This window comes from Halomonas sp. NyZ770 (genome assembly GCF_020616575.1).
In the GTDB taxonomy this organism is placed as follows: Bacteria; Pseudomonadota; Gammaproteobacteria; order Pseudomonadales; family Halomonadaceae; genus Vreelandella; species Vreelandella hamiltonii.
This window is the reverse complement of record NZ_CP085143.1, coordinates 1,724,015-1,839,357: the sequence shown is the minus strand read 5'-3', so window position 1 is coordinate 1,839,357 and position 115,343 is coordinate 1,724,015. Positions and strand designations below refer to the sequence as shown.

The window sequence follows — 115,343 nt, the reverse complement described above, 5'->3', positions numbered from 1 at the left end:
GTTGTTACGCTTCGGATCCAGCTTGATGACTTTGAAGTCCAGCTCTTTGTTTTCCAGGTGCGCAGTGTCGCGAACCGGACGAACGTCAACCAGAGAGCCCGGCAGGAAGGCACGGATGGAGTCGACGTCGACAGTGAAGCCGCCTTTGACTTTACCGTTGATCACGCCTTTGATGATTTCGTCTTTCTCGAAGGCCGCTTCCAGAATCTTCCAAGCTTCTGCGCGCTTGGCTTTTTCACGGGACAGGCGAGTTTCGCCGAAGCCATCTTCCACGGCTTCCAGCGCAACGTGCACATCGTCACCGATCGCGATGGTCAGCTCACCATTTTCGTCACGGAATTGTGCCGCAGGGATCTGACCTTCGGATTTCAGACCAGCGTTAACGGTAACCCAGTCACCGTCGATGTCGACAACTTGAGCCGCGACAATGGCGCCCGGCTCCATGTTGATGTCGTTAAGGGACTGTTCAAACAGTTCAGCAAAGCTTTCGCTCATGGTTTTCCTACGTGATCAACGTTGTTGAGGCATAACTGCCTTCTCCGTACCACCAGCGAGTACGGGCCTAATGTCATTCAGCTTCTGGAGGCGTTAGCGCTGGTTGGACCTGACCGGGCTCACTAAGATATTACTGTCGCCCTGCCACGTCGTGACACCTTTCCAAAAACGCCGCAAGGGAGAATCAAGCGCCGTCAAACATGCCCCGTTGGGCAAGCAGCTCGGTCAGTTGATCAACCACTTCCGGTATACTCAGGCGCGTGGTGTCAAGCGTAATGGCATCATCTGCCGGCTTGAGCGGAGCCACACTGCGCTGCGTGTCGCGTGCATCGCGTGCCTGAATCTCCTTCAAAAGACTCGACAGACTAGCATCCACCCCCGATTCCTGCAACTGCAGATGCCGTCTACGCGCCCTTTCCTCCGCACTGGCGGTCAAAAAAATCTTCAGCGGCGCCTCTGGAAACACCACCGTGCCCATATCGCGCCCATCTGCCACCAGGCCGGGGAATTGACAGAAATCCCGTTGCCGCTGAAGTAGCGCCGCGCGCACCTGCGGCAATGCGGCCACTTGGGAAGCACACTCACCCGCTTGCTCGGTACGAATGAGCCGACTGACGTCTTCGCCTTCCAGCAGCGTACGTGGCTGACCCTCTTCCACGGGGAAAGCAACGTCCAGGGTTGCCGCAATATCGGCCAGCGCCGCTTCGTCATCCAGCGCCACGTGATGCTTGACGGCCGCCTGGGCCGTCAACCGATAGAGCGCACCGCTGTCCAGCAGATGCCAGCCCAGTCGCTCAGCCACCAGACTGCTGATCGTGCCTTTACCGGCACCGCCGGGGCCATCGATCGTCAGCACAGGTACGTTAGCGGCCATGGGGGCCCTCCACATCGACACGCATCCCGATACGCTGAGCCAGCGCAACGAAGTCAGGGAAGGATGTCGCCACGTTGGCGCAATCGTCGATGACGATCTCGGCACCCGCGCGCAGGGAGGCAATCGCAAACGCCATGGCAATGCGGTGATCCCCGAGGCTATCGATGCGGCCACCGCCGTAACTCGGCACGCTCTCGTCAGCGTTACCGATGATGTCGATGCCGTCTTCCACGACCGTATGCTCGACCCCCAGAATCGCCAAACCATCTGCCATGGCCTGAATACGATCTGACTCTTTGACGCGCAGCTCTTCAGCACCGCGCAGCCGCGTGGTGCCTTGTGCATTGGCCGCCGCAATGAACAGCGCCGGGAACTCATCGATGGCCAGCGGCACTTGATCGACAGGAATATCGATACCTTTCAGCGGCGCATGGCGAATACGGATGTCGGCCACGGGTTCACCGCCTACCTCGCGCTGGTTTTCAAGCGTCAGGTCAGCGCCCATCAGGGTCAGAATATTGATGACACCGATACGCGTCGGGTTGATACCCACGTGCTCCAGCGTGATGTCGGAACCTGGGGTAATGGCCGCGGCGACCAGGAAGAAGGTAGCCGAAGAGATGTCGGAGGGTACGTCAATCGGCCCCGCCGTCAGTTGACCGCCTCCCTGCAGCCAGCAGGTGTCGCCCTCGCGAGAAACGGCATAGCCAAACCCGTTGAGCATCCGCTCGGTATGATCGCGGGTCGGCGCTGGCTCGCGCACGCGGGTCTCTCCCTCGGCGTAGAGCCCTGCCAGCAGCAGACACGACTTCACCTGAGCACTGGCCATGGGCATATCATAATGAATGCCTTTCAGCGCAGCGCCGCCATGAATTTTCAATGGCGGACGACCACCCTCTGCCGTATCGATGGTCGCTCCCATCAGGCGCAGCGGGTCTGCCACACGCCCCATGGGGCGCTTGGTGAGTGACTCATCACCGGTCAATTCGCTATCGAACGCCTGACCCGCCAGCAGCCCGGCAAACAGGCGCATGGCGGTGCCAGAGTTACCTACATATAGCGGGCCTGCCGGCGCCTTGAGGCCGTGCATGCCAACCCCATGAATGGTCACACGCCCCTGGTGCGGGCCTTCGATGGCCACTCCCATTTCACGAAAGGCCTGCAAGGTGGCCAGACTATCTTCGCCCTCCAGGAAGCCTTTGACCTCGGTCACCCCTTCGGCCAACGCGCCAAGCATGATCGAGCGGTGAGACATGGATTTATCGCCCGGCACCCGCAAACGCCCCTGCGCCTGGCCGCCTGGCTGCACGCGATAAGTCACTTGACCGTGTGGTTGCATATGATATTCCGCCTGGTAACTGGTTTTATTCAATAACGTATCAAAATAGTGGCGAGCATGACTGGCTCGGTCGAAGGTGGCAATCATCGCATCGCTGTCGGCACTTTCCACCGCCTGACGCAGCCGCTTGAGCCCCGCCTCGAAATCATCCAGAGAAGAGAGCACGGCGTCACGATTGGCCACGAAAATGTCGCGCCACATGACCGGGTCACTGCCTGCAATACGGGTAAAATCACGAAACCCACCCGCGGCATAGCGGAAGATATCCAGCCGCTCGTCCTGCCGCGCCAGCGTGTCCACCAGTGAAAACGCCAACAAGTGGGGCAAGTGACTGGTGCGCGCCAGCACCTGATCATGGCGCTCGACGCTCATTTGCAGCACGTCGGCGCCACAGGCTCTCCACAGGGTTTCTACTCGCGCCAGCGCTACCGGGTCGACATCCGGCTCCGGCGTCAGGATCACCTTGTGATTGACGTACAGCGATGGATTGGCGGCTGCCACACCGCTTTTCTCGGAGCCCGCAATAGGATGACCCAGCACGATATTAGGCATGACACGGCCGAATACGCGCTCGGCGCAGTCACGTATGGTGGCCTTGGTACTGCCTACATCGGTGATCACGACATCGGGAGCCGCCTGATCGAGAGAACGCGACAGCATGCTCATCACGCTTTCCATGGCCAGCACCGGTACCGCCAGCACGACCATGGAAACGTCTTTCAAGCAGTTGGCGAGCTCGACACCGCCGGCATCCACCAACCCCAGCTCGATGCCCAATGCCACTTCCTGCTCATTGGGGTCGCAGGCGATGATCTGGCCAGCGTAGCCCGAGGCACGCAATGCGGCGGCCAACGAGCCGCCGATCAGGCCAAGGCCAACAATCAGAATGCGCGGCTCGACACACGCCACCCGAGGTGCAAGAGAAGGTGGAACCGTCACAGCACACCCTGAGGGTAGGAACCCAGCACCCGCAGTTCAGAGGCGCGAAGGCGAACTTCTTCCAGCACCGCAGCCACCTGGGGCTCGTCACGGTGGCCCTTGAAGTCGATGAAGAAGACGTAGTTCCACACACCGGTGCGCGAGGGCCGCGTTTCGATACGCGTCAGATCGATCTTGTGGCGATGGAAGGGCTCCAGCAAATCGTGCAGCGCACCGGGCTGGTTACGCATTGCCACGACGATGGAGGTCTTGTCTTCGCCCGACATGGGCACGTCCTGATTGCCAATGATCAGGAAGCGCGTGGAGTTATCCGGCCGGTCTTCGATTTTGTCGGCAATGCGCTCGAGGCCATACAGCTTGGCGGCCATGTCGCCCGCAATTGCGGCGCTGTGCCACTCGGTTTTCACCAGCTTGGCGGCTTCGGCGTTGGAAGAGACCGGCACCCGCTCGGCATGAGGGTAGTGAGCATCCAGCCACTTGCGGCACTGACCGAACGACTGAGGGTGCGAATAGATGCGTGACACCTTCTCTTGACGCGTGGTTTCACTGATCAAGAGGTGGTGGTGAATGCGCAGCACCACTTCACCACAAATCCTGATGGAGGAGTCCATGAACGTGTCGAGGGTGTGATTGACCACCCCTTCGGTGGAGTTCTCGACGGGAACGACGCCATAGTTGACGGCCCCCGCCTCCACTTCCCGGAACACTTCATCGATGGCTGCCATCGGCAGGCTGACGGCGCTTTCACCGAAATGCTTCAACGCGGCCTGCTGGGTGAAGGTTCCTTCAGGCCCCAGGTAGGCAACCTTGACCGGCTGCTCCAGCGCCAGGCAGGCAGACATGATTTCGCGAAACAGCCGCGCCATTTCTTCGGAGTCCAAAGGCCCCTTGTTCAACGCCATGATACGGCGCAGCACCTGGGCTTCGCGCTCCGGACGGTAGAACACCGCATCCTTGTCCTGAGCCAGCTTGACGTGAGCCACCTGCTGGGCACAGTTGGCCCGCTCACTGATCAAACGCAGAATATCGCCATCCAGCTGGTCGATACGTTGACGCAAGTCGTCGAGATTGATCGGCGTATCGGACATGGGGGTTAGCCTCTTCGTTGTTCGAAATCTGCCATGAAGGCAATTAACGCATCCACCGCATCTTCCGGCACCGCGTTATACAAGCTGGCACGCATGCCACCGACGCTGCGGTGACCCTTGAGATTCAGCAGCCCGGCCTCGTCGGCCTCCTTGAGGAAGGCACCGTCCAGCCGGTCATCCGCCAGCACGAACGGCACGTTCATGCGTGACCGATTGGCTGTGGCGATAGGATTGCTGTAGAAGTCACTTCCATCGATGGCCGCGTAAAGTTTTTGCGCCTTGCGCTGGTTCATGCGGTCCATGGCGTCCAGCCCGCCAATGTCGTTTTTCAACCACTGAAACACCAGGCCCGAGAGGTACCAGGCGTAGGTAGGCGGGGTATTCACCATCGAGCCTGCGTCAGCCAGCATCTGGTAGTCGAACAGCGAAGGGACGCTTGCAGGCGCCTTGCCCAGCAGATCATCGCGGACGATCACGATGGTCAATCCCGCCGGACCGATGTTCTTCTGCGCCCCGGCATAAATCACCCCGAAGTCGCTGACATCGACAGGCCCCGACAGGATATTGGAGGACATGTCGCAGACCAGGGGCACGTCGCTGCCATCGGCACGGGTGACGTCTGGCACGTAGTCGAACTCCAGCCCGCCAATAGTTTCATTGGAGGTGTAATGCAGGTAGGCCGCGTCGCTGCTGAGCGACAGGGAAGCTTCGTCAGGCACCGCCAGATGTCCATTGGACTCGCTGCTGCCCGCCACATGGCAGGCAAAACCGAGCCGCTTGGCTTCGCTCAGCGCCTTCTTGCCCCAAATGCCCGTCTGGATGAAGTTGGCACTACCGCCCCCACCCAGCAGGTTCATGGGGAGCATGGCAAACTGCATGCTGGCACCGCCCTGAAGAAACAGCACCTTGTACTGATCAGGGATGCCCAGCAGAGACCGCAGATCGGCTTCTGCCTGCTCGGCAATGGCAATGAACTCATCGCTGCGATGACTCATTTCCATCACCGACAAACCGCGCCCCTGATAGTCGAGCAGCTCACTGCGAGCGCGCTCCAGTACGGCAACAGGCAGGGCCGCGGGCCCTGCGCAAAAATTATAATGACGTGTCATCGGTTCCCGGTTCCTGTGCGCCATTGTCTTGTTCGTCTGGCTCGACCGCCTCGGGCGCTCCCGTATCTTCGGGCTCATCGACACGCACGGTTTTCACCAGCTGCTCTTCTTTGCCCAGGCGAATCAGCATCACGCCCTGGGTATTACGCGACGTGATCGACACTTCTTCCACCCGCGTACGCACCAGGGTGCCACGGTCGGTGATCAGCATCATTTCATCACTGTCATACACTTGCATGGCCGCCACCAAGGCGCCGTTGCGCTCACTGGTCTGCATGGCAATCACGCCCTGTCCACCACGACCACGCAGCGGGAACTCTTCCAGGCGCGTGCGCTTGCCATAGCCCTTCACACTGGCGGTAAGGATGTAGATCTGACCATCGCTCTGCGCCAGCTCGGCGGCATCTGCCGGGGCTTCCTGCTCGGCATCGGCATCCGCTTCGGCATCGATTTGCTGGCTCTTGGGAATGATCAGGCTGATCACTTCCGCGTCGTCCAGCAGGCGCATGCCGCGCACACCGCGAGCGGTACGGCCCATGGCGCGCACGTTGCCTTCCTCGAAACGGATCGCCTTGCCATTGGAGGAGAGCAGCATGACGTGGTCGCTGCCGGAGGTAATCGCAGCCCCCACCAGGCGGTCGCCCTCTTCCAGATCGATGGCAATCAAGCCCACGCTGCGCGGGCGAGAGAACTGCTCGAGACTGGTGCGCTTGACGGTACCGTTGGCGGTGGCGAAGAAAATGTAGTGCTCGGGGTCGTAATCACGCACAGGCAGGATGGCGTTGACCGACTCGCCCTCTTCTAGCGGCAGCATGTTCACCAACGGCTTGCCGCGTGAACCACGGCTGGCGTTGGGCATCTCGTACACCTTCAGCCAATACACCTTGCCACGGTTGGAGAACAGCAGCACCGTGTCATGGGTCGAGGCAACCAGCAGATGCTCGATGACGTCCTCGTCCTTCATGGCCGTGGCAGACTTGCCGCGACCACCCCGACGCTGGGCCTGATAGTCCGAAAGCGGCTGCGTCTTGGCGTAGCCCGAACGCGACACCGTGACCACCATGTCTTCTTCGGCAATCAGGTCTTCGATGGACAGGTCCAGGTGGCTGGCCTGAATTTCCGTGCGACGGTCGTCGCCAAACTGGTCGCGCACCGCATGCAGCTCTTCCCGAATCACCTCCATGAGGCGGTCGGCAGAGGCAAGAATTTCTGTGAACTCGGCAATCTTTTCGAGAATCGACAGGTACTCATCCAGCAGCTTTTCGGTTTCGAGGCCGGTCAAGCGATGCAGACGCAGTTCCAGAATCGCCTGAGCCTGAGCAGGCGAAAGGCGATACTCGGTGGCCGAGGGGTTCAGTCCAAACCCTTCATCCAGGTCTTCAGGCTTGCAGGAAGTGGCACCGGCACGCTCCAGCATGGCCGTCACCTGGCCCGGCTGCCATACCTTGTCCAGCAGCTTCTCGCGGGCTTCGGCGGCATTGGGCGATGCCTTAATCAGCTCGATGACTTCATCGATGTTCGAGATGGCGACGGCCAGGCCTTCCAGCAGATGGCCGCGCTCACGCGCTTTCTTGAGTTCGAACAGGGTACGCCGCGTGACGACTTCCCGACGATGGCGGATGAACGCCTCGAGCATCTCTTTCAGGTTGAGCGTGCGCGGCTGGCCATTTTCCAGCGCCACCATGTTGATACCGAAGACGTTCTGAAGCTGGGTCTGGGCAAACAGGTTATTGACCACGACCTCGCCAGACTCACCGCGCTTGACTTCGATCACCACACGCAAGCCATCCTTGTCGGACTCGTCGCGCAGTTCGGCAATGCCCTCGATCTTTTTCTCTTTGACCAGCTCGGCGATCTTCTCGATCAGCCGCGCCTTGTTCACCTGATAAGGCAGTTCGGTGACGATGATGTGATCACGCCCGGTCTTGTCATCGTGTTCGATGGTGTGACAAGCACGCACGTAGATGCGTCCACGCCCGGTGCGGTAGGCATCCAGAATGCCGGCACGACCATTGATGATGCCGCCGGTGGGGAAATCAGGCCCGGGGATGTACTGCATGAGGTCATCGACGGTCAAGGTGTAGTCGTCGATCAGCGCCAGACAGCCATCGATCACTTCCCGCATGTTATGGGGAGGAATGTTGGTGGCCATGCCCACGGCAATGCCCGAGGAGCCGTTGATCAGCAGGTTCGGCACTTTGGTGGGCAGCACTTCGGGGATACGTTCGGTGCCGTCGTAGTTATCGACCCAATCGACGGTATCCTTTTCGAGATCCGCCAGCAGCTCGTGGGCCAGGCGCGCCATGCGCACCTCGGTGTAACGCATGGCAGCCGCGTTATCGCCGTCGATGGAACCAAAGTTACCCTGACCATCGACCAGCACGTGACGCATGGAGAAGTGCTGTGCCATGCGAACGATGGTGTCATACACCGCACTGTCACCATGCGGGTGGTACTTACCGATGACATCGCCGACGACACGCGCCGACTTCTTGTACGGTTTGTTCCAGTCATTCCCCAGCTCATGCATGGCAAACAGCACACGGCGATGAACCGGCTTGAGGCCGTCGCGCACATCGGGGAGCGCACGACCAATAATGACACTCATCGCATAGTCGAGGTACGACTGCTTGAGCTCGTCTTCAATATTGACGGGCAAGATTTCTCTGGCGATGTCACCCATGAAAGTCAGATCCTTTGCACTGCATTGGCACTGCGAGAGTTGAAAGCGCTTGAAAATGCCGCCTTTAGCTAACCATCAAGGCGGCGCGCAGAGTCGCTCACATCATACCACTGCATACGCATCAAGGGCAGTCGGTGACACCTCCATTGCTATTTAAGCCAAAAAGGCCTCTTTGCCGACCTGTAGCCCCATGAGCGCTTCACGCACGTCGCCCTCGATGGTCGCCGCCCGATTTTGCTGCATGTCCAGCAGCACGAACGTCAGATCCGCCTGGGCCACCACGCTGCCATCCTGACGCACGATGCGGTGATGACAACGCGCGCTGCGCTCGTTCACGTCGATGATGCCGGTTTGAACCGTCAAGTCATCTCCCTGCAAGGCTGCCGCACGATAATCGATATTCAAATTCACCACGACGAACGCCCGCTTCGCCTGATGCAGCTGCTTCATCAGTTGCGGGTGCTCATCGAAAAATGCCCAGCGTCCCTCCTCCATGAACTCCAGGTAGCGCGCATTGTTGACGTGGCCATAGCCGTCCAGGTGGTAGCCTCGCACCCGCATGGTAACGCTGGAAATGGTAGCGCTTGAAATCGCTTCAGACATGACAACCTCTTTTATTGATGACAGTGATCAGCAGGCGCAGGCACCTGCCAGCGACAGACAGCATGGCCCCACACAAATCAAACACAAGTTTAAAACTAGTGCAACAACATGACGGAACGCCAGAGTGCTGGCAGGAAAGAGCTGCTTTCGACATAATGTGCCACCTTTTAAACAGGATTGGTGACATGTGGTTCAAGCACCTGCATCTATATCGCCTGCACGGCGCGCCCGAGCTCGACAGCCACACCCTGGCCAACGCGCTGGATGAACACGCCGCCAAGCCATTGGGCAATGCGGATGCTCGCCGACTAGGCTGGACCGCGCCCGCAGGCCGTCTGGGCGGCGGGCAGCGCCTGCACGAGATCCAGGGACATCGGCTGCTTTCGGCACTGCGCCAGGAACGTCTGCTGCCTGCCTCGGTGGTCAAGGAAGAAGTCGATGAGAAAGTCGCCGACATCGAAGCCAGCGAAGGACGCAAGGTGACGCGCAAGGAAAAGACCGCTCTCAAGGAGCAGGTCACCGAAGAGCTGATGCCCCGCGCTTTCGTGCGCAGCCAGAAAATCGACCTCTGGTGGGACACCCAGCACCAGCTGATCGGCATCAATGCCAGCTCGCGCACCCGCGCCGAAGACGTGTTGGACCTGCTGCGGGAAACGCTGGGCAGCCTCAAGGCAACGCCGCTCAGCAGCCAGACGTTGCCGATACGCGCCATGACGACCTGGCTGGGTGACTCCGCCAGCCGCCCCGCCGACCTGCAGCTGGGCGACCAGGTCGAGCTGAAGGCGAAAGGCGATGATGGCGTACTGCGCGCCCGACAAGTGGATCTGGATAGCGACGAAATACAGCAGTTGCTCGAAAGCGGCCGTCAGGCGAGCAAGCTGGCCATGCAGATAGAGGGCCGCCTGAGCTTCGTGCTTCACGATGACCTTGCTCTGAAATCTCTGCGTTTCGGCGATGCATTGATCGAAGAGGCCGACCATGCCGATGATGGTGACGACGCTCTGGCACGCCTGGAAACCGATTTCATCTTGATGGCTCAGTCGCTGTCCGAGGACATTCGCCGTCTCATGGAGTGGCTGGGCGGTGAAGCCCAGCGGGAACCGAGTGCGCTATCTGGCACCTAATGATGGGCAACCCCATACCTTCTCGGTGAATCGTTCATTTACTTGCTGACACGTTACGGATCGCATGACTCAACACAATAACGCTCCTCACGCAGACGACACGAGTGACCCCTGGGCCGACATTCGGCCCTATATGGATCATGAGGTTCCTGAAGTTATTGCCCGGCTCTCTCGCGACACTGAGCTTCTGGACGCTTTGACCCGCTTTCGCCTGCCACGCATGGCCAAATGGGCTCCGCCCCTGGCCAGGGCACTGGCCGGTCACGCGGTGCGTCGTGAGGTCAAGGGCGTAACCAGTGTGCATGAATTTCAGATGCGCATTGCCCGTTACATGGAGCGGATGATACGCACCACCACCACTGCCTTTGACGTTTCAGGCCTGGACAAGCTCGACGAGCACAGTGCTTATCTCTTCATCGGCAACCACCGTGACATTTCGCTGGACCCAGCATTCGTCAACTATGCGCTCTACCAGGCGGGTCGTGACACCGTGCGTATCGCGATTGGCGACAACCTGCTGAAGAAGCCCTACGTCACGGACCTGATGCGTCTGAACAAGAGTTTCATCGTGCCGCGCAGCGCCAGAGGAAAACGTGCCATGCTGGCCGCCTACCAGCAGCTGTCCGGCTACATTCGCCACTCGATCACCGACGACAACCACTCCATCTGGATGGCCCAGCGGGAAGGTCGCGCCAAGAACGGCATCGACCGTACCGACCCTGCCATCATCAAGATGTTGATCATGGCCAAACGGCTTGCCGAGCGCGACATCGTCTTTGGTGAAGCAGTAGCGGAACTCAAGCTGGTGCCTGTATCCATCAGCTATGAATACGACCCTTGTGACGTGCAAAAAGCTCAGGAACTGCACGACATCGCAACCCACGGCCGCTATGCCAAAAGCGAATTCGAAGACATTCGCTCCATCGTCTCCGGCATCACCGGCTCCAAAGGTCGCGTTCAGCTGCGCTTTGGCAGCCCGGTAGGCTCGGACATGGAGACCCCTGATGAAGTCGCCGCCGAGATCGACCGTCAGGTCATCGGTGGCTATCGGCTGTTCCCGAGTCACTACCTGGCCCTGGAAGCGCTGGGCGAAGCACCCGAGCTGGTGGCCCGCAAGTCGATCACCCGCCAGGACCGCGAACGCTTCAAGGCGCGGCTTGCAGAGGTTCCGGAAGCACTGCGACCCCATTGGCTGGAGCAGTATGCCAACCCCGTCAAGCACAAGGCTGGCAGGCTGAGCCTGTAATCCGGTTGCTCATCGGTCGTGTTGGGCAGGTCATGTGACTTTGCATGCTCAACATGCAAAAAAGTGCTATGGTCAAGGCATTCATTGGTCTCGCCAGGGCACCTGCCCTGGCGTGGTCTTAAGGAGACTCCCATGTCCGCATCAGAAATCCAAAAAACTCGTATTATCAACGAACTGCGTGGATTCATTCGCAAGCTTCTTCAGGATCCCAAAATCCTCGAGCAGTCGCTGACCATCGCCCGTCAGCAGCTGTCGGAAGGTAGCAGCCCCGCCATCATGGCGCGCATCGCCAATGAAATTTCCGACACCACCAGCGTGCACATCCCTGAAGACCCTGCCGAGCACTCCGATGCCGACAAGCTGTTTCTGGAACTGCTGCGCGAAGTGGTTCAGGAAGAGCAGGCGCTGTACTAGTTTCGCTGGCTGCATGCCAGGTGGCGACACACGTTTATCTCACTCCATTTATTTGTTTTGCCTAGACGGAATCAACCTTCACCATGTCCAACACTGCTCCACGCAACATTCTGGTGACCAGCGCACTGCCCTATGCCAACGGTGCCATCCACCTGGGTCATCTGCTTGAGTACATCCAGACCGACATCTGGGTACGTTTTCAGAAAAGCCGTGGCCAGCAGTGCTACTACGTATGCGCCGACGACGCCCATGGCACGGCCATCATGTTGCGAGCCGAGCAGGAAGGCATCTCCCCGGAAGCGCTGATCGAAAGAGTCTCTCAGGACCATCAGGAAGACTTTGCTCGCTTTGGCGTGGGCTTTGACAACTACCACTCCACCCACTCCGAAGAGAACCGTCACTACAGCGAACTGATCTACAAACGCCTGCGCGACAAGGGCCATATTGCGACCCGCGACATAGAGCAGATGTACGACCCCCAGAAAGGCCTGTTCCTGGCGGATCGGTTCATCAAGGGCACCTGCCCCAAATGCCATGCTGACGATCAGTACGGGGATAACTGCGAGAAGTGCGGCGCTACTTATACCCCTGCCGACTTGATCAATCCGGTGTCCGCCATTTCCGGCGCCACGCCCGAGGTGCGTAGCTCGACCCACTACTTCTTCAAGCTGCCGGACTTCGCCGAGTTCTTGCAACAGTGGATCAACGACGGTCACGTTCAGCCCCAGATTCGCAACAAGCTGATGGAGTGGTTCGAATCCGGCTTCAATGAATGGGACATTTCTCGGGACGCGCCCTATTTCGGCTTTGAGATCCCGGATGCGCCCGGCAAATATTTCTACGTCTGGCTGGATGCCCCCATCGGCTACCTGGCCAGCTTCAAGAACCTGTGTGACCGCCAGGGCATCGACTTCGACAGCTTCTGGCAGCCGAACTCCAACGCGGAGGTCTACCATTTCATCGGCAAGGATATCGTCTACTTCCACGCCCTGTTCTGGCCGGCCATGCTCCATGGGGCAGAGTTCCGTACGCCCACGGCGGTCAACTGTCACGGCTTCCTGACCGTGGATGGTGCCAAGATGTCCAAGTCCCGTGGCACCTTCATCAAGGCTGCCACCTATGCCGAGCACCTCAACCCCGAGTATCTGCGCTACTACTTTGCCGCCAAGCTGACCTCCAAGGTCGACGACCTTGACCTGAACCTCGATGACTTTGCCGCGCGCGTGAACTCGGATCTGGTCGGCAAGGTCGTGAACATCGCCAGCCGCTGTGCAGGCTTCGTCAAAAAGCTCGGCGGCGGAACGCTCTCCGAACATTGCGCTGAACCGGCCATGGTTGCCCGCTTCATCTCGGCCGGTGAGGATATCGCTGCCGATTTCGAAGCGCGGGAATTCAGCCGCGCCATGCGCAAGATCATGGAGCTGGCCGATGAAGCCAATACCTACATCGCTGACAAAGAGCCCTGGGCACTGGCCAAGCAGGACGGACGCGAACAGGAAGTGCTGGAAATCTGCTCGGTGGGCATCAACCTGTTCCGCCAGCTGATGGTCTATCTGGCGCCGGTGGTGCCGAGCATGGCGGAGCAAGCCCGCGAGTTTCTGGCGCTGGATACCCTCGATTGGGAAAGCCGCCAGAGCGTACTGGTAAACCACGCCATCAACAAATTCAAACCGCTGATGACCCGGGTAGAGCGAGACAGGATCGACGCCATGATCGACGCTTCCAAGGAGGATCTGGTGGAAGAGCAGAAACTCAAGAATACGCCCAAAGGCCCGCTGGCCGAGGATCCCATCGCCGCCGAGATCAGCTTCGACGATTTCGCCAAAGTCGACCTGCGCATTGCGCGTATCGCCAAGGCACAGTACGTGGAAGGCGCAGACAAGCTGCTGCAGCTGACCCTCGACCTGGGCGGCGAGACCCGCAACGTCTTTTCCGGCATTCGCTCGGCCTATTCTCCAGAAGCGCTGGAAGGACGACTGACCGTCATGGTCGCCAACCTGGCTCCGAGAAAAATGCGCTTCGGCCTGTCAGAAGGTATGGTGTTGGCTTCCGCCAATAACGATGGCATCTATCTGCTGTCTCCCGACTCTGGCGCGGAGCCCGGTCAGCGAGTCACCTGAGCCTGGCCTGATCAGTCGCGCAGCAGACGCCAGCAAGGGGCATGGCCAACCGCCTGCCCCTTGCTGTTTGAGGAAAATGAAAGTCAAGGAGAGTGAAGGGGCTTCACGACGCTACCTTCATCGCGACAACAGGACTGAGTGCACCCATGGTTCAACGCTGGCCTTTGTCATTGCGTTTTCGCTTTCTTGCCCTGCTGGGCAGCGTATTACTGTGCGCCATGCTGGCACTGGGCGCGCTGAGTCACTGGCTGATCTTTCCTGCTCTGCAGGCAGAAGAAAGGGCCGCCGCTCACCGCGAGCTGGATCGCACCGCCCGCGGCCTGGTCTTGAGCCAACAGCAGCTGCATGCACAAGTACGTGATTGGGCACACTGGGACGATACCTATCGTTTCCTGCAAGGCGATTACCCGGGCTTCACCGAGGTGAATTTTAGCTCACAAATGTTCGAGGACATGCGCTATCAGCTCATGGCGCTCTTCACCCTCGACGGTGAGCTGTATCTGCTATCGGGCATCGACCCGCAAACAGGCCAGTTCAGCACCTGTACCTCAGCCACCGGCGAGTGCGCCTGGATGGCGCCTTGGACTCAGACCATGCAACTGGCCATCGAGGAGGGCCATGCCAACGAGGTCCACATCGCCATCGAAGGGTGGCCAGCCTTGCTGGCGGGTAGCCCTATCCTGCAAACCGACGAGAGTGGCCCCGCTGTAGGGTGGCTGTTCAAGCTACGTGCGCTGAACGACTCATGGCGAGCCCTCATGGCGGATTACACAGGGCTGCCCATCGCGCTGTCGGTGACGGACGCAACACATCCGCCGGAAGCACAGTTGACCTTCTCCGACGACACGGCCTATGCCGAACAATACTTCCCGACGCTAGGCAATGACAGCCAGCTAGCCTTGGGAATCGAGCTCAATCGCCATGGCTATCTGAGCAGTTTGACGACCTTCAACTACGTTCTGATATGGACGGCCGTGCTGATGTCCCTGGTCATCGGACTGGTACTGCTGGTGCTGGAGCGGCTGGTACTGTCGCCCTTGCGCCAGTTGACCCACTTCACCCAACAGTTGGCACCAGCAGAAGCGGCAACGCTCACCCTGGTAGAGCGGGGGGATGAGATCGGCACCTTGTCACGCGCCTTTCACCACCAGCTTGCCTGCCAGCATCGGTTGAACGCCGAGCTACTGACACTCTCCACCCATGATCCGTTGACAGGCTTGCCCAATCGGCGGCTGTTCGACCAGCGCCTGGAGGCTGCCATCTCAGATGCCCAGCAGCACCCGGTGGCCGTCATGATGCTGGATATCGATCATTTCAAACTCTACAACGACCATTACGGGCATGTGCAGGGCGATAGATGCCTTGAACAAGTTGGGCAGGTATTCGAGCGCTGTGCCGCTGGGCGTGGCTATCTGATTGCCCGCACCGGTGGCGAAGAGTTCAGCGCCTTGCTGCTCACCACGGAACCTTCGCAAGCTCTGCAACTTGGCCAGGACATCATCGCGGCCATCGACCAACTTGCGTTACCCCATGCAACATCGCCCGTCTGCCATCATGTCACCATCAGCGTGGGCGTTGGCTCGCTGCAGGATAGCCAGACGGCTCAGCCAAGCGCCGTCATGAGCACCGCCGACCAGGCGCTGTACCTGGCCAAGGCGCAAGGCCGGCACCGCGCCGTTCGATTTGCATCTCCGCTAGCCAGCGACGCCAGTTCCACGCACAATACGCCGCCATGAACGAACTGTTTGTCATCCTGATCAGCACCGCGCTGGTCAATAATTTCGTGTTGGTCCAGTTTCTTGGCTTATGCCCTTTCATGGGTGTCTCCAACAAGCTGGAGTCTGCCATGGGCATGTCTCTGGCCACCACCTTCGTGCTTACCCTGGCCTCCGCGGCCAGCTACGTGGTGTACCACGGCCTACTGGTACCGCTGGACATTACCTACCTGCGAACGATCAGTTTTATCGTGGTCATTGCTGCCGTCGTACAGTTCACCGAGATCATGGTGCGCCAGCTGAGCCCGCTGCTGCATCAAGTGCTGGGTATTTTCCTGCCCCTGATCACCACCAACTGCGCCGTGCTCGGGGTGGCGCTACTGTCGCTCAACCGCGAACTGAGCTTCTTCCACACCACCCTCTATGGCCTGGGCGCGGCAGCTGGTTTCTCGCTGGTGCTGGTGCTGTTCGCCGCCATGCGTGAACGGCTGGCCGGTGCCGACATACCGAAACCGTTCCAGGGCGCCGCCATTGCCATGGTGACCGCCAGCCTGATGTCGCTGGCGTTTCTGGGCTTTTCCGGCCTGGTGCAGGGGGCATCGTGATGGGCGAATCATTGTCATGGTGGGGGGTCGCCAGCGCCGTTGGCGCATTGACAACTCTGGGCCTGCTGTTCGGGGCGCTGCTGGGTTTGGCCAGCGCGCGCTTCAAGGGGGATGAAAATCCCCTGGTGGAGCAGATCGATGCGCTGCTGCCACAAACCCAGTGTGGCCAGTGCGGCTACCCCGGCTGCCGCCCTTACGCCGAAGCGATCAACCAGGGCGATGCCATCAACAAGTGCCCGCCCGGCGGAGACGCCACGGTAGTGGCCCTGGCCGAGCTGCTGGGTCGCGAGCCAGCGCCCCTGGATGGCGAAGCCCCCAGCGAAGATCGTGTGGCCTTCATCCGCGAAGCCGAGTGCATTGGCTGCACCAAATGCATTCAGGCCTGCCCGGTGGATGCCATCATCGGCGCGGCCAAACAGATGCACACGGTCATCGAAGACGAATGTACCGGCTGCGATTTATGTGTTGCCCCTTGCCCGGTGGACTGCATCGACATGCTGCCACGACGCAAGCCGTTGAGTCAGTGGGAGCCCATTATCAGCGACCGCGCAACGCCAGGGAGTGCTCATGTCCCGTCATGATTTTCCCGGCGGCATTTATCCGCCCGAGCGCAAGCAGCGCTCACTCACCGCGCCGCTGAGGGTGGCCCCACTGCCTGCTCGAGTGGTGTTGCCCCTCGATCAACATGTCGGCAAGCCCGCCCTGCCCTGCGTGGCCGCAGGCGAGCGCGTTAAGGTGGGCACTGTGGTGGCCCGTAAAGGTGGGCTGGTATCGGCCAATGTGCATGCCAGCCTGAGCGGCACCGTGCGTGAGGTCAGCCCTCAATCGGTGACGATCGTAGGCGACGGCGACGATGAGTGGCAGCGGCTGGCCCCGCTCGACTGGCTGCGGGCGGAGCCTTCAGCGCTGGTGGCACGCTTGGACGATAGCGGCCTGGCAGGTCTGGGTGGCGCTGGCTTTCCGACTCACGTCAAAGCGCAGGTCAGCCTGCAGCACCCCATCGATACGCTGGTGGTCAATGCTGCCGAGTGCGAGCCCTACATCACCGCCGACGACATGACGCTGCGCCACTATGCCGCCCAGGTGCTGGAAGGCGCAGCAATTTTGGCCACCCTGTGTGACGCGTCGCGTATCGTCGTGGGTATCGAGGATAACAAGCCCGAGGCATGCCAAGCCCTGCAGGCGGCGCTGCCCCAGGTGCCATCACCGATTCCGGTGACGCTCGAGGTGATCGAAACCCGCTACCCCAGCGGGGGCGAGCGACAGCTGATCAAAAAGCTGCTGGGCAGAGACGTACCCAGCGGCGGCCTGCCAGCGGATGTGGGCGTTCTGTGTCACAACCCAGGGACGCTGCTGGCGGCACAGCAGGCCATCTGTGAGGGCACACCGTTGGTCGAGCGCATCGTCACCCTGACAGGCGAGGCCATCGAACGGCCAGGCAACTACTGGGTACGTCTGGGCACCCCGATAGAGGGTCTGCTTCAGCAGGCGGGGCTGGCGCCGGATGCCCTGCATCAAGTGGTGGTGGGTGGGCCCATGATGGGGAGAGCGCTGGCATCGCTGGACGTTCCGGTCCTCAAAACCACCAACTGCCTGATTGCCGCCACGCGCCAGGAACTGCCCCCAGCGCCAGACGCTTCCCCCTGTATTCGCTGCGGTGCCTGCGAAACCGTCTGCCCGGTGCAGCTACTGCCCCAGCAGCTGCATTGGCACGCGCAAAGTGGCCATGACGCGGCTCTGGAAAAACAGCACCTGTTCGACTGCATCGAATGCGGTGCCTGCAGTTTCGTATGCCCCAGCCATATCCCGCTGGTGGCGGAATACCGCACGGCCAAACAACGGATCCGTTTGAAACGCATCGAAACCGCCAAGGCAGAGCACGCGCGCCACCGCTTCGAGTTCCGCCAGGCCAGGCTGGCCCGAGAAGAGGCGGAGAAGCAGGCTCGCCGCCAGGCGCGGCTTGCCCAGCAGCGTCAGCCGTCGTCATCGGGTGCCGAGCCCCGCAACGCAGAGCTGCCAGCCGTTGACCTGCGCAGCTTGCGTATCGCACAGACCGCGGCCAGGGCGGCGGTCAAAAAAGCCGAGAAGGCGCTGGCACGCGCCGTGGCAGAAGACCCTCAACAATCCCAGGAGGATCTGGAGATGCAGCTGGCCACTGCCCAGGAAAACCTGCTCGCCGCGGATGCCCGACTGGCCGATGCCAGAGCCCGCGAACGGGAGCAAACGACACCATGAGCATGCTCCAGGCCTCGACGCTGGGCCTTGCCCCCTCCTCGGCATCGATCATGCGCTGGGTCATTTTGGCGACCCTGCCGGGGCTACTGGCCATGACCTTCTATTTTGGGCTGGGGGTGCTGACCAACGTGGCAGTGGCCGCCGGCGTTGCCATGCTGGCAGAGGCCGCCATACTCGCCCTGCGCCGTCGCCGCGTGGTCGCTACCTTGACCGACGGCAGCGCCCTGCTGACGGGCGTTCTGCTGGGCGCCTCGCTGCCCCCCGGTAGCCCCTGGTGGCTGCTGGCGGTAGGGGCCATCGCCGCGGTGGTGGTCGCCAAGCAGCTGTATGGAGGGCTGGGGCACAACCCCTTCAATCCGGCCATGGTGGGTTACGCCCTGCTGCTGGTATCGTTTCCAACCTACATGACGCTGTGGCCAGTGCCGCACCAGGCAGGTTCGATGGCGACACTCTGGGCCCAGGTCAGCGGCACCCTCTCCGCTGCCGAGCTGGACGCGCTGAGTGGTGCCACGCCATTGGATGCCTTCAAGCATAAAGGACTGACAGGGGCAGATGAGTTCTGGGCGGCGGCTGCGCTGGAAGACACGGTACAGGCCTGGCGCATGATCGCGCTGGCGTGGCTGGCAGGCGGGTTGCTGCTGCTGTTCAAACGAGTGATCAGTTGGCATATTCCGGTTGCCATGCTGGGTAGCATGGCACTGATAGCGGCACTGCTCTACGGCCTGGACAGCGACCACTACGCCTCTCCGCTGTTTCATCTGACCATGGGGGCTGCCCTGTTTGGTGCCTTCTTCATTGCCACGGACCCGGTATCGGCGGCGACCAGTCGGCGCGGCAAGCTGTTGTTCGGCATCGGCATCGGGGTGTTGGTCATGATCATCCGCACCTTCGGCGGCTATCCGGATGCCGTCGCCTTTGCCGTGCTGCTGATGAACCTGTGCGTGCCGCTGCTGGATCTTTACAGCGCTCCTGTTCCTACAGGGCATCGTCCCACAGGGCACCGACCCCAGGCGAGGCGCCCATGACGCTCTATCAAGCCATGTGGCGTGGGGCGCTGGCGCTGGGCACCTTTGCACTGGTAACGGCAGGCAGCGTGGCATTGACTCGGGCGCTGACCGCCGAACGCATCGAGCAGCACCAGCTGGCCTATCAATATCGCCAGCTGCAGGCAGTGCTGCCAGCTTCGCTGGTCACGGACTCACAGGCAACGCTACTGGAAGACACCTTCGAGCTGCCTGAGCCCGGGCGGCTGGGCCACCGCGCGCCCACACACGGCTGGTATGTTCACCACGCAGACGAGGCTGCAGTCGTTCTGCCGGTCATCACCCACCAGGGCTACAGCGGAGCCATTCACCTGCTGGTGGGGATTGACCATAAGGGCCGTATCAGCGGCGTTCGGGTCACTCGGCACCAGGAAACGCCAGGGCTAGGCGATGCCATCGAACGCCAGCGCAGCGACTGGATCACTCGCTTCGATGGCTTGACACGCCACAGTCTGCCCCCAGAAAGCTGGGCGGTGCGACAACAGGACGGCGCGTTCGATGGCTTCACCGGGGCCACCATCACCCCAAGCGCGGTCATCAATGCCGTTCACGATGCCCTGCGCTATGCCCATGAGGTCCGTTTGCCCATCACCATCGAGGAGCCCGAGACATGACCCCATGGCAACAGCTGACCCAGGACGGGCTCTGGCGCAACAACCCGGCCCTGGTGCAACTACTGGGGCTCTGCCCGCTGCTGGCCGTGAGCGCCAGCGTGGTCAACGCACTAGGGCTGGCGCTGGCCACCCTGCTGGTCATGGTCGGGGCGAGTACGACTATCTCGCTGATTCGCTATCAGGTGCCCAGCGCGGTGCGGCTACCCGCCTTCGTGATGATCATTGCCGCCTTCGTGACCTGCGCCGAGCTGTTGATGGCTGCCTTTGCCTATTCGCTCTATCAAATTCTGGGCATTTTCATCCCATTGATCGTGACCAACTGCGCCATCCTGGGACGTGCCGATGCGTTTGCCTCGCGCCAGCCGGTACTTCCTGCGGCGCTGGACGGGTTCATGATGGGGCTCGGGTTCGGCTGGGTGCTGGTCTTGCTGGGAGCGATCAGAGAACTGCTGGGCCAAGGGACGCTGTTCCACAACATGCACCTGCTGCTGGGCCCCAGGGCCGCCGAGTGGCAGATAACGGTGATGGACGACTATCAGTTTCTGTTTTTCATGTTGCCGCCAGGGGCCTTTTTCGTTGCGGGCCTGCTGATCGCGCTCAAGAATGTCCTCGACCAGCGCCAGCGCAAGGCACAGCCCTCCCCCACCCACGAGCGCAGCGAACGCCGCGTCCGTGTCACTGGCATCATCAAATAGTCTGGAGAAACGTTCATGAATGCCCAGAAACGGCAGGAGATTTTTGCCCGCCTGCAGGCGGAAAATCCGCACCCCACCACCGAGCTGAACTGGAGCACCCCCTTCGAGCTGCTGGCTGCGGTACTGCTCTCGGCACAGGCCACCGACGTGGGCGTCAACAAAGCCACCGACCGACTGTTTCCGGTGGCCAACACCCCCGAAGCAATCATCGCGCTGGGCATCGAGGGACTCAAGGAGTACATCAAGACCATCGGCCTGTTCAACACCAAGGCTGAAAACCTGATGAAGACCTGCCATATTCTGGTGAACCAGCATGGTAGCGACGTGCCGCAAACCCGCCAGGCGCTGGAAGCCTTGCCGGGTGTCGGGCGCAAGACCGCCAACGTCATTCTCAATACCGCCTTTGGGCAGCCCACCATCGCCGTGGACACGCATATCTTCCGAGTCTCCAACCGGACGGGCATCGCCAAGGGCAAGGACGTGGTCGAAGTGGAGCAGAAGCTGTTGCGCCATGTGCCCAAGGCTTTCAAGCAGGACGCCCATCACTGGCTGATCCTGCATGGCCGCTATACCTGTATCGCTCGCAAGCCACGCTGCGGTAGCTGTATCATCGAGGATCTCTGCGACTATAAAGACAAAACCGAGCTGGCCTGAACGTTTGGGCCGCCCCAGGGAGCTGCTCATGCCCAGCACTGATCACAGTACCATCTCAAGTACCATCTCAAGTACCATCTCAAGTACCAGCAACAGCTCTGCCACAAGGCTTCACCAGCGCCCTATCCACGAGCGAATCGACGCGCTGCTGGCTCTCTCCCGCCAGCACGCAGAGCACTTCTGCAGTCCTGACGCGTGGCTGGCACGGCAGCGCTATCTGGCGCAGCACCCTACTTCACTTCTGGTGATGAAGTGCATGGATGGCCGTATCCACCTTCCCCATGCCACCCGCACCCCGCTGGGCATCATCACGCCGTTTCGCAACCTGGGGGGTATTTTCGACCTGGGCTGGCCTTACCTGGGTGAGCTGCTCACCGATTCGGTGCTGGCGGCAGCGCAGCAGGGGCGCGGCACCTTGATGTGCATTACTTATCACTACTCCGCCGGACAGCAGCAGCGGGGCTGTGCAGGCTTCGGCTGCGATACGGCGGCAGCCCGGGCTCACGCATACGGCATTGCCGAGCAGGCGGGCAGACTGTTTGGCAAGGACCACCAGCAGGTGTACCCGCTGGTGTGTGGCTTTGAAACGGATAGCGACGCGCTGGTGATTCATGGCAAGGCGGGAACGGTCCTGGACATTCGCGACTGGGTAGGCCAACCGGCAGAGGCCTTGGCCATCCGCCTAGCCACCGTCTGCCCGGATATGCCTGACGACATACGCCGTGACCTGCTACCGCTGCTGGAAGGCAACCTGGCCCATGTCACTAGCCTGTATGGCACCGCCCGGGCACTGGATATCGAACACCGCGAGTGGGTCATTTGCATTGGCCGAGGTTTCGATTTTCTTCACCTGCCCAATACCGCACTGATCATCGGCCCCTACGGGCCCGACCTGGCAGAACCCATTGGCACGGCGGCGGATATCATCGCCGCCAACATGCGCCATGGCCGCATTCCAGACGATGGCTTCATGCTGCTGGCCTCGACCCCTTATCAGTACAGCGGCGTCGATCGCGCGCGGGCAGAGCTGAAATCGCAGTTCCTGTCGCGCTTTGCCGCACAGGTGATCGGCCAGCGTCATCCTGAGCTGGCCAGCAAGATGCGACCTCACACGGCCGTGGTGCACTGGCCTACCAGACGTCTGGACCTCCTTCAGCCCAGCAACTGACGATACGCCTCACGCCACTGGGGCCACTCCCAGGGCGACGTATCCAGCCGCTCAGGGGCGGTCATCGTGCCTTGTAGCCACGCGGCAAGGCGTTGATAGAGCCCCTCCCGTGTCCCATCGTAACGGTAGGCGTCAGGATAGAGTTCCGGAAAGCAGAGTCTGTCCGGCACCAGCGGCCACGCGCCACGCTGGGCAGCCTCCATGATGGCCAGCCCCTGAAACTCATGCCAGGTGGTCGACACGACGATACCACCGCCGTTCAACAGCGCCTGATACTGCTCCTCTGACTGAGGCCCCCAACAGACGAGATGCTGCGCCAGCCGCACCTGCGCCTCAGCAAAGATGGCGGGCTCGTCGCGAAACCGTTGGCCCATGACGGCAAGTTCGAAAGGCACGCCCTCCTCACTCAGCCTGAACAACACCGCAAAGAAGTCCTCGGGGTTCTTGTCGTACTCCCAACGGTGGTTCCAGACGATGCGGCGAGGTGGCGGTGCAACGTCGGGCCCCTGCGCCAGCGGCTGCAAGGGCACCGGCAACACTTTTGCCGAACGCCTCAGCAGCTCCAGCGGCGCGGCGGCCGGGAGGTTCTCGGGCATTTTTTTCAGAAATTGCCTGACGCCAGTAAAAAAGGAGTCGCGGTTATAGGCGGTGTTGAATACCAGGGTATCCGCCGCCAAGGCCGCATAGAGATTGACCATTTTGGCTTCGACCTGGGGCACCTGCTCGCTGGACTCCGGGTAGGCAAACTGGTTCTCGTGGAAATAGACGATCTTGCGGGCCTGGCCCAGGTGCGGAAACAGTCCCACCAGCGTGGCCATGTCCACCATGGAGGTGGCCAGCACCACATCGAAGCGCTGGCTGAGGGTAGCGTGTTCCTTCAACCACCAGCTCAGCGGATTACCGCGTATGCGCCAGGCAAAATGGCGCGGTGGCAAGCTCAGCAATGTCCATTCCACATCCGTCAGTTCAGCCATCAAACTGTTTGCCCAGTAACGATGGCTGACCGCCTCGTAGGCGGAGAGCAGTAATACCCGCATCAAAATCCTTGCTGTTCAAGCTGGGCAGCCAACTGCTCCAGCACCTCAATACCTTGTACATCTGTCGGCAGCCAAGGTAGCACGGGGCGCGGCAGGTGGCGAAAATGTTGTTCGATGCGCGCCAGATAAGTGGCCTCCTGCTGCCGCCTGGCTGCCAGGAACTCGCCGTCGGCGTCTGCGGGAATCACCCGATTGATGAGCACCCCCGCCACCGGGATACGCACTTCCTCCAGCGCTTTCACCGCACGATCGGTTTCCAGGATCGGCAGCCGCTCGGGGGTCATGACGAACAAGAAGCTGCAGGCGCTTTTATCCTCGATACGTCGTCGTGCCTGGTGAAACAGGCGGCGGCGCTCGATCAGCGTGCTGGCCACGTCGCGGGTGCGTTCATCCAGGTCTTCCAGCGGATCCTGGGTGGGGTCGTCAAAGGGCGTGGCCACGTCCCTGCCTCGCTTGGGGGTCAGATGCTCCAGCACCTTGCCCAACTCGGCGGATTTGCGGTTATGGGCCAGCAGTCCGTCGGTCCACGCGGCCATGGCCTCGGGCAGGGTCAGCAGCCTTAGGGTATGCCCCGTGGGCGCCGTATCGAAAATGATCACGTCATAGGGGGCCTCATCGTCCACCATCAGACGAGCCAACCGCTCCAGCAAGGCGGCCTCCTGAGTGCCGGGAGACTGACGTGTCAGGCGCATCTGCCGCTCCAGCTCCTGCATCATTTCTGGCGCTGCATAACGTCGCATCTGGGCCACGACGCGGGCAAGGTGTGCTTCCACTTCACGGTCGGGGTCGATCTCCATGGCATCCAGGTTGGGCAACAGGCGGCGAGGCGTATCGCCCAACTGCCTGTCGAACACATCGCCCAGGCTATGGGCCGGGTCGGTGGAGACCACCAGCACCCGTTTGCCTCGGCTGGCGGCCAGCACGGCCAACGAGGCCGCCACGGTGGTCTTGCCAACGCCCCCTTTGCCACCTACCCATAGCAGGCGTCGATTCAATACAGCGTGCATGGTCTGTCCTGATGTGCGGGCTACCGCTGGGCAAATGCCTCAACAGCAGCGGAAGTGATCCAGTGGGGAGTGCTCCATGCCCATGCGTCGATGCCAGTCATGGAAGCGTTCGAGCAGCAATGGCTGCAGCTCAAGCGTGTAATAAGCAGCAGGATTCTGCAGGCCCATCATTTCGGCAAACACCAGCAGCATGAACAGGTCGTCTTCATCGCGTCGCGCTCTGGCGATGGCGCCCCGGTAGCGGGCGCTGTACACCTCTTCGGTAAAGAAGCGGGCCTGGTCGAGCCAGGCCCTGAGCGTTTCTCGACGCGACGACCCGGAATGCAGATCATCGCTCATGGGGTTTCTCCAGGGTTGTGCAGCGGCTAAGGCTGCTGCTCGGCGACTTCGGAACGCGAGCGCTTCAGCGCGGCCGCACACTCCATGGCCACCATGATGGCCGCAATCAGGACGACGATGTCCAGTACCAGCAGGAACATGTTGCCCTGATTCCAGAAAGTGCGCAGCTGCAGCAGCAGCGCCAGGATCGTCATCACCAGCAGGAAGCACAGCGGTGCCAGGGTGTACCACATGGGCCGTTTCAGGCGCACCAGCATCACGGTGATCACCAGCAATGTCAGGCCTGCCAGCAACTGGTTGGTGGTCCCAAACAGCGGCCAGATGATCAGCCCACCCGAGCCGTCGGCCCCACCGGCGCCAAACGCCAGCAACAGGCAGCTACCCACGGCCAGGCCGGTGGCAATGGCGGGTTTCTTCATCCACGGCTGCTGATAGATATCGCCCCACTCCTGGAAAATATAGCGCTGCAACCGCAGCCCGGTATCCATGGTGGTCCCGGCAAACAGCGCCGCCATGACCGTCAGCAGCGTCGCCGCCGTCACTTCAGGCAGCCCCAGGCCGTTATGGATGATGTAGGCTCCGCCCTCCACGAAGGCGTTGACGCCCCCCTGGCCAAAGGCACTGTACATGGCCTGCCAGTCACCCAGCGTTGCAAAGCCTGCCGTGGCTGCCAGAATCGCCGCCAAGGCCAACATGCCTTCGCCTACCGCGCCGAAATAGCCCACGAACCGCGCGTCGGTCTCCTTGTTGAGCTGTTTGGAAGTGGTCCCCGAAGACACCAACCCATGGAAGCCAGAGATTGCCCCACAGGCAATGGTCACGAACAACAAAGGAATGAGCGATGGCGTGCCCGCAGGCACATCGCTGTTGAACGCCGGTGCTACCAGAGTCGGGTTCAGCAACACCAGGGCGCCGTACAGCACCAGCAGACCGATGAACAGCTGCAGACCATTGATATAGTCACGGGGTTGCAGCAGCATCCAGACGGGCAGCAAGGAGGCGATGGCAGCGTAGGCAAACAGGATCAGGATCCACACCGCGTTACCGGACATACCCGCCACTTCCGAGGGCATCTGGATCGGCACCGAAGGGCCAATGAAGATCAGGGCATAGAGCGCAATGACCCCCAGTACCGATACAACGGGCAAGCTCATGACCCGGCGGTAGATCAACTGGCCGATGATCAGTGCCACGAGGATGGCTCCCCACACCGGCACGACCGCGCTGGAGAAATTCATCATGAGACCGGCAATGACCACCGCGAACACCGCGTTGACCATGAGCAGCACCAGAAAGATGACGATCATGAAGATACTGCGGGCACGCTTGCCAACGACATCTCCAGTGAGCGCCCCCACCGATTTTGCCTTGTTGCGCACACTGGCCCAGATGGCGCCGAAATCATGAATCCCGGCAAAGAATATCGTGCCGAACACCACCCACATGAAGGCCGGTGCCCAACCCCAGATCACAGCGATGGCCGGCCCGACGATGGGTGCGGCACCCGCCACCGAGGTAAAGTGGTGCCCCCACAGCACGAACCGATTGGTAGGCACATAATCGACGCCATCTTCGAACTCATGGGCAGGGGTTTTAAAGTCAGGATCTAGTTGGTAGATCTTTTGAGCAACGAACTTGGAGTAAATAAAGTACCCCAATGCCATTGCACCAAGACCCACCACCAGCAAGAAAATAGCACTCATAAGCGCAGCTCCTTTAATGGTGATGCTTTATTGTTGGGCTTACTCGCTTGCTCACTTCGAGCGTTTTCATAGTGGTATGAGACGTCTGGCAAGTCCATGAAAAAGCCCTTTTATGGCTTTAAACCACTGCGAAAGTTGTAGACGTCATGGCCATACTCATCGAAGGTCGTCTTGGCGGGCTCGGCTTGGCTACCTAAACTTCTTCAAGAACCAATAATAACGTTGCGTTATCAGGAGCCCTCCATGGCCAAAGTCTTAGTGGTCGACGATGAACCCAATATTGTCCTGTCTCTGGAGTTCTTGATGTCCCATGCCGGACTCGAAGTCGTGACTGCCGAGGATGGAGAAAGCGCACTTTTACGTCTGGAAGATGCCTCCCCCGACCTGCTGTTATTGGATATCAGCCTGCCCGGCATCAGCGGCTTCGAAGTGCTCGAGCAGCTGCGCCAGCGTGAACAGCAAGCAACGACCCAGCGGCTGCCAGTCATCATGCTGACCGCCCACGGCCGCGAAGTAGAGCGTGAGAAAGGCCTGGCGCTGGGAGCAGACGACTACGTGACCAAACCCTTTTCCACTCAGCAACTGGTGGAAAAGGTCAAATCCCTGTTGGGTGAGCGAACGCCATGACCGGCAAAGGGTTACCCAAACGCCAGCGCCTCATGGGCGTATGGCTGCTGTTGAGTGGCATCAGCCTGCTTGGCGGGGCTATTTTTGCCGCCTGGCTCGATGCTCAGCTGGGCCTGTCGGGAATTGCCCGCGCCGCGCTGTGGTTGGGCAGCTTCTCTGGCGGCATGACGATTTTTCTGGTCGGGCTGCTGCTCGAACGCATGCTGTTCACCCCGCTGCGCCACCTTCAGGCCCAGTTGGCACGCTGGGTAGCCAATCCGGATGCCCAGGACGAAAACACACCCGAAGGCTGGCTGAAGGGGCTCGGCCCCGATTTGCGGCGCCTCAGCCAGAGCTGGCGCGCCGACCGAGGGCGGTTGGCCACCGCTCATGCAGAGGGTGCGCGTAGCGCCACCCGCATACGTCAGGAGCTGGAAACACTGCTGCAGGTGCTGGAAACGCCGCTGCTGCTCTGCGACCGTCATCGCCGAGTCATGCTGTTCAACCAGGCCGCCGAGGATTTTTTTGCCGGGCACACGGGGCTGGGGCTTGGCAAACGCCTCGACACGCTGCTGCCCACCGTTGGCCTTGAACATGCCATGGCCCAGTTGCCGGACGATGGCTCTCCCAGGGAACTGCTGGCCCCCTGCGAACAGCGCTGGCTGAAAGTGGTGATCCGACGCGTGCCCGGCAGCGAAAAAGAAACCCTTGTCACGTGCAGCGATGCCACCACGGCTTGGAACAACGAGATGGGCGTGCGCGCCGACCTGGGCAGTCTGCTGCCATCGCTACGCCAGCACTCTGCCAGCCTGGGCAGTGCGGCGGACGTCATGCGGCAACTGGCCACCCTGCCCCAGGATCCTGCACTCCGAGAACGCCTGGAGCAGGTCATTCAGGAAGAGAGCCATGGCCTGAACCAGCAGGTCGCCAGAATGGCCACGCTTCTCGAGGACATGCAGTACCACGGCGAGCGCTTGCGGCCCATGTGGTCCAATGACTTCTGGCAATCCCTGGATGAGCGACTGGACCCTGCCCATCGGCTAATTACCCCCATTGGCATGCCTGCCTGGTTCAAGGGCGATGCTCCCGCCCTGATCGAGCTGTTCGACTCCCTGGTGCGCTATTTACACAGCCACTTGCCCAGCGGCGGCTTCGAGGGCGAGCTGAGCCATCATCAGAAACGCGTTTACGTCGACCTGATCTGGCAAGGTGCTCCCGTGCCCGAGAGCGAGCTGGTACGCTGGCGTGAAGAGCGGCTGACGGCGCTGCCGCTGGGGCCATCGGTGGCCGACATCTTGCGCCAGCACGCCGCCGATATCTGGAGCGTTGCCGACAGCGACAAGCGCCACGCGCGTTTGCGCATGCCGCTACCTACCCTGGAGCGTACCGACGCTCCCCGTGAACCCGCCCCGCCACGGCCCGAATTCCACGACTTCGGCATTGCCCAGTTGCCCGCCCCGGATGATGCGCTGGCCAGTCGTCGGCTGCGCAATCTGGATATCGTCTCCTTCGACACGGAAACCACCGGCCTGGAGCTGCGTCGAGGCGACACGGTGATCAGCCTGGGGGCGTGCCGTATCGTCAATGGGCGGCTGTTGGCCAGTGACGCTTTCAACCATTACGTCGACCCCCAACGCCCCATACCGGCGGCCAGTACGGTCATCCACGGCATTACCGATGCCGATGTGGCAGGTGCTGCCACACTGGACAGCGTGCTGACCTTGTTCAGCGCCTATGTGGACAATGCCGTCTTGCTGGCCCACAACGCCGCCTTCGACATGCTGGCCATCAGCGGCCATGGCGTTCGCTTTGACATGCCGGTGCTCGATACGCTGTTGATATCCAGAGCACTGGACGAAGCGCTGGATGGTCACGACCTGGATACCCTTGCTAAGCGCTACGATCTGCACTTCCCCCCCGGCACGCGGCATACGGCGCTGGGCGATGCCCGCGTCACGGCGGAGCTGTGGTTGGCGCTGCTGCCCCGACTGGAGGCAAGAGGCATCGATACCCTCGAGGAACTGCTAGCCCTGCAGGCCAATGCCTTCGACCGTGAGGATGCCAGCGCCTCATGAAAACCTCCCGCCCGCTCTCCCGACGTCAGGAAAGATTGATCGCCTTGATCATACTGGCCTTGCTACTGTTTTGTCCGCCCGCCCTGCTGATCATGGACCGTTTGCCCTCCTCATTGGGTTGGCTGCCGCTCTACCTGTTCGTGGTCTGGGGCGCGCTGATCGGCATGACCGCCTGGCTGGTGGAAACGCCCGGACGACGATGAGCATGCGTACCGACCTGGTGGTGATTGGGGCTGCCTTCAGCTACTTGGCGCTGCTGTTCATGGTGGCCGCCTGGGGAGACCGCCGCGCCGAACAGGGGCGCTCGCTGATTGGCTCGCCCACGGTGTATGCGCTCTCCATTGCGGTCTACTGTACCGCCTGGACCTTTTACGGCAGCGTGGGCCGGGCCGCGCAGTTTGGCCCTAGCTTCTTGCTCATCTATCTGGGGCCCACGCTGGCCATGCTGCTGGCGCCTTTCACGCTGCGCAAGATGGTGCGCATTGCGGCTCAGCAGCGGATCACCTCGATTGCCGACTTCATCAGTGCCCGTTACGGAAAGAGCTCTTTGCTGGGTGCCCTGGTGGCCCTTATGGCCTTGATCACCATCACGCCTTATATCGCGCTGCAGCTCAAGGCGATCACGGTCAGCCATGCGGTGCTGATGAATTACCCGTTGAGTGCCGACGCGACCCTGGCCACCGAGCGATTCTGGAGTGATCGTTCGTTCTGGATCGCCATGGTACTGGCCGTGTTCATCATTCTGTTCGGCACTCGCCATCTGGATGCCAGCGAGCGCCACGAGGGCATGGTCGCGGCCATTGCAGTCGAGTCGCTGGTCAAGCTGGTGGCGTTTCTGGCGGTGGGTATCTTCGTCACCTTCGTGCTGTTCGAGGGGCCTGCCGCCCTGTTCGCGCAGGCCGCGGCCATGCCGGAGCTGACCAACGCCATGCGCCTGGAGAGCGTACCCGGCGGGGCCACCGGCTGGGTGGGCATGCTGCTGCTCGCGTTTCTGGCTTTTTTGACCCTGCCACGTCAGTTCCAAGTACTGGTCGTCGAGAACGTCGATGAGCAGCACCTGATTCGCGCCAGCTGGCTTTTTCCGCTCTACATGCTGCTGATCAACCTGTTCGTGATTCCCATTGCCCTGGCGGGGCTGCTGCTGGATGCCGGAGACCCGGACAGCTTCGTGCTGACGCTGCCTCTATCCGCAGGTCTCGAGGGCCTGCCCTTGCTGGTGTTCATCGGTGGGCTGTCCGCGGCCACGGGGATGGTGATCGTGGAAACCATCGCGCTCTCTACCATGGTGAGCAACCAACTGGTCATGCCGCTGTTGCTCAAGGTCAAAGGGCTCTATATCGGCAGCCACGGCAAGCTGGCCGATTGGCTGCTGGGGATACGCCGAATCGCCATCCTCGTGATTCTGCTGATGGGGTATCTCTACCACGCGCTGATTGGCGACACTTACAGCCTGGTCACCATCGGGCTGGTTTCGTTTGCGGGCGTGGCCCAATTTGCCCCCGCGCTGCTGATCGGCCTTTACTGGCGCGGTGCCACCCGCCAAGGGGCAGCCGCGGCTCTGGTTGCAGGCTTTATCGTCTGGTTCTACACCCTGCTGCTGCCGGGCTTTGCCCAATCGGGATGGCTGGATGGCACGCTGATCACCCAAGGGCCCTGGGGGCTATCGTGGCTGTCGCCCTATGCCCTGCTGGGCCTGACTGACTGGGATATTTATACCCACTCACTGTTCTGGAGCATGCTGTGCAATGTGGGACTGCTGGTAGGTGTATCGCTGTTTACCCGGCCCACACCGCTGGAACAGACCCAGGCAGCGCTCTTCACCGGCGCCATGCACCCGGGCCTGCACACGACCTCTCTATGGCGAGGCGAAACCACCGAAGGGGCACTACATGCCCTGCTCATCCGCTACCTGGGCAGTACGGCCACCGAACGCGTGTTTACCCAACATGGGCCGCTGAACAAAACACAGCCTGCTTCCAGCGGGCTGATCACGCGGGCCGAGCAGGCGCTGGCAGGCTCCCTGGGCAGTGCCTCCGCCAGCGTGTTGATCAATTCGGTGCTGCGCGGTGAAGCGCTGGACGTCGCCTCGGTGCTGAGCATTCTGGATACCACGTCACAGACGCTGGAGTACAACCGTCGCCTCGAGCAGAAATCCCAGGAGTTGGCCCGCGTGGGCCAGGAATTGCGCAGTGCCAATGAGCGGCTGCGCGAGCTGGACCGGATGAAAGATGAGTTCGTGGCCATGGTCAGCCATGAGCTGCGAACACCGCTGACGTCGATTCGCTCGTTTGCCGAAATATTGCGCGACACGCCGGATATCAGCGATGACAAGCGCCATCAATTCTTGGCCATCATGGTGCAGGAAAGCGAACGACTTTCCCGGCTGATCGAGGAAATACTCGACTTGGCACGCTTGGAAAGCGGTCGTCTGACCATGTCGCCGAAACCCGTCGACCTGGTGGCATTGGCCAGACAAAGCAGCGACGCACTGGCCCGCTTGCATCAAGAAGCAGCCTTGACCTTCCGGCTGGAGGTGCAACCCGAGACTGCCATGGTGGAAGCCGACCCCGACCGACTGGAACAAGTGATCATCAACCTGCTGGAAAATGCGCGCAAGTTTGCGCATCATACCCATCCCGAGATAGTGCTACGTGTCGAGGCCCACGGAGATCAGTTTCGCTTGAGTGTGGAAGATAACGGGCCTGGTATTCCCGAGGAAGAAAGGGAGCACGTCTTCGAAAAATTCTACCAGCTGCAGCGCAGCGGACAGCCTCATGCCCAACGCCCAAAAGGCAGCGGGCTTGGGCTACCGATCAGTCGCGCCATCGTTCAGCACCTGGGAGGGAAGCTGTGGGCAGACGCTTCCGACCTTGGGGGCACGCGAATGTGGATCGAACTGCCCGCCCTACCGTTTAAATGACTCCTCCTTTTTGTCAACGCACTGTGCTGCGATGTAACTGGTATGTTCCTGTGTTTGTACGGTATTCTTTGGATCCTTGTACACCGTCATATCGCCATGCTGGAGCTGTATCATGTTGAGCGGGTCAGAACTTATCGATGTCGAGAGCGACCAATACACGATCGCCATTCAGCCCATCGTCAACGTGCAGTTGCAGCATGTCGCGGATGAATTGCTGTATCGGGGAAACGCCAGCGCAGGTAACGCCGTGATTCTGGACGCCGTACAGGCGACGGCTCGCGCCTGCGCGGTGGCCATCTACGAAATCGGTCTCGATAAGCTCTGCGGCCAACGGCAGCTGTTCATCAACGCTTCCCATGACTGGCTGCTGAACCCCGATCTGGCTGGCCTGCCTGCGGATCAAATCGTCATCGAAATTCTGGAAGACACGCAGCCCAGCGAACCCTTGACCGACGCTCTCCGGCGGCTGAAGAACCAAGGCTATCGACTGGCGCTGGATGATGTGGAGCCCAACTCAGCCAATCAAGGGCTGATGGCCTTTGCCGATATCGTCAAATTCGATATCTCGGTGGGATTGCCCATCGACATGATTACGTCTCTCCATCGTCAAGGCTACACCTTGCTGGCAGAGCGGGTCGAAACCCATGACGAATTCGAGCAATGCAAAGCGCTGGGCTTCAGCCTGTTCCAGGGCTACTTTTACCAACGCCCACAAATTCAGACCACCAGAACCCAGCGCCACAGCACGTCGCGCGCCAATCAGATGCAGCTACTGGCGCAGCTTTACAGCGACCGAGTTCGCCTGCCTGCGCTGAGCACGCTGATTGCCCGAGACCCCTACCTGCTCAATGCGGTATTCAAGCGCGCCAATTCCGCAGGAAAGGCCGCACAGCGTCCCGCCTACAAACTACTGGATTGTGTTCACATCATCGGGTTGAAGGAGCTGCGCACCCTGGTATCGATCGTCATGCTGGCGGGTAACAATCCGGCCAGCAAGGTCAACCTGATCAATGGGCTGACGCGTGCCTTTGCCTGTGAGGCCTTGGCGGAGCAGCGTGGGCTGGACGCAGAAGAAGCCTTTATCGTCGGGCTGTTTTCGCGCATGCCGGTCATTCTGGGGATTGAACTGGAGGTCATGCTGCAGGAGCTGCCCCTGAGCCAGAGCATACACAAGGCGCTGGCAAGCTATGCCGGCGCACTGGGGCAACTGCTGGTGGATATAGCGGCCTGTGAGCAGGGCGCCGTCCTGACGAGCGTGCCCGCAGAGTTCATGCTGAAAGCGGCCGCTGAAGCGCGTGCCTTGATGGATTCACAGCTTAGCTAGGGGTACCGCTTTCACGACGGGGGTCCGGTTCGAACATCGCGTCCCCCACCTCATCGATGAAGCGCTGCGCCTTGCTGACCATCAGCGCGTCGCAGGCATCACGCCCCGGCAGCATGTCGGAACGCTCGAAGCGGTGCTCTTGAACGCTATCATCCGCAACGGCTTTACGAATCACACCGCTGACACGGTACTGGCCACTCTGGTCATCCGGCTGTGAAATGATCAGATACTCTTTGTAGGCGACAGGCTCTGCCGCCTTGGTGCCCGACACGCTTTTACGCTCATCGCTTGACCCAAACAGGCCCGCAAGTAGTTTTTTAAACATGACCACTCCAGGAAAGAGTGACCAACCCACCGGGGCTGGTCACAAGGGAAGAGACTAGCTTTGCTGGCGACCTTTGCCGGCCGCAATGCGCAGGCGCAGTGCGTTCAGCTTGATGAAGCCTTCGGCATCTTTCTGATTGTAGGCACCGGCATCGTCTTCGAACGTGGCAATGGACTCGTCGAACAGCGACTGCTCGGATTTGCGACCCACCACCGTGGCATTGCCCTTGTAGAGCTTCATGCGCACGACGCCTGAAACGTTTTTCTGCGTTTCGTCAATGGCCGCCTGCAGCATGCGACGCTCGGGGCTCCACCAGTAGCCGTTGTAGATCACTTCGGCGTACTTGGGCATCAGCTGATCTTTCAGGTGTGCTTCTTCACGGTCCAGCGTCAGCGACTCGATGGCACGGTGGGCACGCAGCATGATCGTGCCTCCGGGAGTTTCGTAGCAGCCGCGAGACTTCATGCCCACATAGCGGTTTTCGACGATATCCAGACGGCCGATACCGTTATCGCCGCCCAGCTTGTTGAGCTTTTCAAGGATTTCATGGGGCTTCAACGTCTCGCCGTCGATGGCCACGATATCGCCTTGCTCGAAGGTCAGCTCGACGTAGGTGGGCTGCTCAGGGGCGGCTTCCGGTGAAACGCTCCAGCGCCACATGTCTTCTTCGGCTTCGGCCCACGGATCTTCCAGAATGCCGCCTTCGTAGGAGATGTGCAGCAGGTTGGCATCCATGGAGTACGGAGATTTCTTCTTCTTGTTGGAGAAATCCACCGGGATATTGTGCTCTTCGCAGTAGGCCATCAGCTTCTCGCGGGAAGTGAGGTCCCACTCGCGCCAGGGCGCGATGACCTTGACGCCCGGCTTGAGCGCATAGCCGCCCAGCTCGAAACGCACCTGATCGTTGCCCTTGCCGGTCGCACCGTGGGAAATGGCGTCGGCGCCGGTTTCGTTGGCGATTTCGATCAACCGCTTGGCAATCAGCGGGCGAGCAATGGAGGTACCCAGCAGGTACTCGCCTTCGTAGATGGTGTTGGCACGGAACATGGGGAAGACGTAATCGCGCACGAACTCTTCACGCAGGTCTTCGATGTAGATTTCCTTGACGCCCAGCGCCTGGGCCTTGGCACGCGCGGGCTCGACTTCCTCACCTTGACCGATGTCGGCAGTGAAGGTCACTACCTCGCAGTTGTAGGTCTCTTGCAACCACTTGACGATAACGGATGTGTCCAGGCCGCCTGAATATGCCAGCACAACCTTTTTGACATCGGACATTCTTTGCTCCTCTTGAATAAGAACACAGTTCACCAGAATCGACAGCACGCTCGGGCGCTATCCATTACACCTGGCGTCCAGTATAGCGCTCTCGATGCCCAGCGAATACCGTCAACGACGCCTCGGGCCCAAAGCTGCTAGAATCAGCACATTCGTGGCGACTCCTCATGACCGCCACTGTGTTCGATTACTCGCTTTACTAAGGAGAGCTGCATGAGCGAGGCAATTGCCCGCGATCTGATGGCCCAGCGTTTTCGCAGTTACCTGCCGGTGGTCATTGACCTGGAAACGGGTGGGTTCAATGCCCAGACGGATGCCGTACTGGAAATTGCCGCTGTGACGCTCACCATGGACCCGGAAGGCAATCTACTGCCCGACGCCACCTATGCGTACCACATTCACCCCTTCGAAGGGGCCAATGTGGAGCAATCGGCTCTCGATTTCACAGGTATCAATCTGGATGACCCGCTGCGCCGCCAGGTCGCCTTGAGCGAGTCCGAGGCGCTGGGAGAAATCTTTCGCCCCATCCGCAAGTCCATCAAGGCGCATGGCTGCTCTCGCGCCATCCTGGTCGGCCACAACGCGGCTTTCGATCAAGGGTTTCTGAACGCAGCCGCCAATCGGTGCGGTGTCAAGCGCAACCCGTTTCACCCGTTCTCGAGCTTCGATACGGCGACCCTGGCAGGTTTCGTTTACGGCCAGACCGTGCTGGCACGCGCCTGCCGGGCGGCGGGTATCGAATTCGACAACAAATCGGCTCACTCCGCCCGTTATGATACCGAGCGCACCGCCGAACTGTTCTGCGCCATGGTCAATCGCTACAAGGATCTGGGCGGCTGGCGGCTGGCTTTGAAAGAGCAAGCCATGGACGCAGGCGAGGAGTAGCTCCAGCAGCCTTGCCCTGCGTGTAATGCAGTGGCAGCGGCTTTAGGCTAAACTCCGCAGCATTTATTGATAAACCCGAAAGCTCATTTAGCTAGTCACACGATACTCGTTCAGGAGATGAAACGTTCCATGGCCCTGCACAATGCCTTTTACGCCCAGTCCGGTGGCGTTACCGCCGTCATCAATGCCAGCGCCTGCGGCGTGATCGAAGCGTGTCGGCAAGCCCCCGACCAGATCGGCAAGGTGTATGCCGGCCATAACGGCATCATCGGCGCCCTGACCGAAGACCTGATCGACGTCAGCCAGGAGAGCGACGACGCCATTGCTGCCCTGCGCCATACGCCGGGCGGTGCTTTTGGCTCATGTCGCTACAAGCTCAAGGATATCGATACTCATCGCACCCAGTACGAGCGCTTGATCGAGGTCTTCAAGGCCCACGACATCCGCTACTTCTTCTACAACGGCGGAGGTGATAGCGCCGACACGTGTCTCAAGGTGTCTCAGCTATCCGAAAAAATGGGCTACCCGCTGACCGCGATTCACGTACCGAAAACCGTCGACAACGATTTGCCCATCACCGACAACAGCCCAGGCTTTGGTAGCGTGGCCAAGTACATTGCCACTTCTACCCGCGAAGCGTCTCTGGACATCGCCTCGATGTGCGCCACTTCTACCAAGGTGTTCGTGCTCGAAGTCATGGGGCGTCATGCAGGCTGGATTGCGGCGGCGGGTGGCCTGGCAGGGGAAGGAGAAGGTGAACCGCCTCACCTGATCATCTTCCCCGAGGTGGCATTCAACCGAAAAGCGGTCATGGCCAGGGTCGATGAGAGCGTCAAGAAGTACGGCTACTGCGTCATCGTGGTCTCCGAAGGAGCGCGCTACGAAGACGGCACTTTCCTGGCCGATGCAGGCAATACCGACGCCTTTGGCCATCGCCAACTAGGCGGCGTAGCGCCCACCTTGGCGGGCATGATCAAGCAGGACCTAGGTTACAAGTACCACTGGGCCGTGGCCGACTACCTGCAGCGCGCGGCGCGTCACCTGGCCTCCAAAACCGATGTGGAACAGGCTTATGCAGTGGGCCGCGAGGCCGTGACGCTGGCACTGGCAGGCAAGAACTCCATGATGCCCGCGATTCGTCGTATCTCTCAGACCCCATACCAATGGGACGTGATCTCTGCTCCCCTGGCGCAAATTGCCAACCAGGAAAAGTTCATGCCACGTGACTTCATCAGCGAAAGTGGCTTCGACATCACTCAGCAGTGCCGCGACTACCTGTCCCCGCTGATTCAAGGCGAAGACTTCCCGCCCTTCGAAAATGGCCTGCCCAAAGTCGCCAAGCTGAAGCTGGCGAAAGTGGCGCAGAAACTGCCCAAGTTCACGCTGTAATACGGCCTGAACGGCCCGCAGTAGCGCTAGAAGGGATGGCCCAGGCCATCCCTTCTGCGTTTTGATCTAGCGCAACAGCCAGGAGAGCACCAACAGCAGCAGAAGTATGCCCGCTACCCCCTGCCAAAACCGCCGAGCTTCTGGGCGCGACTCTTCGCGTACCGGCAAACGCCCCAAGGGCACACGCAGTGCGTAGAGAAACTCCGACATGCGACGAAAACGCAGCGCTCGCTGGGGGTCCAGGGCTCGACGTAGCGCCTCATCCAGCTCCGGGGTAATCTCAGGATTGGTGGTACGCGCGCTGCGATAGGCCAGCTCTTCAAGATCGGTATGGCTGCGCAGGCGGTTAGGCGTCAACAGGTATGGCAGCTCGCCGGTCAGTAACCAGTAAACGGTAGAAGCCAGCGAATACTGGTCGCTGCGGCGGCCAATGGTGTCGCCCAGCGCATACTCAGGCGCCGTATGCTCGCAAAGCCCCACCTGCCGCAGCAGATCGCCGGATTGGCGATGGCCATCCACCTCGCGCATGTGGCAGGCGCTGAAGTCGGTCAGCACGACTTTACCGTGCTGGTCGATCAGTACGTTATCCGGGTTGATTTGCTGATGAATGATATCTCGGTGGTGCAGCGCCTGTACCGCCTTGCCCAGCTGGTTGGCAATGTCCAGACGCTGGTTCAAGCTGGCTTGAGGGTGGCGCTGCGCCCACTCACGCAGCGTCTCGCCTTCCACGTTCTGCATGAGATAGTAGAGATAGCGGCGAGGACGCGACAGCTCCATGACCTTGACCACGAAGGGGGAGTTGACCCGCTCCACTACCCACTGCTGCAGCAGGAAGTGTTCCAGATAGGCATTGCGCAGCGAAAGCTCCGGGCTTGGCGCCTTCATGACCATGATACGGTCGCTGTGCACATCGCGTACGCGGTAGACCCTGGACTGCGCGTTTCGCGACAGCACCGCCTGTATTTCGAGACCATCCAGCCGCTCGCCTACCGCCAGTTCCGGGGGAATGGGCAAGTCCCCATACAGCATGCTGGGCGTATCACTGGGTTCTTCCGGCAGCTCATCGACACGCAGAATCTGAAAACAGAACTGCTCTCCCCCATAACCTCGCTCCTGGGCGCGCTGCTTGGCTTCGCTGGCCAGGCGCTCACAGGCCGCATCGAGATCGCTGGCATCTTCACGAATCAAGCGCACATAGTCAGACGGCATGAGCGTGCCGCGCACGGCTTGGGTGGTAAAGACGAAAAAATCACCCTGCTTGAGCGGCAGGTGGGTGTAATCGATATCCAGGCTGCCATCCATGCCCAAGGCCCGAGAGGGATAGCGATAGCCTCCCACGTCGGTCACATGGTCACGGGTCAACTGTTCGAACTCGGCCCCTCGCAGACGGAAGACCAGCGTATCGCCCATATGAAACAGATGCCCCTCGCGGCCCAGAAACACCAGCGCAGACATCGATGATACAAAACCGCCTTCCTTGACGTGCTGGCTCTGGCTGTAACACCAGCTGTTGAGCGCTCTCAAGACCCGCGTGGCAGAGGTCTTGGTATCCCAGTGCTCGGGGGTCGAGTAATAATCGGCCAGGAATCCACGAACGCTCAGATCGCCTGCCTGCTTGGCCATGGTATTGCGCGACAGCGAGTCACTGATGACGGCACAGCCGCCCTTCGCCTTCAATACGGGCTCATCCGGCAGGCGTACCGACATGGAGCTGCGATGCTGACGGCGCTGCGGGGCAACGAAAGCCTGACCATAACTGATTAGCAACTGGGCGTGCGCCAACTCATCCTCCTGGACATAAAGGTCCTTGCCACGATCACTCGGCGACATGATACACGCTGAGACGCCGAAACGATGCCCACCAAACGTCGCGTCGGCCATCAAAGAGCACCCCGCCCGCTGCCTTGGTCAACGTCAAACACCTATGTCGCATTGGTAATCTGGCAGTCATGTTCGTATAATTCTGCCCTATTAATGCAATGCATCAATTGTGTGACATCTGCCTCAATCGCAATAGATAAGCCAAGCCAAGGAACTCAAGATGAACTTCGATAACATCCCCGCTGGAAAGGATCTGCCCAACGATATCTATGTGGCGATCGAAATTCCTGCCAACCACGCGCCTATCAAGTATGAAATCGACAAGGACATGGGCGCACTGTTGGTTGACCGTTTCATGGCCACTCCGATGTTCTACCCGGCCAACTACGGTTTCATTCCGCACACCTTGGCAGATGATGGCGACCCCCTCGACGCACTCGTCGTGACTCCCTACCCGGTCGCCCCCGGCAGCGTCATCCGCGCCCGTCCGGTAGGCATCCTGAACATGACCGACGAGGCAGGTGAAGACGCCAAGCTGGTATGTGTTCCTCACGCCAAGCTCTCCTCGCTCTATGACGACGTTCAGGAAGTCACCGACCTGCCGGAACTGCTGCGCCAGCAGATTGCCCACTTCTTCGAGAACTACAAGGACCTGGAGAAAGGCAAGTGGGTCAAGGTCGAGTCGTGGGAAGGGGTTGAAGCCGCTCGCAAGGCCATCGAAAAATCGGTGGCGGCTTACAAGAAGTCCTGAGTCGACGTTCAAGTGGCAAACGTTCTGCCATGATTCGTCCAAGGCCGCCTTCGGGCGGCCTTTTGCATACTGGGTTAAGCGAACATGAAGTAGCGCGTCACGTCACCGCAGCCGCTACGCCCAGGCGAACGGGTACGCTATCCTGCGTGCTATTGTTGACTAGACACCGCTGCGTAAGGAAACCTCGTGTTACTGCTCAAACGCTTCTCTCTTTTTTGCCTGCTTGCCTGCTTGCCGTTGCTGGCGCAAGGCCAATGGTTTTCGTCCAGCAATCAAAGCGATTTTCTGCCTGTCATGGAGGCGTTTCAACCTACCGCCTGGCATGACGAAGAGACGCTCTATATCGGTATCGACATTGCCGATGAATATTATCTTTATCGACACCAGCTCGCGGTCACCAGCCTGCAGGAAGATCTCAGCCTGGAAGCCCCCATCATCGCCGAAGGAACGTTCACCAACGATGAGTTCATGGGTGACGTGTATATCTTTCGCGACAGCCTGGTGTTCGAAGTACCCTTTTCTGCCCCCCACGCGGGTCCGGCCAACATCGAGCTGACCTTCCAGGGATGCGCCGATGCCGGACTTTGCTACCCGCCCGAACGGGTCACTCTGGAGGCTCCGCAAGCGTCGCCACCTGCCCAGTTCGCACAATGGAGTGAACGCCAAGGGGCGGCTGATCCCGTCAATACCGCGCGTTCAGACGATGCTCAATCTTCCATCGCCCAACCCTCCGGCTTTAATGCCCCGCAAAGCGAGGACAGCCGTTTTCGCAACCTGATGAGCGAGGCCAGCCTGCCCTTGATGCTCGGGCTGTTCTTTGTGGCAGGAATCGGCTTGACCTTTACGCCCTGCGTCCTGCCCATGATTCCTATTCTTTCCTCCATCGTGGTAGGGCAAAACCCGACCAGGCCCCGGGCTTTCGTGCTGTCAGCCAGCTACGTGCTGGGCATGGCCAGCACCTATGCGCTGGTGGGCGTATTGATGGGCCTGTTCGGCGCAGGCTTGAACCTGCAGGCACACCTTCAGTCGGCGCCGGTGCTCATCACGTTTGCACTGCTGTTCACTCTGTTTGCCTTGGCCATGTTCGGCGCTTTCGATCTGCGCGTTTCTCCTCGAGTCGCCAATACCGTCGACGCCTGGCAGGCGCGTGCCCAACGCAGCGGCCCGGCAGGCCTGGCCCTGGCGGGAGCCCTTTCGGTGCTGGTGGTTTCACCGTGCGTCACCGCGCCACTGGCGGGCGCCCTGGTGTTCATATCATCCACCGGTGATGCCATGGTGGGGGGCGCAGCTCTCTTTGCACTAGGCCTGGGCATGGGCGTGCCGCTCCTGCTGGTAGGCACCTTTGGCACGACGCTGCTACCGCGTTCGGGCGCCTGGATGAACGGCGTCAAGGTCGCGTTTGGCCTGCTGATGCTGGGGGTCGCCATCTGGATGATCGAACGTCTCGTTGCCCCCTCTCTTGCCCTGCTGCTCTGGGCAGCCCTGGCCATCGGTACTGCCCTGACGCTGGGCGCCTTGACACTCCAGCACACCTCAGGCTGGGCCAAGGCGCGCCAGACCTTGGGCCTGATGCTGCTGGCCTGGGGGATAGCCCTGGTGCTGGGAGCGGCTCAGGGCGGCACCAATCCGCTACGCCCATTGATGCTAGGCAGCAGCTCGACCTCGTCAGCCGAAACGCCACTGGCCTTTGAAACGGTCAGTACGCTGAGCGAACTACAATCCCAACTGGCACAAGCCGCGCAATCCGACCAGCCGGTATTCGTGCACTTCACTGCCGATTGGTGCATATCCTGCAAGTTGATGGAACGAGACGTCTATCCCAACCCGCAGGTGGCCGCGCAATTGAACGATTTTCAACGCGTCGCGGTCGATGTTACCAACACCAACGCAGACAGCAGGGCGTTACTGAATCACTTCGACCTGTTTGGACCGCCCAGCCTGCTGTTCTTTCACCAAGGCGAAGAAGTGCGCGACGCACGTATACAAGGCGAAGTCACGGCACAAGCATTGGCACAGCACCTCGATTCACTCAAGCGGTGGCAGCAAGGTTAGCCTTGCACTAGTCTGAATGACATGGCCAGCGCAGTACGGTGCGCTGGCCATTTTTTTAAGGCTATGTCGCCAACGTCGTTAAACGGTCGTTTAAGTCGCAAAATTCGTCACGGCTGAGGCGATCACTGGACAGTGCGCTACTTTTTCGGCAAACTCCGCAGCCATATTTGCTAAAAAGCTCATCTTTTAGCGTTTACACAAGGGTAACGTTCGCCATCGTGCAGCGTTCTCCTCGTTTTAAAATCAGGTTTACTGCGCCGCACGCAAGCAGGCAGGTTCGACCTGCTGCGTTGTGTTTTATTGATTAACGTTTGGGGCTATATAGATGGATATTCGTAAGGTCAAAAAGCTGATCGAGCTGCTGGAAGAGTCCAACATCAGCGAAATCGAAATTCAGGAAGGCGAAGAATCGGTTCGTATCAGCCGCCATCCGAATGGAGTCAGCTGGCAGCCACAGCCAATGCCGCAATACGCCCAGCCCGCATACGCGCCACAGGCGGCCGCGCCAAGCGCCCCCAGCGCCGAAGCGGAACCCCAAGGTGCCAGCTATCGCGGTGAAGCCGTCAACTCCCCCATGGTCGGCACTTTCTACCGCAGTCCGGCCCCAGGCGCCAAGGCCTTCGTTGAAGTTGGCGACACCGTGAAGCAAGGCGACACCGTGTGCATCGTCGAAGCCATGAAAATGATGAACCAGATCGAAGCCGACCGTGATGGCGTGGTCGAAGCCATTCTGGTGGAAGATGGCGAGCCGGTGGAATTCGATCAGCCCATGATCGTCCTCGCTTAATCTTTCATTACGATACGGGTGGACTCTCCCATGCTGGACAAGGTACTTATCGCGAACCGCGGCGAGATAGCCCTACGCATCTTGCGAGCGTGTAAAGAGCTAGGCATCAAGACCGTAGCGGTTCACTCCAAAGCCGACCGCGAGCTGATGCACGTTCGCCTGGCAGACGAAGCCGTCTGCATCGGCCCTGCTGCTTCCGCGCAATCCTACTTGAACATCCCAGCCTTGATCAGCGCCGCCGAGGTGACGGATTCGAGCGCGATTCACCCGGGCTATGGCTTCCTTTCCGAGAACGCCAACTTCGCCGAGCAGGTAGAACGCTCAGGCTTCACCTTTATTGGCCCCCGTGCAGAGACCATTCGCCTGATGGGCGACAAGGTCAGCGCCATCGAGGCCATGAAGGCAGCAGGCGTCCCGACCGTCCCTGGTTCGGATGGCCCTCTGGGCGATGACGATGCCACCAACATGGCCACTGCGCGCCGCATTGGCTACCCGGTGATCATCAAGGCCGCGGCGGGCGGCGGCGGGCGTGGCATGCGCGTGGTGCATACCGAAGGGCACCTGCTGTCTGCCATTACCGTGACCCGCACCGAAGCGCATGCTGCTTTTGGTGACGGCACGGTCTATATGGAGAAGTTTCTCGAGAAGCCTCGCCATGTCGAAGTGCAAGTACTTGCCGATGGCCAAGGTAACGCGATTCACCTGTTCGACAGGGACTGCTCCCTGCAGCGCCGCCACCAAAAGGTGCTCGAAGAGGCCCCAGCGCCAGGCCTCGACCCCGAGGCACGCGCCAAGGTTCTGGAAGCCTGCCGTCAGGCCTGTATCGAGATCAACTATCGTGGCGCCGGCACCTTCGAGTTCCTCTACGAAGAGGGTGAGTTCTTCTTCATCGAGATGAACACTCGGGTTCAGGTGGAGCATCCCGTGACCGAGATGGTCACCGGCGTGGATATCGTCAAGGAGCAGCTGCGCATCGCCGCCGGCATGCCCCTGTCGATTCGCCAGGAAGACGTTCAGCTCAATGGGCACGCCTTCGAATGCCGTATCAATGCCGAAGACGCACGTACGTTCATGCCGTCTCCCGGCAAAGTGACGCTGTTCCACGCTCCCGGCGGCCTGGGCGTTCGTATGGACTCGCATCTTTACACGGGCTACACCGTTCCACCGCATTACGATTCGCTGATCGGCAAGCTGATCACATGGGGCGCCGATCGCGACATCGCGCTGACCCGCATGCGCAATGCGCTGGACGAACTGCTGGTGGAAGGCATCAAGACCAATATCGACCTGCAGAAAGACCTGGTTCGAGACAGCTACTTCCGCCAGGGTGGCGTCAACATCCATTACCTGGAAAAGAAGCTGAGCAGCTAGGTAGTGACCTGATGCTTGCAAACCTGACGCCTCCTCATCGGAGTAACGCCAGGTTGTCTACGCGGGGTGGCGATTGCCACCCCGTGAGCGTTTCATGACCATTCACTGACCCCGTGGAGACTTCTCATGCCCTGGCTGCAATTAAAAGCGCACGTTGCTCCTGAGCAGGCCGAGCTTCTTGAAGAGCTGCTGCTGGACGAGGGTGCTACGGCCATCGGCCTCCAGGATGCCCACGACGACCCTGTCTTCGAACCAGAACGAGGCACCACGCCACTCTGGCAAGATACCGTATTGACGGGACTGTATGATGACCTCGATGGCATCAGCGAGATGCTGGAGCGTATCGAGGCCGCCTGGGCAGAACACATGCCCGGCGAATCCTGCCCCACCATTGAGTACGAGCTGCTGGCCGACCGGGACTGGGAGCGGGAATGGATGGATGACTTCACTCCCCTGCGCATGGGCCAGCGGCTGTGGATCGTGCCCAGCTGGCTGGAGCCCCCCGAAGCAGAGGCGGTCAACCTGATCCTGGACCCTGGCCTGGCCTTTGGTACCGGCACGCACCCCACCACCGCACTCTGCCTGGAATGGCTCGACCACCTGGCCGTACAAGGCGTTCTGACCCACCAGCGCGTGCTGGACGTGGGCTGCGGCTCAGGCATTCTGGCCATTGCTGCCCTAAAACTGGGGGCGTCCAGCGCCGACGGAACCGACATCGATCCGCAGGCGCTGCAAGCCAGTCGCGACAATGCGGAGCGCAACGGTATTGCCGAACAGGCCTTGTCACTTTACTACCCCGAGCAACTGGCCGATGACCAGACCTACCCTATCGTGACGGCCAACATTCTGGCCGGCCCGCTGGTCGAACTGTCGGGCATGATTGCCAGCCACGTGGCACCCGGAGGCCACATTGCGCTCTCGGGCATTCTTGCCAAGCAGGCCAACGACGTGCTGGAAGCATATGAAGCCCAAGGACTTATCATGGAAGAGCCGACCCTGCGTGAAGGCTGGGTACGCTTGACCGGCTGGAGACCCGCATAATTTGCTGCGCTTTCCTTCATTACTGCGGCGAGTAGGCGTATCATACGCTCCCTTGAAACGCGCTATTCGTCGTTTTCATGCCTATCAAAGTGCACCGCCATGACCATGATGACTATCCAGCCCCCTGCGATTGGGCCTTATCAACTGCCCAACCCCGTGATACTTGCGCCCATGGCAGGTGTCACCGATCGCCCTTTCCGGCAGCTGTGCCGGCGCCTGGGGGCGGGCTGGGTGGTGGGTGAAATGGTCACGTCTGATCCTTCGCTCTGGCACACGCGCAAATCGCAGCTGCGTATGGATCATCAAGGCGAACCGGCGCCCCGGGTAGTACAAATTGCCGGTGGCGATGCGCAGATGCTGGCCGAAGCAGCTCGCCTGAATGCCGAACTGGGCGCGCAGATCATCGACATCAACATGGGCTGCCCCGCCAAGAAAGTGTGCAACAAGGCCGCTGGCTCAGCGCTGCTGCGCGATGAAGCCCTAGTGGCCGAGATTCTCGATGCGGTGGTCAGTGCCGTCGATATTCCCGTGACGCTCAAGATCCGCACGGGCTGGTGCGCCGACTCCAACAATGGCCTGCGGATTGCCCAACTGGCCGAGTCGGCAGGCATACAAGCGCTGGCCGTCCATGGACGCCACCGCCAGCAGCGCTACACGGGTGAAGCCGAATACGACACCATCGCCGAGATCAAGTCACGACTCTCCATTCCCGTCATTGCCAATGGCGACATCACTTCGCCAGAGAAGGCGGCCCGCGTGCTGCGCCATACCGGTGCCGATGCGGTCATGATTGGTCGTGGTGCCCAGGGCAACCCGTGGATCTTCCAGCAGATCACTCACTACCTGACCCATGGCGAGCACTTGCCCGCCCCTGAGCTGGCAGAGCGCCGCCAAGTGTTGACCGAGCACCTGCACGCCCTGCACGCGTTCTACGGCGACACCATGGGCGTGCGCATTGCACGCAAACATGTGGGCTGGTACCTCGATGAAGACACACGCTTCACCCATACCGAGCAGCGCCGCTTGAAGCAGCAGTTCAATGCGCTCGCATCACCCGATGCGCAGTTTCAATGGATTGATGACGCCATGACCCATAGCGCCTCCCAGCATTTGCTAGCCAAAGGAACCCATGCCGCATGACTGAACGCGACCTGCTCTCAAGCGAAAGTTCATCACCACTGGCGGGCACCCTGGCGGACCCGGCGACCACGGCCCAGCCTCAACCGCTGCGGGAAGCTGTCGAAACGGCCATGCGTCGCTATTTCGAGCACCTTGATGGAGGTCAGGCATCGGACCTGTATGCCATGGTGATGGCCGAAGTGGAGGCGCCGTTACTGGCCTGCGTGCTGGAGCACACCGACGGCAACCAGACCCGTGCCGCCGACGTGCTGGGCCTGAACCGCGGCACGCTGCGCAAAAAGCTCAAGCTGTATGGACTGATCGATCGTGACGCCCCTTAAGGGGCGTTGCCGTTTTTAAACCTGGCTGTTCCAACCCTAGACCTGATACATGAGCACTCCCATGGCTGATAGCACCGCTACCCCCGTCCGCCGCGCCCTGCTGAGCGTCTCCGATAAAACCGGCATTGTCGAGTTCGCACAGGGCCTCGTGAAACATGGCGTCGAACTGCTCTCGACCGGCGGCACCTACCGACTGTTGCAAGAGAACGACGTCCCCGTGACCGAAGTCTCCGAACATACCGGTTTTCCAGAAATCATGGACGGCCGGGTCAAGACCCTGCACCCCAAAATCCATGGTGGCATTCTGGCCCGTCGCGGTCAGGACGACGCCGTGATGGCCGATAACGATATCAGCCCCATCGACATGGTCGTGGTGAACCTCTACCCGTTCGCGGCCACCATCGCCAAACCGGATTGCACGCTGGAAGACGCCATCGAGAACATCGACATTGGTGGCCCTACCATGGTGCGCGCCTGCGCCAAGAACCATGCCTACACCACTATCGTCGTCAACGCGGACGACTACTCCCGCGTGTTGAACGAGCTGTCCAGGCATGGCGGCCAGGTGACTCAGCCGACGCGTTTCGACCTGGCCGTCAAGGCATTCGAACACACGGCGGGTTATGACGGCGCCATTGCCGACTACCTGGGCCGCAAAGTGGCCAGCGAAGAAACCACATTCTCGCGCACGTTCAACCTGCAACTGCACAAGAAGCAGGACATGCGCTACGGTGAAAACCCGCACCAGCAGGCAGCTTTCTACGTCGACCCCGAGGCCAGCGAGCCCAGCGTGTCTACCGCTCGCATGCTTCAAGGCAAGCCGCTCTCTTTCAACAACGTGGCCGATACCGATGCTGCCTTCGAGTGCGTCAAGGCTTTCGATGACACCGCCTGCGTCATCGTCAAGCACGCCAACCCCTGCGGAGTAGCGGTGGGCGCCAACGCCCTGGAAGCGTACGACAAAGCGTTTGCCACCGATCCTACCAGCGCCTTTGGCGGTATTATCGCCTTCAACGTCGCCCTGGATGCCGCCACCGCCCGCGCCATCGTTGATCGTCAGTTCGTGGAAGTCATCATTGCCCCCGGGGTAAGCGATGAAGCGGCCGCTATCGTGGCTGAAAAACAGAACGTGCGCCTGCTGGATGTCAGCGCACATTGGCCAGGCCAACCGCAGGCTGCCTACGACTTCAAGCGCGTCAATGGCGGGCTGTTGGTCCAGGAGCGCGACGAGGGTATGGTCAGTGAAGCGGAGCTGACGGTGGTCAGCGAGCGTGCGCCCACCGAGCAAGAGTTGCGTGATCTGGCGTTTGCCTGGCGCGTGGCCAAGTTCGTCAAGTCCAACGCGATCGTGTATGCCAAGGCTGGTCAGACGATTGGCGTGGGGGCGGGTCAGATGAGCCGCGTCTACTCCGCCAAAATTGCGGGTATCAAGGCTGCCGATGAAGGGCTCACGGTTCCTGGCTCCGTCATGGCGTCGGATGCCTTTTTCCCGTTCCGCGATGGCATCGATGCCGCCGCGGCGGCTGGCATCACTGCGGTGATTCAGCCTGGTGGGTCAATGCGTGACCAGGAAGTCATCGATGCGGCCAACGAAGCGGGCATTGCCATGGTCTTCACCGGCATGCGCCACTTCCGCCACTAAGCCTTTAAAAACCCCCTGCGAAGCACTTCGCAGGGGGTTTTTTTGAGGGTCACCCCAGATCGATGCACAGGTACTTGGTTTCCAGGTACTCCTCCAGCCCCTGATGCCCCCCTTCACGCCCCAGGCCGGATGCCTTGACGCCACCAAAGGGCGCTGCAGCGTTTGAAATCAGCCCGGTATTGATCCCCACCATGCCATACTCGAGCGCTTCGGCCACGCGCCACACCCTGGCCAGATCACGCGAATAAAAATACGCGGCCAGACCATACTGCGTATCGTTGGCCATTTCGACCGCCGTCTCCTCTTCGTCGAAAGGAAACACCGCTGCCAAGGGGCCGAACGTCTCTTCCTGGGCCACTTTCATGCTGTCGTTGGCAAAGCTGACCAACGTGGGCGTGAAGAAATTCCCCCCCAATGGATGTGGGTGGCCCCCCAACAACAGCTCGGCGCCCTTGTCGATGGCGTCCTGAACGTGTTCACTGACTTTTTTGACGCCATTTTCATCGATCAGCGGGCCAATATTGATCCCTTCTCGCGTCCCGTCACCGACTTTCAGCTCGCTGTTCATGGCCACGGCCAGCTTCTCGCAGAACGCATTGATGACACTGGACTGCACCAGAAAGCGGTTGGTACAGACACACGTCTGCCCCGCATTACGGAACTTGGCAGCCATGGCGCCTTCGACGGCAGCGTCCAGGTCGGCGTCTTCAAACACGATAAAGGGCGCGTTGCCACCTAATTCCAGGGAAATCTTCTGAACGTGCTCAGCGGCTTGAGCCATCAACTGGCTGCCCACCTCGGTCGAGCCTGTAAAGGTGATCTTGCGCACCTTGGAAGAGTGAGTGAGCGCCTCGGCAATATCCGCCGCACGCCCAGGCACGACGTTGAACACACCGCGCGGCACGCCCGCCCGTTCTGCCAACAGCGCCAAGGCGGTCGCCGAGAACGGCGTCTGGCTGGCAGGCTTCACGACGATGGTACAGCCCGCCGCCAAGGCGGCGCCTGCTTTACGAGTGATCATGGCCGCCGGAAAATTCCACGGCGTAATGGCACCGACAACGCCCACGGGCTGCTTGGTCACCACGATACGCTGATTGGCTTTGGCTGCAGGAATGGTTTCGCCGTAGACTCGCCGTGCCTCTTCGGCAAACCAGCGTAGAAAACTGGCCGCATAGGCAATCTCGCCGGCGGCTTCCTTGATCGGCTTGCCCTGCTCATAGGTCATCAGCATGGCGAGATCCTGCTGATGCTCCATCATCAGATCGTGCCACTTCATCAACACGTCGGCACGCTCTTGCGCCGTCATGCCGCGCCAGGCAGGCAGTGCAGCGTACGCAGCATCGATGGCACGCTCGGTTTCTGCCTTGCCCAGCTTGGGCATATCCCCTACGAGCTCACCCGTGGCGGGGTTCACCACCTTGATTTGCTCGCCACTGTCGGCGGCTACCCAACTGCCGTCGATATAGGCAAATGGGCAGTAAAGCTGTGTTTCTCTCAGCGCTTCCATGACAAACTCCTGACCAGAGGATGGCCTTTCAGGCTCATTGACCTCTTCATGCTAAGACGAAATGGCAGTCTTGACCAAGTTCTCGTCAGGAATCCTTGTACGTATCGCACCTTAACTGAGTGCGTGTCGGCCTTAACTGATCAGCGTCAGAAACTCTTGGCGCGTTGCCTGGTTGGTACGGAAGCCTCCCAGCATGACCGACGACGTCATGCTGGAGTTCTGCTTCTCCACGCCGCGCATCATCATGCACAGATGGCGCGCCTCGATCACGACGGCCACCCCTTTGGCTTGCGTGACCTGCTGCACTGCCTCGGCAATTTCACGGGTCAGATTCTCCTGAATCTGCATGCGACGTGCATACATGTCGACGATACGCGCAAATTTGGACAAGCCCAGAACCTTGCCGCTGGGCAGGTAGGCAATATGACACTTGCCAATGAAGGGCAGCAGATGGTGCTCACACATGGAGTAGAGCTCGATATTCTTGACCAGCACCATTTCGTCGGTTTGCGATTCGAAGACGGCCCCATTGACAAGCTCTTCCAGCGACTGTTTGTAACCTGCGGTCAAGAACTGCATGGCCTTTGCGGCGCGCTTGGGTGTATCGCGGAGCCCCTCGCGATCAGGGTTCTCTCCCAGGGCGGTGATAATCTGACGGTAATGTTGGGCGATATCGTCGGTCATGGTAGGCCTCATATTCGGTACGTGTTCGCTTTTACTGGATCGCCTTGTGCAACCTGCCATGCAAGAAACTGGCATGACATGAACACTGATGTGTCTTGTGCGGCATGGTGACGTCAATCTCGGCCATACCACTTCATTGTTGGCTCACCCTGTGCTGGGCGGCGCTTTATCGTCTTGCAAGCCGAAAGCCCTAACTTATACAAGAAATATACTCTAAAATAATTTATGTACAACAAGAGCGATACAGTTACGTATTCTAACGCACATGAAGTGGCTGTGGCAGAGTGACACGCTCCCCCCTTCGTGCCTATCGGTGCTGTGCTATGATGAAGGCACAATTTCCTGCCAGGCAGGCGGGTGCACTATATCGAGATCTCATTATGTCATTTAAATCATCAGCCTACTGGCTAACGGCCTTGCTTGGCACAGCATTCATCAGCCCTTTGCAAGCGGCAGAACCCAAACTGACGCTGCCCAGTGGTGCCAACCTGGGTGTAGAAGTGATCGAGACTCTGCGTTTTGACAGCCAGCATGCTCGTCACAATGATATTCTGCTACACCCTGCCCAAGTCGACGGTAGCTCCCACGAGCTGCCAGAGTATTGCCTGATGGTGGCTACTGCCCAACTGAGCGGCGAGCGGATACGTATCACCACGCAAGATGCTACTTGCATCGAGACCGAAGGCAGTGAAAGCGCCATCTATTCGGGAACGTTTGCCGCCAGCGCCTACGCGATGGATGGGCAATACGGGATAGAGTGCCCGTCGGGTAACTGTGAACTCTCCCCAGGCGAGGCCTTTCTACTGACCCTGGATGAAAACGTCAGTATCGATGCACAGGACAACCCCTCCGCCGAAATCAATGCAACGCGCAGGCAGGCCAACGGGGATGGCGTCGCCAACCCTATCCCCAGCGAGCGCCCCGACCCTGACCAGGCGCCCACAGGCAATCAATAAGCTGACACCAGCAACGGCGTGAACAGGCTGGCCTGGCGGTGCCAGGCCAGCTTAACGATTGCCGCCAGCAAGCCATACAGGCGATTTCAGCTGCAGGTTCTGCTGTTCGAGCAGACGAATGTGCTGATCCCAGTACCCCCGTTCTGCCACCCAGGGAAAAGCAGCAGGAAAAGCCGGATCATCCCAGCGAGATACCAGCCAGGCCGCATGACGAATCAAGCGATAGGCGCGCAATGGTTCGATCAACACCAACTCATGCTCGGGGAATGCCCTCACCTCTTCATACCCTTCGATCAACTCATCCAACTGCCCACGCCAAAGCTCAGGGTCGTCTACAGGCAGCAGCATCCAGACATCCTGGATGGCGGGCGCCATCAGGCAATCATCGAAATCCACCAGCGTAAAGTCATCATCCCGCCCCAAAATATTACCCAGATGGCAGTCACCATGAGCCCGCAGATGGGCGTCGGGGCTTAGCGACACGCGCGCCAACTGCCCCATCAACTTTTCCACCACGGTCTGGTATGCCCGGGACTGGTACTTATCCAAATGCGGGCTTGCCAGGACTCGCTGCGCGGCATCGGTAACGCCATCCGTGAGCGACAAACTCTTCCGATGCTGAAACCGCTGGCGAGCGGCAACGTCATGCAAGCGCCCCAAGACATTTCCCAGGGCAAACAGGTGTGCGGGGTTATCGAGCTCTGGCGCCTGGCCTGCACATTGGGGGAAAAGCGAAAAGCGGAAAGTTTGGTAGTGATGCAATGAAACGCCATCAGCTGAGCACCATGGCGCGATCACGGGGACGCCGGCCAGCGCCAGCTCCCTCAGGAAGTCATGCTCTTCCTGAATCGCGGCATCCGCCCAACGTTCGGGGCGATAAAACTTGACCACCCAGCGCTCGCCCTCTTCATCGCGAAACATCAGCACGCGATTTTCATAACTGTTCAAGGCAAAGGGCTCGCCTGCGGGCCAGATACCCACCGACTCGATGGCCGACATCACCAGGTCGGGCGACAGGCTGCTAAACGGGTGCGCCATGGATCACTCCTTTCATTGGGCCAGCCAGTATATCAACTCTTCTCCAGCGGCGTGCGAGACGCCGCCCACACGTCCACGCGCGTGGCACCCGCCGCCAGAGCCGCCAACGCCAGCGCATGCCCCGTGGCTCCCGTCGTGACCACGTCATCGATGATGATGACCCATTCTGGCAGTGGACCCGCCACGCGGTAGGCTCCTGCGAGGTTACGCTGACGCTCGGCTCGATTCAGTGACCGTTGCGAGGGCAGCCGCTTGTGACACTCAGCCTCCAGCACCGGAAGGTGTAGCCGCTTGCCCAATTGCCTGGCCAGCCACTGGGCCTGGTTGAAGCCTCGCTCGCGCGCCTTGGAAGGATGCATGGGCACCGGCAGCAACGCGCCCCCCAGTTGCACTGGAGGCGTCGAGAGCATCAGCTCGACCAGCAGCGTTCCCGCTCGCGCGGAACCATGAAATTTGAAGTCATGCACCAGTTCTGCCACGCCCTCCTGGTAGCGGAGTGCCGCCGTTGTATGCGTAAAGGCAGGGGGCGCTACCAGGCAGTGGCCACAGCGTCCACTCCCACCAACGGGCAAGGGTTCGGCACATTGCGGGCATGCCGACGTGTTCCAGGGCAGCTCCCGGAAGCACTGCGCGCACCACCCCTGCTCACCGCAATCCGCCGATAGGCAAAACGCACAGTAGCCCGGCAATTGGCGCGACAACCACTGGTTCACGTACTGAACCATTCGCATAGCCACCTCCTCTGCCAACTGGTTTAAAACAGGATGATTGCATTGACATTCATACGTTTATTGGTAGTATACGCAGCGTCTTCTGCGGATGTGGTGGAATTGGTAGACACGCTAGATTTAGGTTCTAGTGCCGTAAGGTGTGGGAGTTCGAGTCTCCCCATCCGCACCAATCACAACTTGCCATATGGCGGCTATGGCCACCAGCGCAAGATCTAGAATTCGGTAGCATTATGCTAACCGAATTTTTTTGTTTTTAGCCTCTATGCTGGTGAATGGAACACAGCACGTCTCAGGCTATATTTTCCGTTGTCCCATAATTGCACTTGAGAAGGATCTCGCCCCATGCAATGGCTCAATGATCACGCCCAGGCCATCTCTGCCGTGGCCAGCGTGTGCACTCTGTTCGTCTGGCTTTTCTACGCGCAGCTGCTCTACAACGGCTACGTTCGCCAACGCCGACCCCGCATCATCGTCAATCGTGGCAAGGGAGTAGGCACCGACGCGCTTTGCCTGATCAGCAACATGAGCAGCGAAGCAATTTATATCCAGCACCTCGTGGCAGTGCTTCATACCCCTGAAGGCGCCTACCCTTTGGATATCGTCGAGTATCAGCAGCAAAGTGGCGAGGAAAACGAAGCTTGCTACCGCACCCATCAAGGCCCCTTGCCCTCTGGCGACTACCTGCATATTCAAACGTTTGGTTCGATCGTCCAGCAACTGGCGCGCTACTGGAAATTGGATGACGCATTACTGCGTGAGCAGACGCTGACGCTGGAGATACGCGTCATCGCCATTTATGGCTCGGAGGACATGCCGGTAGGGGCTGCCCGACGCTTCCACCTCTCGCTCCAGGCAGAGCCAACACGCCAACTGGTGCCGGTTCATCTGGATATGCAGCGCATGAACAGTCGCCGTGACCGTCAACGCGTTGTAGAGTGGGCAAAAGAGATTGAGCTGCACAAAGCGCAATGAGGCACTCGATCGATAATGAACAGGGAAGCCAATGATGAGATTCACCGTTGCCACCATGTGCTTGAGCGTCATGCTTACGCCCTATTGTCTGCTTGCTGATGAAACGGACAGCGATTTGCCCGAGTGGGCCGAAGAGCGGGTCGAACCCTTTCGTGCCCGCGTTGGAGACTGGGTAGATAACACCTCTCGCAACATCGATGCCTTTTTTGGTGGCGACGACTCGGCTACGGCGCACAACGACTCTTACTTACGACTGGGGCAAGAGCTGGACTGGATGGAGGGTGACGGCACCAGTGGCGACATCAGCCTGCGCTACCGGATTGACCTGCCGACCACGGAAGATCGCTTGCGACTGATCATCGAGAGTGATCCTGAAGAGTCTCAAGGCACTCTGGCAGACCAGGGATCAGGCCGTCTGTATAACGACCAGCGTGATCGCAGCACCTCCACCTTTGGGTTTGATTGGCTGGAACGGCGTGACAAACGCGAAAACTGGAGCAACCGGGTGGGTGCAGGTATAAGGCTGCGCATGCCACTGGATCCCTACGTCCGATTCACCAGTGAACGGCTGTGGGATATAGGCGACGGGCCTTGGCAGCTTGAGTCCTACAACCGCGTTTCCTGGTTCAATAATGAAGGCTACTCAGCACGTACCTCCTGGGACATTGGCCGCCCCTTGGCAGACGATCTCCACCTGCGTTTCATCAGCACGCTGCAGTGGCGGGAAGAGGAAGATACGCTGGAATTCAGCGAAGTTGCTGAACTGAATCAGCGTCTCAACCGACGCAGCGCACTTCGCTACTCGGCCCTGGCGATAGGCGAAAGCGCCTCCAATCCGCGCATGACCAACTACTATCTGCAGACGCGTTACCGCAGAGACATTCACAAGGGCATCCTGTTTGGCGATGTCATACCGGAACTGCATTTCCAGCGAGAAGACAGTTACGACCCTCGCTGGGCCATGACGCTGCGCCTCGAGATGTATTTTCAGCGTGAAATACATCGCAACTATTTTCACTTCTAGATGTTCCTGGAGCCCTTGGGGCGCTGACCACGCCAGTCAAAGCCCCAAAGTCGCGATTTTTACAGCCTCAACCCCCCATCGCACTCGATGATCCGGGCCGTGAAGTAGTCATTTTCGAAAATGAACGCGACGCTGCGTGCAATATGTTCGGGCTGGCCCAGCTGCTTCAACGGCACGCTGTTGGCAATACGTTCCAGCATGTCGGGTCGCATGGAGGCCGTCATGTCGGTTTCGATAAACCCCGGCGCCACGGTACCGGTGCGAATACCATAGCGGGCCAGCTCCTTGCCCCAGGTCACCGTCAGCGCGTGTACGCCCGCCTTGGCAGCCGCATAGTTGCTCTGCCCCATGTTGCCCGCACGTGAAATACTCGAAATATTGACGATAACACCCGGCTGACCGGCCTCGATCATCTGGGTGACCGCTTCTCGGCCACACAAGAAAACGCCTGTCAGATTGACATCCAGCACTCGCTGCCAGGAAGACAGCGACATGCGCTTTTCCACCACCCCCTCTTTGGCTTTCACCAGCAGGCTGTCATCGGTAATACCGGCGTTGTTGACACAGCCACTCACCGCGCCCATGCGCTTGGCAATGTCGGCAAAAGACTGCTGCACCGAGGCTTCATCTGCCACATTGGTCACGAACGCCTGCGCTTCGATACCGGCCGCCGCCAAGTTCGAGACGGCCTCGTCCAACGCTTCACCGCTCATGTCGAGAAGGGCAAGACGCGCCCCTTGTGCGCCCAGATGTTTTGCCATGGCAAACCCCAACCCGCGGGCGCCTCCGGTAATCGCCACCACTTGCTCATTCAACTGCATGCGTCTCTCCTTTTCGAAACCAGGGGTTGTGCATTGCAGCATAGATAGCCGTCAGCAAAAAATCGACTCGGCCAACGCTTGCGCTCACTGCAGACAATGCAGATTGTTTTTTATAATTCTGACACCATATTGACTCATTACGTCTGTTCTGGAGTCGGTCATGCCCATTCTTCTCTTTATTTCCCTGTTCACACTACTGGACTTTGTGCTTCTTTTTACCGTGGGAAGCCGGATCGGGCTTCTGGCGACGCTGGCACTGGTGCTAGGCACGGGGTTTATCGGGCTGCACTTGATTCGCAAGGAAGGAGTCTCCACCCTGGCGCGTGCTCGCCAGCGTATGCAGATGGGAGAAATCCCCTCCCAGGAAGTGCTCACAGGTGCAGCCCTGATTTTCGGTGGCGCCCTGCTGTTGGCGCCCGGCTTTCTCTCGGATGCACTGGGCATTGCGTGCCTGCTTCCCAGCGCGCGGCAGCTATTGTTGAAGCTGATGGCCTGGCTAGGCGTCAAGGCCTCGCTGGTCACCCGTCAAGGCCCAACCCCAGAGCGTGAGCCACCCCATCAGCACGAGCCTGGCTCGACCTCCTCAGAGGGGCCGCTGGAAGGAGACTTCATCAGCAAGGATGAGTCTTCTCACAGGCAGTGAACAGAAGCAGGCCAGGCGCACTGATAATCCGCAATTTTTTTATGGCGCCCCCCTTGAAAGGCAGTGACCAGCCCCCACTTTTGAGTCAGCACACAACTTCGGTAATGCCTGATGGCGTTACCATTGACATGAAGGCAACAGGCCTTCGCTTTCCGCGGGTGCTGCCCACGGAAATTCCTTCAAGCTAATGGCCCCAAGGGGCTTTGACACTACTCAGGAGAACGTGAGCATGAATATCCGTCCTTTGCACGATCGCGTTGTGATCCGTCGCGTGGAAGAAGAGCAGAAAACCGCTGGCGGCATCGTGCTTCCGGGCAATGCACAGGAAAAGCCCACTCGTGGCGAAATCCTGGCAGTTGGTAATGGTCGCATTCTTGAAAGCGGCGACGTTCGCCCGCTGGATGTCAAAGTGGGTGACACGGTGATTTTCAAGGACGGCTACGGCGTCGAGAAGCAGAAGATCGACGGCGAAGAAGTTCTGATCATGAGTGAAGCCGATATCCTGGCGGTCGTTGAAGGCTAAAACGCCTCGGCTACCCATTTACGTTCATCGTTCAATTTCAATTTAGGAAGTAACGAACATGGCTGCTAAGCAAGTTAAGTTCTCTGATGACGCTCGTAAACGCATGGCGCGTGGTGTAGATATCCTGGCAAACGCCGTCAAGGTCACGCTGGGCCCGAAAGGCCGCAACGTGGTATTGGATAAGTCCTTCGGCGCCCCGACCGTCACCAAAGACGGTGTTTCCGTCGCCAAAGAGATCGAACTGAAAGACAAGTTCGAGAACATGGGCGCTCAGATGGTCAAGGAAGTCGCTTCCAAGACGTCTGATGCCGCAGGTGACGGTACCACTACCGCTACCGTGCTGGCCCAAGCCATCGTTGCAGAAGGCCTGAAAGGCGTGACGGCGGGCATGAACCCGATGGACCTGAAGCGCGGCATCGACCAGGCGGTCACCGCTGCCGTCAAGGAAATTCAGGCCATGTCCGTGCCCTGCACCGACACCAAATCCATCGCTCAGGTAGGCACCATCTCTGCCAACGGCGACAAGCGCATTGGCGAGATCATTGCCGAAGCGATGGAGAAAGTAGGTAAAGAAGGCGTCATCACCGTTGACGAAGGTCGCGGCTTCGAAGACGAGCTGGAAGTCGTCGAAGGCATGCAGTTCGACCGTGGCTACCTCTCTCCCTACTTCGTCACCAATCAGGACACCATGGCGGTCGAGCTGGAAGACCCCTACATCCTGCTGGTCGACAAGAAAATCTCCAACATCCGCGAGCTGCTGCCGGTGCTGGAAGGTGTCGCCAAGCAAGGCAAGCCGCTGGCCATCATCGCCGAAGACATCGAAGGCGAAGCGCTTGCCACGCTGGTAGTCAACAACATGCGCGGCATCGTCAAGGTAGCGGCTGCCAAGGCACCCGGCTTTGGTGATCGTCGCAAGGCCATGCTGCAGGATATCGCCATCCTGACCAACGGCACGGTCATCTCCGAGGAAGTCGGTCTGACCCTCGAGCAGGCAAACCTGGATCACCTGGGTACTGCCAAGCGCATCACCATGACCAAAGAGAACACCACCATCATCGATGGTGCTGGTGCAGAAGGTGACATCGAAGCACGCGTCAATCAGATCCGCGCGCAAATCGAAGACACCTCCTCCGACTACGACAAAGAGAAGCTGCAAGAGCGCGTTGCCAAGCTGGCAGGCGGCGTTGCCGTTATCCGCGTAGGCGCAGCTACCGAAGTCGAAATGAAAGAGAAGAAAGCACGTGTCGAAGACGCGCTGCACTCTACTCGCGCTGCCGTCGAAGAAGGCGTGGTACCTGGTGGCGGCACGGCGCTGGTACGCGTCATGGCCAAGGTACAAGGCCTGACGGGTGACAACGAAGACCAGAACCACGGCATCAACATGGCCCTGCGTGCCATGCAGGCGCCGCTGCGTCAGATCGTCACCAACGCCGGTGAAGAGTCTGCGGTGGTCATCAACCGTGTGAAAGATGGCGAAGGCAACTTCGGCTACAACGCACAGACCGGCGAATACGGCGACCTGTTCGAAATGGGTGTACTCGACCCTGCGAAAGTGACCCGTACTGCGCTGCAGTCTGCCGGTTCCGTTGCGGGCCTGATGATCACCACCGAGTGCATGATCGCCGACGACCCGGAAGAGAAAGAAGCTGCCCCGGACATGGGTGGCATGGGCGGAATGGGTGGCATGGGCGGCATGATGTAAGCCCCACCTCGCTCTGACGTAATACGTCCTTCAGAACCCCGCTTCGGCGGGGTTCTTTGCGTGTTACCATCCCCTTTCTTCTTGGCAGCTTTCAGGTTCGACGTCCCGTGCTTTCCAATATTCGTATCGTGCTGGTACACACCTTTCATCCCGGCAATATTGGCGCCACCGCCCGCGCCATGAAAACCATGGGCCTGACCCAGCTGGTGCTGGTCAACCACCCACGCGCCTTTCCTGACGAAGAGGCCACTCGACTGGCGGCGGGCGCTACCGATGTGCTGGACAACGCGCGCTGCGTCAGCACCCTGGAAGACGCCCTGCAGGACTGCGTTCAGGTGGTCGGGGCCAGTGCCCGATTACGCAGCATGCCGCTCCCCCACTTCGACGAACCGGACGACATGGCACAACAGGTCATTGCCAATGCCCATCAAGCCCCCGTGGCGCTGGTGTTTGGCCGCGAGCGTTCCGGCTTGACCAATGACGAGATCCGCTGCTGCACCCACCAGGTCAGCATACCGGCCAATCCGGATTACGGCATTTTGAATCTCTCGCAAGCCGTGCAGATTCTTGCCTATGAAGTGCATCGCGCCTGGCGACGTCGCGACGACAGTGATTTCGTCTATCAACGGCCCCTGGAAGCGGCGCCGCCCAGTCGCGAACAGTTTGGCTACTTCCAGGAACACCTGGGTCGGCTCATGCACGAGAGCGGTTTTTTGACCCAGCCCCACGCACGCACCGAAGAGCAGTTGCAGGCACTGTTCTCACGTGCCCAGCCAAGCCGCAAGGAATTATCGCTACTCCGCGGGCTACTAAGCGCCTTCGAGGCACACCTGCCCAAACAGTAAGCAGCGCACGCCAACCGCCAGACAAAAAAGGCCGCCATTTGGCGGCCTTTTTCGGATGATGCGCAGATCAAAGCGACATGGCCGCCAGCCAACCAAACGCAATCAGCGGAAGGTTATAGTGAAGGAAGGTCGGCACGACGCTATCCCACATATGGTCATGCTGGCCGTCCACGTTCAGGCCGGCAGTGGGCCCCAAAGTGGAGTCCGATGCCGGTGAGCCAGCATCGCCCAATGCCGCCGCGGTGCCCACCAAGGCCACGGTGGCCATGGGCGAAAACCCGAACTGAATCGCCAATGGGACGAAAATGGCGGCAATGATCGGAATGGTAGAAAACGATGAACCGATGCCCAGCGTGATGAACAGCCCTACCAGCAGCATGACCAGCGCAGCCAGGCCGCGATTGTCACCAAACAGCTCGAAGGCGCCCGCCACCAGGGCCTCGATATCCCCCGTGGCTTTCATCACTTCGGCAAATCCTGCCGCTGAAATCATGATGAAACCGATGAGTGCCATCATGCGCATGCCGCTGGTGAACAGATCGTCGGCCTCACGCCATTTGAAAATCCCCCCCAACGACAGCAGGCCAATGCCCACCAAGCCGCCCACGATCATGGAACCGGTATACAGCTGCAGGCCCAGCGCAGCCACGATGGCGACCCCCGACATGACCAACCCCAGCATATGAGGCTCGGCAGGCGTATGCGCTTGCTCACCCGCAGGTGCGGCCAGCGGCTTGGCGGCGTAGTGGCGCTGACCGCGATAGCTGAACAGCAGGGCGACGACCAGCCCGATGGCCATTCCGCCCACGGGGATGGCCATGGCCATGGGCACCATGCTCCGAGTGATGTCGAGCCCCGCCGCCGCGCCTGCGCTGTTCAGATTGGCCAACAATATGTCGTTCAGGAAGATGGCCCCGAAGCCCACTGGCAAAAGCATATAGGGTGCTGTCAGACCAAAGGTCAGCGCACAGGCAACCGCGCGGCGGTCCAGCTGCAAGCGGTTCATGACCACCAGCAGCGGCGGAATCAGGACGGGAATGAACGCAATATGCACCGGGATGGCGTTTTGAGAAGAAATCGCCACCAGCAGCACAGCGCCCAGCAGCAGCATTTTCACCCGCGCCTGATGCGCCGCCGTGGCCTCTTTACCCAGCAGCTTGATCAACCGCGTGGCCAGCAAATCCGGCAGGCCAGAGCGAGAAATAGCGACCGCAAAGGCCCCCAGCGTGGCGTAGGCCAACGCCACCTGGGCACCGCCGCCTACGCCATCATTGAAAGCGCTGAGCGTGTCATCCAGCGACAGTCCACCCGCTAGCCCTCCTACCAGGGCCCCCACCACCAGGGCAAACACCACCGATACACGAAGAAGTGACAGCGTCACCATCACGAGCACTGCAAGAATGACTGCATTCATGGAAATATCCAGAGCTAATAGAAGGTCTTTGATACGAAGTCTTCACTAGGTTCTTAAAACCAAGTTCTTGAAACCAGGCCCTTAAAACCAGGTTTTTAAACCATGCCTTTAAAACCAGGCGGCGGATTTTAGCAGATAGCGCGCCCTTCATCAGGCTTATCTGATCCCCGAGTACGCTGGCACAGCGGCTAAGACTTTAGTCACAGCGCTCTTGCTGCTATGCAACAATCCTCCTAGTATCGCGACCTTCATCGATGACCGACACTGCTAATTTAACAATGTCTTAGGAGCCTGCATGGGCATTTTCGCCATTCTCATTTCCCTGATACTGCTGATGTTGCTGGCTTACAGAGGCATATCAGTGCTGCTGCTGGCACCGCTCATGGCGTCGCTGGCAGTCCTGCTTTCCGGTGATGGCGGCCTGCTGCTGCCCATTTACACCGACACCTTCATGCGGGCGCTGGGTAACTACGTCATTCAGTTCTTTCCGCTGTTCCTGCTAGGCGCCCTGTTCGGCCAACTGATGGCCGACTCCGGTGCCGCGCAGTCCATTTCCAACGGTATCGTCAAGCGGCTGGGCACGCATCACGTGGTGCTGACCGTGGTCATGGCCTGTGCCGTATTGACCTACGGTGGCGTGTCACTGTTCGTGGTGGCCTTTGCCATCTATCCCATCAGCCGTGAGCTCTTCCGTCAGGCCAATGTACCCAAGCGGCTCATACCTGCGTCCATCGCGCTGGGTTCCTTTACCTTCACCATGACGGCTCTGCCGGGCACCCCAGCCATTCAGAATGCCATTCCCATTCCTTACTTTGGCACCAACAGCTTTGCGGCTCCCGGATTGGGCATCATTGCCGGACTCATCATGCTGGGCCTGGGCACCTACTATCTGCAGTCCAGGGTTCGCAAGGCAGCCGCCAACGGCGAAGGCTACGGCACGCACACCGAGCGTGAAGTCGACCCCCAGCAGGACGACACGCCCGCCCCCACGCTCCCCTTGGCAGTAGCCTTGATTCCTCTGATCATGGTCATCGGCCTGAACGCGCTGTTTACCTATGGCGTTTTCCCCGCCATGGATCTGAGCTATATCAGCGACGCCTTCGAGAACATCACCCCCAGCCGCCAGACTGGCCTGTGGGCGATCCTGATCTCGCTGCTGAGCGCCTCGGCATGGCTGATCATTACCCGCTGGAACCATTGGAAGGATCTGAAAAACACCATCAACCAGGGCTGCTTTGGCTCGCTGCTGCCGATTTTCAATACCGCCTCCGAAGTGGGCTATGGGGCAGTGATTGCCAGCCTGGCAGGCTTCATGATCATCCGTGATGCCGTGCTCAACGTTTCCGGCAACCCGCTGATTTCCGAAGCCTTGGCCATGAGCGTGCTGGCGGGGATTACCGGCTCCTCATCGGGCGGCTTGTCGATTGCCTTGCAAACCCTGGGTGATGAATACCTGGCCATGGCACAGCAGGCGGGCATCAATCCCGAACTGATGCACCGTGTCGCGACCCTGGCCGCGGGCGGCATGGACACGCTACCCCACTCGGGGGCAGTGATTACGCTGCTGGCCATTTGCGGTCTGACGCACCGCCAGTCCTATGCCAATGTGGCCATGGTCACTATCGTGCTGCCGATTTTTGCGTTGATCAGCGTGATTACGCTGGGCACGCTGTTTGGAAGCTTCTAAAGCCGCGTAAGCCATGCGATAGTTGGTTAACGTGTTAACCAGCGAACAACAACGAGACCCGTCATGGCCCTTACACGACACTCCTCCCTGCTGCTGATCCTTCTGGCCAGCCTCATCATCTCTACGGCGATGGGGCTGCGCCACGGTTTCGGGTTGTTCCTCGAACCCATGAGCAGTGAGCTTGGCTGGGGGCGCGGGGTCTTTGCCCTGGCGCTGGCCATTCAGAATTTGATGTGGGGCCTGGCACAGCCTTTCACCGGTGCGCTGGCAGACCGTTTCGGCGCGGCCAGAATTATTGTGGCCGGGGGCGTGCTCTACGTACTGGGGCTGTGTTTCATGAGCCTTTCCACCAGCGCGTTGGGCATGACCTTGAGCGCTGGCCTGCTGATCGGGATCGGTCTCTCTGGCACGACCTTCTCGGTGATCCTGGGCGCTGTTGGCCGAGCGGTACCCGCCGAAAAGCGCAGCATGGCCATGGGGATCGTCAGTGCGGCGGGCTCGTTTGGCCAGTTCGCCATGCTGCCGGGCACGCTGGGGCTGATCGAGTGGCTGGGCTGGTCGGCGGCCCTGCTGGCCATGGGCATGATTGCCGCCGTGATGATTCCGCTGGGCGCCATGCTCAAGGATCGCCCACGACCCCATGCGCTGGGCGACCTGAGCCTGCGCGACGCGCTCAACGAAGCCGCCGGGCAAAAAGGCTTCTGGCTGCTCTGCCTGGGCTTTTTCGTGTGCGGGTTTCAGGTGGTGTTCATTGCCGTGCACTTGCCGGGCTACCTGTTCGATAACGGGCTTGCCGTGCAAGTGGGTACCACCGTTCTGGCCCTGGTGGGGCTGTTCAACATCGTGGGCACCTATACGGCAGGCTGGATGGGAGGAATCTGGTCCAAGCCGCGCTTGCTCAGCTGGCTATACCTGATCCGAGGCGTGGTCATCACCGCGTTTCTGGTCGCGCCACTGAGCGCTTATAGTGCTTACGCGTTTGGTGTCGCCATGGGCTTGCTGTGGCTCTCGACCGTGCCGCTGACCAACGGCATCGTGGCGTCGGTGTTTGGCGTCAAACACCTCTCCATGCTGGGCGGCATCGTGTTTCTGTTCCACCAGCTGGGGTCGTTCATGGGCGTCTGGCTTGGCGGCTACCTTTATGACATGACCGGTCACTACGATACCGTCTGGCAAATCGCCATCGTGCTCTCCGTAGTGGCCGCCGCCTTGCACTGGTTCATCAGCGAAAAACCGCTGGCACGCACCACTCCCACGCAGGTGACACCATGACACCACAGACTCTTTCGCTAGCGCTGCTGGGGGCGCTGGCCATCGCCGGGGGAACTGCCCTTGCCTGGTGGGGGTGGCAGTCGCTGGATGCGGGCCTGCTGTTGATGGGGAGTCGGCTATGCTGATCGAGGCCCCACGAAACCGAATCATCTCATGACCTTCGACATAGGCAAATTGGCCCATTAGTGGCATAAAGAGTGCATCGTTGGCCAAATGATGTTGATTATTCAAGGATGCACCTTGCATGGTAGAACAAGCGCTCGTCCAGACACTCTTGCTGTTGGGTGTCACGGTTTTCGTGGTACTGCTCTTTCAGCGCTTCAGAATCCCGCCCAGCCTGGCTTATCTGTTGGTGGGGGTCATTCTTGGCTCTCATACGGCAGGGCCTGCCATTGATACCACCTATATCCAGGCGATTGCCGAATTCGGGATCGTGTTTCTGCTGTTCACGATTGGCCTCAGCTTTCCGTTGCCCCAAATCTATGCCCTGCGGCACACCATTCTCGGCCTGGGCACGGCGCAAGTCGTCGTGACGACGGCAGCGTTCACGCTGCTGGGATGGGCCATCGGCCTGCCCCCAGTGGCGGCCTTCATCGTTGGTGCCGTATTCACCCAGTCTTCGACCACCATCATCAGCAAACAGCTGATGGAACAAGGGGAAAGCCAGACCCGACACGGTCGCCTGGGCACCACCATGTCGGTCTTTCAGGACATAACGGCGGTTCCCTTCGTGATCTTGATACCCGTGCTGGGCACCGCAGCGGCTTCGGAAATTGCCGGAGCACTGGGCATTGCCATGGCCAAGGCAGTGGCCGCGTTTGTCATCGTGCTGGTGTCTGGCCGCTATCTGCTGAAACCGCTGTTTCACCTGGTAGCCAGCCGCCGCTCGGCGGAACTGTTTACCCTGACCGTGCTGTTCGTGTCGCTGATTGCCGCCTGGACAACGGATTCACTGGGACTTTCCATGGCGTTTGGCGCCTTCCTGGCCGGTATGGTATTGGGCGAAACAGAGTTTCGCCATCAGGTGGAAACGACCATACGCCCATTTCGTGACGTTTTGCTTGGCTTGTTCTTCATCGGCATCGGCATGCTCGTGGAGCCTGCGCTGCTGCCCTCCATTTGGCATCAGGCCCTGCTGGGCGCCGTGGCCCTGCTCGCCATCAAGACGTTGATCGTGGCAGCGCTGGTGCGGTACTCGGGTATCGATGCTCAAACGGCTCTGCGCACCGGCCTGACCCTCGCGGTGGGGGGTGAATTTGGCTTTGCGCTGCTGGCCATTGGCCTGGACCACAGCACTATCGCGGCAGCGCCAGCACAAATCGCGCTGACATCAGTGCTGTTCTCGATGATCGCCGCGCCTTTCCTAATTCGCTACAACCAGCCGCTGGCCGCCTGGCTATTTAGAAAGCGTCCTGGCTCTGCAGAGGAAACCGCCCAGGGCACCCCTCCTGCGGTTGACTATGCACAGCATGTGATCATCTGTGGTTATGGACGCACAGGCCAGGTGATCAGCCGGTTCCTGGAGAGCGAGTCGATCGATTTCGTGGCACTGGACATGGATCCGACCATCGTCAAAGAGGCTCGCTTGGCAGGACATCCGGTCTTCTACGGCGATGCATCGGACCCCACCGTGCTGGAGAGTATCGGCCTGAGCCGCTCGAACCTGTTGATCATCAGTCATGATGACCGCACTGCCACCTTGCAGACACTTCGCTACGTGCACGACACCGTCCCTACCTTGCCCATCGTGGTACGCACCCATGACGACAGTGGCACGGAGGAGTTACGCGCCGCTGGCGCTACCGAAGTCATCCCTGAAACATTGGAAAGCGGCATGATCATGTCGATGCATTCGCTGCTGACCCTGAATGTCCCCATGTGGCGTGTGACTCAGCGCCTTCAGGAACAGCGCATCAATCGCTACCCCATGCTCAAAGAGCTGTTCAGAGGGAGCCTGGAGCGGTTGAGCGAAGAAAATGACGACAGAATCGAGCGCTTGCACTCACTGGTGCTGGATGCTGATAGCCGTTATGTCGGCCAGCCGCTCGGCAATTGCCCACTGCAAGCGCCAAGGGTGGTGGTCACGGCTCTGGTGAGAGGTCAGGAGCGCATCCGTTATCCTGAACCAGCCACCACGCTACAGCCGGGCGATGTGCTGGTGTTGCTGGGCACTCCCGAAGCACTCGAACAAGCAGACGCCGAACTGAATCCGGCGTCCTACTGAGGCGCGCGTCACGCGATACGGCGATGCCGCCAGTGGCGCATCAACACCCCGTGCCGAGGCGAAAACAGCAGCGCAAGGAAGAAGCAGCTGGTGGCGACCAGGACGATGGTGCCTCCCGAAGCCACGTCGAAGGCATAAGAGAGCCATAGCCCCAGTACCGCCGAGCCCACACCGACGCTGGTCGAAATCAACAGCATCGTTGTGAAGCGGTCGGTCAGCAGATGTGCGGTGGCACCGGGGGTGATCAGCATGGCAACGACCAGAATGATGCCTACGGTTTCCAGGCTTGCCACGATGGTCAGGGTCAGCAGCAGAATCAGGCCGTAATGAATGACGCTGGTATTGAACCCCAGCGCCTGGGCCTGCGTGGGGTCGAAGGCGTAGAGCATCAGCGGCCTGAAGGCGAGCCATATCACCAGCAGCGCCACGACGCTGGCGGCCAGCGTGAGCATCAGCGCCGACTGCTGTACGCCCAGCACGTTGCCGAACAGGATATGCATCAGGTGCGTGCTGGAGGCCATCTTGCTGATCAGCACGATGCCCAGCGCAAAAGCGCCGGTGAACATGATACCCATGGCTGCGTCCGACTTGATGCGGGTATGGCGCTCGATGGCACCGATACCCAACGACGTCAGCGCACCCGTCACGAAAGCCCCGATGAAAAACGGCAGCCCCAGCAGGTAGGCAATCGCCACGCCGGGCAAGACCGCGTGGGAAATCGCATCCCCCAGCAGCGACCAGCGCTTGAGCACCACGTAGCAGGAGAGCAGACCGCAAATGGCGCCCACCAGCATCGAGGTCAGCAGCGCACGCTGCATGAAGGCGTACTGAAACGCATCGGAAATGGCGTCGGGTAGCAGATTGATGGGCACCATCAGCGCCGCCAGCAGGCCAGCGATCAGCGCGCTGGCCATGCTATCCAGTGTATCTAACATGTTGAAATTGACCGTTATTGAGGCATCAAAGCAGGAGCACTGGTCTGTTGCAAGGTAAAAGAATCTGGCGCTGGCTGGGCGCTCACCGCCAGTTCGGCCAGCCTGCGGTCGCTGAGCATTTCATCCGGGGACCCCGCCCCGCGGATGAAGCGGTTGATCAGCACCACGTGGTCCACATAGCGGCGCGCTCCCGGCATGTCATGGGTCACCATGACAATGGTCCTGCCCGCTTCTCGCTCCCGCTTGAGCACATCGAGAATCAGCTGCTCGCTGGGCGGGTCGACGCCCGCTAGCGGTTCGTCCAACAACAGGATACTGGCCTGCTGGGCCAGCGCCCTGGCCAACAGCACACGTTTTTTCTGGCCGCCCGACAGCGCCCCAATGGGACGCTCGGCCATGTCCAGCATATTCACGTCCTGCAGCGCCTTGCTCACGACGTCACGGTGGCTCGGAGCCTGCCAACGCCCAGGCAGCAGACGCCGCCATAGAGGGTCATGGCGCATGTGGCCGTAGCGCGCCGTCATTACGGTGTCCCATACCGAGATGGGAAAGTCCCACTCGATCGCTTCACGTTGCGCCATATAGGCGATACCACCAGCTTTGCGGCGCCGCTGAATGGGCTCTCCGAACGCCATCACCTGGCCACGCAGCGGCTTCATGCTACCGGTCAGCACATGAAACAGCGTCGATTTGCCAGCCCCATTCGGACCCACAATGGCCGTCCAACGTCCCGCCGGCAATCTCAGCTGAATGTTTTCGAGCACCGGCTGGCGTTGATAGGCGGCATAGACCCCCGACACCTCAATGGCAGCCGGAGGTAGTGACGAAGCACTGTTCATGATGACCTACTCGACACCCAGATAACGGCGCAGCAGTTCGGCATTGTGGCGCTGCATGGCAAAGTAGTCACCCGCCACACCATCCGGCTCGCTGAGCGAGTCCACGTAAAGTGGCCCTGCCACCGGCAGCCCCGTATCACGGGCGATGCTGGTCACATGACGGTCAGAAATGGTGCTTTCCCAGAACAGTGCGGCGGGCTGGCGCTCGTTGATCAAATCGATGATGCGCATCAGCTGGCGTGGAGAGCCTTCGGTTTCGGCATTGGTGCCCCAGATGCCATCGTGCTTGAAGTGAAAGGCATCGGCAAAGTAGAGAAACGCCGCCTCGCTGGACAGCAGCACACGCCGTTCCTCGGGAATTGCCTCAAGGGTCTCTTGCAGTTCGACATACAGTGCGTGCAGCTCGTCTTCCAGCGCGCTGGCACGCTGGTGAATCTCTTCGGCCTGCTGTGGCAAGCGCTCTTCCAGGGCGTTGGCAATGGCCTGCACGTAGGCGCTGGCGGCACGCGGGTCCATCCACAGATGCGGGTCGATATCGCCTTCCATGTCGCCTATCGCAATCGACTGAGTGGGATAGCCCGAGTCCTCGGCCACGGCCAGCACGGGCACGCCTTGCGATACCGTGGCTTCCACCTGGCGCATCCACTGCTCCAGCTGGTAACCGTTGTAGAAGACGATATCGGCCTTCTCGAGGGCCGCAAAATTATCCGGCGTCAGCTCCCACTCATGCACTTCAGCGTTGATGGGCGTCAGCACGGTCACTTCGGCATCGTCACCCGCTACCCGCTGCACCAGATCGCCCAGCACCGAAAAAGTGACGGCCACGTTGATGGGCGGATGCAACAGCTCATTGGCATACGCCGAGGACGTGCTCGCACCGAAGGCCAGGGAAGCCCCCATCAACATCCATCCGTAAGATTTCGCCATCGCCAACTGCTCCCGTGTAAACTCACATATGATATCACTGTAGCTCAAAGAAAAAGCCAAGTGCAAATAGTTTAGCCTTGGCTAACAATTATCCGTTCAAATGCGCTACCATCACCAATCAACGATGCCACTAACCTTGATAAATATTGCCAATGAGTGATCACGACCCTCGGCGCGCTCCTGCCTCATGTGAGAAAAGCGGTGACGCCCTACCGCCAGTGGAGCAGCACGCTCAGCAGTATGAAACCGTGCGCAACGCTCATGAAACCGAGCTCATCGAAGATTACGTGGAGCTGATCGGTGATCTGTTGCGACACCGCGGTGAGGCCCGAGCAGCAGACATCGCCAATCGCATGGCCGTCAGCCAGGCCACCGTGTCGAAGATGATTCGGCGACTCAACGAGCTGGGGCTCGTCACCAGCCAGCCTTACCGCTCGCTGTTTTTGACCGAAGAAGGCCAGAAAATGGCCGAAACCTCCCGCGCCCGGCACGACATCGTGCTGCATTTCCTGCGCGCTCTGGGCGTCGAAGACAGCACCGCGCGCATCGATGCCGAAGGCATGGAGCACCACGTGAGTGATACGACCCTGGCCATCATGAAGCGCTTCACCGAGCAGCAGTCGCAGTGATGACTGACGCGGCCGTCTTGTCCTGACGCCTGATAACCCGCATCATTCAAGAAATCGTGGTTTCAGGATACTGTCATGTCGCCCGCTTCGAAAGAACGCTCCTTTCTTGCCCGTGTTCGCCATGCACTGCCCTCCCTGCATCCGGCAGAGCGGCGGCTGGGTGAATTCGTCTGCGACTTCCCCGGCGAGTTGGCCAGCTACAATGCCCAGGAGCTGGCACGCTTTGCAAAAGTTTCCAAGGCGACGGTATCGCGTTTCGTCAGGCGTCTGGGTTACGACAATTACGAAGCCGCACGCAGGCATGCCCGCGAAGAGCAGACGACGGGGTCGCGCCTGTTTCTCCCCGCTCAGCGTCTCGGCCAATCCGAATCCTGGCTTGCCCAGGGGCTGACCTTCAGCAAGGACAACCTGGACAGAACCTTTGCCGCCATCACCCAGGCCGATATCGACGCCGTCGCCCATACATGGCTGGCGGCACGTAAAATCTGGGTCGTTGGCTATCGCGCCAGCCGCCCGCTAGCCGACTACCTACGCTGGCAGCTGCTGCAAGTGACCGGAGACATCGCCGCCATTCCCGGCCCTGGTGAAACCCTGGGCGAGCACCTTGCCGACATTGGCCCGGAAGACAGCGTCATCGTGCTGGGGTTGCGGCGCCGAGTTGCGACGACCGAACAGCTGCTGAGCAGCGCCAGGGAGTGCGGGGCCTCGCTGGTGTATATCACCGATGAAGGCACGGAGCCCCACCCTCAAGCTACCTGGCATTTTCGCTGCCATACGCACGCTTCCGGGCCGCTGTTCAATCACACTGCGGTCATGACCCTCTGTCATCTGCTGATCATGCGCACCATCGAGCTGGCCGGAGACGCGTCACGACAGCGTTTGAGCCGCATCGAAACCCTCAATGACCGCTTTGAAGAGCTTTAATCGAGCCATCTCGACGAGCGACTGCTTTTACTGAAGCACTCTTCTAGTTCATCACCCCATCAACATGCACTTTCAAGGTGCATTTTTGTCTCTCACGCCCCATGTCGTGTTACCCCATTTTTCGGGCAACGCGTGGTTTCTGCCTGTTTTATATATGAAATTTAAATTTCATAGCGCTTGTGGCATGAAATATGGATCTACTTAACAAACGCTGCGCAGGATGCGCGGTGAGCAACACGCCCAGCCTGGCGTACCACATCGCACCCACTACAGATAACAGGAAGCCTCCATGTTCAAGCGCACTCTTCTCATGACCGCCCTTTCCGCCGCTGTGATCGGCAGCGCCGCCCACGCCGATACGCTGTCTCTCAAAGTGCTCGGCCAACCTGCCGGTTCGGGGCTGATTGCCCAGAACAAGGAGCGCCCCTTCTTCGAAAATTTCGCCGAGCACAGCGGCCTGGAAGCCACGGTTCAGTACATTCCGGTAGATGTGGCAGGCATTCCCGATACGGACGGGCTACGCATCCTCAACTCCGGTCTTTTCGACATCGTCTCGCTGCGCGGCCCCCAGGTCAGCCGTGACGAGCCCTCGGTGCTCGGGATGGACCTGATCGGCCTGAATACCAGTTTCGAGACTGGCCGGGACAATGTCATGGCCTTTTATGATTATGTGGATTCACGCCTGCAGTCCCGCTTCAACGCCAAGTTATTGGGCGTATGGCCTGCCGGTCCCCAGGTCATCTTCTGCAACAAGGATATTTCCGGCCTGGAAGACTTGAGAGGCCTGCGCGTACGGGTGGGTGACCAGAGCGCAGCCAACTTCATTGGCCAGTTGGGCGCCACCGGCATTTCGATGCCCTTCGGCGACGTGCAACAAGCGCTCTCTCGTGGCGTCGTGGATTGCGGCATCACCGGCCCTGCCTCGGCCAACTCCGGCGGCTGGCCAGAGGCAACGACCACCGTGTTGCCCATCGCTCTGCAGCTGGCCATCAATGGCTACGCCATCAACCTGGACACCTGGAACCGCCTGGATGAGACCCAGCAGTCCCAGCTGGAAACGGCCATTGCCGAGCTCAGCGACGACATCTGGAGCTACTCGGAAGCGCTTTACGAAGATGCCATGCGCTGTAACGCCGGTGAGTCGCCCTGCGAGTTCGGCAACCAGTATGCGCTGACCGAAGTCGACGTTTCCGACGCCGATCTGGCTGCCGTCACCGCCGCCGTAGAGGAAGTGTCCCTGCCACTGTGGGCCACCCAGTGCAATAACGTGGCCGCCGACTGCGAAGCCACCTGGCGCGAAACGGTAGGCGCTCAGCTTGGCCTGTAACGTTACCAGGAGACCCGTATGACTTTTTGTGCTCGCCTGATGGGGATCCTGTTCGGCACGTTCATGCTACTGCTGGCCGTGCTGATCACGATAGAGACCCTGATTCGCAAATTCTTTTCGCTGTCGTTTGGTGGCGTCGATGAGTTGGGAGGCTACGCCATTGCGGTGGCGGCGCCTCTGGCCTTCGGCGTCGCCATGATCGAGCAGTCGCATATTCGCATCAATCTGCTGCACATGCGCCTGCCCACCACCGTCAAAGCGATCCTCAATGCCCTGGCAGCCCTCTCGTTGGGGCTGCTGGCGGCCTTCCTGCTGTACTTTACCGTGCAGACCGTACTCGACACGCATAACTACCGCTCCATCGCCCAGACCCCCTGGGCCACGCCGCTGATCTACCCTCAAGCGGTCTGGCTGGTGGCCATGGGCATCTTTGCGGCGAGCGCGGCCCTGCTGGCCCTGCAAGCCCTGCGCCTGCTGATCCGGCGAGACTGGCCCGCACTGAACCAGCGCTTCGGCCCTGCTTCAGCCAGTGAAGAACTCGAAGCCGAACTGGCCGATCTCGAGCAGCGTGAAAAAGGAGCACAGCCATGAGCATTCCAGTCATTGCAGGGGCGTTCATGGTCATGCTGGCCCTGATGCTGCTCAGCCTGCCGGTGGCGGTGTCGATTTTGCTGGTGGGCGTGGCGGGCGGCTATCTGATGTACGGCGCCCCACTGGTAAACATGATGGGTGGCGTCGTCTGGAGCAGCCTGAACAGCCCGTCGATGCTCGCCATTCCACTCTTCATGCTGCTGGGGGAGCTGCTGTTACGCGGCGGCATCGCGGACCGCATGTATGCCGCGCTGGCGGTGTGGTTCAATCGCCTGCCGGGTGGTTTGCTGCATACCAATATCGCCACCTGCACGCTGTTCTCCGCCACCTCCGGCTCCTCGGTGGCCACCGCGGCCACCGTAGGCACCATCGCCCTCCCGGCGCTCCAGCAGTATCGCTACCCCATTCGTCCTTCGCTGGGCTCGCTGGCAGCGGGCGGCACCCTGGGGATTCTCATTCCCCCCAGCATCAACCTGTTGGTGTATGGCCAACTGGCCAATACCTCCGTCAGCCAGCTTTTTGCTGCCGGGTTGATACCGGGCATTACCCTGGCGCTGCTGTTCTCGCTCTACCTGTGGCTCGCCCACGGCAAGGCGGGCAAGGCATCGCTGGTCGAGGTCAATGTCTCGCTTCAGGACAAGCTGTCGCTGTCGAAGCACCTGATTCCTCCCGTGGTCATCTTTGGCGTGGTCATGGGCAGCATCTACGGCGGCCTGGCCACCCCCACCGAATCCGCCGCCATTGGCGTAGTCATCGCCCTTGGCTTCATCGCCGCTGGCGGCAAGCTGACGCTGGACCTGTTGATTCACTGCTCGCTGCAGGCAGCCAAAACATCGGGCATGGTGATCATCGTCTTGATGTGCGCCCTACTGCTCAACGTCACCATCTCGATGCTGGGAGTTACCCAGGCACTTACCCAGTGGGTCGCCTCCTTCGGCCTGACGGCAGTGACGCTGCTGCTGGTGCTGTTCGTGTTTTACGTGATTCTGGGTACCTTCATGGACGCCATGTCGATGCTGGTACTGACCGTACCCATTACCGTGCCCATGGTCATGGCGGTGGGCATCGACCCTATCTGGTTCGGGATCTTCATCGTGCTGATGTGCGAGATCGCCCTCATCACACCACCGGTGGGCATGAACCTGTTCGTGGTTCAGGGCGTGCGCAAGGATGGTGGCAGCTTCAACGACGTCATCATGGGGTCGCTTCCCTTCGTGGGCATCATGGTGCTGTTCACCTTTGCCATCATGATTTGGCCAGGCATCGTCATGTGGCTACCCGACCTTCTGGCGGGGCGTTGAGGCAATGACGAACAAGACAGGACTCAGCCATACAGCCCCCATCGGCAGCATGTGCCAAGCGTCGCGAACCGACACCTCGCGCATTCTGGTCATCAACCCCAACACCAATCCCCAGGTCACCAGGGAAATACGCCGCCTGGTACGGCAGTGCTCGCCTGAAGGGGTTCAAATGGAGGTCACCAATCCACTGGCGGGGCCTATCGCCATCGAAAATGCAGCGCACAAGGCCACCGCCACTCGGGAGGTCATGGCGCTGATCCAACAGCGCCAGTCCGCCGACGACGTTGGCTACATCATGGCCTGCTTCGATGATCTGGCGGTTCAAGAACTACGCGATGCAACACAGCGCCCAGTGGTGAGCCTGGCCGAGGCAGGCATGCGCGCCGCTGGCCAGCATGACCGCCCCTTCACCGTCATCACCACGTTCGAGGGCGCCGTGGAAACCATCCGCGCGCTGAGCCGTGGCTATGGCCTGGACGCGCGCTGTCGGATCGTGGCCACTGGCATGGGGGTATCGGAAACCGCTGCCCGCACGCCGCAGGCCGAACAGCGCTTGCATGACGCCATCGTGAGTTCGCTCGACCAGGGTGCCAATGCCATCGTGCTGGGCTCCGGCGCCTTCGTGGGTCGAGCGGCTCTGCTGAGTGAGCGGTATGGCATCAATATTACGGACGGGCTAAGCGACGCCATCCGCTACGTGCACACTCCTTTACTAACGTTGAGCTCCGAGGCTCCAGCAGGTTGATCACCCCTGCGGCTCTGCCTGCTCGGCAGCATTCCCCAGCACCCGAGCAGGCAGGCCCACCCGGCCCACGCCAGGCAGCTTCAAGGCCGGCCTGAGAATATCGACGCCCAGGCTCATGCCCAGCACGTTGAGTTCCACGCCCTCTTCCAGCGCCAGCATCAACCCCAACACCCCGCCCAGCGAAAACTGATACCCGGTGCCGCTGGGCACAGGAGCTACTACGCTATCGAACAGGAAATCCTTGCCCACGGCGGTGACCGGCAACGCCACCGCCAGGCCCTCCACTTCGCGGGTAAGCCATGCGATGAAACTGTTGCTGTTGGGGCCGGGCCACACCCGGTATAAATCGGCCTGAGGGTAACGGCCAATCGCCTCTTCTATCTGGGTAATCAACTGCCCCGCTTCATCGCCGCGATAATCGGCCAGCAGTTCGGGCGCATGGCCAAACCACGCCCGATCCGGCGTATCGGTGCTCGACACCACGGTGGGCCGACGCCAACTGAGCACCTGGTGCAGGCGGTAGTCGCTGGCATTGTCAGCTTTGGTAGCCACCCAGATATGCACCCCAAACGCGCCCCGCCAGTGATACGCCCGTGCAGCGTACACTTGCACCACCGCCTCGGGATGGGCGTCCGGGTCTGGGGCCAACCCCGCCGATGAGCGGTCCAGATTCGACCAGTGGCCATCGGTAACCACCTGGTTACTGGCCAACATCCAGGCGGGCCCGGCCAACAGCAGTGCCAACAGCACCACCACGCCCGCTATCCAACGCAGTAGAGTTTTCATGAGCTTTCCGAAGTGACAAAGAGACGTTTCTGGCACGCACGACCACTCAGAAAGCGCAAAAGGCCATCAGAGTGCCAAATGGAGCCGCGTACGGGCAACAGAATCTCGACCCACAGGGAATCAAGCGAAGCAAAACAAAGGGGGAGGATATAATGGAGGCGGCCCCAAAAGCCACATCCCGGCACACGCAGCCACCACTACCGTTGCTCCCTTCCGGGCCTGGCGGGGTTCGCAGTTTAGCGTTGCGGGAGGACCTAAGGGGCCACCATGACAGTACACAAGATAAGCGTACCTGGCTGACCGGTGGCTACGCCCTGATTTGAACAGGGGACCCCATCATTATGAGTGATGTGCTCTAACCAGCTGAGCTACGTAGCCTTTCCGACATCAGCGGGTGCAGATTATGCCAATCTCGTTGGCAAAAGGCAAGTCACTCGCCTCAGGTATTTCATTTCACGATGAACAAGACAGCACGCAAGTACCGTCAATTGCCTTTTATTAATTGAACGTTCAATAAAAAAGTGCCATGATAATTTTCATCATCCCCGAAGAGTGTTCAGGAGATCGCCGTGCCTAAGGTGGGAATGGAACCAATACGTCGTCAGCAGTTGATCAAGGCCACCATGGCCGCCATCGACGAAGTGGGCCTGGCGGAAGCGACGGTCATGCGCATTGCCCGGCATGCCGGAGTCTCGGCAGGCATCATCAGCCACTATTTCGGCGGCAAGGATGGCCTGCTCGAAGCCACCATGCGCCAGATACTGACCGACCTGACCGATGCCGTTGCGGCGCGCCGCCAGGCGCTGGACGACGACTCGGCACGCGCCCACATCGGCGCCATCATCGAAGGAAACTTCGACCGCTCCCAGGTGACCGGCCCTGCCGCCAAGACCTGGCTCGCTTTTTGGGCCAGCAGCATGCACAAGCCCGTGCTGCAACGTCTACAGCACGTCAACGACCGTCGGCTATATGCCAACCTGTGCCACCAGTTCCGGCGCGTCATGCCGCATCGCGATGCGCGCAACGCCGCGCGCGGGCTGGCTGCCATGATCGATGGTCTTTGGCTACGCGGCGCCCTGGCGCCGGAAGGGCTCGATGCGCTGGAAGCACGGCAACTGGCTCACGCCTATCTGGATCAACTGCTGGCCCACCACGGCTGCCTGAAGCACACCACCGCTGACGCATCATATTAAGGAGAACCCCATGGCCCATCAGGACACACTGCCTCTATATATCAATGGCCGCACGGTCGCGGCGACGTCAGGTGACACCTTCACCGTCACCAACCCCTACGATGGCTCGCTGCTCGCCACCGTTGGCCAGGCCAGCCAGGGCGATCTCGACGAGGCCGTGCGCACCGCGCAGCAAGGCCAGCGGGTCTGGGCGGCCATGACCGGCATGGAACGCTCACGCATTCTGCTGCGCGCGGTGGCACTGCTACGCGAACGCAACGACGAGCTCGCCGAGCTGGAAACCCGCAACACCGGCAAGCCCATCAGCGAAACTGCCAGCGTCGATATCGTCACCGGCGCCGATGCGCTGGAGTATTACGCAGGCCTGGCCCCCGCCATCGAGGGCAGCCAGATACCGCTGCGCGAAAGCTCGTTCGTTTATACCCGCCGGGAACCGCTGGGTGTGATCGGTGCCATCGGCGCCTGGAACTACCCCATTCAGATTGCCTGCTGGAAAGCCGCGCCTGCGCTGGCGGCGGGTAACGCCGTGGTCTTCAAGCCCAGCGAGGTCACGCCGCTGACGGTGATGAAACTCGCCGAAATCTTCACCGAGGCAGGCCTGCCAGACGGCGTCTTCAACGTCGTTCAAGGCGACGGAAAAGTCGGTGCCATGCTCACCGAGCACCGCGGCATTGCCAAGGTATCCTTCACTGGCGAAGTGGGCACCGGCAAGAAAGTCATGGCCGCTGCCGGTGGCTCCACGCTCAAGGACGTGACCATGGAGCTGGGCGGCAAATCGCCGCTGATCGTGTTTGCCGATGCCGACCTGGACCGCGCCGCCGATGCCGCCATGATGGCCAACTTCTATTCGAGTGGCCAAATCTGCACCAACGGTACCCGTGTCTTCGTCGAGCGCAGCGTCAAGGAAGCCTTTGAAGCCAAACTGGTCGAGCGCGTGGCGCGCATCAAGGCCGGTGACCCCATGGACCCCAGCATCAATTTTGGCCCGCTGGTCAGCTTCGAGCATCAGGAGAAAGTGCTCTCCTACATCGCCCTGGGCAAAGAGCAAGGAGCCCGCGTACTGGCCGGTGGCGAACAGTGGAATAGCGGCCCATGGGCCAACGGCGCATGGGCGGCCCCCACGGTGTTCACCGACTGCACCGACGACATGCGGATCGTGAAAGAAGAGATTTTCGGCCCGGTCATGTCCGTGCTGGCCTTCGCTGATGAAGACGAGGTGATTGGCCGCGCCAACGACACCCTGTACGGGCTGGCCGCCGGGGTGTTCACCGAGAGCCTCAACCGCGCCCACCGAGTGATTCACCAGCTGGAAGCCGGCATCTGCTGGATCAACACCTGGGGAGAATCGCCGTCGGAGATGCCGGTAGGCGGTTACAAGGAGTCGGGCATTGGTCGCGAGAACGGCGTCGAGACGCTCAATCACTACACCCAGACCAAGTCCGTACAGATCGAGATGGGCCCGTTCGAATCGGTGTTTTAAGGCGCCCACCGCCACCGTTTGATGCTCTTTATGTCGTCTTTGCCAAGGTAAACGAATGTCGCAAGTACGTGAATTTGATTATATCGTCATTGGCGCTGGCTCAGCAGGCAACGTGCTGGCCACGCGCCTGACCGAAGACAGCGATGTCAGCGTGCTGCTGCTGGAAGCAGGCGGCCCGGACTACCGCTTCGATTTTCGCACCCAGATGCCCGCCGCGCTGGCGTTTCCACTACAGGGTAAACGCTACAACTGGGCGTTCGAAACCGACCCCGAACCGCATATGGACAACCGCCGCATGGAGTGCGGCCGAGGCAAGGGGCTGGGCGGATCTTCCTTGATCAACGGCATGTGCTACATTCGCGGCAATGCCCTCGATTACGACCACTGGGCCAAGCAGCCCGGGCTCGAAGGGTGGGATTACCTGAGCTGCCTGCCCTACTTCAAGAAGTGTGAAAACCGTGACATCGGTGCCAATGAGTATCATGGCAGCGGTGGCCCGGTAAGCATCACCACGCCCAAGGCGGATAACAACCCGCTGTACCGGACCTTCATCGAAGCGGCCAAGCAGGCGGGCTACCCGGAAACCGAAGACGTCAACGGCTATCAGCAGGAAGGGTTTGGCCCCATGGACCGCTTCGTCACGCCCAAGGGGCGGCGCGCGTCCACGGCCCGTGGTTACCTGGATACCGCCAAACAGCGCAGCAATCTGACCATCGAAACCCATGCCGTCACGGACGTGATCGAGTTCGAGGGCAAGCGTGCCGTGGGCGTCCGCTACGAACGGAAGGGCCAGCCAAGGCAGGCACGGGCACGTCGTGAAGTGTTGCTGTGTGGCGGCGCCATTGCCTCGCCGCAGATTCTGCAGCGTTCAGGGGTGGGCAACCCGGAGTGGCTGAAAGAGCTGGGCATCCCCGTGGTGCATGAACTGCCCGGCGTCGGCGAAAACCTCCAGGACCATCTGGAGATGTACATTCAGTACGAGTGCAAGGAGCCCATCTCCCTCTACCCGGCGCTGAAATGGTACAACCAGCCGAAAATCGGTGCCGAGTGGCTGTTCAAGGGAACCGGCATTGGGGCCAGCAACCAGTTCGAATCCTGCGGATTCATCCGCTCCAACGACGAGGAGGAGTGGCCCAATCTGCAATACCATTTCCTGCCCATCGCCATCAGCTACAACGGCAAAAGCGCGGTCGAGGCCCACGGCTTCCAGGCCCACGTCGGTTCCATGCGCTCCGAGAGCCGTGGCCGCATCCGGCTGACCTCGAAAGACCCCCACGCCGCGCCCAGCATCCTGTTCAACTACATGGCCAAGGAGAAGGACTGGCAGGAGTTCCGCGATGCCATACGCCTGACCCGCGAGATCATCGCCCAGCCCGCCTTCGACGCCTACCGTGGGCGTGAAATTGCCCCCGGCCCCGAGGTACAAAGCGATGCCGAGCTGGACAGCTTCGTCAAGCAGCACGCCGAAACCGCCTACCACCCCTGCGGTAGCTGCCGGATGGGCGAAGACGCCATGGCCGTCACCGATGCCCAGGGCCGTGTGCACGGCCTGGAAGGGCTGCGAGTAGTGGATGCTTCGCTGTTCCCGGTGATCCCTACCGGCAACCTGAATGCGCCCACACTCATGCTGGCCGAAAAGATCGCCGATCGCATTCGCGGTCGCGAGCCCCTGCCCCGCGCCCAGGTCGATTACTACATTGCCAATGGGGCACCTGCCAAAGGAGCGGTCAACAAAGTAACGCCCGCCACACAGGCCTGACCCGACCTGCACACGCTGATCCAGCAACCCGCGCCATGGCATTCGCCATGGCGTTTTTTTATGCCGCAACTGAGCTACAGTGAAGGGTATAGAGCGAACGTATAAGGCCGAAACGCTTGCACACTGCCAAGCGATTCTGCGAATATTCAAACATACGTTTAAATACCTTCAAGACCATCCACCTATGGAGAACCCCATGCTCACCCTACTACTCATCGTGCTGGCCGTGGCTGGCCTGCTGGTGGTGATGCGCCGCGAGGCAGGCGCACCTCCTGCCCTGGCCCTGCTGGGCGTACTGGGCCTGGTCGGCATCGTGCTGGGCGCCCCCGTAACGGGCACCCTGCTGCTGATCGGCGCATTGGCCGTGGCCGTGGCCGGTTTGCCCGCCCTGCGCCGCCTCTGGTTGACCCCACGCATCTTTGCCACCTTCAAGAAAGTGGCCCCCAAGGTGTCTGCCACCGAGCGCACCGCGCTGGAAGCGGGCAGCGTCTCCTGGGATGGAGAGCTGTTTTCCGGCAAGCCCCAGTGGCAGTCGCTGCTGGATTTCAAGGATGACGGGCTGAGCGAAGAAGAGCAGGCCTTTCTGGATGTGCAGTGCGCCAAGGCGGCAGGCATGTGCAACGCCTGGGACATCGCCAAGGAGCGTGCCGACCTGCCCCAGCAACTGTGGGATTACCTGAAGAAGGAAGGCTTCTTCGGCATGATCATCCCGAAGGAGTACGGTGGTCTGGGTTTCTCTGCCAAGGCGCAATCCATGGTACTGCAGAAGCTTTCCGCCAACGAAACGCTGATGGTGACCGTCGGTGTCCCCAACTCCTTGGGCCCCGGTGAGCTGCTGCTCAAATACGGCACCCAGGCACAGAAGGATCACTACCTGCCGCGCCTGGCCGATGGCCGTGAAATTCCCTGCTTTGGCCTGACCGGCCCCCGCGCAGGCTCCGACGCCACCTCGCTGCCGGATACCGGCGTGGTCTGCAAGCAGGTCATCGATGGCCAGGAAGTGGTCGGGGTGCGCCTCAATTTCGAGAAACGCTGGATCACCCTGGCGCCGATTGCCACTGTGGTGGGTCTGGCATTCCGTCTGTTCGACCCGGAAAAGCTGCTGGGCGACGAAGAAGACCGTGGCATTACGCTGGCCTTGATCCCGCGTGACACGCAGGGCATGGAGATTGGCCGCCGCCACCACCCCATCGGCAGCCCCTTCATGAATGGCCCGATCAAGGGCAAGGACGTGTTCGTACCGCTGGACACCATCATCGGCGGCCCGGACATGATCGGTCAGGGCTGGCGGATGCTGGTGGAGTGCCTGTCGATTGGCCGCTGCATCACGCTGCCTTCGGGCGCCACCGGTACCGCCCGCTATGCGCTGGGCTGGAGCGGCGGCTTTACACGGGTACGTCGTCAGTTCAACGTGCCGGTTGCCGAAATGGAAGGCGTACAGGAGCCGCTGGCTCGCATGGCCTCGCTGGCCTACATCTCTGCCGCCACGGTATACCAGACCGCCAACCTGATCGACCACGGCGAAAAGCCCGCCGTCCCCTCGGCCATTCTGAAAAGCCAGCTGACCGAGTTCCAGCGCGTGCTGCTCAGCGATGCCATGGACGTTCACGGCGGCAAGGCCGTGACCCTCGGCCCACGCAACTACCTGGGCATCGGCTATAGCGCCAACCCCGTCGCGATCACCGTGGAAGGGGCCAACATCATGACCCGCAACCTGATGATCTTTGGTCAGGGCGCCATCCGCTGCCACCCCTACGTGCTGGAGGAGCTGGCCGCCAAGGATGCCAACGACGCGAAAGCATTCGACAAGGCGTTCTTTGGTCATGCGGGCCTGATTTTCGGCAACGCGGCCCGCGCTTTCACGCTGGGCTTCGGCCTCGGCAAGCCCAGCGTGCCGTTCAGCGGCCCGGCCGTTGGCTATGCGCAGGACATCGCGCGCCTGTCGGCCGGCTTTGGCCTCTGCGCCGACGCCGCCATGGCCAGCCTGGGCTCCACGCTGAAGAAGCGCGAAATGCTCTCGGCACGACTGGGCGACATTCTCTCCAACCTCTATCTGGCGTCCATGGTGCTCAAGCAGTGGCACACCGGCAACAAGGTAGAAGGCGAAGAAGCGCTGCTGCACTACAGCCTGCAGTTCCTGCTCAACCGCGCTGAACAGGCGTTTGTCGAGATCTTCGACAACCTGCCCAACCGCGCCCTGGGCAAGGTGCTGAAAGTGGTCGTCATGCCGACGGGCCGCCGCTGGAACAAGCCCCATGACGACTTGGCACGCGACATCGCTCATCGCGTCTCCACCCAGAGTGCCCTGCGCAGCAAGCTGCTGAGCAACACCTGGGACAAGGATGACGGCGCCGAGCGCAATCCGCTGGCCCGCTACAATGCCCTGCTGCAAGAGTACGAGCGCGCCGAAGCCATCTACCGCACGGTGAACAAGGCCTATGCCAAGGGCGAGCTGCCGCAAACGGCGCTCCACCCGGAAGCACGCGTGGAAGCCGCGCTGGAGAAAGGGCTGATCAACGAGGACGACGCCACGTTCATGCGCACGTTCGAGGCCGAAGTGCTCGAAATGCTCACCGTGGATGACTTCGCCTACGATGCCTTTGCCAACGACAAGGCGACGCTGATCGACCACAACGCGGCGCCTGCCAAGGCCACGCCGCAAGCAGAAACCAGCATCAAGTAAACGACGCTTGAGCGTGAATGAAACCGGCCTGACACAGGCCGGTTTTTTCGTTTATTGCCTTCCAGAGTTCAAAAACGAAACGTACAGCGCCATTTTGCTCTCCTTCGGCACCGCCCCGCCTTCTGTTCCCCCTCCTCTCCCTCACCACACCCACAGCGCATGTATTGTGATGGGCTCTCTACGCCTAAAAGCGAATATATGAGCACCCAAAAAAGCGTTGCACGTTCGAAAATGATCAACTAGCCTTTCGTTAATGAAAATATCGCCTTGATCGGTGACCTAGAACAATAGAAAAACGGAGAACAAGCTGCTCGACCGATCTGCCCGCGCGATAGACACACTCGTTTTCGCACTACCTGTTCATGACAACAGCTATAACAACACGCATAGCAATATCCATAGCAATATCCATAGCAATATTCATAACAACGACGCTAACGAGATCGGCATGTCCTTACATCTGCAAAACATCGACCACGTCGTCGGCGGTGACCCTCATATCACGGGGGTCGATCTGGCGCTGGAACCGGGCTCTTTCAACGTGCTGCTGGGCAGGACTCTGGCAGGCAAGACCACGCTGATGCGCTTGATGGCCGGCCTGGAACAACCCACCCGCGGGCGCATTTACATGGATGGCAAGGATGTCACCGGCGTTTCGGTACGCAAACGCAACGTTTCCATGGTGTACCAACAGTTCATCAACTACCCCAGCCTGACGGTGCGCGACAACATCGCCTCACCGCTGAAGCTGGCCAAGACGCCCTCCCAGGAGATCAAACGGCGGGTCGAAAGCATTGCGGAAATGTTACATATCGAGCATTTGCTGGAGCGCTACCCTCAGGAGCTTTCCGGGGGTCAGCAGCAGCGCACCGCCATGGGCCGTGCGCTGGTCAAGGATGCCGACCTGATCCTGTTCGACGAGCCACTCGTCAACCTCGACTACAAGCTGCGTGAAGAGCTGCGCGACGAACTGCGCGAGCTGTTCAAGGCGCGCAACTGCATTGCCGTGTACGCCACCACCGAGCCCAACGAAGCGCTGGCCCTGGGCGGCAACACCGCCGTGATGCATGAAGGGCGCCTGTTGCAGTATGGCCCCACCGAACGGGTCTATCGCCAGCCCAATGGCCGTCACACTGCCGAGATGTTCTCGGAGCCACCCATCAACATCGTGCCCGGGAAGCTGACCAGCGCCGATATCACCTTCGATCAATCCCTGCACTTTCCCTGCGACCCAGACCTGCAACGGCTGCCCGCCGGCGACTACGACTTCGGCGTGCGCGCGTCGCACATTACCCTGGAGCGGCGCTCGGCCAACGATCTGGCGCTGGACGTTCGTGTGGACGTGGCCGAAATCAGCGGTTCGGAAACCTTCCTGCACGTTCACCACGAGCGCTTCCCTCTGGTGCTGCACCTGGCGGGCATTCACGAGTTCAATGTCAACGACGCCATCCAGGTCTTTTTCCCGACCCACCAGCTGTATGCCTTCGACAAGCAAGGCAATACGGTGCACGTTCCCGCATCGGCCCAGGGAGGTGTGACCCATGGCTGAAATCACGCTACAGGGGCTCGCCCATAGCTATACGAAACAACCTTCCGGCCCCGAGGATTACGCCATACGCCAGATGGATCACGTGTGGCACCAGGGGGGCGCCTACGCCCTGCTTGGCCCTTCCGGCTGCGGCAAGTCCACCCTGCTAAACATCATTTCCGGGCTGCTGGAACCTTCCGAAGGTGCCGTGCTGTTCGATGGTCAACGGGTCAATGAGCTGCCTCCTGAAGAGCGCAACATTGCCCAGGTGTTTCAGTTCCCGGTGATCTACGACACCATGACGGTGTACGACAACCTGGCCTTTCCGCTACGCAACATGAACACCCCCGAATATCGGGTAGACCCCAAAGTGCGAGAAGTCGCCGATATTCTCGATCTGACGCCGCTGCTGTCCCGCAAGGCCAAAAACCTCACTGCCGACGAAAAGCAGAAAGTTTCCATGGGCCGCGGGCTGGTACGCGATGACGTCTCTGCGATTCTGTTCGATGAACCGCTCACGGTCATCGACCCGCAGCTGAAGTGGAAACTGCGCCGCAAGCTCAAGGAAATCCACGAGCGCTTCAACATCACCATGATCTACGTCACCCACGATCAGCTGGAGGCGTCCACCTTCGCCGACAAGATCGCCGTGATGTACGACGGCCAGGTGGTTCAATTCGGTACGCCCCGGGAGCTGTTCGAAACGCCCGCCCATACGTTCGTGGGCTACTTCATCGGCAGCCCCGGCATGAACTTCATGTCGGTGACTCACCACAACGATCAGGTGCTGTTTGGCGAGCAGGTCATGCCGGTGAGCCCCGCGCTTCGCGCGCAGATTGCAGCCGCCCCTTCCAGCAACGTCAAACTGGGCATTCGGCCGGAGTTCATCAGTGTCAGCAACACTCCGGTCGCGAACTCGCTGCCCATCGACGTGCTGAACATTCAGGACCTGGGCACCTACTCCCTGCTGAGTTTTGCCCTCAACGGCGAGCACTTCAAGGCGCGGCTGCCCGAAGGTCATGCCGTGACAGGTGACAAGGCACACGCGCTATTACCTCAAGCGCATATGGGCCTGTACGTAGACGAATACCGGGTGGAGATCGGCCATGAACAATAAAGTCTATAACAACCGTGCCTGGCTGCTGGTGTTGCCGATGCTGGTGCTGGTGGCGTTTTCCGCCATCATCCCGCTGATGACCGTGGTCAACTATTCTGTGCAGGACGTGCTGGGCCCCAATGCGCGCTTCTTCACCGGCACCGAATGGTTTGAAAGCATCCTCAACGACTCGGCGCTGCGGGCAGCTTTCGTACGCCAGATTCTGTTTTCTCTGACCATCCTGGCCATTCAGGTGCCCTTGGGCATCGGGATTGCGCTGATCATGCCCAAGCGCGGCTGGCAGGCGTCGGCGGTACTGATACTGATCACGCTACCGCTGCTGATCCCATGGAACGTGGTGGGCAGCATCTGGCAGATCTTCACCCGGGGCGACATCGGCCTGATGGGCTGGGGCCTGCGTGAGCTGGGCTTGAACTACAACATTACCCGCAACGCCAGTGATGCCTGGGCCACCATCATTCTGATGGATGTGTGGCACTGGACACCGCTGGTGGCCATGCTCTGCTACAGCGGCCTGCGCTCGATCCCGGAAGCCTACTATCAGGCGGCCCGTATCGACCGCGCTTCCAAATGGGCCATCTTCCGCTATATCCAGCTGCCCAAATTGACCAACGTGCTGGTGATCGCGGTGCTGCTGCGCTTCATGCATTCGTTCATGATCTATGCCGAACCCTTCGTGCTGACTGGCGGTGGCCCAGGCAGCTCGACCACCTTCCTGAGCCAGTCGCTGGCCACCATGGCCATTGGCCAGCAGGACCTTGGACCATCGGCGGCCTTTTCGATCATCTACTTCCTGGTGATCCTGCTGGTGAGCTGGGTGTTCTACACCACCATCATGCACATGCAAAAAGACAAGAACACCCAAGGGGGGGCATGACATGTACCGTCTGGACAATGCCCAGCAGGGCGAGAAATTCAATACCATTTTCAGCCGCACCACCCCGGCACAGCGCCGTCGTCGCAACGCTCGCAGCCGCTGGCGCTCGCGCCTGCTGCTGGGCCTGTATCTGTTCCTGATGATCCTGCCCATCTACTGGCTGATCAACATGTCGCTGCAGACCAACAGCGAAATCCTCGGCTCGATGACCCTGTGGCCACAGAATCTGACGTTCGATAACTACCTGCGGATTTTCAACAATCCCAGCTGGTACATGGGCTACGTCAATTCGATGGCCTATGTGTCGCTGAACATGCTGATCACCATCTGCGTGGCACTACCGGCCGCCTACGCGTTCAGCCGCTATCGTTTCATCGGTGACAAGCACCTGTTCTTCTGGCTGCTCACCAACCTGATGGCACCACCCGCGGTGTTTTTGCTGCCCTACTTTCAGCTCTACTACTCGGTAGGCCTGTTCGACACCCACATTGCCGTCGCGCTGGCCCACTGTCTGTTCAATATCCCGCTGGCCATCTGGATTCTGGAAGGCTTCATGAGCAGCGTCCCCAAGGAGATCGACGAAACGGCCTACATCGATGGCTACAGTTTTCCGCGCTTCTTCGTGACCATTTTCCTGCCGATGATTCGTTCGGGCATCGGCGTGACGCTGTTTTTCCTGTTCATGTTCTCCTGGGTAGAGCTGCTGCTGGCCCGCACCTTGACCGCCACGGATGCTCAGCCAATCGGCATGATCATGACTCGTACGTCCACCGCATCGGGCATCGATTGGGGCACCCTGGCCGCGGCCGGCGTGCTGACCATCGTGCCGGGCATTCTGGTGGTCTATTTCGTCCGTAAACATATCGCCAAGGGCTTTGCCCTGGGTCGCACCTGAAGGAGCAACGGCCATGTCCTGGATGGTATGGACCACCCCTACTGCCATTTTCTTTTCATCGATCGCTGCCATGCTGGCGGGGATGACCCTGTGGGAGATTCTCTCGCCCACCATCGAACGCAAGGGCTTTCTCCCCATCAGCACCACGCGGGGCGACCGGCTGTTCATCGGCCTGCTGTCGGCAGCGTTCATTCACCTGGGCGTGATTGGCTTCACCACGCTCTCGATCTGGATTGCACTGGCACTATCAGCGGTTTGGCTGCTGGTGTTGATGCGCTGGGGCTGAGCGCCTACTGGGCGGTCTCGGCGTACTACCGCGGTACCAAGGATGCTCACGTTATCAGGGAAGAGCACAACAAAACGAGGTCAACATGCGTAATAACAACTTCAAACTCACTACCCTCGCTGCCAGCCTGCTGCTGGCCTCGGGGGCCCTCATGGCCGACGACCAGGAAGCACGCGCCATCGCCGAACGGCTGGTCGATGAGCACTTCCAGAACTCTACCCTGAGCCGCGAGGAGCAGATAGAGGAGCTGCTGTGGTTCGCCAAGGCTGCCGAGCCGTTCCGAGGCATGAATATTCAGACCGTCGCCGAGGGTCTGACGACCCACGTCTACGAAAGCGAAGTGCTGGCCCCGGCGTTCAGCGAGCTGACCGGTATCAACATCACCCACAACATCATCGGCGAAGGCGATGTGGTGGACACCATGCAGAACCAGATGCAGTCCGGCAACAGCATCTATGACGGTTTCGTCAACGATACCGATTCCATCGGCACGCATATCCGTTACGGCACCACCATCAACCTGACCGAGGCCATGGCCAACGAATGGGCGGACTACACCCTGCCTACGCTGGACCTGGACGACTTCATCGGCCTGCAGTACGGCACCGGCCCCGACGGCAGCGTCTTCCAGCTACCGACCCAACAGTTCGCCAACCTTTACTGGTTCCGCTATGACTGGTTCCAGCGTGAAGACCTGCAGGAACAGTTCCGGGACATCTACGGTTATGACCTGGGCGTTCCCACCAACTGGACGGCCTACGAGGATATCGCCGAGTTCTTTACCGTCCACGTGGGCGAGATCGATGGCACCAAAGTGTATGGCCACATGGATTATGGTCGCCGCGACCCGTCGTTGGGCTGGCGCTTCCACGACTCCTGGCTGTCGATGGCCGGCATGGGCAGTCCAGGGGTGCCGTTTGGTAATCCGGTCGACGACTGGGGCATCCGCGTGAACGAGGAGAGCCAGCCGGTGGGCGCCAGCGTCAGCCGCGGTGGCGCCACCAACTCACCGGCGTCGGTATTTGCCATGCAAAAAGCCGTGGATTGGCTGCGTGACTTTGCGCCCGCCGAAGCCCAGGGCATGACGTTCGGTGAAGCCGGGCCGGTGCCTGCGCAGGGTCACATTGCCCAGCAAATCTTCTGGTATACCGCCTTCACTGCCGACATGACCGACCCCTCCGTGGCCGTGACCGATGACGAAGGCAACCCGCTGTGGCGTATGGCGCCCTCGCCCACGGGCCCGTATTGGGAAGAAGGCATGAAAGTGGGGTATCAGGACGTAGGGGCCTGGACCTTCTTCGACTCCACGCCCGAAGACCGTCGTACGGCGGCCTGGCTGTTCGCCCAGTTCACCGTGGCCAAGACCACCTCGCTGGAAAAACTGATGCACGGCCTCACGCCCATTCGTGAATCCGACATCTTCTCGGACCAGATGACCGAAATGGCCCCCAAACTCGGCGGCCTGGTGGAGTTCTACCGCAGCCCCAACGAATCCAACTGGACACCGACCGGCACCAACGTGCCTGACTATCCGCGCATGGCACCGCTGTGGTGGCAAAACCTGGCACCGGTCATGAGCGGTGAAGTCACGCCCCAGGAAGGTCTGGACAAGCTGGCGGCCGACATGGACAACACCATGAATCGCCTGGCTCGGGCCAATGTGTTCGACAGCTATGCCCCGGTACTCAACGAAGAGCGTGACCCCCAGTACTGGCTGGATCAGGACGGCGCACCCAAACCAAAACTCGACGATGAAATGCCACAGGGTACCACCGTGCCCTACGACGAAATGATGGAAGCCTGGATGGCCGCAGGCACTCGCTGAGCCCTTGGGCGGGCGCAAGCCCGCCCATCGTTTCAGGAGTCAGTGACGACCGCGTGCCAAGCTGGGGCTTTTTCTTGATAAGTGGATCCGCCATGAAACTGCGTAACCGTAATGTAGAGAAATTGCACACCGATGACTTTGACGCACTGATCATTGGTGGTGGCATCAATGGTGCAGCCAGCGCTGCGGCGCTGGCCGGCAAAGGCGCCAAAGTGGCCCTGATTGACCGTGGTGACTTCGCTGGTAGTACCAGCATGCACTCCTCCAACCTGGTTTGGGGGGGAATCAAGTATATGGAAAGCAAGGACTTTGCCCTGGTGCGCAAGCTCTGCAAGAGCCGTAACCACCTGATCAAGAGCTACCCTTCGACGGTGGAAGAAATTCGCTTTTTAACCACCATCACCCAAGGTTTTCGGCACTCGCCCCGCTATCTGTGGGCGGGTACCTGGCTGTACTGGCTGATGGGCAATGGCTTTACACGCCTGCCCCGCCTGCTGTCTCCCAGGAAACTCAAGCAGGAAGAGCCCATCATCGATATCAAGGATGCCGTGGGCGGGTTCGAATATTCCGATGCCTACCTGCACGACAACGATGCCCGCTTCGTCTTCAACTTCGTGCGCCATGCGTTGAACTACGATGCCGTCGCCGCCAATTACGTCGAGTCGCTGGGCGCCGAACGCGATGGCGAACACTGGGTCACCCGCGCCCGCAACGTCATGGACGGCACGACCTTCAATATTCGTTCCAAAGTGTTGATCAACGCCGCCGGGCCGTGGGTCGACCAGCACAATGCCCTGACGGGCCAGAAGACCACCCATCAGCACTTGTACTCCAAGGGCATTCACCTCATCGTGCCCCAGCTCACGGCGACCAAGCGCGTGCTGGCCTTCTTTGCCGATGATGGCCGTCTGTTCTTCGTGATCCCCATGGGCAATCGTACCTGTATCGGTACCACCGATACGCACATGGAAAGCCCTGAGGTCGATGTCACGGCAGACGACATCGCCTTCGTGCTGGAAAACATCAACAAGCGACTGACACTGGACAAGCCGCTGACCCAGGATGACATCATCTCCACCCGCTGCGGCGTGCGGCCGCTGGCCATCAAGGCCGAACAAGGCAGCGACCGAGACTTTCTGCAGCTGTCACGCAAGCACGTCATCGATACCAACCCGGAAAGCGCGCATATCAGCATCTTTGGCGGCAAGCTGACCGACTGCCTGAACGTGGGCGATGAAATTTCCGGTGAAGTCATGAAACTGGGCGTTACCCTGCCCGACCCCAGTTTTCACTGGTACGGTGAGCCGCCCGAGCCGGTCAAGCAGCAGTTCATGGACCAGGCCAAGCGCATGAATCTGGACGCCATGACGGCCGCCACCTCCTCCGAGCCGCTATCCTCTCGGCTGTGGCGACGCTACGCCGAACAGGCCATCCCGATGCTGGAAAAAATCCGCCAGGACCCTTCGGAGGCCGATATTCTCATCGAAGGCACCGAGTACATCCGCTGTGAAATCGAGCATGCCCGAGACCATGAAATGATCACCCAGCTGGAAGATTTTCTGCGTCGGCGTGCCAAGGTGTCGATGGTGGTTCATCACGAGCAGCTACGCCACTCCAGCGGGTTGCAAGAAGCCTGCCGCGTGCTGTTCGGTGAAGAGGCCGAGGCACGCCTGGCCACTTACTTTGCGGAAAACCGCGATACTTCTCGCCCCCCCAGCTAACCCGCCAGCCTGGCGTAACCCCCCCGCTTGCAGGTGCACGCCCAATAAAAACCCAATAAAAACCCAATAAAAAGCCCCCTGCCATCACTGGCAGGGGGCCAATCAGTTCAGCAAGCGAGTGACGACCTACTCGTCGTGTACCACCGCCAGTTGAGAGTCGCCGGCCAACACTTCATCCCAGGCCTCTTCCAGGGTACACCCCTGTCGGCTGTCGATGGTGTCGATGACCTCGACCGCGTGTTGCAGCGACTCGCGATTGCCTTTTAGCGCCAGGACCAGTTTGGCCAGATCCTGTTTACTGAAAGTGCTAGCGATACGGTCAGCTTGTTGGCTCAATTCGATGCAGTTCATGGTAAGTCCCTCATGGTATGCTCAGCCGCTGCCTGTTACGGTTCACGGAGTGTGGTAATCAAGCAGCCATCTTATTAATGAAGAATGATGACATTGCTACTCATGCTGGGCCGGGTAAGTGCCCAGTTCGGTAACTGCGAAACGGTCACAAGCGTTACAAGACCTTCGCCTTTGGCGCTTTGGTAAAACATCAGCGCCTCGGTGTGTAGCAAGGAACCCTGCGGCGTATCGGGATAACAAGACACCGCCGTGATCCATGACTTCACTATGGTTCACGGGGGCAATACTCACAATGCACCCTTGGCAGCAGGCGCGGTTGTAGTTTGACTACAGAAACGTCAAAACCATGAAAGTGCTGATGGTTACTTTCACAAGCGCAGTTAAACGACTGTTTTAAATGAAACTTGAAAAACAAGTAAGAGTGCTAACAAAAAACTGAATACTGAAAAAACATAATAAAAAAGGGTATACGGATTTAAGGAATCGCTGATCAATTCGCCTCTGAGCAGCTGAAGCGTTCAGGGCGGCATATTCACCGCGTCAACGATCACTTTCTGGCCACTAAAGGTGGCCTTTTTACCCTGGCAGCCGGGTTATCCGGCTGCCAGGCCTGATTCAAGACACACTGGCCCCGTCAGCATGGCCCTGGCATCGTCCAGCCAGCAACAAATTGCCGAGGGCGAACAGGGTGAACAGCTGCGCCTGGTTCCTGGCTAGCCCCTTGTAGCGAACCTTCCGGTAGCCGAAGAGGTTCTTGAGGACATGAAACGGGTGCTCGACCTTGGCGCGGATGCTGGCCTTGGCCTTCTCGTATTTCAGCAGCAGTACTTTCATTGGGCTGTCTTCCATCTTCTTGATAGTGCTGCGCCTGGCGGCGACGCAACAACGGGAATCCGGGGCATCCTTCTCTTCGCCCAGATAGCTCCACATACCGGTGTAGCCCGCGTCGCCGTATACCCGCTTGTCATCGTCCCGGACCAATTCACTGGTCATGGTGACATCGGCGACGTTGGCCGACGTGGCGGCAACACTGTGGGTCAGCCCAGTGACCGCATCGACACCGATATGGGCCTTCATGCCGAAGTAATACTGCTTGCCCTTCCGGGTCTGCTTCATCTCTGGATCGCGCTGCCTGGCCTTGTTCCTGGTGGAAGGCGCAGCAGCCACGATGGTCGCATCGACAATGGTGCCCTCACGCATGAACAGGCCTTGCTCGGTCAGGTGGGCGTTGATCTCATCGAAGATCCGCTGGGTCAGGGCATGCTGCTCCAGCAGGTGACGGAAGCGCAGCAGCGTGGTCGCGTCCGGCACGCTCTCGATGGCCAGATCGATACCGATGAAATCACGCATGGCCTGGCTGTCGTAGAGGGCATCCTCCAGCGCTTCATCGGCCAGGGCATACCACTGCTGCAGGAAGTAGATGCGCAGCATACGCTCCAGGCCAATGGGTGGCCGGCCTCGCTTGCCCGCTGAATTCGGGAAGTAGGACGGCGACAGTGCTTCGATCAGCCGCGGCCACGGCACCAGCGCCTCCATTTGGGCAAGAAACCGCTCGCGGCGGGTGACCTTCTTCTTGTTCTGGTGCTCAGCCTGGGCGAATGAGATCTGTTTCATCGGAGTGGCTCTGTCAGCGGGTGTTGGACAGGTCAGATTTTACCTCGCCGGTGGCTACGAGGCAGCTCCGGCGAGATTTATGCAGCGTTTCCTTAATGGTTGATGGGGCACCTTCACCCCATCAATCTGATACCACCCTCAGATGGTTGATAGATCGACTCCGTAGTTGAGTTCCTCTGCGAAGTCCGGCAGTCCGTAACCGATGGTTTTCTTGTAGAAAGGAGAGACCTTCGCAGTCGGTGCCTTCTTCTTGTGCTTCGTGGTGTAGAGCATTCGTGCCCGCATCACCTCGAAGGAGTAACCGCGCCCTTCACGGTTCTTGTCCTTGGCCAGTCGGTTGATGGACTCAGTGTAAGCGTTGGTGACGGGCATGTCCGTCTCGAAGTAGGTCATGGTCTCTTCGCGCCAGTTTCCCACTGCCCTGACCAGATCGCTCCAGACTTCCTTTTGGCCCTTCGGGATGGTGGCTATCCACTCGTCCAGGGCGGCTTCTGCCTGGAGCCGTGTGGTGGCGTCCCAGATGCCGTAGAAGCGCTCCTTGTGCTCGTAGGCGGCCAGCAGTTGCGGGAACGCGCCTGTCCAGGTCTCCATGATGAGGCGCTCCCGGTCTGAGACTTCGTGAGCGCGTTTCAGCAGGATTTTCCGGTCTCCCTTGAGAGTCCGGCTCTGGGACGGTTTCAGCTCCTTTCTGAGGCCCTTGCGCACTCTCTCTAGCAGTCTGTCGGACTTGAGGTTAATGGATGAGCTGAGGCGTGGGTTCTTCACCCCCCCCTGTGTTGGTGTTGGTGTTGGTGCTGTTGTGTGGCTCTTAACCTGCCCCTCAGCTTCTGCAAGGCGGTTCTGACGCCTTGCCTGCTGGCCGGTTGGGCGCGGCGAGCCCTCAGCCCGCCGTCAACCGGTGCATCCGCTTGATATTCCACGCCATGGTGGCCAATCGCCACTCGCCGCTGACCTTATCCAGTCCGCGTAGCGAGAACTGCCGGAACCCCATCACGTGTTTGATGATCCCGAAGACCGGCTCCACGGTATGTTTGCGCAATGCGTAGAGCGCTCGGCCCGCCTGCGTCTTCAAGCGGTGTGCCATCTGTTCGACGGGGTCCTCGCTCTCCGGGGCAGGCGGATCCGCGGCGAAACGTTCAAAGACCGGAAGGTGATGGACGTCTCGCTTCATCGCCAACAGCGGTTCGATACCATGGTCATGGCAGGCCTGGATATTGCTGGCACTGAAGTAGCCGGTATCACCCAGCAGGTGGTCAGGTTTTCCCAGCGTTTCCGGGTAACCTTGCCAGGCCGTCAGTAGCGGCATGACTTGCTGCTTGTCATTGGTCGCCTGCGTGACGTGGACATGGGTCACCAGCAGACTCTCGGTATCAACCGCGGCTTGGGCGTTGTAGCACTGATCAAACCCCTTGCCGGTGACCGGCATGATGCGCGACTGCGGGTCGGTGAAATTGATCTGATCCTTGTCACGCGGGCCACCAGTGGGCGGTTCGGGGTCACGCCCACGGGGCTTCTTGCCGGCCTTGCGCTGCGCCTCCCGCCGCGCCACCTTTTCCTGATAGGCGGCTTGCTCGGTGGCGTCCCGCTCCTCGGCGCGCGCCTCGATCTTGGCCTTCGCCTCAGCGATGGCCGCCAGGCGGGCTTCACGGCGGGCAATCTCGGCGGGGATATCCATGCCGTCGGCCGCGTCCTCCTTGTCCGCCGACTCGGCCCGCTCGGTCAGCGCTTTCACCTCTGCCCTGAACTGTGCCTCCAGCTTCTTGGCATGGCCATACGACAACGCCTTGTGCTTGCTGGCGTTGGCCTTGAGCTTGGTGCCGTCCAGGGCGATGGTGCCAAGCTTGAGCAGCTTCATCTCGCGGGCCAGCAGCAGCACCTGTACGAACAACTGTTCCAGTTCCGGCAGAAAGCGGCGGCGAAAGGTGGCCAGCGTGTCATGGTCGGGATGGGTATTGGCGGCCAGGTAGCGGAACGCCACCGAGTCATAGGTGGCACGCTCGATCTTGCGGCTGGAGACCACCCCGGTGGCGTAGCCGTAGATCAGCAGGCTCAGTAGCACCGCCGGGTGATGTGCCTTGGAACCCCGCCCCATGTAACGCCGGGTCAACGTCGAGAGGTCCAGTTGTTCGACAACATCGACAACGAACCGCGCCAGGTGACCATCGGGCAACCACTCGTCTACCGAAGGCGGCAGCAGGTAATCGGTCTGGCGATCCACAGGGATGAAGCGGCTCATGGCGATCTTCTCAGCTCGGCGATGACGGTGGTCAGTATCTCACGGTGCAACGGAAAGACCGACAGGCTGCTAGGGCATCGTTGGCCATGCGCACCACATGGAACTTATCGACCACGATACGGGCCTGGGGCAGCACAGCCTTGACCGCTGCCCGGTAGGGGTTCCACATGTCCATGCTGACGATCTCGACCTTCTGCCGGTCTTTCAGCTTCATCAGGTAGTTGGTCACCACGTCCTGGCTGCGGGTGGCCAGCAGGTCGAGCAGGGTTCGCTCCTCAATGTTGGTCAGAATGCAGCGGTAGCGCTTGTTCAGGTATAGCTCGTCAATGCCCAGGATGCGGGGCGTCTCGAAGCGGTGCCAGCGCCCGAGGAACTCGGCGCGGGCGTTGAAGATGTCGCGCACCGTCTTCTCGTCCAGGCCGGTCTGTGCCGCCACAAAGGTGTAGGGGTGGTTGAAGGATTCCTTCTCCACGTACTCATGCAGCCGCAGTGTCATACGGAATCCGTCCACCATCTCCGGTAGCTGGGGCCTGAATGTTGTCTTGCAGGCCCGGCAGGTGTATCGGCGGCGGACCACCCAGAGAGTGACCCGCTTGCCGTGGATGGGCAGATCACGATAGGGAACGTCACGCTTGCCGAACCGTACGAACTCACCCTGCACGCCGCATTCCTCACAGGCGATGGGAGCGGGCACGTCCACCTGGAAGTGCATTTCGTCGTCGGTTGATTTGCAGCCCAGTACTTGGTATTGCGGCAGGTGAAGGATGTTGTCGGGAAGTTCGGTCATGGTGTTGTATAGGCGTAGGTGTCAGTCAGATCCATCCGGCTCGGCATTGGTGTTTGCTTTTTTACCCAACAAGCTGCTGGAAACGAAAAGTAAGGCACCGAGGACAATTGCAATATCAGCCAGGTTGAAGGCCGGCCAATGCCAGTCTCGCCAATAGAAATCAAAGGAATCCACAACATAGCCGCGAAAGACCCGGTCAATCAGGTTGCCCATGGCGCCACCGAGGATAAGACTGTAAGCGATGGCTTCTCCTTTATGACGATTTTCAAGGATCAGCTTGATCAGAAAAATCGAGACCACTACCGCGATTCCGATAAAAAAGTAGCGCTGCCAGCCTCCACCATTCGCAAAAAGACTGAATGCGGCACCGGTGTTCCATAGGTGCACCCAGTTAAAGAACGGGGTCACCGAAACATACTCGCCATAGGCCATTGATTGCTGCACCAGCCACTTTACAGCCTGATCAGACGCTGCCAGCAGGCCCGATATGGACAATAGGGCATACGGCGAGAGCTTTTTGCCAATAATGAGCATTATTTAACCCTTCAACGCCAGAATGCGTCTGGCACCGTTAAGTACAATGCCCCCCGCGATGGTGCCGATAATCAGATCCGGATAATTGGAACCGGTCCACGCGACCAGGGCGCCGGCGGTGATGACCCCCAGGTTGATCACCACGTCGTTAGCCGAGAATATCCAGCTTGCCTTCATGTGCGCCCCGCCCCCTCGATGTTTGGATATGAGCAGCAGACAACTGGTATTGGCAATCAATGCGACGAATGCGATAGCCATCATCACCAGCGATTCAGGCTCACTACCGAATACAAAGCGTCTCACCACCTCTACGAGCACGCCCACAGCCAAGATCAGTTGCAGTACACCAGCAAGATGCGCGGCACGTACCTGCATTTTCACGCTATGTCCAACCGCATAAAGGGCAAGCCCGTACACCGCCGCATCGGCAAAATTGTCCAGGGATTCTCCAATCAGGCCGGTGGACTGGGCGATCAGACCGGCAGTCATTTCCACCACGAACAGAAGTGCATTGATGCCGAGCAACCAGCGCAGGGTCCCGGATTCTTGCTTAGCAGAAGCTGCCGAGAACTCGGCGGCCTTGATGGTCTCCGGATTTGCAGCGACGGTTTCCTGAAGCGAGGCGCCTAGCCCCAAGGTCTTCAGTTTCGAGGTGACGGGCTCGACCTCGCCGTCATGCACGACCTTCAGCCGGCGGTTCGACAAGTCGAAGGACAGCGCCCGAATCTCCTCAAAGCCGTTCAGGGCTAGGCGAATCATTCGTTCTTCTGATGGACAGTCCATCTTCGGCACGGCATAAACACTGACCCATCTCCCTGGCGCCTCGGAGGAGGCCTGTATATCGGTATCCGCTGCGGACGTTGCATCACCGCCACAGGCGCCACCACAGGATTTGCTCATGATACGACACCACTTGAACAATGTTGTGGTACCATTTAAAACTATAAAGCTACTATAAGGTCAATAGAGTAAAGAATCCGTTGGGGAGGAGGCTGATGCGCATTGGTCAGTTGGCGCAGTTGGTAGGGGTCGAAACACAGACGATCCGCTTCTATGAACAGCAGGGCTTGTTGCCGCCGCCTGATCGGCAGGACAACGGTTACCGTGTCTATACCGAGAAGCATGGTGAGGGGCTGGCCTTCATCCGTCGCTGCAGAATCCTGGGCCTGTCACTGGCTGAGATTCACGAACTACAGAGCTATCAGGACGACCCTCATCAGCCTTGTACCGCCGTCAACGCCTTGCTCGATGATCACATCTCTCATGTGCGGTCGCAGATAACCGCTCTGCAAGCGCTTGAGAAACAACTCGTTTCACTGAGAGCGAGTTGCAACGATGACCGGGAAGTTGAGGCGTGTGGGGTTCTTGCTGGAATTAGCGAAGGAAACATGCACCAGCAGTAGGTGAAGCATCAACCAGATAATCCGATGAGATGCCGGTCTGTCTCACTCTCATGCAAAGGTAAGATCAACCATTTAATCCGCTTACCCTTCATTCCCATGGCCAGCAACCCGTCTTATTCATGAGAGCTCTCAAAGTGACTCATTTTCGGCAGCTTGATGACCCTCTAACCGTTTTCGGGCTGGGGGGTACGATTTTCGGTAGTGTATTTACTTTGTCAGCGTAAAAACAGAAAGGTTTTGTGCCTGCTTTCAACTCTTTCACAGCTTTTCTTATCATTTAGGCAAGATAAAACCTCAGCCGTTCAGCCGATAACCTGTTTGTTGCGTGCCTCGGTTTAAGTTTGAGCCTGATGCAGTCGAGGCAAGTTTTTAAGCAGACTGGGCCACCATTTGCCGCCAGACTGTCCGATATGAACTGCTATTTTTCGCGCATGCACGGCCACGGTCGCTGCTGTTTTCAGGATCTGCTCGCGGACTTTGCGTATGCTCCAGCCCTTTTGTGTGACGCGCTCCATCAGCGCTCGCAGACTGTGCAGCATCTGATAAGCGTAGAGACTCAGCAGCAGGCTGACCTGATTGCGGCCCATCACCTGTTGCACGGTAGACGCACCACGGCAGGTAGAAGATAGGTGAACGTTGAGCGTGTCTTTCAGTTCGCCCATGTGCCCCTCAGCTTTCCCGCGTTTGCGGTACAGCTGCAGAATTTTATGCGGTGTCCAGTCTTTCCAGTCCAGGCTGGTGACTAGGAAAAAATGTTTTAAAAACAGATCATCCGGTTGCTCGCAGACCACTAAAATAATGCGGCGCGGCTTCTCCCAAGACTGTGCCTGATAGTAAAACTCATGGCACCACTCGCGTAGTTGATGGGTTGGCCGACCCACTGGGCGCTTGAGGTAGTGTGCCGCTTCGCGCTCAAGTACGGTATTGCTGGACAATCGACCAACATATTCAATATTGGCGTCATCCAGTGCCGAAAGTGTTGGGTTGCCAGTAAAACCCGCATCAAAACGAACTCTGACCTTGGTGCCGGTTGTCTTGCCAATCCGTTCAACCAGCTTGGGAATCCAGTGCTCAGCTTGTACTGCACAACCGCTGTTTCCCTCTCGTAACAGGCCGCCAACCATGTCGCCCGTTTCAGCGATAGAAGCCACCAGCGGTGAGTAGTGTGAATAACCAACATAGCTGTTGTAGCCCGTTCTGACTTGTTGGCCAAAAGTTTCAATGGGCAGGCCATCGACATCCAACGTGATCGATGACAATGGCTTGCCGCTGCGCATCGAAGACAGTCGCCACATGGCCATGTCGAGCAAACCGTCATGAAATGCAGACTGGTTGATATCTGTGGCCAACAGATTCAGAAGACGCGACAGGGTTGGCTGCGAAGGACGGGGCTGCTCTAGTGGCGTGGTGCTGCGCTGATCGCTGCAGGCCAGCTGCAAAACCGGGTCGTTTGCTAGTGTTTGCGTATCACTCAGATCGTCCCAGCCCAGCGCACGCTGAATCAGCAGAGTACGAAGCTGACTGGACAAACTATGTTGCACACGTGCGGGGTCACGATCATCAAGCAACTGCCGATCCAAGCTCTCAATCACACCGCTGCGATCGAGCACCTCGCGCAGCAAGAATGCACCGGCATCACTACTGGTTTTTTGTTCACTGAGCTGCACTGAAACAGATAAGTTGCAGGCTGGTTTCCAGCTTGGTAGTGTTTCACCCATGGCGAGCGGCCCTCTCTAATCAAGTTCTTGCCGAACATATTGATTATAAAGAATAAACCACTCGCCTTCTTTATTTTAGGTCAAGGCTCGTGAATAAGACGGGAGCAACGGGCCCTTCATGATCAGCATGCAGACGCGCAGTGACCAGACCGCCGAGGCGCTCGAGGTGATCAATGACACCCTGGACAGCTTTATCGCCGAAGGCCCGACCGAGGACGAACTGGCCCGCGCCAAGCGTCAATTGCTCGGCCAGTTTGTGCTGGGCACCGCCAGTAACAGCGCCATCGTCGGTCAACTGGCGGCCAACGGCTTCTATGGCCTGCCGCCCGATCAGTTCCAGCAACTGATCAGTGACATCGAAAGCCTGACCCTGGAGGAGATTCGCAGCGTGCTGCAGCAGCGCCTGCCTGCCGACCAGCGGTTGATCATCACCCTGGGCCAGACACCGGAGGATGAGGCATGAGCCGGGCAAAGAAACCCAGGGCCTTTTCCCCCACCGAGCGCGGCGAGCTGCGTATCATTGCCGGGGAGTGGCGCAGCCGGCGCTTTGCCTTCAACGCCCTGCCCGGCCTGCGGCCCACGCCGGACCGCGTGCGTGAAACCCTGTTCAACTGGCTCAGCGGCCAGGTCGAGGATGCCCGTTGCCTGGACCTGTTTGCCGGCAGCGGTGCGCTGACGCTGGAGGCCCTGTCGCGCGGGGCCGCCGAAGTCTTGGCCTGCGATCTCAGCCGTGAGGTGGTCAGCACCCTGCGCGGCCATTTGCAGACATTGCACTGCGAGCGCGGCGAGGTGCGCCAGCAGGACGCCTTGAGCCTGCTCGCCACGCCGCCAGCAGCGCCCTATGAGATTGCCTTTCTTGACCCGCCCTTCCATCAGGATCTGTTGTTGCCCGCCTGCCAGGCGCTGGAAGCCAATGGCTGGCTGACCAGCCGCGCCTGGATCTACCTGGAAAGCGAGCAGCGCCCGGCACAATTGGCACTGCCGGCCAGCTGGCATCTGCACCGCGAGAAGCGCGCCGGTCAGGTGCATTACAGCCTGTGGCAGCGCCAGGCATGAGCCTGTTCCGCCCGGCACGCTGGCTGCCTGGCGGGCATAGCCAGACACTGTTCAGCGTCTTGTTCCGACGTGCACCCAGACTGCAACGTCGGCGCGAGCGCCTGACCCTGAGTGATGGTGATTTTCTTGATCTGGACTGGTACGGCCCGGACGGCCCCGATGTACCGCTGGTGATTCTGCTGCACGGCCTGACCGGCAGCTCCAGCTCCTTGTATATTCTCGGCCAGCAACGGGCGCTGGCAGCGCAGGGCTGGCCCAGCGTAGCGGTCAACTGGCGCGGCTGTTCCGGCGAGCCCAATCAGCGCGCACGCAGCTACCATTCCGGCGCCAGCGAAGACCTCGCCGAAGTAGTGGATCACCTCAGCCAGCAACACCCCGGGCGCACCCTGGCTGCCGCTGGCTATTCATTGGGCGGCAATGTATTGCTCAAATACCTGGGTGAAACCGGCCCTGACTGCCGACTGCGTGCTGCAGCAGCGATTTCCGTGCCTTTTCGTCTCGATCAGTGCGCCGACCGCATCCGCCAGGGCTTTTCACGTGTTTATCAGACGCGCTTTCTGCGCGACTTGCTGGCCTATACGCGCAACAAGCAGCGGCTGTTTGCGCATCAAGGCCTGCACGCCGAGCACGCCCGGCTCAGCGCCATCGGCTCACTGGAAGGCATGGACAGCTTCTGGGATTTCGATCACCGGGTTACTGCTCCGCTGCATGGTTTTGCCAGCGCCGAGGATTACTACCGCCGCTGCAGCAGCCGCTATTTTCTCTCCGCTATACGCGTGCCCACGCTGATCATCCAGGCGCTGGATGATCCTTTTGTGTTTCCCCACACAGTGCCGGAACTGGCTGAACTGGCCCCCGGCACCGAGATGGAGCTGTACGCCAAAGGCGGGCATGTCGGTTTTATCGAAGGGCCACCCTGGCGACCACGCTATTATCTCGAGCGACGTTTGCCAGAGTGGCTGGATACGGTCTTGAGCGGGCGTACCTGAACAAGCGGTGGTCAGCCAGTTTCGGCTTTTCTATACTGCCGAGTAACTTTTGACAGGATCGGCCCATGCAGTCTCCCGGACTCGCCAGCATCAGCTGACGCTGGCTGTGGCCTGGCTATCGCGCTTTACCTCGGTGGCCGGTGATATCTCGCTGATCTGGCCGGTTACCGGGCTGTCCGTTGCGGTGGCGCTGCTCTGGGGCCGCCTGGCAACCCTGAGCGTCGGGCTCGGCATGATCGGCTGGGCCTGGTTGCAAGGGCTGGCACCCGGGACCTGGCCACTGCTGTTTGCTGAAGCCTGCCTGCCCGGGCTGCTGGCCTGGTACTGGCCGGGCCGCTGGACCTTGAGCAACCATCGCGCCCTGAGCAACCTGAGCAACTTGTATCTGCGTGGCCTGCTCCCTGGCGCCACCAGTGCTGCCCTGTTCGGCAGTCTGGCGATTGTAACCAGCGGCGACTTTGCCGACTTCCATTGGCTGGATATCGCGGCCTTTTACTGGATTGCCAGCGCCATCGGGGTGCTCTTGTTCACCCCTCTACTTATAGCGTTGCGGCAACAGGGGTTGCGCATCCAGAGTGATGACTGGCGCTTCCTGCGGCAATGGCTGGCCTGCCTGTTACCCGTACTCCTGATTGCCTTTCTGGCCAGCCCGGAATACCGCTGGATTGCCAATTATCTGCTAGTGCCCATGCTGGTCTGGGCCAGTACGCACGCCTTGGCCGTGGCCTGTATGCGGCAGCACTGGAAGAGCCTATGCCTCAGGTTGAGCCCATTGTGTTCAGCTTTTATCAGCAGCTGGATAGTCGCCCCGTTTGCGCTGAGCACGCCAATCTGCTGCTGCGCCCCAGCATGGTGTTGATGCCGCGGGGCAAGGCCGGAAGCGCTGAACTGCGCCTGGCGGTGGAAGGCCTGGCCATGGCCGCCAATATGACGGGCAGCCGATTCTACCGCCTGCACCACGCTGAACATGCCAATCAGTAGCGCCTGCGGCAGAAAACCCTGCAAGAAGCCATCAAGGCCGGACTGCGCGACCGTGAATTTGTGCTCTATGCGCAACCCATAATGCCGCTGGCAGGTGCCAGTGGTGGTCGACACTGCGAACTCTTGCTGCGCTGGCAGACCGCCAGTGGCGATATTCTGGCCCCCGGCGCCTTCCTGCCCGCGGCCGAGCAGGCCGGGCTCTCACTCAGCAAAGCTGCAACCAGGACGACCTCAGTCGAGCCCCGGTAACGGCTGGTAGAAGTCTGCCATGGCCTGCTCGACCACGACGGCGGCCTCGGGAGTCAGCAGGCCGCGCTCCAGCGCCAGTACCTGGTGCACCCCGCGGCGCAACAGACGCTGGTCCAGCGGCTGGCCCGGCTCACTGCTGACCACCGAACAGACAAAGGACACCCAGTTGGTCAACAGCAGCCAGCTGTTGATCGCCATGGCCTGCGGGTCAGTCCGTTCGGCACACAGAATGCCGCCATCCACCAACCCCTGATAGATGGCCCTTCCCTGGGCAATACAGCGCTGGGCAAAGGGCCGAAAACGCGCTGACAGCGCCGGATCACTGATCAACAGGTGCTCCAGCTCCCGGTACAGGAAACGGTAGTCCCAGATGCCCTCAAACAGGGTTTCCAGGTAATGCACCTTGTCCTCGGCAACCAGGCTGCGCTCGCCCGGCAGTGCCAGGCTGTCAGCAATTTGCGCCTCGTAGCGGCTGAACAGTTCGGCGACTATCTGTTCCTTGTTACGGAAGTGGTAATACAGGTTACCCGGCGAGATCCCCAGGTGGGCCGCAATATGGTTAGTCGTGACCTGGCGTTCGCCCTGCTCATTGAACAACGACAGGCTGGCTTGCAGGATGCGTTCACGGGTTTTCATCTGGGCTTTTGCACCGGTTTGACAGGTTAGAGCATTTACTCTAGATTAATTTTCAGCATAACAATACAGCACCTGTGCCAACGCTGAAACCCGGCGCTGCTCAAGGCTGCTACCCGCCTACCGGAGATATTATGAACGCCGCGCAGCCAACGCCCGAGAGCACTGAAGCAATTGAGGCCATGCACAGGGTTTTCCAACAGCAGCAAAAGGCTTTTCGCGCCGCGCCCATGCCATCGGCAGAGCAGCGCATCAAGGCACTCCAACACTTGAAACAGGCGCTGCTCGAGTATCAACAGCCTCTGATCAGTGCAATCAATAGCGATTTTGGCCGCCGCAGCGCGGATGAAACCCTGCTGGCCGAGCTGCTCCCGTCGGTAGAAGCCATCAAATACACCACTAGACGACTTCGCGGATGGATGAAACCTTCGCGTCGACAGGTGGGTATGGCCTTTCAGCCAGGCAAAGCGCGGGTGGTCTATCAGCCACTGGGGGTGATCGGCATCATGGTGCCGTGGAATTACCCGCTGTATCTGGCCATTGGCCCTCTGGTCGGTGCACTGGCCGCGGGTAACCGGGCGCTGATCAAGATGAGCGAGTCCACGCCGGCAACGGCTACTGTTCTGCGACAGATGCTGGCCAGCTGTTTCGGTGAGGATGAGGTCGCGGTGATTACCGGTGAGGTAGAGGTTGGTCAGGCCTTCTCGAAGTTGCCCTTCGATCATTTGCTGTTTACCGGCGGTACCGAGATTGGACGCCATGTGATGCGGGCGGCGGCGGAGAATCTGACGCCGGTGACACTGGAACTGGGCGGCAAGTCGCCGGCGTTGATTGCTCCTGATATGCCGATCGCCGATGCGGCGGAGCGTATTGCCTTTGGTAAGGGGTTCAATGCCGGCCAGACCTGTGTGGCCCCCGATTATGTGCTTTGCCCGGAAGATAAGCTGGATGCTTTGGTTGATGCGCTGCATCAGCGGCTGAGCAGGATGTATCCGACGCTGCGCGACAATCCGGATTACACCTGGATCATTAACCAGCGGCAGTACCAGCGCTTGAGTAACTGGTTGCAGCAGGCGGAGCGTGAGGGTGCCCGGCTGATTCCCGTCAATCCGGCGAATGAGAATCTGGCCGATACACGGATTATCGCGCCGACGCTGGTGCTGGATACTGCGGATGGGATGACGCTGATGCAGGAGGAGATCTTTGGTCCGATTCTGCCTATCGTGCCCTACCAGAATCTGCAGCAGGCGCTGGATTACATTGCTGAGCGTCCGCGTCCGTTGGCGCTGTATTACTTTGGTTATGACCGCAGTGAGCAGCAGCGCATCATGCAGATTACCCATGCCGGGGGGATGTGCGTCAATGACACCATTTTGCATGTGGCGCAGGATGATATGCCCTTTGGTGGTGTTGGGCCTTCGGGTATGGGCCATTACCACGGGCATGAGGGTTTTCTGACCTTCAGCAAGGCCAAGGGCGTTTACATCAAGCAACGCTTCAATGGTGCGCGGCCGATCTATCCGCCCTATGGTGGGAAATTGCTGCAGTGGGTTTATAAGTTGTTTATTCGCTGAGATGGCGCTGGTAACCGAATTGATGCTGTTCGGCATAAGCGCCATTGCATCAGGGCTTTTGTGGACACGCTACGAGCCATCCCTGGGGCTCGTCGATGTACATCCATGTACATCGACGATCCACAAAAGCCCTGATGCAACAGCGCAGTAACCTATGTGCGCTCTGAGCGAAAAAACCGCAGATCGATAAAAAACAATAACAGTGGCCCAGCCACATTAGCGAGGTAACGATGTCCTCCATCACCCAGGCCCGGCTTAGCCGCCGGGAGTTGCTCAAGTTGGGCGCCGGGGCCAGTCTAGTACTGACCACGGCCGGCATGACGGCCACCCTGACCGGCTGCAGCAGTAGTGAACCTGCCACGGATTACCAGGTGTTGCGCACTAGCGACCTGCCGATTCTGGGCGCGATTCTTCCCGCTCTGGTCGGCCCGCACCCTGCCATGCCGGCACAGATCCCGGCGGCCCTGCGCCAGCTCGACTGGAGCCTGGCGCATATGTCCACGCAGATTCATCAGGACATTCACGAGATGCTCGACCTGCTCAGCATGGGCATTACCCGTGGGCCGATGACGGGTATCTGGGGCCGTTTCGAGCATGCTTCACCGGAGCAGGTTCTTGCGTTTCTGGCACGCTGGCGCGATAGCCGGCTGGCTTTGCTGCGTGAAGGCCATGCTGCTTTGACGCAGCTGCTGTTGATGGCCTGGTATGCCTTGCCGGCAACCTGGGACAGCATTGAATACCCCGGCCCGCCGGCCATCTGATCAGGATACTTCCATGTCGATACCCGATATCTATACCCAGGGCATTGCCCGCGGCTGGCAGGTCACTGACGCGACCAGTCTGGACAACGACAGCCGCTTTGACGCCGATGTGCTGATCATCGGTACCGGTGCCGGCGGCGCGACCAGCGCCGAGATTCTGGCCCAGGCTGGGCTGCGCGTGCTGATGGTGGAGGAAGGTGGGCTGTTTACCTCCAGCAGCTTCAAGGGCAATGAGGCCAAGGCCTATGCCGAGCTGTATCAGGAAGGCGCTGCGCGTGCGACCAGCGACAACGGCATTGTGATTCTGCAGGGCCGGAGTGTGGGTGGCACTACCACAGTGAACTGGACCAGCAGTTTCCGCACCCCTGACGCGACTCTGGAGCACTGGGCCGACGCGCATCAGGTCGCCGGGTTGGACAGCGCCAGCATGGCGCCCTGGTTCCAGCGTGCCGAAGAGCGGCTGGGCATTTCGCCTTGGGCCGTGCCGCCGAATGCCAACAATGATGTGCTGAAAGCCGGTTGCGAGCAGCTTGGCTGGCACTGGGCGGTGATTCCGCGCAATGTGCGCGGCTGCGCCAATCTGGGCTATTGCGGTACCGGCTGCCCGTTGAATGCCAAGCAGTCGATGCTGGTAACCAGTGTGCCGGCGGCGCTGGATGCTGGTGCGCACCTGATTCATCGGCTGCGCGCTGAACGCCTGGTGTTCAGTGGTGACCAGGTTACCGGCGTTGAAGCCCGTGGCATGAACAGCACCCTGACCCGCGCCGATGGTCCGCGGGTTAGCCTGAGCGCCAAGCATGTGGTGCTGGCGGGTGGTGGTATCAATTCGCCCGCGCTGCTGCTGCGCTCGGAAGCGCCCGACCCCCACGGCCGCCTGGGCAAGCGTACCTTCCTGCACCCGGTGAATTTCTCGGTGGCGCAGTTCGACAAGCGCATCGATGGCTTTTACGGAGCGCCACAATCCATCTATTCCGATGAGTTCCAGTGGAGCAATGGCGCCACCGGGCCCATGGGCTTCAAGCTGGAAGTACCGCCCACCCACCCGAGTATCACTGCCGCAACCATTGGCGGGCATGGCCGGGAAAGTTTCGAGCGCATGCAGCGCCTGGCCTACAGCAATGTGATGATCGCACTGATGCGTGATGGCTTTGATGAGCAGAGCCAGGGTGGCAGTGTGCAACTGCGCAAGGACGGCAGCCCGACACTGGACTACCCGCTGAACGATTACCTGTGGGAAAGCGCGCGGCGAGCCTGGTTGGCGATGGGTGAGATCCAGTTTGCTGCCGGGGCCAAGGCGGTATTGCCGGCACACGCCCATGGCCGCCTGAGCCGTAACCTGGCTGACTTCAAGGCCCAGGTCGAGCAATTGAGCTACCGCATCTATGACGTCAACCTGGCCAGCGCCCACGTGATGGGTGGTTGCGCCATGGGGGAGGACCCGCAGCAAGCAGTGGTCAACAGTCAGGGCCGGCATCATCAGTTGAGTAACTTGTCGGTGCTCGATGGCTCGCTGTTCCCGACCAGCATTGGCGCCAACCCGCAGCTCTCTATCTACGGCCTGGTCGGTCGCCTGGCAACCCAGCTGCGCGACGAGTTGACGGCCTGAAACGCCGAGCAACCTGAATCTGTCAGGGCCTGTGCCCGACAGATTCCGTCTTGCCCGCTTGGCCCTGCCCAGACGTTGGGCTACCATCTGCAGTCCACGTCCTCGATTCTGGAATTGCCCGATGAATACCGCACTCTATCCTGGTACCTTCGACCCCATCACCAAAGGCCATACAGATCTGGCCGAGCGGGCGTCCAAACTCTTTGACCGGGTAGTGGTCGCCGTTGCCGCCAGCAACAAGAAGAACCCGGCCTTCGAGCTTGAGCAGCGGGTTGAGCTGGCGCGCGAAGTACTCAGCCACCTGCCGAATGTGGAAGTGGTCGGCTTTTCCTCCTTGCTCGCGCATTTCGTCAAGGAAGTCGATGCCAATATCCTGCTGCGTGGCCTGCGTGCGGTATCGGATTTCGAGTATGAATTCCAGCTGGCCAACATGAATCGCCAACTGGCGCCCCAGGTGGAAAGTCTGTTTCTGACCCCCTCGGAAAAGTACTCTTACATTTCTTCCACCCTGGTGCGTGAAATTGCCTCCCTTGGCGGCGATATTTCCCAGTTTGTGCATCCGGCAGTGCATGATGCCCTGCTCAAACGCTATCACGGCTGATACCACCCCGCTTTCCCCGGAGTATTTGTATGGCCCTGATCATTACCGATGACTGCATCAATTGCGATGTCTGTGAACCCGAGTGCCCGAACAACGCCATCTCCCAAGGTGAAGAGATTTATGTGATCGACCCCAACCTGTGTACCGAGTGCGTCGGCCACTATGACGAGCCCCAGTGCCAGCAGGTGTGCCCGGTGGATTGCATTCCGCTGGATCCTGCCCATGTCGAAAGCAAGGATGAGCTGATGGAAAAATACGGGTATACGGATTTAATGGTTGATGGGGCACCTTCACCCCATCAATCTGATACCACCCTCAGATGGTTGATAGATCGACTCCGTAGTTGAGTTCCTCTGCGAAGTCCGGCAGTCCGTAACCGATGGTTTTCTTGTAGAAAGGAGAGACCTTCGCAGTCGGTGCCTTCTTCTTGTGCTTCGTGGTGTAGAGCATTCGTGCCCGCATCACCTCGAAGGAGTAACCGCGCCCTTCACGGTTCTTGTCCTTGGCCAGTCGGTTGATGGACTCCGTGTAAGCGTTGGTGACGGGCATGTCCGTCTCGAAGTAGGTCATGGTCTCTTCGCGCCAGTTTCCCACTGCCCTGACCAGATCGCTCCAGACTTCCTTTTGGCCCTTCGGGATGGTGGCTATCCACTCGTCCAGGGCGGCTTCTGCCTGGAGCCGTGTGGTGGCGTCCCAGATGCCGTAGAAGCGCTCCTTGTGCTCGTAGGCGGCCAGCAGTTGCGGGAACGCGCCTGTCCAGGTCTCCATGATGAGGCGCTCCCGGTCTGAGACTTCGTGAGCGCGTTTCAGCAGGATTTTCCGGTCTCCCTTGAGAGTCCGGCTCTGGGACGGTTTCAGCTCCTTTCTGAGGCCCTTGCGCACTCTCTCTAGGGCATCGTTGGCCATGCGCACCACCGGCCACATGGAACTTATCGACCACGATACGGGCCTGGGGCAGCACAGCCTTGACCGCTGCCCGGTAGGGGTTCCACATGTCCATGCTGACGATCTCGACCTTCTGCCGGTCTTTCAGCTTCATCAGGTAGTTGGTCACCACGTCCTGGCTGCGGGTGGCCAGCAGGTCGAGCAGGGTTCGCTCCTCAATGTTGGTCAGAATGCAGCGGTAGCGCTTGTTCAGGTATAGCTCGTCAATGCCCAGGATGCGGGGCGTCTCGAAGCGGTGCCAGCGCCCGAGGAACTCGGCGCGGGCGTTGAAGATGTCGCGCACCGTCTTCTCGTCCAGGCCGGTCTGTGCCGCCACAAAGGTGTAGGGGTGGTTGAAGGATTCCTTCTCCACGTACTCATGCAGCCGCAGTGTCATACGGAATCCGTCCACCATCTCCGGTAGCTGGGGCCTGAATGTTGTCTTGCAGGCCCGGCAGGTGTATCGGCGGCGGACCACCCAGAGAGTGACCCGCTTGCCGTGGATGGGCAGATCACGATAGGGAACGTCACGCTTGCCGAACCGTACGAACTCACCCTGCACGCCGCATTCCTCGCAGGCGATGGGATCGGGCACGTCCACCTGGAAGTGCATTTCGTCGTCGGTTGATTTGCAGCCCAGTACTTGGTATTGCGGCAGGTGAAGGATGTTGTCGGGAAGTTCGGTCATGGTGTTGTATAGGCGTAGGTGTCAGTCAGATCCATCCGGCTCGGCATTGGTGTTTGCTTTTTTACCCAACAAGCTGCTGGAAACGAAAAGTAAGGCACCGAGGACAATTGCAATATCAGCCAGGTTGAAGGCCGGCCAATGCCAGTCTCGCCAATAGAAATCAAAGGAATCCACAACATAGCCGCGAAAGACCCGGTCAATCAGGTTGCCCATGGCGCCACCGAGGATAAGACTGTAAGCGATGGCTTCTCCTTTATGACGATTTTCAAGGATCAGCTTGATCAGAAAAATCGAGACCACTACCGCGATTCCGATAAAAAAGTAGCGCTGCCAGCCTCCACCATTCGCAAAAAGACTGAATGCGGCACCGGTATTCCATACGTGTACCCAGTTAAAGAATGAGGTCACTGAAATAGACTCGCCATAGGCCATTGATTGTTGCACCAGCCATTTTACGGCCTGATCAGACGCTGCCAGCAGGCCGGAGATGGACAACAGAGCGTACGGTGACAGATGTTTGCCAAAAATGGACATTGCTTAATCCTTGAGCGCCAGAATGCGTCTAGCACCGTTAAGCACAATTACCCCCGCGATGGTGCCGATAATCAGATCCGGATAATTGGACCCGGTCCACGCGACCAGGGCGCCGGCGGTGATGACCCCCAGGTTGATCACCACGTCGTTGGCCGAGAATATCCAGCTTGCCTTCATGTGCGCCCCGCCCTCCCGATGTTTGGATACCATCAGCAGACAGGCGGTATTGGCAATCAATGCGACGAATGCGATAGCCATCATCACCAGCGATTCAGGCTCACTACCGAATACAAAGCGTCTCACCACCTCTATGAGTACGCCAACAGCCAAAACCAGTTGGACCACACCAGCAACGTGCGCAACACGGACCTGCCTTTTCACGCTATGCCCAACCGCATAAAGAGCGAGTCCGTACACTGCCGCATCAGCAAAATTGTCCAGGGACTCTGCAATGAGGCCAGTTGACTGAGCCATCAGACCGGCAGTCATTTCCACCACGAACAGAAGTGCATTGATGCCGAGCAACCAGCGCAGGGTCCCGGATTCTTGCTTAGCAGAAGCTGCCGAAAACTCGGCGGCCTTGATGGTCTCCGGATTTGCAGCGACGGTTTCCTGAAGCGAGGCGCCTAGCCCCAAGGTCTTCAGTTTCGAGGTGACGGGCTCGACCTCGCCGTCATGCACGACCTTCAGCCGGCGGTTCGACAAGTCGAAGGACAGCGCCCGAATCTCCTCAAAGCCGTTCAGGGCTAGGCGAATCATTCGTTCTTCTGATGGACAGTCCATCTTCGGCACGGCATAAACACTGACCCATCTCCCTGGCGCCTCGGAGGAGGCCTGTATATCGGTATCCGCTGCGGACGTTGCATCACCGCCACAGGCGCCACCACAGGATTTGCTCATGATACGACTCGACTTGAACAATGTTGTGGTACCATTTAAAACTATAAAGCTACTATAAGGTCAATAGAGTAAAGAATCCGTTGGGGAGGAGGCTGATGCGCATTGGTCAGTTGGCGCAGTTGGTAGGGGTCGAAACACAGACGATCCGCTTCTATGAACAGCAGGGCTTGTTGCCGCCGCCTGATCGGCAGGACAACGGTTACCGTGTCTATACCGAGAAGCATGGTGAGGGGCTGGCCTTCATCCGTCGCTGCAGAATCCTGGGCCTGTCACTGGCTGAGATTCACGAACTACAGAGCTATCAGGACGACCCTCATCAGCCTTGTACCGCCGTCAACGCCTTGCTCGATGATCACATCTCTCATGTGCGGTCGCAGATAACCGCTCTGCAAGCGCTTGAGAAACAACTCGTTTCACTGAGAGCGAGTTGCAACGATGACCGGGAAGTTGAGGCGTGTGGGGGTCTTGCTGGAATTAGCGAAGGAAACATGCACCAGCAGTAGGTGAAGCATCAACCAGATAATCCGATGAGATGCCGGTCTGTCTCACTCTCATGCAAAGGTAAGATCAACCATTTAATCCGCTTACCCATAAAAAAACGCCACCCTTGTTTGGGCAGCGTTTATTGTTTGAATCCAGGCAGCAAATAGGCGCGATATAGAGGCTACGTGGAGCGCACGCGGGAAACGGCATCCAACCAGCCCTGATAAAGCTGTTCGCGAGTCGCCTCCTCCATGCTGGGCGTGAAGCTCTTCTCGCAGCGCCACAGCTGTTCTATCTCTTCCAGGGTGGCGTACCACCCCAGCCGCAGCCCAGCCAGATACGCCGCCCCCAGCGCCGTGGTTTCCAGAATCGTCGGTCGATCCACCTGCACGTTGAGCATGTCGGCCAGAAACTGCATCACCCAGCTATTTTTCACCATGCCGCCATCGACACGCAGGTTGCCTGGCGCGGCATCCATGTCATCGTTCATGCAGAGCTGAAGGTCTCGAGTCTGGTAACACACCGCCTGCAGCCCGGCCGCGACGATTTCGGCGATCCCGGTGTCTCGGGTCAGGCCAAAAATGGCGCCGCGGGCCTTGGGGTCCCAATGGGGGGCACCCAGCCCGGTAAAGGCAGGCACCAGGTACACGCTGTGCCCGCTACGGGTTTTCTGGGCCAAGGCTTCGGTTTCCGAGGCGTCGGCAAACAGGTTCAGTCCGTCACGTAGCCACTGCACGGTCGCCCCGGCCACGAAGATACTGCCCTCCATGGCGTAGGTGGGCTGGCCATTGATCCGGTAACCCACGGTGGTCAGCAGGCGGTTGCGAGATACCGACGGCGTATCGCCGGTATTCACGATCATGAAACAGCCCGTGCCGTAAGTGCTTTTGCCCATGCCGGGTTTGAAGCAGGCTTGCCCGACCAGGGCTGCCTGCTGGTCACCCGCAACCCCGGCGATGGGCAAGGCAGCCCCCAGCCAGTGGGCTGCCATCGTGCCAAAGTCGTCGCTGGAGTCTTTCACGTCTGGCAGCATGTTGTCGGGTACGCCGAACAGCGCCAGCAGCTCATCGTCCCAACGCTGCTCATGAATGTTGAACAGCGCCGTACGCGAGGCGTTGGTGGCATCAGTGACGTGCTGTTGGCCTTCGGTCAAGCGCCAGATCAGGAAGCTGTCGATGGTACCGAAGGCCAGCTCCCCCTTGGCCGCCCGTTCGCGAGCGCCCTCGACCCGATCGAGTATCCAGGCCAGCTTGGTGGCAGAGAAGTAGGGGTCGATCAGCAGCCCGGTTTTGGCCTGCACCGCCTCGGTATGGCCCGCGTCCCGCAGCGCCTGACAGCGTTCGGAGGTGCGCCGATCCTGCCAGACAATGGCGTTATAGAGTGGCTTGCCCGTGGCGCGATCCCATACCACCGTGGTTTCTCGCTGGTTGGTGATGCCGACACCGTCTATCTGTTCGGCACTGACCTGGGCCTTGGCCAGCACCTCTCGGCAAGTCGCCACCACGGAGTCCCAGATATCCTCCGGGTCGTGCTCGATCCAACCATCCTGGGGAAAGTGCTGGGGAAACTCCTGCTGGGCAACGGCCGCTACCTGGCCCTGGCGGTCGAAGAGAATGGCACGCGAGCTGGTGGTACCTTGATCGATGGCAAGAATGAAGGAGGACATATCGTGTTCACTTTGTTGTAGGGTTCTTTCGATTTTGTCGGTTTTGTTTCGTTTTATTATGCTCCAAGGCTACGCCAGCGGCTCGCAATGCTCAAGTATGAAACTTGCCAAGGTGGCGACGCCTTTCCCGCTGGGTCAGGCGATGTGCAGCGCCACATCGTGCTGGGTAAGCAGACGGGTAATCGACTCCGGCGGCCGACGGTCGGTGAACAGCGCATCCAGTTGCGAAAGATTGCCCTGACGCACCACCGGGTTACGGTGAAACTTCGAGTAGTCGGCGGCAAGATACACCCGGCGAGAATTGGCGATAATGGCTTGGGCCACGCGCACTTCCTGATAGTCGAACTCCAGCAGCGAGCCATCTTCATCGATACCACTGATACCGATGATGCCGTAATCCACCTTGAACTGATTGATGAAGTCGATGGTGGCTTCACCGATGATGCCGCCATCCCGCGAACGCACCTGCCCCCCGGCGATAATCACCGTGAAGTCTTCCTTGTGCTGCAGGATGGCAGCCACGTTCAGGTTGTTGGTGATGATTTCCAGCCCCTGGTGCTCCAGCAGCGCCTGGGCAATCATCTCGTTGCTGGTACCGATATTGATGAACAGTGAAGCATGGTGAGGAATATGCTGGGCCATGCAGCGGGCAATCCGCTCTTTCTCTTCCAGGTGCAGCGTCTTGCGCGTGCTGTAGGCGGTATTCACCGTGCTCGACTCGACCCCTACACCGCCATGCACGCGCCGGACGCGCCCATCATTGGCCAGGGTATTCAAATCACGCCGGATGGTCTGGGGCGTTACCGCAAAATGTTCGGTCAGTTGCTCAATGCTCATGTAACCATGCTGGCGCACCAGCTCGACAATGGCATCCTGGCGATACTGCTGGTTCATAAGCCCGGCCTGTTCGTTATTGATTGATCCATGTGCGTAATAGATTAGCAAAATTTTCGATAATCGATCACGCGAACATGGCCAAAAGCCGATGAGGTATTGCTTATAGTGGCCAGACCCACAGAATCATCGGTATCGTCACGCACATCACCACCAGCGAAAGCGGCAATCCCAGCTTCCAGTAATCACCAAAGCGGTAGCCCCCTGGCCCCAGCACCAGGGTGTTGGACTGATGACCGATAGGCGTGAGGAAGGCACAAGAGGCGCTGACGGCCACCACCATCAGGAAGGGGTCCAGGGAAACGTCGAATCCATTGGCCAGGCTGGCGGCAATGGGCGCCATCAGCAGCGCGGCAGCGGCATTATTGACCACGTTCGACAGCAGCATGGAGAGCAGAAAGAGCCCCGCCAGGGAGACGATCACCGGCCACTCCAGGCCAAAGGTCAGCAGCGCGTTGGCAATGATCGCCGCCCCGCCACTGGTTTCCAGCGCTTCACCCACGGGCAGCATGGCCGCCAGCAGCACGATCACCGGCCCGTCGATGGCCTGATACCCCTCTCGCAGCGGCAGCACGCCGATCAACAGCGACACCAGCGCCGCCGTGCTCATGGCCACCGCAGCGGGCAGCAGATCCAGCAGCATGGCGATAATAGCCAGCACGAAAATACCGATCGAGAGCAACAGTTTGCGCGGCTGGCCCAGGTTCAGCTCGCGGTTGGCCAGCGGCAGGCAGCCCAGCGTGGCCAGGCTGTCGGCGATCTCGTTTTCGCTGCCCTGCAGCAGCAGGACGTCGCCGGTTTGAAAGCGAATGTCGCGCAGCCGCTGCTTGAGCCGGGCGCCGTCGCGGGCCACCGCCACCAGATACAGGCCAAACTGATGATGCAGGCGCAGTTGGCGCACGCTGCGATTGACCATCATCGAGTCGTTGCGCACCACCGCTTCGATCAACTGCAGCCCTTCGGTATCGACGGGCTGGCGCTCCTTCGCCGCTTGCTCGTCGCTTTCGTTCTCTTCGGCATCGTCAGGCTCGGCAATGACGCTCAGGCCCACCTTGTCTTCCAGCAGCCTCAACTCATCGGGGCCTGCCTCCAGCAGCAGGATATCGCCCTCGCGCAGTACGCCGTGGAAACGGTAGCCTGCCCGCCGATCATCGTCGCGCACCACCGCCAGCACGGG

At 59.8% G+C, this 115,343-nt stretch carries 104 protein-coding genes, 2 tRNA genes, 1 other RNA gene and 4 pseudogenes (2 of these 111 running past the window's edge); 70 read left to right on the top strand and 41 right to left on the bottom strand.

Annotated features, from left to right (window positions below; genetic code table 11):
- From rpsA to LG409_RS08385, 7 genes are all read right to left on the bottom strand, one after another.
- Positions 1-495, bottom strand: the 5' end (the start) of a protein-coding gene (gene rpsA / locus LG409_RS08415) for a 30S ribosomal protein S1 (protein WP_039178097.1). It extends 1,185 nt beyond the left edge of the window; the window shows 495 of its 1,680 coding nt (coding positions 1-495); it begins with the start codon at positions 493-495; its stop codon lies off the left edge, out of view.
- A gap of 184 nt (positions 496-679) precedes the next feature.
- A complete protein-coding gene (gene cmk, locus LG409_RS08410) occupies positions 680-1,369 on the bottom strand; it encodes a (d)CMP kinase (protein ID WP_096923040.1) in 690 nt (229 codons plus the stop codon).
- On the bottom strand, positions 1,359-3,647 hold the full coding sequence (locus LG409_RS08405; RefSeq protein ID WP_227408009.1) for a bifunctional prephenate dehydrogenase/3-phosphoshikimate 1-carboxyvinyltransferase: 2,289 nt from the start codon (positions 3,645-3,647) through the stop codon (positions 1,359-1,361). The genes cmk and LG409_RS08405 overlap by 11 nt, the downstream gene beginning before the upstream one ends.
- Positions 3,644-4,735 (bottom strand): prephenate dehydratase, encoded by a 1,092-nt coding sequence (gene pheA, locus LG409_RS08400; protein ID WP_039178103.1) that lies wholly within the window; start codon positions 4,733-4,735, stop codon positions 3,644-3,646. Before pheA ends, LG409_RS08405 begins: the two co-directional genes overlap by 4 nt.
- Before the next feature lie 5 nt (positions 4,736-4,740).
- Positions 4,741-5,844, bottom strand: coding sequence for a 3-phosphoserine/phosphohydroxythreonine transaminase (serC, locus tag LG409_RS08395; protein WP_227408008.1), 1,104 nt, complete (start codon positions 5,842-5,844; stop codon positions 4,741-4,743).
- Positions 5,828-8,527, bottom strand: a complete 2,700-nt coding sequence (gene gyrA / locus LG409_RS08390; RefSeq protein WP_039178108.1) for a DNA gyrase subunit A — start codon at positions 8,525-8,527, stop codon at positions 5,828-5,830. The genes serC and gyrA overlap by 17 nt, the downstream gene beginning before the upstream one ends.
- 153 nt (positions 8,528-8,680) lie before the next feature.
- Positions 8,681-9,130: an acyl-CoA thioesterase gene (locus LG409_RS08385; RefSeq protein ID WP_227408007.1), complete on the bottom strand. Its 450-nt coding sequence runs from the start codon at positions 9,128-9,130 to the stop codon at positions 8,681-8,683.
- A gap of 185 nt (positions 9,131-9,315) precedes the next feature.
- Between LG409_RS08385 and LG409_RS08380 the strand changes: the two genes are divergently transcribed.
- From LG409_RS08380 to LG409_RS08320, 13 genes are all read left to right on the top strand, one after another.
- Positions 9,316-10,254, top strand: a complete 939-nt coding sequence (locus LG409_RS08380) for a recombination-associated protein RdgC (protein WP_144982700.1) — start codon at positions 9,316-9,318, stop codon at positions 10,252-10,254.
- Between the two features lie 64 nt (positions 10,255-10,318).
- The gene (locus LG409_RS08375; protein WP_227408006.1) at positions 10,319-11,500 is read left to right on the top strand and encodes a 1-acyl-sn-glycerol-3-phosphate acyltransferase; all 1,182 of its coding nucleotides are present in this window, start codon (positions 10,319-10,321) and stop codon (positions 11,498-11,500) included.
- Between the two features lie 132 nt (positions 11,501-11,632).
- The gene (locus LG409_RS08370; protein ID WP_039178116.1) at positions 11,633-11,914 is read left to right on the top strand and encodes a hypothetical protein; all 282 of its coding nucleotides are present in this window, start codon (positions 11,633-11,635) and stop codon (positions 11,912-11,914) included.
- An 83-nt stretch (positions 11,915-11,997) separates the two neighbouring features.
- Positions 11,998-14,034, top strand: coding sequence for a methionine--tRNA ligase (gene metG, locus LG409_RS08365; protein ID WP_096923048.1), 2,037 nt, complete (start codon positions 11,998-12,000; stop codon positions 14,032-14,034).
- 146 nt (positions 14,035-14,180) lie between these two features.
- Positions 14,181-15,770, top strand: a complete 1,590-nt coding sequence (locus LG409_RS08360; RefSeq protein WP_227408005.1) for a diguanylate cyclase domain-containing protein — start codon at positions 14,181-14,183, stop codon at positions 15,768-15,770.
- On the top strand, positions 15,767-16,354 hold the full coding sequence (gene rsxA / locus LG409_RS08355; protein ID WP_016913743.1) for an electron transport complex subunit RsxA: 588 nt from the start codon (positions 15,767-15,769) through the stop codon (positions 16,352-16,354). The genes LG409_RS08360 and rsxA overlap by 4 nt, the downstream gene beginning before the upstream one ends.
- Positions 16,354-16,935, top strand: a complete 582-nt coding sequence (gene rsxB / locus LG409_RS08350; RefSeq protein ID WP_039178126.1) for an electron transport complex subunit RsxB — start codon at positions 16,354-16,356, stop codon at positions 16,933-16,935. Before rsxA ends, rsxB begins: the two co-directional genes overlap by 1 nt.
- Positions 16,922-18,589 (top strand): electron transport complex subunit RsxC, encoded by a 1,668-nt coding sequence (gene rsxC / locus LG409_RS08345; RefSeq protein WP_227408004.1) that lies wholly within the window; start codon positions 16,922-16,924, stop codon positions 18,587-18,589. Before rsxB ends, rsxC begins: the two co-directional genes overlap by 14 nt.
- Positions 18,586-19,614, top strand: a complete 1,029-nt coding sequence (locus tag LG409_RS08340; protein WP_227408003.1) for an RnfABCDGE type electron transport complex subunit D — start codon at positions 18,586-18,588, stop codon at positions 19,612-19,614. The genes rsxC and LG409_RS08340 overlap by 4 nt, the downstream gene beginning before the upstream one ends.
- Entirely contained in the window at positions 19,611-20,246 is a 636-nt protein-coding gene (locus LG409_RS08335) for an RnfABCDGE type electron transport complex subunit G (RefSeq protein ID WP_227408002.1), read from the top strand. The genes LG409_RS08340 and LG409_RS08335 overlap by 4 nt, the downstream gene beginning before the upstream one ends.
- The gene (locus LG409_RS08330) at positions 20,243-20,941 is read left to right on the top strand and encodes an electron transport complex subunit E (RefSeq protein WP_096923055.1); all 699 of its coding nucleotides are present in this window, start codon (positions 20,243-20,245) and stop codon (positions 20,939-20,941) included. Before LG409_RS08335 ends, LG409_RS08330 begins: the two co-directional genes overlap by 4 nt.
- Positions 20,942-20,956: 15 nt before the next feature.
- Positions 20,957-21,595 (top strand): endonuclease III, encoded by a 639-nt coding sequence (nth, locus tag LG409_RS08325; protein ID WP_039178135.1) that lies wholly within the window; start codon positions 20,957-20,959, stop codon positions 21,593-21,595.
- A 28-nt stretch (positions 21,596-21,623) separates the two neighbouring features.
- A complete protein-coding gene (locus LG409_RS08320; RefSeq protein ID WP_227408001.1) occupies positions 21,624-22,763 on the top strand; it encodes a carboxysome shell carbonic anhydrase in 1,140 nt (379 codons plus the stop codon).
- Here LG409_RS08320 and LG409_RS08315 read toward each other — a convergent pair.
- From LG409_RS08315 to LG409_RS08300, 4 genes are read right to left on the bottom strand one after another with little or no spacing between them, the layout of a single operon-like run.
- Positions 22,748-23,800, bottom strand: coding sequence for a tRNA-queuosine alpha-mannosyltransferase domain-containing protein (locus tag LG409_RS08315; protein ID WP_227408000.1), 1,053 nt, complete (start codon positions 23,798-23,800; stop codon positions 22,748-22,750). The two genes, LG409_RS08320 and LG409_RS08315, sit on opposite strands and share 16 nt — an antisense overlap.
- Positions 23,800-24,807: an ArsA family ATPase gene (locus LG409_RS08310; protein WP_096923058.1), complete on the bottom strand. Its 1,008-nt coding sequence runs from the start codon at positions 24,805-24,807 to the stop codon at positions 23,800-23,802. Before LG409_RS08310 ends, LG409_RS08315 begins: the two co-directional genes overlap by 1 nt.
- Before the next feature lie 39 nt (positions 24,808-24,846).
- The gene (locus LG409_RS08305; RefSeq protein WP_016913733.1) at positions 24,847-25,146 is read right to left on the bottom strand and encodes a cory-CC-star protein; all 300 of its coding nucleotides are present in this window, start codon (positions 25,144-25,146) and stop codon (positions 24,847-24,849) included.
- A 26-nt stretch (positions 25,147-25,172) separates the two neighbouring features.
- Positions 25,173-26,849, bottom strand: a complete 1,677-nt coding sequence (locus tag LG409_RS08300) for a carbon starvation CstA family protein (protein WP_227407999.1) — start codon at positions 26,847-26,849, stop codon at positions 25,173-25,175.
- A 243-nt stretch (positions 26,850-27,092) separates the two neighbouring features.
- On the opposite strand from LG409_RS08300, the gene LG409_RS08295 reads away from it, so the two are divergent.
- The 5 genes from LG409_RS08295 to LG409_RS08275 all read left to right on the top strand — a co-directional run bounded on the left by LG409_RS08295 (position 27,093) and on the right by LG409_RS08275 (position 33,774).
- Positions 27,093-27,476, top strand: coding sequence for a response regulator transcription factor (locus LG409_RS08295; RefSeq protein ID WP_039178151.1), 384 nt, complete (start codon positions 27,093-27,095; stop codon positions 27,474-27,476).
- On the top strand, positions 27,473-29,530 hold the full coding sequence (locus tag LG409_RS08290; RefSeq protein ID WP_227407998.1) for a 3'-5' exonuclease: 2,058 nt from the start codon (positions 27,473-27,475) through the stop codon (positions 29,528-29,530). The genes LG409_RS08295 and LG409_RS08290 overlap by 4 nt, the downstream gene beginning before the upstream one ends.
- Positions 29,527-29,733 carry a hypothetical protein gene (locus LG409_RS08285; protein WP_039178157.1) on the top strand — a complete coding sequence of 69 codons (207 nt, stop codon included), beginning with the start codon at positions 29,527-29,529 and terminating at the stop codon, positions 29,731-29,733. The genes LG409_RS08290 and LG409_RS08285 overlap by 4 nt, the downstream gene beginning before the upstream one ends.
- A gap of 2 nt (positions 29,734-29,735) precedes the next feature.
- Positions 29,736-32,450: a sensor histidine kinase gene (locus LG409_RS08280; RefSeq protein WP_227408101.1), complete on the top strand. Its 2,715-nt coding sequence runs from the start codon at positions 29,736-29,738 to the stop codon at positions 32,448-32,450.
- 112 nt (positions 32,451-32,562) lie between these two features.
- On the top strand, positions 32,563-33,774 hold the full coding sequence (locus LG409_RS08275; protein ID WP_227407997.1) for an EAL and HDOD domain-containing protein: 1,212 nt from the start codon (positions 32,563-32,565) through the stop codon (positions 33,772-33,774).
- Here the strand turns inward: LG409_RS08275 and LG409_RS08270 are convergent.
- The gene (locus tag LG409_RS08270; protein WP_227407996.1) at positions 33,767-34,099 is read right to left on the bottom strand and encodes an HlyU family transcriptional regulator; all 333 of its coding nucleotides are present in this window, start codon (positions 34,097-34,099) and stop codon (positions 33,767-33,769) included. The genes LG409_RS08275 and LG409_RS08270 overlap by 8 nt on opposite strands.
- 54 nt (positions 34,100-34,153) lie before the next feature.
- Entirely contained in the window at positions 34,154-35,374 is a 1,221-nt protein-coding gene (locus LG409_RS08265; RefSeq protein ID WP_039178168.1) for an argininosuccinate synthase, read from the bottom strand.
- A 213-nt stretch (positions 35,375-35,587) separates the two neighbouring features.
- Between LG409_RS08265 and rnt the strand changes: the two genes are divergently transcribed.
- Positions 35,588-36,259: a ribonuclease T gene (rnt, locus tag LG409_RS08260; protein ID WP_016913724.1), complete on the top strand. Its 672-nt coding sequence runs from the start codon at positions 35,588-35,590 to the stop codon at positions 36,257-36,259.
- 129 nt (positions 36,260-36,388) lie between these two features.
- Positions 36,389-37,648, top strand: coding sequence for a 6-phosphofructokinase (locus LG409_RS08255; protein WP_039178173.1), 1,260 nt, complete (start codon positions 36,389-36,391; stop codon positions 37,646-37,648).
- A gap of 66 nt (positions 37,649-37,714) precedes the next feature.
- Here the strand turns inward: LG409_RS08255 and LG409_RS08250 are convergent, their stop codons facing one another.
- A complete protein-coding gene (locus tag LG409_RS08250; RefSeq protein WP_039178470.1) occupies positions 37,715-39,430 on the bottom strand; it encodes a bifunctional protein-serine/threonine kinase/phosphatase in 1,716 nt (571 codons plus the stop codon).
- 259 nt (positions 39,431-39,689) lie between these two features.
- On the opposite strand from LG409_RS08250, the gene ppa reads away from it, so the two are divergent.
- The 8 genes from ppa to purH all read left to right on the top strand — a co-directional run bounded on the left by ppa (position 39,690) and on the right by purH (position 48,573).
- Positions 39,690-40,220 (top strand): inorganic diphosphatase, encoded by a 531-nt coding sequence (ppa, locus tag LG409_RS08245; protein ID WP_039178176.1) that lies wholly within the window; start codon positions 39,690-39,692, stop codon positions 40,218-40,220.
- Positions 40,221-40,406: 186 nt separating this feature from the next.
- On the top strand, positions 40,407-42,272 hold the full coding sequence (dsbD, locus tag LG409_RS08240) for a protein-disulfide reductase DsbD (protein ID WP_039178179.1): 1,866 nt from the start codon (positions 40,407-40,409) through the stop codon (positions 42,270-42,272).
- 325 nt (positions 42,273-42,597) lie between these two features.
- Positions 42,598-43,059 (top strand): acetyl-CoA carboxylase biotin carboxyl carrier protein, encoded by a 462-nt coding sequence (gene accB / locus LG409_RS08235; RefSeq protein ID WP_039178182.1) that lies wholly within the window; start codon positions 42,598-42,600, stop codon positions 43,057-43,059.
- A 30-nt stretch (positions 43,060-43,089) separates the two neighbouring features.
- A complete protein-coding gene (accC, locus tag LG409_RS08230; RefSeq protein WP_039178186.1) occupies positions 43,090-44,430 on the top strand; it encodes an acetyl-CoA carboxylase biotin carboxylase subunit in 1,341 nt (446 codons plus the stop codon).
- Between the two features lie 126 nt (positions 44,431-44,556).
- Positions 44,557-45,471: a 50S ribosomal protein L11 methyltransferase gene (gene prmA, locus LG409_RS08225; protein ID WP_227407995.1), complete on the top strand. Its 915-nt coding sequence runs from the start codon at positions 44,557-44,559 to the stop codon at positions 45,469-45,471.
- A gap of 99 nt (positions 45,472-45,570) precedes the next feature.
- A complete protein-coding gene (gene dusB / locus LG409_RS08220) occupies positions 45,571-46,611 on the top strand; it encodes a tRNA dihydrouridine synthase DusB (protein WP_227407994.1) in 1,041 nt (346 codons plus the stop codon).
- Positions 46,608-46,931: a DNA-binding transcriptional regulator Fis gene (gene fis, locus LG409_RS08215; protein WP_016913715.1), complete on the top strand. Its 324-nt coding sequence runs from the start codon at positions 46,608-46,610 to the stop codon at positions 46,929-46,931. Before dusB ends, fis begins: the two co-directional genes overlap by 4 nt.
- Before the next feature lie 61 nt (positions 46,932-46,992).
- On the top strand, positions 46,993-48,573 hold the full coding sequence (gene purH / locus LG409_RS08210; protein ID WP_039178194.1) for a bifunctional phosphoribosylaminoimidazolecarboxamide formyltransferase/IMP cyclohydrolase: 1,581 nt from the start codon (positions 46,993-46,995) through the stop codon (positions 48,571-48,573).
- Positions 48,574-48,622: 49 nt separating this feature from the next.
- On the opposite strand, the gene LG409_RS08205 is transcribed toward purH, so the two are convergent.
- Positions 48,623-50,080: an NAD-dependent succinate-semialdehyde dehydrogenase gene (locus tag LG409_RS08205; protein WP_039178199.1), complete on the bottom strand. Its 1,458-nt coding sequence runs from the start codon at positions 50,078-50,080 to the stop codon at positions 48,623-48,625.
- 132 nt (positions 50,081-50,212) lie between these two features.
- Positions 50,213-50,764, bottom strand: a complete 552-nt coding sequence (folE, locus tag LG409_RS08200; RefSeq protein WP_039178202.1) for a GTP cyclohydrolase I FolE — start codon at positions 50,762-50,764, stop codon at positions 50,213-50,215.
- Between the two features lie 380 nt (positions 50,765-51,144).
- Between folE and LG409_RS08195 the strand changes: the two genes are divergently transcribed.
- The gene (locus LG409_RS08195) at positions 51,145-51,720 is read left to right on the top strand and encodes a hypothetical protein (protein WP_039178205.1); all 576 of its coding nucleotides are present in this window, start codon (positions 51,145-51,147) and stop codon (positions 51,718-51,720) included.
- Positions 51,721-51,771: 51 nt separating this feature from the next.
- Here the strand turns inward: LG409_RS08195 and LG409_RS08190 are convergent, their stop codons facing one another.
- Together LG409_RS08190 and LG409_RS08185 are read right to left on the bottom strand one after the other, a co-directional pair.
- Positions 51,772-52,758: a serine/threonine protein kinase gene (locus tag LG409_RS08190; RefSeq protein WP_227407993.1), complete on the bottom strand. Its 987-nt coding sequence runs from the start codon at positions 52,756-52,758 to the stop codon at positions 51,772-51,774.
- 32 nt (positions 52,759-52,790) lie between these two features.
- Positions 52,791-53,489, bottom strand: a complete 699-nt coding sequence (locus tag LG409_RS08185) for a ComF family protein (protein ID WP_227407992.1) — start codon at positions 53,487-53,489, stop codon at positions 52,791-52,793.
- 84 nt (positions 53,490-53,573) lie between these two features.
- Between LG409_RS08185 and LG409_RS08180 the strand changes: the two genes are divergently transcribed.
- The 3 genes from LG409_RS08180 (at position 53,574) to LG409_RS08170 (ending at position 55,485) form a co-directional block, all read left to right on the top strand.
- Positions 53,574-53,658, top strand: a tRNA-Leu gene (locus tag LG409_RS08180).
- A gap of 173 nt (positions 53,659-53,831) precedes the next feature.
- On the top strand, positions 53,832-54,461 hold the full coding sequence (locus LG409_RS08175; RefSeq protein ID WP_227407991.1) for a hypothetical protein: 630 nt from the start codon (positions 53,832-53,834) through the stop codon (positions 54,459-54,461).
- Between the two features lie 34 nt (positions 54,462-54,495).
- On the top strand, positions 54,496-55,485 hold the full coding sequence (locus LG409_RS08170) for a hypothetical protein (RefSeq protein ID WP_144982633.1): 990 nt from the start codon (positions 54,496-54,498) through the stop codon (positions 55,483-55,485).
- Positions 55,486-55,544: 59 nt separating this feature from the next.
- On the opposite strand, the gene LG409_RS08165 is transcribed toward LG409_RS08170, so the two are convergent.
- Positions 55,545-56,306: an SDR family oxidoreductase gene (locus LG409_RS08165; RefSeq protein ID WP_144982630.1), complete on the bottom strand. Its 762-nt coding sequence runs from the start codon at positions 56,304-56,306 to the stop codon at positions 55,545-55,547.
- Between the two features lie 160 nt (positions 56,307-56,466).
- On the opposite strand from LG409_RS08165, the gene LG409_RS08160 reads away from it, so the two are divergent.
- The 4 genes from LG409_RS08160 to LG409_RS08145 all read left to right on the top strand — a co-directional run bounded on the left by LG409_RS08160 (position 56,467) and on the right by LG409_RS08145 (position 60,019).
- Positions 56,467-56,949 carry an FxsA family protein gene (locus LG409_RS08160; protein WP_144982627.1) on the top strand — a complete coding sequence of 161 codons (483 nt, stop codon included), beginning with the start codon at positions 56,467-56,469 and terminating at the stop codon, positions 56,947-56,949.
- Positions 56,950-57,178: 229 nt separating this feature from the next.
- Entirely contained in the window at positions 57,179-57,472 is a 294-nt protein-coding gene (locus LG409_RS08155) for a co-chaperone GroES (RefSeq protein ID WP_016913703.1), read from the top strand.
- Between the two features lie 58 nt (positions 57,473-57,530).
- Positions 57,531-59,174, top strand: coding sequence for a chaperonin GroEL (gene groL / locus LG409_RS08150; protein ID WP_016913702.1), 1,644 nt, complete (start codon positions 57,531-57,533; stop codon positions 59,172-59,174).
- A 107-nt stretch (positions 59,175-59,281) separates the two neighbouring features.
- Positions 59,282-60,019 (top strand): RNA methyltransferase, encoded by a 738-nt coding sequence (locus LG409_RS08145; protein WP_227407990.1) that lies wholly within the window; start codon positions 59,282-59,284, stop codon positions 60,017-60,019.
- A gap of 67 nt (positions 60,020-60,086) precedes the next feature.
- Here LG409_RS08145 and LG409_RS08140 read toward each other — a convergent pair whose 3' ends face one another.
- Positions 60,087-61,433, bottom strand: coding sequence for a Na+/H+ antiporter family protein (locus LG409_RS08140; protein WP_039178232.1), 1,347 nt, complete (start codon positions 61,431-61,433; stop codon positions 60,087-60,089).
- A gap of 295 nt (positions 61,434-61,728) precedes the next feature.
- On the opposite strand from LG409_RS08140, the gene LG409_RS08135 reads away from it, so the two are divergent.
- The 4 genes from LG409_RS08135 (at position 61,729) to LG409_RS08125 (ending at position 66,616) form a co-directional block, all read left to right on the top strand.
- Positions 61,729-63,120, top strand: a complete 1,392-nt coding sequence (locus tag LG409_RS08135) for a GntP family permease (protein WP_039178235.1) — start codon at positions 61,729-61,731, stop codon at positions 63,118-63,120.
- 63 nt (positions 63,121-63,183) lie between these two features.
- On the top strand, positions 63,184-64,392 hold the full coding sequence (locus tag LG409_RS08130) for an MFS transporter (RefSeq protein WP_218314919.1): 1,209 nt from the start codon (positions 63,184-63,186) through the stop codon (positions 64,390-64,392).
- A complete protein-coding gene (locus LG409_RS18640; RefSeq protein WP_260851395.1) occupies positions 64,389-64,517 on the top strand; it encodes a hypothetical protein in 129 nt (42 codons plus the stop codon). The genes LG409_RS08130 and LG409_RS18640 overlap by 4 nt, the downstream gene beginning before the upstream one ends.
- 119 nt (positions 64,518-64,636) lie before the next feature.
- Complete coding sequence (locus tag LG409_RS08125) at positions 64,637-66,616, top strand: cation:proton antiporter domain-containing protein (protein WP_227407989.1); 1,980 nt, start codon at positions 64,637-64,639, stop codon at positions 66,614-66,616.
- Between the two features lie 8 nt (positions 66,617-66,624).
- On the opposite strand, the gene LG409_RS08120 is transcribed toward LG409_RS08125, so the two are convergent.
- Genes LG409_RS08120 through LG409_RS08110 form a run of 3 tightly spaced genes read right to left on the bottom strand, consistent with a single transcriptional unit; the run spans position 66,625 to position 69,317 of the window.
- Positions 66,625-67,551, bottom strand: coding sequence for a metal ABC transporter permease (locus tag LG409_RS08120; RefSeq protein WP_319799344.1), 927 nt, complete (start codon positions 67,549-67,551; stop codon positions 66,625-66,627).
- A 14-nt stretch (positions 67,552-67,565) separates the two neighbouring features.
- Positions 67,566-68,390, bottom strand: coding sequence for a metal ABC transporter ATP-binding protein (locus LG409_RS08115; RefSeq protein WP_227407988.1), 825 nt, complete (start codon positions 68,388-68,390; stop codon positions 67,566-67,568).
- 6 nt (positions 68,391-68,396) lie between these two features.
- Positions 68,397-69,317, bottom strand: coding sequence for a metal ABC transporter substrate-binding protein (locus tag LG409_RS08110; RefSeq protein ID WP_039178249.1), 921 nt, complete (start codon positions 69,315-69,317; stop codon positions 68,397-68,399).
- A 152-nt stretch (positions 69,318-69,469) separates the two neighbouring features.
- Between LG409_RS08110 and mntR the strand changes: the two genes are divergently transcribed.
- The 6 genes from mntR (at position 69,470) to LG409_RS08080 (ending at position 74,834) form a co-directional block, all read left to right on the top strand.
- Positions 69,470-69,946 (top strand): manganese-binding transcriptional regulator MntR, encoded by a 477-nt coding sequence (gene mntR / locus LG409_RS08105; RefSeq protein ID WP_039178251.1) that lies wholly within the window; start codon positions 69,470-69,472, stop codon positions 69,944-69,946.
- A 75-nt stretch (positions 69,947-70,021) separates the two neighbouring features.
- Positions 70,022-70,870: a MurR/RpiR family transcriptional regulator gene (locus tag LG409_RS08100; protein WP_227407987.1), complete on the top strand. Its 849-nt coding sequence runs from the start codon at positions 70,022-70,024 to the stop codon at positions 70,868-70,870.
- A 289-nt stretch (positions 70,871-71,159) separates the two neighbouring features.
- The gene (locus LG409_RS08095; RefSeq protein WP_227407986.1) at positions 71,160-72,197 is read left to right on the top strand and encodes a TRAP transporter substrate-binding protein; all 1,038 of its coding nucleotides are present in this window, start codon (positions 71,160-71,162) and stop codon (positions 72,195-72,197) included.
- 18 nt (positions 72,198-72,215) lie between these two features.
- Positions 72,216-72,788: a TRAP transporter small permease subunit gene (locus tag LG409_RS08090; protein WP_189463989.1), complete on the top strand. Its 573-nt coding sequence runs from the start codon at positions 72,216-72,218 to the stop codon at positions 72,786-72,788.
- Entirely contained in the window at positions 72,785-74,089 is a 1,305-nt protein-coding gene (locus LG409_RS08085; RefSeq protein WP_096923083.1) for a TRAP transporter large permease, read from the top strand. The genes LG409_RS08090 and LG409_RS08085 overlap by 4 nt, the downstream gene beginning before the upstream one ends.
- Positions 74,090-74,093: 4 nt before the next feature.
- Entirely contained in the window at positions 74,094-74,834 is a 741-nt protein-coding gene (locus LG409_RS08080; protein WP_227407985.1) for an aspartate/glutamate racemase family protein, read from the top strand.
- Here the strand turns inward: LG409_RS08080 and LG409_RS08075 are convergent, their stop codons facing one another.
- The 3 genes from LG409_RS08075 to LG409_RS08065 form a co-directional block, all read right to left on the bottom strand.
- Positions 74,835-75,620, bottom strand: coding sequence for a DUF3750 domain-containing protein (locus LG409_RS08075; RefSeq protein WP_039178272.1), 786 nt, complete (start codon positions 75,618-75,620; stop codon positions 74,835-74,837).
- Between the two features lie 162 nt (positions 75,621-75,782).
- Positions 75,783-75,879, bottom strand: an RNA gene (ffs, locus tag LG409_RS08070) — signal recognition particle sRNA small type.
- Between the two features lie 45 nt (positions 75,880-75,924).
- A tRNA-Met gene (locus LG409_RS08065) sits at positions 75,925-75,998 on the bottom strand.
- Positions 75,999-76,204: 206 nt separating this feature from the next.
- Here LG409_RS08065 and betI point away from each other — a divergent pair.
- The 11 genes from betI (at position 76,205) to LG409_RS08010 (ending at position 90,984) form a co-directional block, all read left to right on the top strand.
- Entirely contained in the window at positions 76,205-76,813 is a 609-nt protein-coding gene (gene betI / locus LG409_RS08060; RefSeq protein WP_039178275.1) for a transcriptional regulator BetI, read from the top strand.
- Between the two features lie 10 nt (positions 76,814-76,823).
- Entirely contained in the window at positions 76,824-78,293 is a 1,470-nt protein-coding gene (gene betB, locus LG409_RS08055) for a betaine-aldehyde dehydrogenase (protein ID WP_227407984.1), read from the top strand.
- A 55-nt stretch (positions 78,294-78,348) separates the two neighbouring features.
- Entirely contained in the window at positions 78,349-80,052 is a 1,704-nt protein-coding gene (betA, locus tag LG409_RS08050) for a choline dehydrogenase (RefSeq protein ID WP_227407983.1), read from the top strand.
- Between the two features lie 196 nt (positions 80,053-80,248).
- Positions 80,249-82,735, top strand: a complete 2,487-nt coding sequence (locus tag LG409_RS08045) for an acyl-CoA dehydrogenase (RefSeq protein WP_227407982.1) — start codon at positions 80,249-80,251, stop codon at positions 82,733-82,735.
- Positions 82,736-83,183: 448 nt separating this feature from the next.
- Complete coding sequence (locus LG409_RS08040) at positions 83,184-84,284, top strand: ABC transporter ATP-binding protein (RefSeq protein WP_218314901.1); 1,101 nt, start codon at positions 83,184-83,186, stop codon at positions 84,282-84,284.
- A complete protein-coding gene (locus tag LG409_RS08035) occupies positions 84,277-85,380 on the top strand; it encodes an ABC transporter ATP-binding protein (protein WP_039178289.1) in 1,104 nt (367 codons plus the stop codon). Before LG409_RS08040 ends, LG409_RS08035 begins: the two co-directional genes overlap by 8 nt.
- Positions 85,370-86,257: a carbohydrate ABC transporter permease gene (locus LG409_RS08030; protein WP_039178292.1), complete on the top strand. Its 888-nt coding sequence runs from the start codon at positions 85,370-85,372 to the stop codon at positions 86,255-86,257. Before LG409_RS08035 ends, LG409_RS08030 begins: the two co-directional genes overlap by 11 nt.
- Position 86,258: 1 nt before the next feature.
- Positions 86,259-87,152, top strand: coding sequence for a carbohydrate ABC transporter permease (locus tag LG409_RS08025; protein ID WP_039178294.1), 894 nt, complete (start codon positions 86,259-86,261; stop codon positions 87,150-87,152).
- Positions 87,153-87,165: 13 nt separating this feature from the next.
- Positions 87,166-87,438, top strand: coding sequence for a DUF2160 domain-containing protein (locus LG409_RS08020; protein WP_039178296.1), 273 nt, complete (start codon positions 87,166-87,168; stop codon positions 87,436-87,438).
- An 85-nt stretch (positions 87,439-87,523) separates the two neighbouring features.
- Positions 87,524-89,263 (top strand): ABC transporter substrate-binding protein, encoded by a 1,740-nt coding sequence (locus tag LG409_RS08015; protein ID WP_227407981.1) that lies wholly within the window; start codon positions 87,524-87,526, stop codon positions 89,261-89,263.
- Positions 89,264-89,355: 92 nt separating this feature from the next.
- Complete coding sequence (locus tag LG409_RS08010) at positions 89,356-90,984, top strand: glycerol-3-phosphate dehydrogenase/oxidase (protein WP_227407980.1); 1,629 nt, start codon at positions 89,356-89,358, stop codon at positions 90,982-90,984.
- A gap of 126 nt (positions 90,985-91,110) precedes the next feature.
- On the opposite strand, the gene LG409_RS08005 is transcribed toward LG409_RS08010, so the two are convergent.
- The 7 genes and pseudogenes from LG409_RS08005 to LG409_RS07975 all read right to left on the bottom strand — a co-directional run bounded on the left by LG409_RS08005 (position 91,111) and on the right by LG409_RS07975 (position 97,406).
- Entirely contained in the window at positions 91,111-91,335 is a 225-nt protein-coding gene (locus LG409_RS08005) for a hypothetical protein (RefSeq protein ID WP_016913671.1), read from the bottom strand.
- Between the two features lie 615 nt (positions 91,336-91,950).
- On the bottom strand, positions 91,951-92,949 hold the full coding sequence (locus LG409_RS08000) for an IS5 family transposase (protein ID WP_081191873.1): 999 nt from the start codon (positions 92,947-92,949) through the stop codon (positions 91,951-91,953).
- Between the two features lie 138 nt (positions 92,950-93,087).
- A pseudogene (locus tag LG409_RS07995) lies at positions 93,088-93,663 on the bottom strand (ISL3-like element ISPpu12 family transposase); the annotation flags it as partial.
- Positions 93,664-93,829: 166 nt separating this feature from the next.
- The gene (locus LG409_RS07990) at positions 93,830-95,185 is read right to left on the bottom strand and encodes an IS1182 family transposase (RefSeq protein WP_016913619.1); all 1,356 of its coding nucleotides are present in this window, start codon (positions 95,183-95,185) and stop codon (positions 93,830-93,832) included.
- 58 nt (positions 95,186-95,243) lie between these two features.
- Positions 95,244-95,972, bottom strand: a pseudogene (locus LG409_RS07985) (ISL3 family transposase); the annotation flags it as partial.
- A 21-nt stretch (positions 95,973-95,993) separates the two neighbouring features.
- A complete protein-coding gene (gene lspA, locus LG409_RS07980) occupies positions 95,994-96,506 on the bottom strand; it encodes a signal peptidase II (RefSeq protein ID WP_004863699.1) in 513 nt (170 codons plus the stop codon).
- Between the two features lie 3 nt (positions 96,507-96,509).
- Positions 96,510-97,406 carry a cation transporter gene (locus LG409_RS07975; RefSeq protein WP_227407979.1) on the bottom strand — a complete coding sequence of 299 codons (897 nt, stop codon included), beginning with the start codon at positions 97,404-97,406 and terminating at the stop codon, positions 96,510-96,512.
- Positions 97,407-97,501: 95 nt separating this feature from the next.
- Between LG409_RS07975 and cadR (LG409_RS07970) the strand changes: the two genes are divergently transcribed.
- Positions 97,502-97,909 (top strand): Cd(II)/Pb(II)-responsive transcriptional regulator, encoded by a 408-nt coding sequence (gene cadR / locus LG409_RS07970; protein WP_004364961.1) that lies wholly within the window; start codon positions 97,502-97,504, stop codon positions 97,907-97,909.
- A 335-nt stretch (positions 97,910-98,244) separates the two neighbouring features.
- Here cadR (LG409_RS07970) and LG409_RS07965 read toward each other — a convergent pair whose 3' ends face one another.
- Complete coding sequence (locus tag LG409_RS07965) at positions 98,245-99,627, bottom strand: IS1380 family transposase (RefSeq protein ID WP_045632137.1); 1,383 nt, start codon at positions 99,625-99,627, stop codon at positions 98,245-98,247.
- 118 nt (positions 99,628-99,745) lie between these two features.
- On the opposite strand from LG409_RS07965, the gene LG409_RS07960 reads away from it, so the two are divergent.
- From LG409_RS07960 to LG409_RS18720, 6 genes are read left to right on the top strand one after another with little or no spacing between them, the layout of a single operon-like run.
- Complete coding sequence (locus tag LG409_RS07960; protein WP_218314897.1) at positions 99,746-100,090, top strand: M16 family metallopeptidase; 345 nt, start codon at positions 99,746-99,748, stop codon at positions 100,088-100,090.
- The gene (gene rsmD / locus LG409_RS07955; RefSeq protein ID WP_218314896.1) at positions 100,087-100,683 is read left to right on the top strand and encodes a 16S rRNA (guanine(966)-N(2))-methyltransferase RsmD; all 597 of its coding nucleotides are present in this window, start codon (positions 100,087-100,089) and stop codon (positions 100,681-100,683) included. Before LG409_RS07960 ends, rsmD begins: the two co-directional genes overlap by 4 nt.
- On the top strand, positions 100,680-101,672 hold the full coding sequence (locus LG409_RS07950; RefSeq protein WP_218314895.1) for a hydrolase: 993 nt from the start codon (positions 100,680-100,682) through the stop codon (positions 101,670-101,672). The genes rsmD and LG409_RS07950 overlap by 4 nt, the downstream gene beginning before the upstream one ends.
- Positions 101,673-101,721: 49 nt before the next feature.
- A complete protein-coding gene (locus LG409_RS07945) occupies positions 101,722-102,531 on the top strand; it encodes an MASE1 domain-containing protein (RefSeq protein ID WP_218314894.1) in 810 nt (269 codons plus the stop codon).
- Complete coding sequence (locus tag LG409_RS18635) at positions 102,522-102,653, top strand: hypothetical protein (protein ID WP_256357587.1); 132 nt, start codon at positions 102,522-102,524, stop codon at positions 102,651-102,653. Before LG409_RS07945 ends, LG409_RS18635 begins: the two co-directional genes overlap by 10 nt.
- Before the next feature lie 3 nt (positions 102,654-102,656).
- Positions 102,657-102,902, top strand: coding sequence for an EAL domain-containing protein (locus LG409_RS18720; protein WP_446719099.1), 246 nt, complete (start codon positions 102,657-102,659; stop codon positions 102,900-102,902).
- Here LG409_RS18720 and LG409_RS07935 read toward each other — a convergent pair.
- A complete protein-coding gene (locus LG409_RS07935) occupies positions 102,885-103,538 on the bottom strand; it encodes a TetR/AcrR family transcriptional regulator (RefSeq protein ID WP_218314892.1) in 654 nt (217 codons plus the stop codon). The two genes, LG409_RS18720 and LG409_RS07935, sit on opposite strands and share 18 nt — an antisense overlap.
- 131 nt (positions 103,539-103,669) lie before the next feature.
- On the opposite strand from LG409_RS07935, the gene LG409_RS07930 reads away from it, so the two are divergent.
- The 5 genes and pseudogenes from LG409_RS07930 to LG409_RS07910 form a co-directional block, all read left to right on the top strand.
- A complete protein-coding gene (locus LG409_RS07930) occupies positions 103,670-105,109 on the top strand; it encodes a coniferyl aldehyde dehydrogenase (protein ID WP_227407978.1) in 1,440 nt (479 codons plus the stop codon).
- A 230-nt stretch (positions 105,110-105,339) separates the two neighbouring features.
- Complete coding sequence (locus tag LG409_RS07925) at positions 105,340-105,870, top strand: hypothetical protein (protein ID WP_227407977.1); 531 nt, start codon at positions 105,340-105,342, stop codon at positions 105,868-105,870.
- Positions 105,871-105,883: 13 nt separating this feature from the next.
- Positions 105,884-107,476, top strand: coding sequence for a GMC family oxidoreductase (locus LG409_RS07920; RefSeq protein WP_218314889.1), 1,593 nt, complete (start codon positions 105,884-105,886; stop codon positions 107,474-107,476).
- Positions 107,477-107,597: 121 nt separating this feature from the next.
- The gene (gene coaD, locus LG409_RS07915) at positions 107,598-108,077 is read left to right on the top strand and encodes a pantetheine-phosphate adenylyltransferase (protein ID WP_081194025.1); all 480 of its coding nucleotides are present in this window, start codon (positions 107,598-107,600) and stop codon (positions 108,075-108,077) included.
- A 29-nt stretch (positions 108,078-108,106) separates the two neighbouring features.
- Positions 108,107-108,334, top strand: a pseudogene (locus tag LG409_RS07910) (YfhL family 4Fe-4S dicluster ferredoxin); the annotation flags it as partial.
- Positions 108,335-108,392: 58 nt separating this feature from the next.
- Here the strand turns inward: LG409_RS07910 and LG409_RS07905 are convergent.
- From LG409_RS07905 to LG409_RS07895, 3 genes and pseudogenes are all read right to left on the bottom strand, one after another.
- A pseudogene (locus tag LG409_RS07905) lies at positions 108,393-109,689 on the bottom strand (ISL3-like element ISPpu12 family transposase).
- A gap of 21 nt (positions 109,690-109,710) precedes the next feature.
- A complete protein-coding gene (gene lspA, locus LG409_RS07900; RefSeq protein ID WP_008609163.1) occupies positions 109,711-110,223 on the bottom strand; it encodes a signal peptidase II in 513 nt (170 codons plus the stop codon).
- A 3-nt stretch (positions 110,224-110,226) separates the two neighbouring features.
- Entirely contained in the window at positions 110,227-111,123 is an 897-nt protein-coding gene (locus LG409_RS07895) for a cation transporter (RefSeq protein ID WP_218314888.1), read from the bottom strand.
- Positions 111,124-111,218: 95 nt separating this feature from the next.
- Between LG409_RS07895 and cadR (LG409_RS07890) the strand changes: the two genes are divergently transcribed.
- Positions 111,219-111,626, top strand: a complete 408-nt coding sequence (cadR, locus tag LG409_RS07890) for a Cd(II)/Pb(II)-responsive transcriptional regulator (protein ID WP_070461291.1) — start codon at positions 111,219-111,221, stop codon at positions 111,624-111,626.
- Positions 111,627-111,787: 161 nt separating this feature from the next.
- Here the strand turns inward: cadR (LG409_RS07890) and glpK are convergent, their stop codons facing one another.
- The 3 genes from glpK to LG409_RS07875 form a co-directional block, all read right to left on the bottom strand.
- Positions 111,788-113,272 carry a glycerol kinase GlpK gene (gene glpK, locus LG409_RS07885; RefSeq protein ID WP_218314887.1) on the bottom strand — a complete coding sequence of 495 codons (1,485 nt, stop codon included), beginning with the start codon at positions 113,270-113,272 and terminating at the stop codon, positions 111,788-111,790.
- A 135-nt stretch (positions 113,273-113,407) separates the two neighbouring features.
- Positions 113,408-114,166, bottom strand: a complete 759-nt coding sequence (locus LG409_RS07880) for a DeoR/GlpR family transcriptional regulator (RefSeq protein ID WP_016913669.1) — start codon at positions 114,164-114,166, stop codon at positions 113,408-113,410.
- A gap of 103 nt (positions 114,167-114,269) precedes the next feature.
- A protein-coding gene (locus LG409_RS07875) for an SLC13 family permease (protein ID WP_227407976.1) crosses the window boundary here: on the bottom strand, positions 114,270-115,343 show its 3' portion. The gene runs 756 nt beyond the window's last position; the window shows 1,074 of its 1,830 coding nt (coding positions 757-1,830); the start codon falls outside the window, past its right edge; it ends in the stop codon at positions 114,270-114,272.

Excerpts from the sequence above, each read along its gene's own strand:
- cmk (WP_096923040.1), bottom strand. The coding sequence starts at position 1,369 with ATGGCCGCTAACGTACCTGTGCTGACGATCGATGGCCCCGGCGGTGCC.
- pheA (WP_039178103.1), bottom strand. The coding sequence starts at position 4,735 with ATGTCCGATACGCCGATCAATCTCGACGACTTGCGTCAACGTATCGAC.
- serC (WP_227408008.1), bottom strand. The coding sequence starts at position 5,844 with ATGACACGTCATTATAATTTTTGCGCAGGGCCCGCGGCCCTGCCTGTT.
- gyrA (WP_039178108.1), bottom strand. The coding sequence starts at position 8,527 with ATGGGTGACATCGCCAGAGAAATCTTGCCCGTCAATATTGAAGACGAG.
- LG409_RS08385 (WP_227408007.1), bottom strand. The coding sequence starts at position 9,130 with ATGTCTGAAGCGATTTCAAGCGCTACCATTTCCAGCGTTACCATGCGG.
- LG409_RS08380 (WP_144982700.1), top strand. The coding sequence starts at position 9,316 with ATGTGGTTCAAGCACCTGCATCTATATCGCCTGCACGGCGCGCCCGAG.
- LG409_RS08375 (WP_227408006.1), top strand. The coding sequence starts at position 10,319 with ATGACTCAACACAATAACGCTCCTCACGCAGACGACACGAGTGACCCC.
- LG409_RS08370 (WP_039178116.1), top strand. The coding sequence starts at position 11,633 with ATGTCCGCATCAGAAATCCAAAAAACTCGTATTATCAACGAACTGCGT.
- metG (WP_096923048.1), top strand. The coding sequence starts at position 11,998 with ATGTCCAACACTGCTCCACGCAACATTCTGGTGACCAGCGCACTGCCC.
- LG409_RS08360 (WP_227408005.1), top strand. The coding sequence starts at position 14,181 with ATGGTTCAACGCTGGCCTTTGTCATTGCGTTTTCGCTTTCTTGCCCTG.
- rsxA (WP_016913743.1), top strand. The coding sequence starts at position 15,767 with ATGAACGAACTGTTTGTCATCCTGATCAGCACCGCGCTGGTCAATAAT.
- rsxB (WP_039178126.1), top strand. The coding sequence starts at position 16,354 with ATGGGCGAATCATTGTCATGGTGGGGGGTCGCCAGCGCCGTTGGCGCA.
- rsxC (WP_227408004.1), top strand. The coding sequence starts at position 16,922 with ATGTCCCGTCATGATTTTCCCGGCGGCATTTATCCGCCCGAGCGCAAG.
- LG409_RS08340 (WP_227408003.1), top strand. The coding sequence starts at position 18,586 with ATGAGCATGCTCCAGGCCTCGACGCTGGGCCTTGCCCCCTCCTCGGCA.
- LG409_RS08335 (WP_227408002.1), top strand. The coding sequence starts at position 19,611 with ATGACGCTCTATCAAGCCATGTGGCGTGGGGCGCTGGCGCTGGGCACC.
- LG409_RS08330 (WP_096923055.1), top strand. The coding sequence starts at position 20,243 with ATGACCCCATGGCAACAGCTGACCCAGGACGGGCTCTGGCGCAACAAC.
- nth (WP_039178135.1), top strand. The coding sequence starts at position 20,957 with ATGAATGCCCAGAAACGGCAGGAGATTTTTGCCCGCCTGCAGGCGGAA.
- LG409_RS08320 (WP_227408001.1), top strand. The coding sequence starts at position 21,624 with ATGCCCAGCACTGATCACAGTACCATCTCAAGTACCATCTCAAGTACC.
- LG409_RS08315 (WP_227408000.1), bottom strand. The coding sequence starts at position 23,800 with ATGCGGGTATTACTGCTCTCCGCCTACGAGGCGGTCAGCCATCGTTAC.
- LG409_RS08310 (WP_096923058.1), bottom strand. The coding sequence starts at position 24,807 with ATGCACGCTGTATTGAATCGACGCCTGCTATGGGTAGGTGGCAAAGGG.
- LG409_RS08305 (WP_016913733.1), bottom strand. The coding sequence starts at position 25,146 with ATGAGCGATGATCTGCATTCCGGGTCGTCGCGTCGAGAAACGCTCAGG.
- LG409_RS08300 (WP_227407999.1), bottom strand. The coding sequence starts at position 26,849 with ATGAGTGCTATTTTCTTGCTGGTGGTGGGTCTTGGTGCAATGGCATTG.
- LG409_RS08295 (WP_039178151.1), top strand. The coding sequence starts at position 27,093 with ATGGCCAAAGTCTTAGTGGTCGACGATGAACCCAATATTGTCCTGTCT.
- LG409_RS08290 (WP_227407998.1), top strand. The coding sequence starts at position 27,473 with ATGACCGGCAAAGGGTTACCCAAACGCCAGCGCCTCATGGGCGTATGG.
- LG409_RS08285 (WP_039178157.1), top strand. The coding sequence starts at position 29,527 with ATGAAAACCTCCCGCCCGCTCTCCCGACGTCAGGAAAGATTGATCGCC.
- LG409_RS08280 (WP_227408101.1), top strand. The coding sequence starts at position 29,736 with ATGCGTACCGACCTGGTGGTGATTGGGGCTGCCTTCAGCTACTTGGCG.
- LG409_RS08275 (WP_227407997.1), top strand. The coding sequence starts at position 32,563 with ATGTTGAGCGGGTCAGAACTTATCGATGTCGAGAGCGACCAATACACG.
- LG409_RS08270 (WP_227407996.1), bottom strand. The coding sequence starts at position 34,099 with ATGTTTAAAAAACTACTTGCGGGCCTGTTTGGGTCAAGCGATGAGCGT.
- LG409_RS08265 (WP_039178168.1), bottom strand. The coding sequence starts at position 35,374 with ATGTCCGATGTCAAAAAGGTTGTGCTGGCATATTCAGGCGGCCTGGAC.
- rnt (WP_016913724.1), top strand. The coding sequence starts at position 35,588 with ATGAGCGAGGCAATTGCCCGCGATCTGATGGCCCAGCGTTTTCGCAGT.
- LG409_RS08255 (WP_039178173.1), top strand. The coding sequence starts at position 36,389 with ATGGCCCTGCACAATGCCTTTTACGCCCAGTCCGGTGGCGTTACCGCC.
- ppa (WP_039178176.1), top strand. The coding sequence starts at position 39,690 with ATGAACTTCGATAACATCCCCGCTGGAAAGGATCTGCCCAACGATATC.
- accB (WP_039178182.1), top strand. The coding sequence starts at position 42,598 with ATGGATATTCGTAAGGTCAAAAAGCTGATCGAGCTGCTGGAAGAGTCC.
- accC (WP_039178186.1), top strand. The coding sequence starts at position 43,090 with ATGCTGGACAAGGTACTTATCGCGAACCGCGGCGAGATAGCCCTACGC.
- prmA (WP_227407995.1), top strand. The coding sequence starts at position 44,557 with ATGCCCTGGCTGCAATTAAAAGCGCACGTTGCTCCTGAGCAGGCCGAG.
- dusB (WP_227407994.1), top strand. The coding sequence starts at position 45,571 with ATGACCATGATGACTATCCAGCCCCCTGCGATTGGGCCTTATCAACTG.
- fis (WP_016913715.1), top strand. The coding sequence starts at position 46,608 with ATGACTGAACGCGACCTGCTCTCAAGCGAAAGTTCATCACCACTGGCG.
- purH (WP_039178194.1), top strand. The coding sequence starts at position 46,993 with ATGGCTGATAGCACCGCTACCCCCGTCCGCCGCGCCCTGCTGAGCGTC.
- LG409_RS08205 (WP_039178199.1), bottom strand. The coding sequence starts at position 50,080 with ATGGAAGCGCTGAGAGAAACACAGCTTTACTGCCCATTTGCCTATATC.
- folE (WP_039178202.1), bottom strand. The coding sequence starts at position 50,764 with ATGACCGACGATATCGCCCAACATTACCGTCAGATTATCACCGCCCTG.
- LG409_RS08195 (WP_039178205.1), top strand. The coding sequence starts at position 51,145 with ATGTCATTTAAATCATCAGCCTACTGGCTAACGGCCTTGCTTGGCACA.
- LG409_RS08190 (WP_227407993.1), bottom strand. The coding sequence starts at position 52,758 with ATGGCGCACCCGTTTAGCAGCCTGTCGCCCGACCTGGTGATGTCGGCC.
- LG409_RS08185 (WP_227407992.1), bottom strand. The coding sequence starts at position 53,489 with ATGCGAATGGTTCAGTACGTGAACCAGTGGTTGTCGCGCCAATTGCCG.
- LG409_RS08175 (WP_227407991.1), top strand. The coding sequence starts at position 53,832 with ATGCAATGGCTCAATGATCACGCCCAGGCCATCTCTGCCGTGGCCAGC.
- LG409_RS08170 (WP_144982633.1), top strand. The coding sequence starts at position 54,496 with ATGAGATTCACCGTTGCCACCATGTGCTTGAGCGTCATGCTTACGCCC.
- LG409_RS08165 (WP_144982630.1), bottom strand. The coding sequence starts at position 56,306 with ATGCAGTTGAATGAGCAAGTGGTGGCGATTACCGGAGGCGCCCGCGGG.
- LG409_RS08160 (WP_144982627.1), top strand. The coding sequence starts at position 56,467 with ATGCCCATTCTTCTCTTTATTTCCCTGTTCACACTACTGGACTTTGTG.
- LG409_RS08155 (WP_016913703.1), top strand. The coding sequence starts at position 57,179 with ATGAATATCCGTCCTTTGCACGATCGCGTTGTGATCCGTCGCGTGGAA.
- groL (WP_016913702.1), top strand. The coding sequence starts at position 57,531 with ATGGCTGCTAAGCAAGTTAAGTTCTCTGATGACGCTCGTAAACGCATG.
- LG409_RS08140 (WP_039178232.1), bottom strand. The coding sequence starts at position 61,433 with ATGAATGCAGTCATTCTTGCAGTGCTCGTGATGGTGACGCTGTCACTT.
- LG409_RS08135 (WP_039178235.1), top strand. The coding sequence starts at position 61,729 with ATGGGCATTTTCGCCATTCTCATTTCCCTGATACTGCTGATGTTGCTG.
- LG409_RS08130 (WP_218314919.1), top strand. The coding sequence starts at position 63,184 with ATGGCCCTTACACGACACTCCTCCCTGCTGCTGATCCTTCTGGCCAGC.
- LG409_RS18640 (WP_260851395.1), top strand. The coding sequence starts at position 64,389 with ATGACACCACAGACTCTTTCGCTAGCGCTGCTGGGGGCGCTGGCCATC.
- LG409_RS08125 (WP_227407989.1), top strand. The coding sequence starts at position 64,637 with ATGGTAGAACAAGCGCTCGTCCAGACACTCTTGCTGTTGGGTGTCACG.
- LG409_RS08120 (WP_319799344.1), bottom strand. The coding sequence starts at position 67,551 with ATGTTAGATACACTGGATAGCATGGCCAGCGCGCTGATCGCTGGCCTG.
- LG409_RS08115 (WP_227407988.1), bottom strand. The coding sequence starts at position 68,390 with ATGAACAGTGCTTCGTCACTACCTCCGGCTGCCATTGAGGTGTCGGGG.
- LG409_RS08110 (WP_039178249.1), bottom strand. The coding sequence starts at position 69,317 with ATGGCGAAATCTTACGGATGGATGTTGATGGGGGCTTCCCTGGCCTTC.
- mntR (WP_039178251.1), top strand. The coding sequence starts at position 69,470 with ATGAGTGATCACGACCCTCGGCGCGCTCCTGCCTCATGTGAGAAAAGC.
- LG409_RS08100 (WP_227407987.1), top strand. The coding sequence starts at position 70,022 with ATGTCGCCCGCTTCGAAAGAACGCTCCTTTCTTGCCCGTGTTCGCCAT.
- LG409_RS08095 (WP_227407986.1), top strand. The coding sequence starts at position 71,160 with ATGTTCAAGCGCACTCTTCTCATGACCGCCCTTTCCGCCGCTGTGATC.
- LG409_RS08090 (WP_189463989.1), top strand. The coding sequence starts at position 72,216 with ATGACTTTTTGTGCTCGCCTGATGGGGATCCTGTTCGGCACGTTCATG.
- LG409_RS08085 (WP_096923083.1), top strand. The coding sequence starts at position 72,785 with ATGAGCATTCCAGTCATTGCAGGGGCGTTCATGGTCATGCTGGCCCTG.
- LG409_RS08080 (WP_227407985.1), top strand. The coding sequence starts at position 74,094 with ATGACGAACAAGACAGGACTCAGCCATACAGCCCCCATCGGCAGCATG.
- LG409_RS08075 (WP_039178272.1), bottom strand. The coding sequence starts at position 75,620 with ATGAAAACTCTACTGCGTTGGATAGCGGGCGTGGTGGTGCTGTTGGCA.
- betI (WP_039178275.1), top strand. The coding sequence starts at position 76,205 with ATGGAACCAATACGTCGTCAGCAGTTGATCAAGGCCACCATGGCCGCC.
- betB (WP_227407984.1), top strand. The coding sequence starts at position 76,824 with ATGGCCCATCAGGACACACTGCCTCTATATATCAATGGCCGCACGGTC.
- betA (WP_227407983.1), top strand. The coding sequence starts at position 78,349 with ATGTCGCAAGTACGTGAATTTGATTATATCGTCATTGGCGCTGGCTCA.
- LG409_RS08045 (WP_227407982.1), top strand. The coding sequence starts at position 80,249 with ATGCTCACCCTACTACTCATCGTGCTGGCCGTGGCTGGCCTGCTGGTG.
- LG409_RS08040 (WP_218314901.1), top strand. The coding sequence starts at position 83,184 with ATGTCCTTACATCTGCAAAACATCGACCACGTCGTCGGCGGTGACCCT.
- LG409_RS08035 (WP_039178289.1), top strand. The coding sequence starts at position 84,277 with ATGGCTGAAATCACGCTACAGGGGCTCGCCCATAGCTATACGAAACAA.
- LG409_RS08030 (WP_039178292.1), top strand. The coding sequence starts at position 85,370 with ATGAACAATAAAGTCTATAACAACCGTGCCTGGCTGCTGGTGTTGCCG.
- LG409_RS08025 (WP_039178294.1), top strand. The coding sequence starts at position 86,259 with ATGTACCGTCTGGACAATGCCCAGCAGGGCGAGAAATTCAATACCATT.
- LG409_RS08020 (WP_039178296.1), top strand. The coding sequence starts at position 87,166 with ATGTCCTGGATGGTATGGACCACCCCTACTGCCATTTTCTTTTCATCG.
- LG409_RS08015 (WP_227407981.1), top strand. The coding sequence starts at position 87,524 with ATGCGTAATAACAACTTCAAACTCACTACCCTCGCTGCCAGCCTGCTG.
- LG409_RS08010 (WP_227407980.1), top strand. The coding sequence starts at position 89,356 with ATGAAACTGCGTAACCGTAATGTAGAGAAATTGCACACCGATGACTTT.
- LG409_RS08005 (WP_016913671.1), bottom strand. The coding sequence starts at position 91,335 with ATGAACTGCATCGAATTGAGCCAACAAGCTGACCGTATCGCTAGCACT.
- LG409_RS08000 (WP_081191873.1), bottom strand. The coding sequence starts at position 92,949 with ATGAAACAGATCTCATTCGCCCAGGCTGAGCACCAGAACAAGAAGAAG.
- LG409_RS07990 (WP_016913619.1), bottom strand. The coding sequence starts at position 95,185 with ATGAGCCGCTTCATCCCTGTGGATCGCCAGACCGATTACCTGCTGCCG.
- lspA (WP_004863699.1), bottom strand. The coding sequence starts at position 96,506 with ATGCTCATTATTGGCAAAAAGCTCTCGCCGTATGCCCTATTGTCCATA.
- LG409_RS07975 (WP_227407979.1), bottom strand. The coding sequence starts at position 97,406 with ATGAGCAAATCCTGTGGTGGCGCCTGTGGCGGTGATGCAACGTCCGCA.
- cadR (WP_004364961.1), top strand. The coding sequence starts at position 97,502 with ATGCGCATTGGTCAGTTGGCGCAGTTGGTAGGGGTCGAAACACAGACG.
- LG409_RS07965 (WP_045632137.1), bottom strand. The coding sequence starts at position 99,627 with ATGGGTGAAACACTACCAAGCTGGAAACCAGCCTGCAACTTATCTGTT.
- LG409_RS07960 (WP_218314897.1), top strand. The coding sequence starts at position 99,746 with ATGATCAGCATGCAGACGCGCAGTGACCAGACCGCCGAGGCGCTCGAG.
- rsmD (WP_218314896.1), top strand. The coding sequence starts at position 100,087 with ATGAGCCGGGCAAAGAAACCCAGGGCCTTTTCCCCCACCGAGCGCGGC.
- LG409_RS07950 (WP_218314895.1), top strand. The coding sequence starts at position 100,680 with ATGAGCCTGTTCCGCCCGGCACGCTGGCTGCCTGGCGGGCATAGCCAG.
- LG409_RS18635 (WP_256357587.1), top strand. The coding sequence starts at position 102,522 with ATGGTGTTGATGCCGCGGGGCAAGGCCGGAAGCGCTGAACTGCGCCTG.
- LG409_RS07935 (WP_218314892.1), bottom strand. The coding sequence starts at position 103,538 with ATGAAAACCCGTGAACGCATCCTGCAAGCCAGCCTGTCGTTGTTCAAT.
- LG409_RS07930 (WP_227407978.1), top strand. The coding sequence starts at position 103,670 with ATGAACGCCGCGCAGCCAACGCCCGAGAGCACTGAAGCAATTGAGGCC.
- LG409_RS07925 (WP_227407977.1), top strand. The coding sequence starts at position 105,340 with ATGTCCTCCATCACCCAGGCCCGGCTTAGCCGCCGGGAGTTGCTCAAG.
- LG409_RS07920 (WP_218314889.1), top strand. The coding sequence starts at position 105,884 with ATGTCGATACCCGATATCTATACCCAGGGCATTGCCCGCGGCTGGCAG.
- coaD (WP_081194025.1), top strand. The coding sequence starts at position 107,598 with ATGAATACCGCACTCTATCCTGGTACCTTCGACCCCATCACCAAAGGC.
- lspA (WP_008609163.1), bottom strand. The coding sequence starts at position 110,223 with ATGTCCATTTTTGGCAAACATCTGTCACCGTACGCTCTGTTGTCCATC.
- LG409_RS07895 (WP_218314888.1), bottom strand. The coding sequence starts at position 111,123 with ATGAGCAAATCCTGTGGTGGCGCCTGTGGCGGTGATGCAACGTCCGCA.
- cadR (WP_070461291.1), top strand. The coding sequence starts at position 111,219 with ATGCGCATTGGTCAGTTGGCGCAGTTGGTAGGGGTCGAAACACAGACG.
- glpK (WP_218314887.1), bottom strand. The coding sequence starts at position 113,272 with ATGTCCTCCTTCATTCTTGCCATCGATCAAGGTACCACCAGCTCGCGT.
- LG409_RS07880 (WP_016913669.1), bottom strand. The coding sequence starts at position 114,166 with ATGAACCAGCAGTATCGCCAGGATGCCATTGTCGAGCTGGTGCGCCAG.